The following is a 112,612-nucleotide window of genomic DNA, read 5'->3' on the forward strand; positions in this document are numbered from 1 at the left end:
AATGGCCCGCCAAACGCGCACACCACCAACACCATCCACAACCCACTCAACCGCCGAAATGCACCATCCTTGTTCACTAACTGAACGGTATTGGGTTTAGCGTCAGCGCGGCGGCGTCGCGTCGCCCGTTGCGCGCGTGATGGTGGCGATCGTGTTGTCGTTCTGACTGCTGGCGTAGGCCTTCGTGCCGTCGGCGGAGACCGCGACGCCACCGGCGCTGCCGCCGACGGCGAGCGACGTCACCTCGGCGTTGGTGACTGGATCGAAGACCGTGACGGCCCCACCCTCGGAGTCGATGACGTACAGCGTGTTTCCGTCCGCGGTCACCGCGGCGCCGCCCATCGTCCCGTCGACGCCGAACGTGGCGGTCACCGTGTTGGTGCCCGCGTCGATCACCGACATCTCCGCGCCGCTCCGCACGTAGGCGCGGTCGTTCGTGGCCGTCACCGCGCTGGGGTGGGAGGCGACGGGAATCGTGTCGACGACGGTCGTCGTGGCCGTGTCGATCACCGTCACCGTGTTGTCGGAGGAGTTGGTGACGTACACGTGCGTGCCGTTGGTCGCGAGCTGGATGGGGAAGGCGCCGACCGGAACCGCGGCGGTCACCGTGTTCGTGGCGGTGTCGATCACGGAGACGGTGCTCTCGACGCCGTTGGTGACGTAGGCGTGGGCCCCGTCTGCGGATACCGCGACCGCCAAGGCGAATTCGCCGATCGGGATAGTGGCCGCCACGGTGTTGGTGGCGGTGTCGATCACGGACACGGTCCGGTCGGCGGTATTCACGACGAACGCCCGCGCACCGTTCGGGGTGACGGCGATCCCGGTGGGTGCGCCGCCCACCGGGACGGTAGCGGTGACGGCGTTCGTCGCGGTGTCGATGACGGAGACGCTGTTGCCCCCGGAGTTCGTGGCGTATGTGACGGCGCCGTTGGGTGCGACCGCCACCTGCATCGGCGTCTGCCCGACGGGAACGGTGGCGGTGACGGCGTACGTCGGTGCCGCACCGGCGGTGGTGGCCAGGAGGCCGAGCGTGGCGACGCCGATCGTCAGGACAGTCGAAGTGCGGGCGAGGATCACCGTCGTAGTGTCTCTCGCACCCAGGCCGTCGTCCGGGATGTCCGCAAGATCAGGAGGCAGGCTCGGCGAGTCCCCCCGAGTTCGCGGTCTCGCGTGCTCGCTGCGCCAGCTCGCTGAGGCGACGAGCGCGGGCGACCTCGGCAGGAGTGAACGGCTCGTCCGCCGGCCGCACGAAGACGAGCGGCTCACCATCTCCCGACGGGATCTCGACGGACGCCGCCGTGGTCGGATGGTCGCTCACCCGCGAATCGACGTACTGGGCACCGAGGAGTTCCGCGATCGACAGGGGCAGTTCGGACGGATCGGCGGCCACCCGCGACGCCAACGTCAGCGCCTTGGTCTGGCCGTCGATCAGCGCGAGCGCCGACGCCGGCCAGATCCCCACACTGCGTCCGCCTCCGGCCCGGACGGCATGCGAGAGTGCCTCCGGTGACGTCTCGCGGCACGCCCCGACGATCAACTCGTCGAGCGAACCGCCGTCCAGGTGATGGACGTGCACGGTCAGGATGTTCGCGTCCAGCTTCGCGAGGTTGTGGGCCAGCGATTCGAGCTGTCCCGGTTGGTCGCTCACCCGGACACGGATGCGCCACAGCGACTGCCCGGTCCGGAGATGGCCGTGATTGCCGTCGGGCGGACCGTGCAGCCAGCCGCCGAGCAGTCTCATCGCCGACGGCTCCACCACCCAGATCACCAGCACCGTGGTGCTGACGGTCAGCACCGTGACGGTCATCAGATAGGAGACGTGAAAATGAATGACCAAGGCATGGAGCAGTAGTTCGACGGGAAAGACGGCGCACAGCTTCGCGAGCGCCAGGCGGACGCGACGGGGGTGCGGAAGCCGACCGCACGCCTCGCACGCGTTGACATGAACTCCAGGTTCTCTCTCGGCATCGTTCATGCACCCACTGTCGTCCGGAAGTATTGCCGGGTAGTTTCATCGCACGGTCGGCGGTGTGACAGATGATCGTGAAATACGTTGGGGTGCAACGACAATGTGGTGGGCGTGACACCGCACCGCCGCCTGTGAGCGGGGGCACGCTCCGAGGTGGCCGAACGCGCGTGGACATGGTGACGCCGCTGCCACCGGGGACAGGCGCCCGGCAGCAGCGGCGTGATTCGGAGCGCTCAGCGCAGTGAGGCGGCGTCGCTCAGGTCCGTTCCCCGGGTCTCCGGGGCCATGAGGAAGCTGACGAGCGCTCCCACCGCGGCAATGCCCGCGGCGATGTACATGGTTGCGGAGAGTCCGAGATTGGACAGCGCCCATGGGGTGGCGAAGGTGCCGATCGCCGCGCCGATCCGGCTGATTCCCGTGCAGAGGCCGACCGCAGTGGCCCGCACCTCGGTGGGGAACAGTTCGTTGGGGTAGATCCATTCGAGGATGGAGGGTCCGCCGTTGAAGAGCGCGTAGATCGCGAATGCGAACGCGATCACCCACAGGCCGGCGTCCGGCTTGATCGCGAGGAAGAGCAATCCGAGACCGGAGAGCACGAACCCCCAGATCAAGATCGGCCGGCGACCGAGCCGATCGACGAGCAGCAGTGCGACGACATTGCCGATGAGGAAGAACAGGTTGATCAGCCCGTAGCCGATGTGGGCCAGATTCCCGGAGCCGAGGTTGAAGAGCTCGAGGATCTGCGGTCCGAATGCGTAGATGGCGAACAGGGTCACGATCGTGCACGTCCAGAAGATCGAAATGAAGACGACCCGCTGCAGGTACCCTCCGCGCATCAGCCCTCGAATCGAGGTGGTCCCTTCCTCGTCAGGCAGATCGTCCAGGGTCGCATCGTTTCCGATCGTCTTACGCAACACCGTCAGTGCCTCCGCGGAACGCCCCTTGCTGAGAAGCCAGCGCGGCGACTCGGGGATGCTCGTGCGCGCGATCACGATCAGGGTGGCGGGAACCGCCGAGGACAGCAGCATCCACTTCCAGCCATCGGGATGGCTGAGGAGAAGGTAGCCCACGAACGCGGCGGTGGTGGCGCCGACGAACCACATGGCATTCAGTCCGCCGACGAGTTTGGCGCGCCACGCCTTCGGTGCGAACTCCGTCACCAGGGCGGTGGCGATGGGGTAGTCGGCGCCGACTGCGATACCGATGATCAAGCGCAGTATGAACAGTTGCATTTCGTCCGCCGCGAAGAATTGCAGCACCGAGCAGACGATGATCACGATCAGGTCGATGGTGTACATCAACTTTCGGCCGATCCGATCGGTCACTGCGCCGAACACGGCACCACCGAGGAAGACGCCGATGAGAGCCGAAGACCCGATGAGGCCCGCCCAGAGCGCGCTCATGTCCCATTGCGCCTGGATCTGAACCATCGCGATGCCGATGATGCTGAGGATGTAGCCGTCGAGAAATGGTCCGCCCGAGGAGAACAGGGCGAGTTTGGCGTGAAAGCCGTTGAGCCTGGCGTTGTCCAGTGTGACGCCCGATCGGGCGGTGACGGTGGTGTCGAGGTTCATCTGAGGAATCCCATCGGGGGGTGTGGGCTTGAGGGTCGGTCCCCACGTGATGTGGTTGCTGCCACATTAGGAAGTGAATCGGCGGCGCGGAATTACCAATCTCCTACCAATTCATGCTCCGTGCTTATCAATTCGGTGGTCGACGGCTGCAACCGCGTCGATTTCGATTCTCTTGCTGCCGCGGAAGCGCGCGACCTCCACGGTCGTCCGTGGCGGTAGTGGAATCCCGTCCAGCCGGTCGAGATACGCTGCGTTGTATTCGTCGAACTCCGAGAGATCGGCCAGGTACACCGTAGTCTTCAGGAGCGTGTGCAGCCCGCCACCCGAAGCCAGGAGCGTCGCTTCCAGATTGTCGAGTGCGACCTTGACCTGATCTCCGATCGCGGCCGGGGTCTGTCCGTCCGCAGTGGTGGGGATCTGCCCGCACGCCCAGATGGTGCCGGCGAACACTGCGGCTCTCGAGTACGGTCGTTCGGTGCCGCGTGGATGAGCGACGAGTTCACGCTGGTCAGTCATGGTTTGCCCTCCGGGACGAGGAATCGCCTGCCGAGCGCGTACGCCCGCGACCACTTCGCGGTATCGACGAAGAGGCCGTAGGAGACGGCGTGGCGGTATCGCGTCTCCCGTTCGGCGGCGGTGTGGACGGGACGGGTCGTGTCGGTGGTGTGTGGTGCGGTCAGGACGAGCGTGCCTCCGCCGTGCTCACTGGTGGTTGCTGCGCCGCATTCGAGCGCGGGTGTGACGGCGACGTCGCGGTACATGTCGCCGGCTGCTGTCACGACCGTCGCGTTTGTGTGCCGCCCAAGGTCATCGAGAGTGACCAGCCACAGTGTCGTGCCGGACCGGGAGGCGGCGCGGAGGGCGTACCAGTCGACGGCCTCGTGGTCGTCGATCCGGGACAGCAGAACCGGTCGTGATTGCGACAGCGCGAGGTCGACCGCCAGGGGTCCCGACAGCAGAGCGCTCCGGAGCGAGTGGTCGACGATGTCGACAGTGGAATTTCTCGACAGCGTCACACCGGCGGGACCGATTGTCGAATCCAGCCGGGACAGCGTGTCCAGGAGAGTGTCGATCCCGGTTCGCGCGTGGAGTTGCATCGCCGTCACCGTGTCGGCCGCGGCGCCGGCCTCGCCGGAGCTGACCCCGGCCGCGTACAGCGCGCGGAACGCGGTCTCGCGAACCTCGCGCACCGCCAACCTGATTCGGTTGTCCACGGTCGGGAGTGCGTCGTGCTCGGATGTGTGGGTGAGCATGTCGGTCATCGGCGTTCCTGTGTCTCGTGCAAGCCGGGGAAGACGTCGTCGAAGATCCGCAGCCAGTTCTCCCCGAGAATCTTCGCGATGGTCTCGTCGTCGAGTCCGACGTCCTGCAGGCACTCGGTGAGAACCGGGAAGTCGGACGGGCCCGAAAACCAGTTCGGCCACATCGGCCACTCGGGTTCGACCGGATTCTGACTGGGCGGTCGCCAGCGACCGTTGCGCAACCACGCGACGTAGTCCTCCGACCAGTTTCGGGTGCAGTCACTCCCGATCGCGACGTGGTCGGGTCCGATCTGGTCGACGAGTCGTGCGACCATGACCGCGAAGTCGGAACTGGAGGTAGCCTCCCCGCCGAGAACGTTGGGGTAGAGACAGCAGCCGATCACGCCGCCACGGGCGGCCAGCGCGTCGATGACGTCGTCCGGCTTGTTGCGGGGGCTGTCGACGAACCACGTCGGGTTCGAATGGGTGATTGCGACAGGCTTTTCGGATGCGGCGATCGCATCCAGGCAGGTGCGGTTACCGACGTGGGAGAGATCGACGAGCATCCCCACCCGGTTCATCTCGGCGACCATGATGCGCCCGAACGCGGTGAGACCCGAGTCGTGCTCGTCGTAGCAGGCGCCGCCCGCCAGGTTCTGAATGTTGTAGGTAAGTTGCGCGACACGAACGCCCAGGCGATGGAAGATCTCCACCATCCGGTAGTCGTCCCCGAACGGCGAGGAGTTCTGGAACCCGAGGAGTACGGCGATCCGGTTGTCCCGCTTCGCCGCGCGAATGTCTTCGGACGTCTCCGCGAGGGTGACGATGTCTTTGTTGTCGGCGGCGAGTTGATACCACTGCGCGACGGCGCCGAGGGTGTCGGTCGGCCCGTCCCACACCGCGCAGGTGGCGTTCACACCCGTGACGCCACCGGCGCGGAGTTCCTCGAGGACCTTCCGATCCCAGTTGTTGATCTGAAGTCCGTCCACCACCAGCAGGTCGGAGTGAGTGAGCGTGTGCACTAGGAATCCTTTCGCGGCTTGCGGGTGAAGATCCAGTCGTCGTCGACTCCGGCGGCGACGTCGTCGGCCCGTGGAGCTCCCGAGTAGAGGGTCACGCGGAGCCAGTCGGTCGATTGCGGGCTGTAATTGTCCATTCCGTACATCGCCAGTTGGAATCTCTGCAGATTCAGGGGAAGGAACTTCTCGGCGAGCAGGTTGTCGTGTGCTTCGGAATACGGGATATCGGCGAGCGTCTGGACTCGGGCGACTATGCCGCGGTGCCATGGATGCTCGACGAGAAAGGCGGCGACCGACGCTTCGTCATGCACCGACGCGAGATCGCGGTCCAGAGAGGCGACGCACCGGGCGATGTCGATCGGATGCTCGACATTCTCGCCGGGATCGATGCCCCTGCGTCCGCGACGCGGCTCCTCGTTGTTCTCCGAGGAGAACCAGAAATGGGCCAGCTCGTCGGGATCGTCGAAGTCGAAGCGCCGCACCCACCCGTAGCGCTCTCGGAGGGCGGAGCGCAACTGGGCGCAGGTCTGCGCGGGATCGACGTCCTGCCGCTGATCGCAGCACAGCAACTCCTCGACCTCGGCGTCGAGTTGAGGATGTACCTCGACGATCACGCTGTCCACGACACCGCGGGCCTCGGGACCGATTGTCGCCGCGTGCTTGTGGAGCGTCCGCCACGCATGGGTCGTTGCCTCCCCGCTGATCGTCCCGCTGTCGATGTACTCGGCCAGCATGGCCCGGAGTGGTTCGAGTTGGGATGAGAGTTCGCCGCACGGGACGAAGGGCGCAGTCGCCAGGTCTTCGCGCTCGCGGAAGTAGTGTACGGCCCGCTCGAGCAGGTCCCCGGCAGCGTGGATGCGTCGATCGGCGGGCGTGGTCGCCTGTGCCAGTGCGTGAGCGAGCGGCAACTCGCGCGTGGCACACCAGGCGTCGAGCACGTGCGGGTGGTTGATCACGTAGGGCACCATGCCGAGACCCGTTGCGTTGCCGAGCCCGAGGTAGCGTCGCCAGTCTCCGGACAGCTTCACCGACAGAAGGTTTCGGGCCCGGGCACAGTGCTCGACGAGGTCGTAGCTGAGCTCGCGCAACAACCAGGCGGTCAACATGTGTGCCCGGTAGGGCAGACGCAAGGGATGGTCGGCATCGAGCCGATCGAAATCTGCGAGCCCGAACTTTCCGTTGCTGTAGAACGCGGTACTCCGAAGAATGTAGGCGGCATCGCCCATGGTCGTGATGTCCGGTTGAGTGCCCTCGGAGAGGCGGTCGACGACGTAGTCGAAGAATCGGGCACTGCGGTTCGCTCGCGTCCAGATGAGAGTGCCGTCGTCCGCCCGGCCTTCTTCCTGACGCGGTACCTGCACACGCAATGCGCGCAATCGGCTCTCGGTCAATGGTCCCTCGATCAGGGCGCCGGTGACGTCCCAGGCCTTGGCGATGACACGATCGGTTCGATCGCTCTCGGTGAGCGTCGTCGAGAACACGACGAATCGCACCTCGTGTGAACCGATGACGACGCGGTACACGATCTCTCCGCGGCCGGCGCCGTCGACGTCCCACCGCTCACGTTCCACCCGCCAGTTCTGCGCGGCCGCCGTTCGGAGGAAGGACCGGGCGAAGCTGTGCCGGGTGTAGCGTGCCGCTCCCATGTCGGCCGGGTCCAGGACCTGCTCGGGCGATCGCGCCAGGGTCTGCGTCCGGCGGAGCGTGTCGGTCGGCCTCATGCGTCGCTCCTCGGCGTTCCGGTGCGGGCGTAGGCGATCTTGCTCCACGTGAAGAACTCGGCGCTGGTTGCCGCGTTCTGCTCGCGGGGAGCGGGGAAGGACGAGTCCTTGAGTCCGCCGAAGGGAGCGTGGAGTTCGGACCCGGTGTTGGGGGCGTTGACTTTGATCAGTCCCGCTTCGAGGTCACGAATGCAGCGACGAACGGCGCGCTCGTCGCAGGTGAACACCGCGGCGGTGAGGCCGAAGGGTGTTGCGTTCGCGACGGTGATGGCCTCGTCGAGGTCTTTCGCGCGCAAGATCGTGGTCACCGGGCCGAACACCTCCTCTCGGCAGATGGTCAATTCGGTGCTGCCGGCGAGCAGGGTGGGGGCGACGAACGCCGGGCCCGAGGTGGGCAGTGGTGCACGCGCCAGCAATTCGGCGCCCTCGGACAGCGCCTGGTCGACCGCGGCGGTTACCTCCTTTGCGGCGCGGGGCGAGACGAGCGGGCCGATCTGCGACTCGGGTGCCAGTCCGTCGCCGACCACGAGTTCCTCGACGCGGGCGACGAGCTCGGGAACGAGTGCGTCGTAGGCGTCGCCGACCGCGATGATCCTTCTCGTCGCCGTACATTTCTGACCTGTGCTTCCCATCGCACCGGCGATCAACACGGCTGCTGCGTCGTGCGGATCGACGTCGGGGAGCACTATTGCCGCGTTGTGGCCGCCGAGCTCCATCTGGACCTTCGCGCCGCGGGGCACGGCGGCAGCCTGGATCGACCTCCCCACCGGTACCGACCCGGTGAAGGTGACTCCGGAGACCTCCTCCCGGGCAACCAGTTCGGCGCCGATCGGGCCGGGACCCAGGATCATGTTGAGGACACCCGCCGGGACACCCGCTGCGGCAAGGACTTCGGCGAAGGCCGCGGCCACCGCAACCGTGTCGCTCGCGGGTTTCCAGACAACGGTGTTGCCCCAGAGCAGCGCAGGCGCGAGCTTCCAGGCCGGGATCTGGAGCGGGAAGTTCCACGGGGTGATGGCGGCGACCACGCCGAGCGGCCGGCGGACCGTCCGAATCACCTCGTCGGGATGAGATGAAGGGTAAGTGGCGCCGTCGGGGTTCCTGGCCTGCGCTGCGTGGTAGTAGAGGGTCTCGACGGTGGCCCCGACTTCGGCGCGCGATTCGGGGAGGGTCTTGCCCTGCTCCCGGGTCATCAGCTCCGCGATCGCGTCCGCGCGCTCGGCCAGGATCTCGGCGGCCCGGCGAAGGACCAGTCCGCGGGCGATGATCCCGCGGTCGTCCCACTCCCGCCGAGCCGAGACCGCAGCGGATACCGCTGCATCGAGGAGACGGGTGTCGGCCTGGTGGTATTCGGCGACGGTGGTCTCGTCGGACGGGTTCGTCGTCGTGGTGACCGGACCTTCGCCGTCCACCCAGGCACCGCCGATCAGGTGGCGTAGAAAGTTGTCCGTGTCCGGCGCGGTGACGTGGTGCTCCACTGCTGACTCCTCGATCGCATGGTGATTCGGTGCCCTCAACGCTAGGCCGGGCACACACCGCGCAGAAGTACCTATTGTCAACCGACTGATAAGTTGCAAGTATCAATCGCGTGGAACTGCGGCAGCTTCGATACTTCGTCACGGTGGCCGAGGAGATGAACTTCAGGCGCGCCGCGGAACGCCTGCACATCGCACAGCCGGCGCTCAGTCAGCAGATCAGCAAATTCGAGAAGGAACTGAGAACCACTCTGTTCGAGAGAACCACGCGACGCGTCGAGCTGACCGACGCGGGCCGGGTGCTCCTGGACGAGGGCCGACGCGTCCTCGCGGAAGCCGATCATGCGCTGGCGGCAGTGGAGCAGGTCGCGCACGGTGAGGTCGGGCTGCTCCGCATCGGATTCGTCAGTTCCGCGGCGTTGAGAATCGTCCCCGCCACGGTGCTCGCCCTGCAGCAGGCGTGGCCCGGTGTCCAGGTCGAACTGTCCGAGTCGACGACCGACCGTCAACTGTCCGGGATCGCCGACGGAATCCTCGACATCGGACTGGTGCGTGAAGTCGACCGCGCGGAGGGGATCGTCGTGCGACCGCTGACCCGCGAGCCGCTGCTGGTCGCGATGCACTCGTCGCATCCCTTCGCGAACCGGACGTCGGTGCGGCTCGTCGAATTGCGCGACGAACGGTTCCTCACCTTTCCACGAGGCCAGGTTTCGCGACTCTACGACCACATCGCCGCCCTGTGCCATCACGCGGGCTTCCGGTTGGAAGCCGCCCAGGAGGCGCTGCAGTTTCCCACCCTCCTCGGATTGGTCGCCGCGAACACCGGCGTCACCATCGTCCCCGCCAGTCTCAGGGCCCTGCACCTACCGGACCTGCGGTACGTGGCGCTCGCGGATCCGCAGGCGGCCTCTACCGTCTCGGTCGCGTATCGCGCCGACAGACAACAGGTCCCGGCGATCCGGCACTTCCTCGACGTCGCATCGTCCCTCGACCTGACGGACGAAACCCGGTAGGCGCTCGCAGTTCGGCGGCTACCCGACCTCGAATTCGTTCGACGTCCCGGTGAACGCGGTGATCGCCCCTGCCGCGTCGCGGCTGTTGCCGAAGTGCTGCACGCGGTAGCGCCCGGCGGGTGTTCCGTCCGGGACGTCCCACGTGATGCGCGCGACCGACTGGTTCGACCCGGTGCGCGTCCAACGGTACTTGGTGGACCAGTCGCCGTCGTCGGCGTGACGCACCCAGCCGTCGCCGCCGCGGCGCTGGATCTCGAGGAACGTTCCACGTCGGCGCGGGTCGTTCCGAGGGTGGCCGGTGACGAACTCGACCGCGATCTGTTCGCCTGCTGTCACTTTCGCGGCGGGCTGGGTCAGCACGTCGCCGAAGGCGCGGCCTGCGGGTGGTTCGTCGCGGTCGACGCCCGGACCGACGTACGGCTGGAACTGCGACAGGTCGCGGGGCGCCGGGCCGCGGGGAACGTCGCTGCCGGTGCGCAAAGCGTCGGCGAGCGCCGCGAATCCCTGCTGGTACGCGGGCAGCGTGTATCGGCCGAACAGGGTCGAGCCGCCCTCGTACTGCTGCGCGTCGTACTCCTGCGGGGTGGTGCAGTAACTCGCGTACGAGTTGGCGTAGCCCTGGAGGATCACGTTCTCCAAGGGGACGCCGAGTCTGTCGGCGACGGTGCGGCGGATCCGCAGCCCGGACACGATCGTGAATTCCGCCGGGCCGCCCACGACGTACACGCCGCCGATGCGGACGATCTGAATCTTCAGCACGTGCGGAACCCACCCGTCGGGTGGCAGCAGACCGACGGCCACCAGCACGAGTTTCGGGGCCTGCGCATCCTGCAGCCACTGCGGGATCGGCGCGTCCATCCCGCCGAGTGCGTCGACGAGCGGGTTGGTGGCGCTTTCCGGGAAGATCGGGATGGCCGGACCGTCCTCGGTGCTGCCCGCGCTCATGGCGGCGCCGACACACGCGGGGGACGTCCGGTAGGTGCGGCCGTCGGGAGTGAACTCGCCGCCGACCTCCTGATTCGCCATGTCGAGGTACATGATTCGACTGTCCACGCCGCCGGTGAGGATCTCCGACGCCGACCCCCACGCCGTGCGTGCGGCCGCGACCTGCCGCTGCCCGATGATGCGGGTGTTCTCGAACTCGTCGTCGGTGGGTCCGTGGCCGGGCCGGAGGTCGAGGTTGGGGGACATGTCGCCGGTGTTCGTCTGCGGGAACGCGGCGACGAAATGCGGCTTCTGGTCGTCGAGGTAACGGACACCCTCGTGGTCGTGCTCCCAGAAGTAGGCGGCCGCGCCCTTGTTGTCACCGGAGATCAGATGGTTCGTGTCGGTGAGGGAAGCGCCGTGGGTGGGGAACCAGTTGATCGCCCCGACATCTTTGCCGCCCTGGGTGATTCGCAGGACCCGCATCGACGTGTCGATGCCCAGGGGATAATAGTCCCTGTCCTCGGCGGGGTTGCGGTCGAAGGCGATCCGCGAACGGTTGACGCTGGCATCGGTGAGTTCGCCGCGGCCGTACGACACCGAACCGGGTGCGAGGGAATCGTGCGCGGCGGTGATCGCCTCGACGATGCCGCCGACCTCGGCGTCGAACACCTGACGGTTGTGGCCGAGCACGGCGAGGTTGTAGGCGTAGTCGTGGGACGCGCCGCCGCACGCCGCGTGGGAGTGCACCGCCGTGAGCATGACGTTCCGCTCCGTGTACAGGTCGCCGTGGAGTTCCGCGAGCCGGGCCAGCACGGCGTCGTGCACGGACTGGAAGATCATGCACACGTCGACGCACACGTAGACCACGCGCTGCCGGCCGGACCCGGCGAACACGAACGCCCGCGCACGGGTCCGCTGGTGCAGTCCCTCGGCGCGCTGCTCGAAACTGGAGTACCCCATCATCCCGACGTCGGCGACCGGCCCGGTGGCGTCGGAAATGCCGACACCGACGAGGAATTCGGAGTCGGGGTCGGGAATCGCGGCTGCCGTCCCGGAACCGAGCGCGGCGAACGCCGGAGTCAGGGCCGCCCCCGCGAGCACGCTGCGTCGTCTGATCTGCACTACCGATCGTCCTTTCGGCGGCCGTCCCCCCCGGGGGTGCCACGAATTGGTCAAGCGTCCAGAACCGTAGCCGGTATTGGACCCCAGTTCGGTGCTCGGTGCAACCCCCACGTGAGTGGCGAAGCGTGCCCGCGCACACTTCGCCACTCACGTGCGGTCAGACGGGTCGCGCGTCCCCGAACGTCATCTTCAATTCGGGGATCGAGGACGTGACGAGTGCCCGTTTCGGAATTCCCAGCGACCGCAGTTCGTCGGCGATCGGGTGGCTGCCCAGTTTCAGCTCCGCCCCTCCGGGCCGGGACCGGACCCCGGTCGGGTTCATGTCCCAGGTGGTGAATCGGGTGAGTCCGTCGAGATGCGAATAGGCGGAGAGCGACGTGCTGACCCCCGAACCCGGCAACGAAATTCCCGGTTTGACGCTCAGCTGGGCGATCAGCCGGCCGTCCCGGCTCACCGAACCGCGCTTGACGGAACCGGTGTGGTCGACGTCGAAATCGGCCAGGACCTTCGGGAAGCCCCAGATGCCGCGGCCGGCGGCCAGGGTGAAGTCGCCGTCGACCGGCAGCCGATGGATCAGCGCACCCGCCCGGCCCTGGGCCAGCGACTTCAGGTCCTGCGGGACCGAGGTGCCGTCGGCCCTGTGGTCGCGGACGAGGAATGCCACCCCGAACTCGTTGTACGGCCCGAGGTCGCCGTCCACGTAGTCCACGAACACAAGGACGCAGATGCCGCGTCCCGGCCGGAACTGCAGGATCTCGAGGCCGGTGTAGTCGATCAGCGACTGGGCGGCGGCGGTCGGCACCGAATACATCGCCATGAACGCCGACGCGGCCCGGATCTCCACGGGCATGTCGACCTGCTTGCCGAGAACCTGATGCGACGTCACGGCGCGACCACCCCGCGCAGACCGTCGGCGCCGAACATGGGCTCGAACATCGAGGTGAAGTCGGGCCCGCGACGCAACATCTGGCCGCCGTCGACGTTGATGATCTGACCCGTGATCCAGGTGGAGTCGGGGCCGAGGAGGAACTTGGCGAGCGCGGCGATGTCGGTGACCTCTCCGACCCGTGCGATCGGGGTGTTGGCCAGGTAGTCGTCCAGGACGGGTCCGCCGTCGGTGATGAGCGCGACGAGGTCGGTGCGGGTCAGCCCGGGGCGGATGCAGTTGACGCGGACGTTGCTCGCCCCGAGCTCGTCGGCGGCGAGTTGCGTCAAGTTGTCGACTCCCGCCTTGGACGGACCGTATGCGCCGAACCAGCGGTGCGTGTTGCTGCTCGCGATCGAGGAGATGGTGACGATGGAACCGCCGCCCCCGGCGACGAGCGCCCGCGCGGAGTGCTTGATCGTCAGCATGGTGCCGGTGATGTTCAGGTCCACGGTCCGCCGCCACGCGTCGACGTCGAGCTGGGTCACGGGTCCCACCGTTTCGTTCCCGCCTGCGCACGTGACGACGCCGTCGAGTCGCCCGGTGCGCTCACCCGCTGTGGCGACCGCGCGGATGACGTCGTCCTCGTTCGTGACGTCGGCGGTGACCGTGTCGACGGTCCCCGCGGGATCGCCGGCGGTGATCTGCTCCGCTGCGCGTGCCAGTTTGTCCTCGTTGCGACCACAGATCGTGACGTGGACGCCGTCGGCCGCGAGGGACGTGGCGACGCCCAGTCCGATGCCACTGCCGCCGCCGGTGACGAGTGCGGACGTCTTCGCGAGCCCGCTGCTGCCGTCGTTGGTAACCACGTACACCTCCAGGTGATAGAACTCGTGTCAATTATCGGGCCGAGGATCTGTGAAACTTGCCGCTATACCACTGCGTCATAGTAGGAACACGTTCTATTATCGGGGCACGATCGGCGGGATTCAATGCGGAGGAGTACCTCGATGACGAACAGGCCGGATTTCGATCTGATCGACGGACGGTTCTACTCGGGCGAACTCGGCGACCCGCGGCAGGCCTACGCATGGATGCGCGCCCACGAACCGGTGTATCGCGCGGACGGGATTCTCGGCGCCGCGTCGTACGAGGCCGTCCTGGCGGCCGAACGCGACCCGGAGTTGTTCTCGAACGCGGGTGGCATCCGGCCCGGGGTGGGCCCGCTGCCGCAGATGATCGACATGGACGACCCACAGCACCTGCAGCATCGCCGACTCGTCAACGCCGGCTTCACCCGCAAGCAGGTGGAAGCGAAGACCGGCCGGATCCGGGAGATCTGCGATCACCTCATCGACGCCGCGTGCGACAAGGACGAAGTGGACTTCGTGCGCGACCTGGCGGCGCCCCTCCCCATGGCCGTCGTCGGTGACATGCTCGGCGTGCGGCCCGAGGAACGCGACACGTTCCTGCAGTGGTCCGATGACCTGATGAACGCCCTCGGCAGCAACGCCACCCAGGAGGAACTGCAGGCACAGGCCAACGCGTACCTGGCATTCAACGAGTTCACACTCCGCACCATCGAGGAGCGGCGCCAAAATCCGACGGACGACCTCACCAGCATCCTCGTGCACAGCGAGATCGACGGGCACCGGCTCAGCGACCCGGACATCGTCGGCGAAACCCTGCTGATCCTGATCGGCGGTGACGAGACCACCCGGCACGTCCTCAGCGGCGGCATGGAACAACTGATGCGTCACCCCGACCAGCAGGAGCGCCTCGTGAACGACCCCGACGACATCCCGGCGGCGGTCGAGGAGATGCTGCGCTGGTCGTCGCCGATCAAGAACATGTGCCGCACCGTCACCCGCGACGTCGAATTCTTCGGAACCGACCTGCGCGAGGGCGAGAAAATGATGCTGCTGTTCGAATCCGCCAACTTCGACGAGGCGGTGTTCGAGAATCCCGAGATGTTCGACATCGAACGGTCACCGAACCCACACGTCGCATTCGGTTTCGGCACCCACTTCTGCCTCGGCAACCAACTCGCCCGGCTCGAAGCGAAGATCATGTTCGAGCAACTGCTGTCGCGGCTGCCGGACATGGTGCTCGTCGACGACGGCCCGCTGCGACGTCGACCCGCCAACTTCGTGTCCGGGCTCGAGGAGATGCCGGTGAAGCTGTAGGCGCTTCGCACCCGTGCGCCTTTTTGGTAGCTGGAGCAGCCAAAAAGGCGCACGGGCGGCGGAGCCGCCTACTCCGGTGCGTCGATGTTCAACTCGTCCGGGTGGGCTCCGACGCGGGCGCCGTCGTCCATCGTCTCGATCTCGCTGAGGTCCTGCTCGCTGAGCTCGAAATCGAACACGTCGATGTTCTCGCGGATCCGCGATTCATGGACCGACTTGGGGATGACGATCAGCCCGCTCTGCAGATGCCAGCGGATCAGCACCTGCGCCGCGCTCTTGCTGTGCCGGTCGCCGATACGGGTGATGATCGGGTCGGTGAGCAGCGTGTTCGGCTTCGAGTCGTCGCCCCACCCCGAGTTGCTGGTACCGCCGAGAGGGCTCCACGATTCGACGGCGATGCCGTGGTCGACGGCGTAATTCCGGATCTCCTGCTGCGCCAGATGCGGGTGCAACTCCACCTGGTCGACCGCCGGAACGACGCCGCCCCGATCGATCAGCAACTGCAGGTGACGCGGTTCGAAATTGCACACACCGATCGCCTTGGCGCGACCGGACTCGGCGATCTTTTCCAGCGCATCCCACGTGCGGAGGATGCGGTCGTCGTCCTGCAGCGGCCAATGGATCAGATACAGGTCGACATAGTCGACGCCGAGACGTCCGAGGCTGGCGTCGAACGCTTTCAACGCCGGCTCGTAACCCTGATCCGCGTTCCACAACTTGGTGGTGAGAAAGACGTCTTCGCGGGCGACTCCCGAATTCGCGATGCCGCGGCCCACACCTTCCTCGTTGCCGTATCCGGCGGCGGTGTCGATGTGCCGATAGCCCGCCTCGTCCAGGGCGAACCCGACGGCGTGTTCGGTCTCGTCGTTGTCCGCCTGCCAGACTCCCAAGCCGAGCTGCGGGAGGATGGTTCCGGAATTCAGCACGATGCTGGGTACTCGAGGACTCATGCTGTCCAGGCTATCGACTGTGGTGGGGTCGTGAGGGGTACATGCGCTGCCTGGCATCATGCGGAGGTGACGCAAATTCGGCTGTTGGCGACGGACCTCGACGGCACCCTGCTGCGGTCGGACCGCACGATCTCCCCGCGCACCGCGCAGGCCATGGAAGACGCGCGACGGTCGGGGGTCGAGGTGGTGTGGGCAACGGCCCGCGCCCGGCATTCGGTGCACGAGCTGGCGCAGTCGTGCGGATTCCGCGGCAAGGCGATCTGCGCGAACGGGGCGGTGGTCCTCGATCTGGCCGACGGAACCCCGGTGATCACGGCGACGACGACCATCGCGATGGCGTCGGCCGCGGCGGCGATGGACCGGGTGCGGACGCTGATGCCCGGTGTCGTGTTCGCGAACATCGGTCCGACGCGCTTCGTCGCCGAACCGGCGTACGCGGCGTTGTGCGAGTTCGCCGACCACCACCGGCACCCGCACGAGATGACGCTGTCGGAACTGCTGCCCGATATCGACGAGCCGATGGTGAAAATCGTCGCCCGGCACCCCGAGGTACCCAGCGCCGATCTGTACCGGGCGGCGGTGGCGGCCGGCGTCGACGGCGTCGAACTGACACATTCCGGTGCGCCGTACGTCGAGATGGCGGCGTCCGGCGTGTCCAAGGCGACCGCGCTCGCCGAGCTCTGCGCGGTCGACGGGATCTCGACGGAAGAGGTCGCCGTCGCCGGCGACGCCATCAACGACGTTCCGATGCTGACGTGGGCAGGCACGGCACTCTGCCCGTCAAATGCGCTGCCGGAAGTCCTCGCCCTGGCCGACCACGTCCTGCCCAGCAACGACGAAGACGGTGTCGCCAGCTACCTGGAGGGGCTGCGCCCGTGAGCCTTTTTGGTTGTTGGCGCTACCAAAAAGGCGCACAGGCGGCGAAGCCGCCTACAGTCCGGCGGCGGTAGCCACTTGCGGTAGGAACTCGCGCGGCTGCCCGAAGAGTTGTGCACTCCCGTGTGCACGTTTGAAGTAGAGCTGCGCGTCGTGTTCCCACGTGATCGCGATGCCGCCGTGCAGCTGGATGGCCTCCGCCGCGACGTGCTGCAGCGCCTCCGAGCAGTACACCTTCGCGATGACGGCGTCCTCGTGCGTCCCGGACAGCGCCGCGGCGTACGACATGGAACGGGCCGTCTCGACGAGGGCGTACATGTCGGCCATGCGGTGCTTGAGCGCCTGGAACGACCCGATCACCCGTCCGAACTGCTTGCGCGACTTCGCGTACTCGACTGTCTGCTCCAGCGCCGCGGACGCCGCGCCCACCTGTTCCGCCGACAACGCGACCAGTGCGACCGCGCGCAACTGGTCGACGAGGTCGGTGGGGGAGACGAGCCTCCGCGCCGCGACTCCGTCGAAGACGACCTCCGACAGTGGACGCGTCGGGTCCATCGCCGGGACGCGACGACGCGTCACGCCGTCCGCCGCAGGGTCGACCTCGAACAGGCCTTCGGACGTGAGGACCAGCAGCAGGTCCGCGACGTCACCGCCGAGCACGTACGACGCCGTCCCCGACAGCGTCTCGCCCGATGCGGTGACCCCGAAACCGGACCAGCCGTTCGGACCCGCCCAGCACAGCGCGGCCACCGAACCCGCCGCGATGCCGGGCAGCAGGCGGGCGCACGCGTCGTCGTCCCCCGACAGCACCAGCGCCTGCGCGGCCAGCACGGCGCTGCCCAGCATCGGCGACGGCGTCAGCGTGCGGCCCAGCTCTTCTTGCACCACATGGACTTCCAGCAGTGACGCCCCGACGCCGTCGTACTTCTCCGGGACGGCGAGCGCGGCGACGCCGATCTGCTCGCACAACTTGGACCACAGGGCGTCGTCGTAGCCGTGCTCGGTGGTGATCGCCCGGCGGACGGCGGCGGAGTCGGAATGTTTACCCAGCAGGTCGCGGACCGACGACCGGAGCGCGGCCCGCTCCTCGTTGTCGAAACTCATGACACCTCCACGAGCGAGTCGACGACGCGACCGCGGTGGAACGCCGGGGTGCCCCAGGCGGTGACCAGTGCCCGGACCTTGGTGAGCCACAGCGACAGGTCGTGCTCCTGGGTGTACCCGATGGCGCCGTGCACCTGCAGCGCGACCCGCGCGGCCCGGTACGCGGCATCGCCGCACGCGACCTTCGCCGCCGAGACGTCGCGGGAACTGTCGGCGGACCCGTCCCGCACGGACAGCGCCGCACCGTGCAGCAGCGGCCGCGACATCTCCAGCCCGACCGCGACCTCGGCGAGGTGATGTTTGATGGCCTGGAACTGTCCGATCACCTTGCCGAACTGCTTGCGCTGCTTCGCGTAGTCGGTGGTGACGTCGAGCAGGGTCTGCCCGAGTCCCTGCAGTTGGGCGGCGGTGGCGAGGGCGCCGAGATCGAATGCGGGCGCGAAGTCGACGTCACCCAGGGCGTCCCCCGGGGTCAGTGAGAACAACCGTCGCGACTGATCCACCGAATTCTGCACCGCCCCGGTCTGTCCGAGGCGCACCGTCGTGCCGTCGACGAGCAGGACCAGATCGGCCGAATCGGCATCGACGGCGCACGGCACGTGCGGGACAGCGGCGACCGTGGCGAGCGAACCGGATGCCAACGCCGACAACCGGTCCGGGTCCGCCTGCGCGAGCAGGGCCGGCGCCACGGCCATGGTTTCGGCCACCGGGCCGGGAACGGCGTGGCGTCCGAGTTGTTCGACGGCCACGACGAGGTCGACGGCGTCGGCGCCCAGCCCGTCGTGCTCGTCCGCGATGAGCAGTCCGTTGACGCCGGTGTCGGCGAGGCGTTGCCACACCTTCAGGCCCGGGCCCGTGTCGCCGGTGTTCCACGACCGGATCACCGCCGGCATGTCCGCCTTCGACAGCAGTGCGTCGATGCTGGACGCGAAGTCCTGATGGGAGGAGTCGAGTGTGAATCTCATCGATCCGCCTTCGGTAGGCCGAGCAGGCGCTCGGCGATCACGTTCTTCTGAATCTCGTTGGTGCCGGCATAGATCGGACCGGACAGGGAAAACAGGTAGCCGTCCATCCAGTTGTCCGCGAGTTCCGCCGAGGCGCCCTGCAGTTCGAGTGCGGTCTCGTGCGTGGCGATGTCCCACTCCGACCAGAACACTTTGTTGATCGACGATTCGGCGCCCAGCTGCCCGCCGTCGGCCAGTCGGGTGACGGTGCCGAACGTGTTCAGCTGGTAGGCGCGGGCGCCGATCCAGGCGTCGGCGACCTTGTTTCGCAGGGCGGTGTCGTCGGTGCGTCCGCTCTCCCGGAACAACTCGACCAGCCGATCGACCGTCGCGAGGAAACGGCCCGGACTGCGCAGCGACAGTCCGCGTTCGTTGGACGCTGTGCTCATCGCCACGCGCCAGCCCTCGTTCACGCCGCCGATCACTCCGGACTCGCCGGGGTTCGCGGGGTCGTCCGGGACGAAGACGTCCTCGAGGAAGATCTCCGCGAAACCGGGCTCGCCGTCCAGCTGATCGATCGGGCGCACGGTGACACCTTGCGAGCGCAGATCGAACATGAAGTACGTGATGCCCTTGTGCCGCTGGGCGTCCGGGTCGGACCGGAACAGCCCGAAACCCCAGTCCGCGAAGCTCGCCCGCGAACTCCACGTCTTCTGCCCGTTCAGCACCCAGCCACCGTCGACGCGCCGGGCCGTGGAACGGAGCGACGCGAGGTCGCTACCCGACTCGGGCTCGGACCAGGCCTGCGCCCAGATGTCGTCGGCGCGGGCCATCCGTGGCATGATGCGCGCCAACTGCTCGGCGTTCGCGTGCTCGAACAGCGTCGGGGCGAGCAGGAAGATGCCGTTCTGGCTGACGCGGCCGGGCGCACCCGAGCGGTAGTACTCCTCCTCGAACACCACCCATTCCAGCAGCGACGCGTCGCGTCCGCCCAGTTCCTCCGGCCACGACACCACCGACAGCCGGGCGTCGGCGAGCGTGCGTTCCCACTCGCGGTGCACCTCGAAACCCTCGGCGGTGTCCATCGACGGCAGCGGCTCGGCGGGAACATTGTCGCGCAGGAAGGTTCGCACCTCCTCGCGGAAGGCTCGGGTGGCGTTCTCGAACTCGAGATCCACTTACTTCGCCCCTTCGTTCGAGTTGCGCGCACTGGCCGCCATCGACTTGGCATCCATGCCGCCGAGCGGATCGGTGTCGATCTCGGCGTTGTGCGCGTGCGCGAAGTGGTGGAGGCCGAAGACGGAGTCCATGCCGTTCCGCATGCCCATCTGGTCCTCGCACTGGTTGACGGCCTTCTTGGTGAGCGCGAGCCCGAACCGGGGCATGGCGGCGATGCGTCCGGCGATCGCGAGGGTCTCCTTCTCCAGGTCCTCGCGGGGCACGACGCGGTTGACCATGCCCACCTCGTAGGCGCGCTGCGCGGTGAACCGGTCGCCGGTGAAGAGGATTTCCTTCGCGAACCGCGGTCCGAGCATCCACGGGTGGGCGAAGTACTCGACCCCCGGAATGCCCATACGTACGACCGGATCGGAGAAGAACGCGTCGTCCGACGCCACGATGAGGTCGCACACCCACGCCAGCATCAGGCCGCCGGCGATGCAGGCACCCTGGATCATCGCGATGGTCGGCTTCGGGATCTCGCGCCAGCGACGGCACATCCCGAGATAGACCTCCATCTCGCGCGCGAACCGCTGGTCGCCACCCGGCTTGTCGACGTGGTCCCACCACATCACGGCCTTGTTGTCGTAGTGCACGTGATGATCCCGGCCCGGGGTACCGATGTCGTGCCCGGCGCTGAAGTGTTTGCCGTTGCCGGCGAGAACGATCACCTTCACGTCGTCGTCCTCGACCGCGCGCTCGAACACGGCGTCGAGCGCGTACGTCATCACCGAGTTCTGGGCGTTGCGGTAGTCGGGGCGGTTGAGCGTCACGAATGCGACACCGTCGCGCACTTCGTAGGTGACGACGTCACCCTCGTCCGGAACCGTCATTTTCTTCTCCTCACGCAGAACGTTTTTCATGACCTTCCCGGAGGGGTTCCGGGGGAGGGAGTCGACGAAGCGCACCGACCGGGGCACCTTGAAATTGGCGAGTCGCTCCTTGCAGAACGCGACCACGTCGTCCTCGGCGAGCGTGACGCCCGGCTTGGCGACCACGTAGGCCCGCCCGACCTCGCCCATCCGCTGGTCGGGAACACCGATGACGGCAGACTCCGCGATACCGTCGAGTCGGGCAAGAGCGTTCTCCACCTCAGCGGGATACACGTTGAAACCGCCGGAGATGTACATGTCCTTGAGGCGGTCGGTGATGTCGACGTAACCGCGGTCGTCCAGGGTGCCGACGTCGCCGGTGTGCAGCCAGCCGTCCGCATCGATGGTCTTGGCGGTGGATTCGGGGTCGTCGAGGTAGCCGAGCATCACGTTCTCGCCGCGCACCAGGATCTCCCCCTGGTCACCGATCCGGACCTCCATCCCGGGGATCGCGCGACCCGACGTCGTCGAGACGGTCACCGGGTCGTCGTCGGTCCGGCACATCGTGACCACCACCGCCTCCGTCTGGCCGTAGGCGGTGAGGACGGCGTCGAAGCTCAGCTCCGACTGCATCCGTTCGACGAGCGCGACCGGAACGGCGGCCGCGCCCGTGATCGCCACCCGCAGGCTGGACAGGTCGTACTTCGGACGGTCCGGGTGGTCGAGGACCGACTGGAAGATCGTGGGGGCGCCGGGCAGCACGGTGATCTGCTCGTCGTGCACGGTCGCCATCACCCTCGGCACGTCGAACACCGCCATCGGCACCACCGTCGCGCCGTTCAGCAGGCACACCAGGAACCCCGCCTTGTACCCGAAGGTGTGGAAGAACGGGTTGATGATCAGGTAGTTGTCGTCGGAGGTCACCTCGGCGCACTCACCCCACGCCTGCGCGATGCCCACCGACTGCCGGTGCGCACTCATCACACCCTTGCTGCGGCCCGTCGTGCCCGACGTGAACATGACGTCGGAGACGTCGTCGGGGGACACGGCGGCGGCGCGGACGTCGGCCTCGGCGCGGGTGTCCTCGTCGGAGAGGGCGAGGAAGTCGTCGAAGCCGAAGACGCCGGGCAGCTCGACGTCGCCACCGTCGACCGGAACGCGGACGACGGTCGGCAGGTCGAGAGTGCTCGACTCGTCGCGCAGCGAGGCGTACCGGTCGGTGCCGAGGAAGTTACCCGCGACCACCAGCGCGGTGGTTTTGGTGCGCTCGAGAATGTCGAGGGCCTCGGTGGCCGTGTACCGGGTATTGATCGGGACGAGAGTCGCGCCGGCGTAGTGGATGCCGAGCGCCGCGACCACCCAGTGATACGTGTTGGGCGACCACACCGCGACGTGATCGCCGGGCCGCACGTCCTGTGAGCTGAGTGCGGCGGCGAAATCGCGGACACGGTCGTGCAGTTGTGTGAAGGTCAGACGGACGTCGCCGTCCGCCACGGCTGTGAGCTCGCCGAATTCGCGTGCGGCCCGTTTCAGGGCGGACGGGGTGGTTGTCGGTTGTTCGGTCACTGGGCTCCCTACCTACCTAGCAAGTGCTTGGTAGGTTATCTTACAGACGTGGACCAGAGCGAGAGCCCGGACGGGCTGATCACCGACGAAGACTTTGCGCAGACCGTCAGGACGTGGCTGAACGACAACCTCACCGGCGACTTCGCCCGGCTGAAAGGCAAGGGCGGCCCCGGCAGCGAGCACGAGTTCTTCGAGGAACGGCTCGCCTGGGACCGTCATCTGGCCGCGGCAGGATGGACCTGCCTCGGCTGGCCGAAGGAGCACGGCGGACGCGGAGCCACGCTGGCCCAGCAGGTGGTGTTCCATCAGGAGTACGCGAAGTCGGGGGCGCCGGCGCGGGTCAGCCATGTCGGCGAGGAACTGCTCGGTCCGACGCTCATCGCGTTCGGCACCGAGGAGCAGAAGCGTCGCTTCCTTCCCGGAATCAACACCGTGACCGAACTGTGGGCACAGGGCTACTCCGAACCGGGCGCCGGTTCCGATCTCGCCAACGTCGCGACCACCGCGCGCCTCGACGCCGACAAGTGGGTGATCAACGGGCAGAAGGTATGGACGTCCCTCGCGCACGTCGCCCAGTGGGCGTTCGTCCTCTGCCGCACCGAACCAGGATCCAAGCGGCACCAGGGCCTGAGCTTCCTGCTCGTCCCGCTCGACCAGCCCGGCATCACGGTCCGGCCCATCCAGCAACTCACCGGCACCTCCGAGTTCAACGAGGTGTTCTTCGACGACGCCGTCACCGACGCGGATCTGGTGGTCGGGGAGCCGGGCGACGGCTGGCGGGTCGCGATGGGGCTGCTCACGTTCGAGCGCGGCGTGTCCACGCTCGGGCAGCAGATCGGTTTCGCCCGCGAACTGCAGGGCGTCGTCGACCTCGCGAAGGCGAACGGTGCGGCGACCGACCCGAACATCCGCGAGAAGATCGCCCGCGCGTGGGTCGGGCTCCGGGTGATGCGGGCACACGCCCTGCGCACCCTGGAAGCGGTCGACGCCGGGACCTCCGGCGCGGAGGCGTCCGTCGCGAAGCTGCTGTGGGCCAACTGGCACCGCGACCTCGGTCAGCTGGCCATGGAAGTGCAGGGCGCGGTGTCGCTGCTCGCCCCGGCCGATCCGTCGTCCGACGTCACGGACCCCGAACATCTCGAACTGGGTGATTGGCAGAGGCTCTTCCTCTTCACCCGCGCCGACACGATCTACGGCGGATCCAACGAGATCCAGCGCAACATCATCTCCGAGCGCGTGCTCGGACTTCCCCGAGAGGCACGACCGTGACCCAGACATCCCCGCTCGCCACCGCGCCCGTCGAGACTCCGGGACACGACCTGCTGAAAGACAAGAAGGTCGTCGTCACCGCCGCGGCGGGAACCGGCATCGGCTACGCGTCCGCGCGACGCGCCCTGCTCGAGGGCGCCGACGTGCTGGTGTCCGACTGGCACGAACGACGGCTCGGCGAGACGCGGGAGAAGCTCGCCGCCGAGTTCCCGGGGCAGGTAGTCGAGGCGCTGACGTGTGACGTGTCGAGCACGGAGCAGGTGAATGCGCTGATCGCCGGCGCCGCCGAGCGGCTCGGCCGGATCGACGTCCTCGTCAACAACGCCGGGCTCGGCGGCGAGACCCCGCTCGTCGATATGACGGACGAGGAGTGGGATCGCGTCCTCGACATCACACTGAACGGCACGTTCCGGGCCACCCGCGCGGCGCTGCGCTACTTCAAGGGTGTGGAGCACAACGGCGTGCTGGTCAACAATGCGTCCGTCCTCGGGTGGCGGGCGCAGCACTCGCAGGCTCACTACGCGGCGGCGAAAGCCGGAGTCATGGCCCTGACCCGGTGCAGCGCGATCGAGGCCGCCGAGTACGGCGTCCGGGTCAACGCCGTCGCGCCCTCCATCGCGCGGCATGCGTTCCTCGCGAAGGTGACCAGCGAGGAACTCCTCGACAAGCTGGCGTCCGACGAGGCGTTCGGCCGCGCCGCCGAGGTATGGGAAATCGCCGCCACCATCGCCATACTCGCCAGCGACTACACCACCTACCTCACCGGCGAGGTCGTGTCGGTCTCGTCGCAGAGGGCGTAGCCGCCCCGTGCGCCTTTTTGGTAGCTCCGACAACCAGAAAGGCGCACGGGGCCGAAGGCCCTAACAAGCGCTTGGTTGATAGGATGTGACGATGACGCCACCCCCCGCCGACGACACGTCCGGCAAGTCCGGACGCCGGACCGAACTCCTCGACATCGCGGCCACCCTGTTCGCCGAACGCGGCCTGCGGGCCACCACCGTGCGCGACATCGCCGACGCCGCGGGCATTCTGTCGGGCAGCCTGTACCACCACTTCGACTCGAAGGAGTCGATGGTCGACGAGATCCTACGGGGCTTCCTCGACGACCTGTTCGGCAAGTATCGCGAGATCGTCGCGTCCGGACTCGACTGTCGCGCGACCCTCGAAGCGCTGGTCACCACGTCGTACGAGGCGATCGACGCGTCGCACTCCGCGGTCGCGATCTACCAGGACGAGGTGAAGCACCTCGTCGCGAACGAACGCTTCGCGTACCTGTCCGAACTGAACACCGAATTCCGCGAGCTGTGGATGGGTGTGCTCGAGGCGGGTGTGAAGGACGGCAGCTTCCGCGCCGACATCGACGTCGAGCTCGCCTTCCGATTCCTCCGCGACACCGCCTGGGTCGCCGTCCGCTGGTACCGGCCCGGCGGCTCGGTCACGGTCGACACCGTGGCCAAGCAATACCTCTCGATCGTCCTCGACGGACTTGCGAGTCCCGATAACTGACTAGGAGTTCCACATGACCGAGGCCTACATCGTCGACGCCGTTCGCACGCCGATCGGCAAGAAGAACGGTGGACTGTCCGGCGTGCATCCCGCCGACCTGGGTGCGCACGTCATCAAGGCCCTCGTCGAGCGCACGGGCATCGACCCGGCCCGTGTCGACGACGTCGTCTTCGGTTGCGTCGACGCGATCGGCGGGCAGGCGGGCAACATCGCCCGCACCGCGTGGCTCGCCGCCGGCTACCCGGAGGAGGTCCCAGGGGTCACGGTGGACCGGCAGTGCGGGTCGAGTCAGCAGGCCGTGCACTTCGGTGCGCAGGCGATCCTGAGCGGCACCGCCGACCTGATCGTCGCCGGCGGTGTGCAGAACATGAGCCAGATCCCGATCGCGTCGGCGATGGTGGTCGGTCAGCAGTACGGATTCGACACCCCGTTCGGCGGATCGACGGGCTGGACGGAACGCTACGGCGACCAGGAAGTGTCGCAGTTCAACGGCGCCGAACTGATCGCGGACAAGTGGGACATCAGCCGCGAGGAACTCGAGCGCTGGGCGTTGCAGAGCCACGAGCGTGCGCGGACGGCCATCGCCGAGGGTCGCTTCGACCGCGAGATCGTCCCGTTCGGTGACGTGACGACGGACGAGGGTCCCCGCGAGACCAGCCTCGAGAAGATGGCCGCGCTGAAGACCCTCACCGAAGGGGGACGTCTCACCGCCGCGGTCGCGAGCCAGATCTCCGACGGTGCGAGCGCGGTGCTGCTGGCCTCACCGGAAGCGGTCGAGAGGTACGGCCTGACCCCCCGTGCCCGTATCCACCACCTCAGTGCCCGCGGCGCCGACCCGATCTTCATGCTCAGCGCCCCGATCCCCGCCACGCGCTACGCGCTGGAGAAGACGGGCCTGAGCATCGACGACATCGACCTGGTCGAGATCAACGAGGCATTCGCACCGGTCGTCCTCGCGTGGATCAAGGAGATCGGCGCCGATCCGGCGAAGGTGAATGTCAACGGCGGCGCGATCGCCCTCGGCCACCCGCTCGGCGCGACCGGCACGAAGCTGATGGCCACACTCCTCAACGAACTCGAGCGCACCGGCGGCCGCTACGGCTTGCAGACCATCTGCGAGGGCGGCGGCACAGCCAACGCCACCATCATCGAACGCCTGTGAGTACTTCTTAACCGCGGGTGGTTAATAAGTACTCACGGGCGCGAAGCGCTAGGCTCGAATCCACAGGTGACGAGTCCTGAACGGGGCCGTGATGCACGAGTTGGCAATCACCCAGAGCGTCGTCGACGCCGTCTGCGAGACCGCCGCGGGACGGACGGTCCACAGCGTGCGCGTGCAGGTGGGGGCGTTGACGGCCGTGGTCGCCGATTCGATGCAGTTCTGTTTCGAACTGGTCACCGAAGGGACCGTTGCGCACGGTGCCCGTCTCGACATCGACCACACCCCGGGCGGTGCGCACTGCCGTGAGTGCGGCGAGGACTTCGCGCTCACGGACCTGGTGTTGCTGTGCCCGTGCGGAAGTGCGGACGTGGAGGTCACGTCGGGTCGGGAACTACGAATCCTCTCGATGGAAGTGAGTTGACGCAAATGTGTGCCACCTGTGGATGCGGAGACGAGACCGGAACCAGGATCACGGTGCCCCACGAGCACCCACACGACCACGAGCACCCACACGACCACGAGCACCCACACGACCACGAGCACCCGCACGACCACAACCACGACCACGACCACACGCACGAACACCCGCACACGCATGAACACCCGCACACTCACGAACACCCGCACACTCACGAACACCCCCACGAGCACGCGACCGAGACGGTGACCCTCGAGCAGAAGGTGCTGGCGAAAAACGACCTCACGGCGGAGCGCAACCGGGGCTGGCTGGCCGGACGCGGTGTGCTCGCCCTCAACGTGATGAGCTCGCCGGGGTCCGGGAAGACGACGCTGCTCGAACGCACCATCGCCGACATCGGTGGGCAGCGACGTGTCTCGGTGGTGGAGGGCGACCAGGAGACGATGCTCGACGCCAACCGCATCAAGGCGACGGGATGTGCTGTGGTGCAGGTGAACACGGGCGCGGGGTGTCATCTCGACGCCGAGATGATGCGGGACGCGCTGACCGCCCTCGACCCCGAGCCGAACTCGCTGCTGTTCATCGAAAATGTCGGGAACCTCGTCTGTCCGGCACTGTTCGATCTCGGTGAGAAGAGCAGGGTGGTGGTGATCTCGGTGACCGAGGGGACGGACAAGCCGCTCAAGTACCCGCACATGTTCGCGGCGGCGAACCTCGTGATCGTGAACAAGGCGGACCTGTTGCCGTACGTGGACTTCGACGTCGATCTGTGCACGAAGTATGCCCGGTCGGTGAACCCCGACCTGCAGATGATCACGCTGTCGGCGACGACGGGTCAGGGCATTGCGCAGTGGTACGACTGGATTGCCAAGCAATGACCCCTCTACACGACGGGGCCGAACTACGCGGTGCGACGCGCCGGGGACCGTTGACATCCGCTCGGCGGCGGAGCTAAATAAATATCAGCGCCACGCAGGTGGGCCGACGGTCGACTCCGGTGGCGACAGGAGTTGTGTTCACTCCGGAAAGCGACCTGCTATGCCGACACAGGAAGCAATCAACGCCGAGGACACCCTGATTCACGTGCTGTGGATCAATGCGGGACTCAGTTGCGACGGCGATTCGGTGGCCTTGACGGCTGCGACGCAGCCCAGTGTCGAGGAGATTGCTCTGGGAGCCCTGCCGGGCCTACCCAAAGTGGCCGTGCACTGGCCGCTGATCGACTTCGAGAACGGCCCGGAGGGCGGCGCCGACGACTTCCTGGAGTGGTTCTGGAAGGCGGACCGCGGCGAGCTCGAACCGTTCGTCCTGGTGGTGGAGGGTTCCATCCCGAACGAGCAACTTCACGACGAGGGCTACTGGTGCGGTTTCGGCAACAACCCCGAGACGGGCCAGCCGGTGACGACGAGTGAATGGCTCGATCGTCTGGCTCCGAAGGCGACGGCGATCGTCGCGGCGGGGACGTGCGCCACGTACGGCGGTATCCACGCGATGGCGGGTAATCCCACCGGTGCGATGGGCGTTCCCGACTATCTCGGCTGGGATTGGAAGTCGAAGGCGGGCATCCCGATCGTCTGCGTTCCCGGCTGCCCGATCCAACCGGACAATCTGTCGGAGACCTTGACGTATCTCCTCTACATGGCCACCGAGCAGGCGCCCATGATTCCGCTCGACGACGCTCTGCGTCCGCAATGGCTGTTCGGGGCCACGGTGCACGAGGGCTGCGACCGCGCCGGCTACTACGAGCAGGGTGATTTCGCCACCGAGTACGGCTCGCCCAAGTGCATCGTGAAGCTGGGGTGCTGGGGTCCCGTCGTCAAGTGCAACGTCCCGAAGCGGGGCTGGATCAACGGTGTCGGTGGGTGCCCGAATGTGGGCGGTATCTGCATCGGGTGCACGATGCCGGGCTTCCCGGACAAGTTCATGCCGTTCATGGACGAACCGCCGGGCGGCAAGATCTCCACCGCGGCGTCCGGACTGTACGGATCCGCCATTCGGAGCCTGCGCAAGATCACCAAGACCACCTTGGACAAAGAGCCGCACTGGCGCAGTCGCGGTACGAAACTGACCACGGGCGCCACACGCACCTGGTAGTCCCGCTCGGGGTCTCGGGCGGTAATCCGCCGGCCTCGAACACTGAGAGGTACGTCGATGACAACGATCATTCCGGAACCTTCGCACAAGTCGGAATCCGACGGCCTGGTCGAGATGGCGTGGGATCCGATCACGCGCATCGTGGGCAGCCTGGGCATCTACACGAAGATCGACTTCAAGCAGAAGGAAGTCGTGGAGTGCCACAGCACCTCGTCGATCTTCCGCGGCTATTCGATCTTCATGAAGGGCAAGGATCCCCGCGACGCCCACTTCATCACCAGCCGCATCTGCGGCATTTGTGGCGACAACCATGCGACGTGTTCGTGCTACACCCAGAACATGGCGTACGGTGTGCAGCCGCCGCACATCGGCGAGTGGATCGTCAACCTCGGCGAGGCCGCGGAATACATGTTCGACCACAACATCTTTCAGGAAAACCTCGTTGGCGTGGACTTCTGCGAGAAGATGGTCTCCGAGACGAATCCGGGGGTGCTCGCGCAGGCCGAGAAGACCGAGGCGCCGCACGCCGGTGAGCACGGCTACAAGACCATCGCCGACATCATGCGTTCGCTCAACCCGTTCACCGGTGAGTTCTATCGGGAGGCGTTGCAGGTCAGCCGGTGGACGCGAGAGATGTTCTGCCTCATGGAAGGTCGGCACGTCCACCCGTCCACCCTGTATCCGGGTGGCGTGGGCACGGTCGCGACGATCCAGTTGATGACCGACTACACGACGCGCCTGATGCGCTACGTGGAGTTCATGAAGAAGGTCGTCCCCATGCACGACGACCTGTTCGATTTCTTCTACGAGGCGATGCCCGGCTACGAGAAGGTCGGCCTGCGCCGGACGCTTCTCGGCTGCTGGGGGTCCTTCCAGGATCCCGCGGTGTGCAACTTCTCCTACAAGGACATGGAGAAGTGGGGACGGGCCATGTTCGTGACGCCCGGCATCGTGGTCGACGGCAAACTGATCACGACGTCCCTCGTCGACATCAATCTGGGCATCCGAATCCTGCTGGGCAGTTCGTATTACGACGACTGGACCGACCAGGAGATGTTCGTGAAGAACGATCCGCTCGGGAACCCGGTCGACCGCAGGCATCCGTGGAACCAGCACACCAACCCGCACCCGCAGAAACGCGACATGGAGGACAAGTACAGCTGGGTGATGTCGCCGCGGTGGTTCGACGGCACCGATCACCTCGCGCTGGACACCGGCGGCGGGCCGCTGGCCCGGCTCTGGAGTACCGCCCTCGCGGGCCTCGTCGACATCGGGTACGTGCAGTCGACCGGGCACAGCGTGAAGATCAACCTGCCGAAGACCGCGCTGAAGGGCCCGGTCGAGTTCGAATGGAAGATCCCGCAGTACGGCAGCAACACGATCGAGCGGGACCGGGCGCGGACCTACTTCCAGGCCTACGCGGCGGCGTGTGCGCTGCATTTCGCGGAGAAGGCGCTCGCCGAGATCCGGGCCGGGCACACGAAGACGTGGGAGAAGTTCGAGGTCCCCGACGAGGGCATCGGCTGTGGCTTCACGGAGGCGGTGCGCGGAGTTCTGTCGCACCACATGGTGATCCGCGACGGCAAGATCGCGAACTACCACCCGTATCCGCCGACGCCGTGGAACGCGAACCCGCGCGACAGCTTCGGGACGCCGGGACCGTACGAGGACGCGGTGCAGGGTCAGCCCATCTTCGAGGAGAACGACCGGGAGCACTTCAAGGGCATCGACATCATGCGGACCGTCCGCAGTTTCGACCCCTGCCTGCCGTGTGGCGTGCACATGTACCTCGGTGAGGGAAAGACACTGGAGAAGCTGCATTCGCCCACCCAGTCCGTGACCGGCGAGTGACGAGGGACGCATGGAAAGTGCTGGATCGGAGACGTGGGGGAGTGACGCAGTAGAGGAAGCCCCCGATCGGTGGCGGACAGCCGGCGAGCGGATCGACAGCCTGTTGGACGCGAGTTCGACAGGTGGCTCGGTGGCACGTGAGCGTGCGGAACAACTCGTCCGGGAGGTCGTCGAGCTGTACGGGGCCGGGTTGCAGCGGGTCCTCGAGATCATCGGCGACCGCGACGACGACCTCGTCGAAAGGCTGGCCGCCGACGAACTCGTCGCCAGCCTGCTGCTGGTCAACGGGCTTCATCCGCACGGCGTCGAGACGAGGGTCGCCACCGCGCTCGACAGTGTCCGTCCCTACCTGGGCTCCCACGGCGGTGACGTCGAACTGCTCGGCGTGGTGAACGGGGTGGTGCGGCTGAGGCTGACCGGCAGTTGTCAGAGCTGCCCGTCCTCTGCGGTGACTTTGGAACTCGCCGTCAAGGACGCCGTGCTGGCCGCCGCCCCGGAGACCGTGGACATCGAGGTGGTGGGGGCGACACCCGCCGCCGGGTCCGGGCTGATCGCCGCGGAATCACTGTTCTCCCATGTGCATTCGGACGGATCGGACGGGTCGATTAACACCGGGACATGGGTGTCGGTGCCCGAGCTGGACGAGCTCACGCCGGGTGAGGTAGCGGGTTTCTCGGTGGCCGGGCTGCCGATCCTGGTGTGCCGAATAGGGGAGCAGCTGTTCGCCTACCGGGACCGGTGCGCCGCCTGCACCAATTCGCTGGCCGGCGCCACCCTGCAGCGGAAAGCGGGCGGGCAGGTCGGTGACGCGGTGCTGCGCTGTCCGTCGTGCCGGGCACACTTCGACCCACGCCGGGCGGGCCTCCGCCTGGACGGCGACGCCGACGCCGAAACGCTGGCGCCGCTTCCGGTGCTCGTGCGCGAGGGTGTCGTCTCCGTCGCGGTACCCGCCGCGGAGGTGGCGTGATGAGCCCGTCGGGCAACGGGTTGCGGATTCTGCAGCGCATCGCGTCCGAGCGGCCGAAACCGGTGGTCGGGGAGCGGTGCGACATGTGCGCCGAGCCGATCGCCGACGCGCATCAGCACGTGGTCAACGTGCAGGACCGGCAGCTGATGTGCGTGTGCCGCGGGTGCTATCTGCTGTTCACCGACGAGAGCGCCGAACTGCGCTTCCGGGCCGTCCCGGAACGCTACCTGTCGTTTCCCCGTTTCGAGCTCGCACCGGGACGCTGGGACGAATTGGAGATCCCCGTCGGGCTCGCGTTCGTGTTCCGGAACTCGTTGCTGGCCAAGACCGTCGCGTTCTATCCCGGACCGGCCGGGGCCACCGAATCGGAGCTTCCGCTCGACGCCTGGGACGGCGTGCTCGCCGCCAATCCGGCACTCGGACAGCTCGCCGCCGACACGGAGGCGCTGCTACTGCGTGTGCCCGAGCACGGTGAGGGCGACCCTGAGTGTTATCTCGTCCCCATCGATGCCTGCTACCAGCTCGTGGGCGAATTACGGCAGGTGTGGCGGGGATTCGACGGCGGCCAGGACGCTCGCCGGGTCATCGACGCGTTCTTCGAGACGGTGCGCTCACGCAGTCGCGTCGCGAAGGAGCCGACGTGACCGAGTTGTCCTTCCACGTCGAGGACGTGTTCCCGGAGCCGTTCGCGGTTGCGCCGAATCTCACTGCGCGCGTCGCGGTAACGGAGTCGACCGGTGCCGTGGTGCACGCGATGGCCGTCCGCTGCCAGGTCCGCATCGACCCGCAACGCCGCCGCTACACGGACGGCGAGGCGGAGGGCCTCCTCGATCTGTTCGGGCCCCGCGAGCGGTGGACGGCCACGCTCAAGCCCTTCCAGTGGATGCAGACCAGCACGGTGGCCCAGGGGTTCACCGGGTCGAGTGTGGTGGAGTTGCCGCTGCCGTGCACGTACGACTTCGAGGTGACGGCCGCGAAATATCTGCACGCCCTGGACGACGCCGGGGCGACGGTGCCGCTGGTGTTCCTGTTCAGCGGAACGGTCTTCACCCGCGGGGTCGCCGGGTTCGGGGTGGAACGCATCCCGTGGGACCGCGAGTCGACCTACGACCTGCCGGTGGCGGTGTGGCGCGAACTGGTTCAGGCGCACTATCCGAACACGGGGTGGGTGCGCCTCGACCACGACACGCTCGCGGCGTTGGCGCGCTACAAGGCGGCGCACGGTCTGATCGGACTGGACGTCGCCATTTCGGACCTGCTGCAGGGAGCCGGGGAGGTGATCGCATGATCTCCCCGGCGTCCCTGCAGCGAGTACGTGCCGTGGCCGACGCGGTCCTGTACGAGGGCTACCTGCTGTATCCGTATCGTGCGAGTTCGTCGAAGAACCAGTCGCGGTGGCAGTTCGGAGTCCTCGGGCCGTCGGGTGCGGCGGAGTCGGGGGTCGGCGAGGAACCGCGCATGTCCTGTCAGACCCTGATGCTGGCCGGCGACGGAGCGGGGGTGAACGTCACCCTCCGATTCCTGCAGCTTCAGGTGCGCAGTGTCGAACGCGCGGTCGCGGACTCGGCGGAGTTCGTTCGCGTCGACGAACTGACCGTCGCGGGCGTGAGCTGGCTCAGCTGGGACGAGGCGGTGGAGCGCGAATTCGATCTCGGCACCCTGCACCCCGCGCAGTGGCCGGGCGAACGCAACCTCGACGTCCACATCGACGGCGGCACGGAGGTGGAGGAACTGCGGGGCGAGGACGGAATCTGCGTCGGCCGCGTGGTGCGCACCCGGTGGCCCGCGCACGCCGTCGTGACGGTGGGCAGCGACGGCGTCGACGGGCTGAACCGGGTGCGGGTGTCGGTCGACAACGCGACCACCGCGCAGGACGCCGCCGGCTGGGACAAGGACTCGGCGATCCGGCAGTCGCTGATCGGCGCCCATCTGATCCTGGCGGCCGAGAACACCGAGTTCGTCTCACTTCTCGAACCTCCCGCAGAGGCGGCGCAACTCGCGGGCACGTGCGCGCACGAACGGTGCTACCCGGTACTGGCCGGGCTGCCGGGGGAGACGGACCTCGTCCTGGTGTCGCCGATCATCCTGTACGACCACCCCGAGGTGGCCGAGCAGAGCGACGGGGCACTGTTCGACGCCACCGAGATCGACGAGATCCTCACACTGCGCGTCATGACCCTCACCGAGGAGGAGAAGCGGCAGGCCCGCGCCACCGACCCGCTTGCCGCCCAGATCATCGACCGGTGCGAGCAGATGTCGCCGGCGACGCTCGCTCAGATGCACGGCATCCTCCGGGATCCGCACCTCCCCGACCCGCACCTCCCCGACATGGGTCTCGTCCCGGAACTGACCGACGACATGCCGTGGTGGGATCCGGACGCCGACACCGCCGTTCGCCCCGACGTCGACGGCGTGATCGTGAACGGCGTCCGGGTGGCGAAGGGCACTGTCGTGCGAATCCACCCGTCGCGGCGCGCCGACGCCCAGGACCTGTTCTTCGCGGGACAGTTGGCTCGCGTGGTGACCGTGCACGCCGACGTCGACGGTGGCACCCACGTCGGCGTCGTGCTGGTGGACGACCCTGCGTCGGAGTTGCACGAGTGGTACGGACGGTATCTGTACTTCGCCCCGGACGAGGTGGAGCCGGTCTCGGCAGACACCGGAAAGGATGGACAGCCATGAAGATTCTCGGAGAGATGACCACCGCGGCTCTGGCGTTGGTTGCGGTCGCGGGCGTAGCGGTCGCCGTCATCGCGATTCCCGACATCAGGCGATATCTGCGTATCCGGAAAATGTGAGACGCACGTGACGGTGGGCAGGCGGGTTCTGGTTGCCGGTGTGGGCAACATCTTCTTCGGCGACGACGGTTTCGGGCCCGAGGTATTGCGCGGGGTCGCGACGAGGTCGCTGCCGCCGGGAGTCCGCGCCGTCGATTTCGGCATTCGTGGAACGCATCTGGCCTATGAGCTGCTCGACGGGTGGGCCGCACTCCTGCTGGTGGATGCGGTGCCCGATCGCGGCGAGCCCGGGGCGTTGAGGGCATTCGAGGTGGGTCCCGATTCCGTCCCGGCGGCGCCGCTGGACGCGCACAGCATGGATCCGGGGGCGGTGTTCGCGAGTCTGCGCGCACTCGGCGGAACCCTGCCGCGGACCGTGGTCCTCGGCTGCCAGGTGGAGAACACCGGCGAGGGAATCGGGCTCTCACCACGGGTCGAGGCCGTCGTCGGACCGGCCGTCGATATGGTGTTCGAGATCGTCGATCAACTGCTGGAGTCCGACTCCGCGGCAACGCTGCAACCGGGCGGGACGGAGGGCTGAATCATGTGTCTCGGTATTCCCGGTCAGGTGGTGCGCATACTGGAGGGCTACGGAAACCAACTTGCGCTCGTCGACGTCGTCGGCGAACAGCGCAAGGTGAACATCGGCATGCTGCCCGAGGACGTCAGCCTGGAGCCGGGCGACTGGATCGTTATCCACATGGGTTTCGCCATGGAAAAGGTGGACGAGGCGGGTGCGGAGAAGGCGATGGCGGGGCTGGAAATGATGGGACGCTCACGGACGGCGGACGACGACTAGCCCTGCGTCCCGGCATGATGGGGATCCGGCGGCCCGGCGACGAAGTCGCGTGCCCGGTTCCAGCGGGCGTGGTAATGCTCGTCGAAACGTGCCTCGGAGCGGGCCATCCGGCGCGGTCTCGTCGGGTAGCGGCGAACCGCCCACCATGAATCGGGCTTGGCCAGGCGGATCGCGCCGACGATCGCGACCGGCTGGAACACGACTCCGACGATCCCCGTGACGAATTTGCCCTTGAGCAGGCAGATCACCGAGATGCCGAGCGTGACGAACAAGTAACCGATCGACGCCCACCATTCGGTGGAGCCGATCCGTCCGGTCACGAGTTCGGCGCCCCCGATCATCAAACCGGTGATCATCAGCGCGCAGAAGATCGCGTCCACGGACTTGCGGCCGGAGGTGCTCCAATACACGTCGTCGAGGTGGACCCACAGCGCGAACTCGTCGAACGTGAGCGCGAGACCGACCCCGAATGCTGCCGCGAAGACGTTGAGCGCCGTGCCCTCGGGGGTGGTGGCGATGAGTGCCACCCCGGCCAGCGTCATCAGGAGGATCCCGAGAACCTGGTGGTGGAGGTGCACGCCGCCGACGGTGATATCGCCGATCAGACCCCCCTCCGGCTCCGTCGCGTCGTCCGCGTCCGCAGCTCCCGATTGCGCGCGGATCCGGCGGGTGATGAGCCGGGTAACGACGAACGTGACCAGCACCGCGATGAACAGCCACATCACGGGATACAGGACCACTACCCGGCTGTCGCCTTCGGTGTCCACGACGATCTCGGCGAGAAGGGCCATCTCGACACTCCGTCAGGTGGGGGAATCATCCTCTATCCGGGTATACACCCCGCTCGCGGACGGCGGACGAAGACTGGACGTTCCGCTCGACGGAGAATCCGAGTCCGTGCCCGTCCCAGGTCTCGTCGACGGACTTCACGCCGGGAAGCTCTCCAGGGGACCGTGGTCGACGACCCCACCCGCGGCGGTCCACAGGCGGGTGGGGTCGTACCAGTGGTCGCGGCCGATCAGGTCGAGGTGTCGTTCGGTGAGGCCGTGCCGGGCGCCGGCAGTCACCGCGTCGTCGAAGGTGAGACTCGTGGCCGGCAGTCGGAGACGACCCGCGTTCGCGAGTGCCTGCCCGAGTTCGCGCACGGTCACGGGGTCGGGATGGCACGCGTGGAGCACGTCGCCGGGGCGTGTGGGAGGCTGCGCGGCGAGGGTGGCGAGGAGTCGGGCGAGGTCGTTCACCGCGATGATCGAGATCCGGGATCGTCCCTCGTCGACCCAGGCCCCCAACGCCTCGAGGATCTGGATGAAGCCGGGGAGGAACCAGCGGTCGCCGGGGCCGTGGACGAAGCCGGGCCGGACGACGCAGCCGCCCCGTTCGAGGACGCGGTGTTCGGCGGCCAGCCTGCTCGCGCTCAGCGCCGAGACGGGTGCGGGCGTGGCCTCGAACTCACCGATTCCGCTGTGCGGCCCGGACCCGTACACGCCGATGGTGCTGACGTAGATCACCCGGCTGATGCCGTTCCGGGCCGCGGCGGCAAGCAGATTCTCGGTGCCCGCGACGTTCACGGTGACGCAGTGCGCCGGGTCGTTCCCGGTGTAGGAGGCGGCGTGGATCACGACATCGACGCCGGTGAGTGCCATTTCGAGGCTCGCCGGATCGGTCAGATCCGCCCGGGCGAGCACGACGCCGGGAACGTCCACGTGTGAAGGTGTGCGTGCGACCGCGGTGCAGTGGATTCCGGTCGCCGCCAGTGCCGTCACGGTGGCCGATCCGACGAAGCCTGTGGCTCCCACCACCGCGACACGGACTGGCCCGGACGGTGTTCGACCGCGGTCCGATGAGGTCGACGCTGGTACCGTCTCTCCGGGCAATGGGCACGTGGTCCGTGCTTTCATCGTCATCGTTCTTCTCTCGTGCGGCAGGGAAAGGTGTGAACGTGGTTCAGCAGGCGCGTGCTGCGGCGACCCGACAGCAGATCGTCCGCGGGGCGGCGGAGATGTTCGAGAAGTCGGGGTTCGAAGGAGCCAGACTCGGCAACATCGTCGAGAACGCCGGAATCACGAAGGGGGCCTTGTACTTCCATTTCCGTTCGAAAGAGGATCTGGCACGATTCATCATCGGTGAGCAACACCGGATCTCCATCGCGTCGGTCGAAGCGATCGGCCGCGAGCAGGTTTCGGCGATCGAGCAGATCGTGATGCTCTGTCACGAGATGGCCCGGCAGATCGTGAACGACCCGATCGTGCGAGCCGGTATCCGGATCACCCTCGAACTCAGTGCCGACGACCAGGGCCCTGCCGATCCTTATCTCGACTGGATCAACAGTTGCGAGATGCTCGCCACGCGGGCAGTCGAGCAGGGGGACCTCCTCGCGGACATCGACCCGCCGAGGCTGGCGCGGTTCGTCATCGGCGCCTTCACCGGTGTCCAGACCGTCTCTCAGGTCTTGACGCAGCGGACGGACCTCGAGCAACGCGTCGACGACATGTGGGGCTTCCTGCTTCCCGGGATCATGCCCGCGACCCGCCATCAGGACATCGCCCGGATCCGCCGGGCCCGCTGGACACCCGAGGACGCCGACTAGCGCGCGCATGCGCTCACCGCGGTAGGGGCCAGCGCCGCGGTTCCCCGGACGACCGCCACGCCGTCCTGTCGTATCGACCCCCGGACCGACAACGCGTCGTCGTCGACCAGGTCCAGCCGGATCGTCGCTCGCTCGTCGAGTTCGGCGAACCGGTGGAAGGTGGCGCCGAGCGATTCGAGGTGCGCGTCGGGCAGACCGAGCCGGGCGCAGGCACCCTGCCGAAGCGCCTCGAGGAGCAGCATCCCCGGAACGTGATCACACGGATGGTCGAACAGGACGGGGTGCGCGGTGTCGACCCGCAATTCCCACTCGTTGCGCGCGACCTGCGGGCCCAGGACCACGTGCGCGTCGTCGAGATGACCGACCAGCCCGGAGAGGACAGGGTCGGAGCACCGGGGCGTCCCGACCATTCGCGGTCCGCGCTCACCCCACCGGGCCCGTGAGTACGCGGCCGGAGGAAACACTGCCGCGTGACCCGTCGCGGTGCCCACGTCCTGTCCGCCGAGCCGGAACCGCAGGTCCACGCGGAAGGCGGACAGCGCCCCGCCGCGGTAAACGTAATCGGACACGGTGACCTCGACGATCACGTCGGCGGCCGCCGCACCCACCACGAGCGCGCCGGGCACCGCCTGCACCCGGAGATGCTGCATGACGAACCGGTTCGGCAGCGGGACCGAGAAGCGGGTGTGTCCCAGGTAGATCGCCGTCTGCCGGAGCGTTTCCGCCAGCAGCATGCTGTCGTAGCGCCCATCCCGGGAGCGGTAGAAGCCGTGCAGGCGGGGCCACTGCGCGGCGACCACGAACCGATCCGGCCCCGGTAGCGACACACAGTCGGTGAGGAAGACCTCGGCCACGGATTGGCGATGGACGTACCTGCGCGGCACGGTCCGCTCGAACGACATCGGGGGAAGCGCATCGGGCATCGCACGGGAAACTCGCGCCACAACCCCATCTCCCCACAGAACCGGTCGGCCCGATGCCGCGGACCCGCCGAACTATAGAACACAGACCGCGCGGTCTGTGATGTGGGGAGTGCGTCGTTACCGGCCCTTCAAACTTCCGATCCGAAGCGACCCCGCGCTGCTGCCCTCGTCGAGTTCCTCCTCGACCTCCCGGACGTACTCCTCCGGATCTTTGTCCGACGTGTCCACATCCCTCGTGGAACGGTGAACGAGGAAGTATTCGGCGAAGCGCCGCCCGAGCGACTCGCGAAGATCCCCCGATGCGCTCCGGAAGTCAGCGAGGCCCTCGCGTTCCTCTTCGGCCATGTGCTCGTCGTTGGCCCGGCGCGTTCGGTCGACTTCCGCCCACCACTCCTCGGAGAGGATGGGGTATCCCGCCGCGGCTCGCACGCCGTAGCGGATGTCGTTGTGGTCCCCGATCGCGTCGAGGGTTTCCTCCTCGGCGTCCTCCTCGCCGACGCGGAGAAGCTGGGGATAGAAGATTTCCTCTTCGGCTGCAGCGTGCAGATCCAGGCGTTTCGCCAACGGTGTCCACACCGCCTCGACGGCAGTGATATCCACCCGGCGGTGAGCCTTCAATTCGTCCAGTGCGGCGAACTGTCGTCGGAACCACTCGTGGTCGGCGAAGATCAACTCGATGATGTCAGGCATGATTCGATCCTTCGTTGCATCAATCAGGCGGCTTCGCCGCCCGTGCGCCTTTTTGGTAGCGCGAACAACCAAAAAGACGCACGAGCCCGGAGGGCCTATCATTCCCCGGTCGCGGCCTCGAGATGTGCGGCAGAGGCCGCCTTGAGATGGGTGAGGTCGGACGCGACGGTCGCGAACGTGTATCCCTCCTCGAGTCGGCGAGCCGCTACTGCACCGTCGGGGGTGTGGATGCCCGCCGCGATGCCTGCCGCTGCGGCAGCTTCACGGACGCGGACCAGGGCTGCCTCGAACTCGTCGTCGACGCTCGGATCGCTCGGGTGCGCACCACCCACGGCGAGGCGCAGGTCCGACGGCCCGACGTAGACCCCGTCGAGTCCGGGGACGGCGCAGATCTCTTCCACGTTCGCCAGCCCCTGCGGCGTCTCGATCATCACGACGACGACCGTGTCGCGGTTGGCATCCGCCGGGGTCGGACCGATCCGCAGTTGTGAGCGCATCGGCCCGTACGAGCGAACGCCGGCAGGCGGGTACGTCGCGGCAGCAACGGCTCGGGCAGCTTCCTCTGCCGTGTTCACCAGCGGAACGATCACTCCCGCCGCGCCGGCGTCGAGTGCCCGGCCGATCGGCGTCGGATCGTTCGACTCGACCCGGATCATGCCGACCGTGGAACCGGAGGCATCGATGGCGGTGAGCCCCGCGACCATGCCGGAGTATCCGATCAGGCCGTGCTGGAGGTCGAGGGCGATGTAGTCCCAGCCGACGTGGGCGAGCCATTCCGTCGACACCGGGCTGTCGATGACGGACCAATAGCCGACGATCCGTTCCCGGCCGCGGAGTCGGGCGGCGAATTCCTGGGCGCTCATGAGGGCGATTTCTCCTAGCGGTTGTAGTTGGGCATGGGTCCGCGCAGGGCGCTGCCCACTTCGTCGCACGCGTCGATCAGTTCGTCGTCGAGTGTGCCCTTCGCGGCAGCGGCGATGTTCGACTGCAGGTGCGCGACCTTGGATCCCCCGAGGAGGATCGGCCCCGCCGCCGGCTTGGACACGAGCCAGCGCAGAGCGAGTTCGGTGAGCGGGATCCCGGCCTTGTCGGCGATCACGGACAACTGGGTGATCGCATCGAAGATCGCGGTGTTCCAGTACCGCTCCTTGTACATCTGCGCCAACCGCGAATCACCGAAGCGGCCGTCGGCCGGCTGGGCGTCGTACGAGTGCCGTCCGGTGAGGAGACCGCCACCGAGCGGGTTGTAGACCATCGTGATCAGTCCGGTGACCGCGGCGAATTCGACGTACTCCTCCTCGATCCGCCGGGCCAGCAGGTTGTAGAGCTGCTGGGCCACGATCGGACGGGGTGCCCCGACGGCGTCGGCCGTGTGGTTCAGCTCGGCGATCTGCCAGGCTGCGAAGTTGGAGATACCGAGGGCGCGGATCTTTCCCTCCGACACGAGTTCGGCGACGGTGGAGAGGGTGTCGGCGAGGGGTGTGGCCCGGTCGGGCTGATGGAGATAGAACAGATCGACGTAGTCGGTGTCCAGTCTCTTCAGGCTCGCCTCGACGCTCGCCCGGAGGCCCGCGGGGGACAGCGGTGAGTTGTCGCCCGCGTCGGGGTGCGGCATCCCTGCCTTGGTGGCGAGGGTGATGCGGTCGCGGCGCGTGCCGAGCAGTCGGGCGAGGATGCGTTCGGACTCTCCGCCGGCGTAGCCGTTGGCGGTGTCGATGTGGGTGATGCCGGCGTCGAGTGCGGCGTCGACCATTGCGGCGGCACCATCGATGTCGACGGTGTCGCCGAACGTCATCGTGCCGAGAACGAGTGAGGTCAGGTCGAGTTCGGGCATCAAGCTACTCCTCGGGATGCGGTTCGGGGAACCTCGGTTGCGCCGGGCGGGCGCGAGACGATGTGACGGGGTTTGATCCCGACCATGGTGGTGGGATCGAGTGCGGCGGCGCGGAGGGCCTGCGTGTACGGCTCGGCGGGGCGTTCGAGAACGTCGGTGGTGTAACCGCTTTCGACCACCCGTCCGCGCGACATGACGATCACGGTGTCGCTGATCTCGCGGACGACGCCCAGGTTGTGGGAGATGAAGACATAGGTCAGACCCGTGTCGTGCTGGATCTCGCGGAGGAGATCCAGCACCTGAGCCTGCACCGACACGTCCAGTGCGCTGGTGGCCTCGTCGCACACGAGGAGTTCCGGTCCGCTCGCCAGGGCCCGGGCGATGCCGATGCGTTGCCGCTGACCGCCGGAGAACTCGGCGGGCCGACGGTGGAGCGCCGTGGTGGGCAGGCCGACCTGATCGATCAGCGCCGCGGCCCTGCGCGCCCGCTCGGACTTGCTCCGGACGCCCTGCAGGCGGAGCGGTTCGCCGACGATGTCGACGGCGGTCAGGTGCGGATCCAGCGATCCGTACGGGTCCTGGAAGACCATCTGCACGCGAGACCGGAAGGGGCGCAGCGCCTTCTCCGACAGCTGTGCGATGTCGACATCGTCCACCAGGATGCGGCCGGACGTCGGGGTGAGCAGTCGGACGATCGCCTTCGCGATGGTCGATTTTCCGCACCCCGACTCACCGACGACGGCGAGCGTCGCACCCTTGTCCACCGAGAAGCTGACGGTGTCGACCGCGCGGAACACACCGTCGGGGACCGGGTATTCGACGACGAGATCTTCGACGGACAGCAGCGGTGCACTCATGTCGACGCTCCTACGGTCGTGGTGTAGTCGCCGAGCCGCGGCACGGCGTCGAGCAGCTTCTGGGTGTAGGCGCTGCGAGGATGGAGAACGAGATCTTCGGCTCCGCCGTTCTCGACGAACCGGCCGTCCTTCATGACGTAGATCCGGTCCGACATCAAGCGGGCGACGCCGAGATCGTGGGTGATGACGAGCATTCCGACGCCGGTGCGCTCCTGCAGTTCGAGCAGCAGGTCGAGGATGCTCGCCTGCACGGTCACGTCGAGGGCGCTGGTGGGTTCGTCGGCGACGATCAGTTCGGGACCCGACGCGAGCGAGCAGGCGATCAGCACACGCTGCAGCATTCCGCCGGACAGCTGGTGCGGATACTTCCCGAGTTGTCCCGCCGGATTTTGGATCCGTACCTGCTCGAGCAGTTCCACGGCCCGCGCGGTTTCCTTCGATTTTCCGGTGATGCCGCTGTGGCGCACCGCCTCCCGAAGCTGGGATCCGATGGTGTGCACTGGGCTCAGTGCGGTCATCGGATCCTGCGGGATCAGGGCGATGTGCCGTCCCCGGACCTTTGCGAGCGCCTTCTTCTGTCCGAGGATGTCGCAGTCCTTGAACCGCACCGCGCCCGAGAGGACGGCGAGGTCGTCGGGCAGGAGGCCGAGGATGCCCATCGCGGTGGTCGATTTACCGGACCCCGACTCGCCGATGATGGTCACGGTTTCGCCGGCGTCGATGCAGAACGACACTCCGTCCACGGCGCGGATGACGCCGCGGGCGGTGATGAGTTCGATCTGCAGTTCGTCGACTCTGAGGAGATTCCCCATGTCAGGCCTCTTCCTTTCGCAACGAGATCCGGTGCAGGAGCCCGCGGCGCTTCTCCGGCGACCTCGCCGGGCGGTCGCGGAGCCCGTCGCCGAGCAGGTTCACGCCGATCACGAGCAGCACGATGACGAGGCCGGGGAGGGTCACGAGCCACCATGAGGTGGTGATGTAGTCCTGGCCGTCGGAGATGATCCGGCCCCAGGTGGCGAAGGGGCGTTGCGGTCCGGCGCCGAGGTAGCTCAGTGCGCTCTCGAGGAGCACGGCCTGCGCGAGCAGCAGCAGGACGACGAGGGAAGCCTGCTTGATGATGTTGGGGACGACGTGGCGCAACAGGATGGCGGTGCGTCCGAGTCCGAGTACTCGGGAAGCCGCCACATACGGCTTCTCGCGTTCGACGAGGACGAGTGAGCGGGTCAGACGGGCTATTTCCGGCCATTGGGCGATGGCGATGACGAACGTGATGACCGGGATCGACGGGCCGAACAGGGCGACGACGAGCAGCAGCATCATGAGGAGTGGCAGCGACAGCTGCGCCTCGATCAGCCTGCTCACGACCGTGTCCGTCCAGCCGCCGAGGTATCCGGCGAGTGCGCCGAGACACAGGCCGATCAGTCCGGACACGACGACCGCGAGTATTCCGATCGTCAGCGACACCTGTCCGCCGTAGAGGACGCGGGAGAGGAGGTCGCGGCCGAGTTGGTCGGTCCCGAAGAGGTGACCGTCCGTCAGCGGTGGCAGGCGTCGCTGGGCGAGGTCGGTGGCGTCCGGAGAGGGCAGGGGAAGCAGTTGCGCCAGTGCGACGGGCGCGATGACGGCGAGGGCGCAGATGGTGCCCACCCAGATCTTCACGCGGCTGTCGCGGGCGCGTCGGGTGGCACCGGCCCGGGCGATGTCCCGGGTGGTGACGGCGCTCGGCCGCTCCTGTGCCGGCGGATCGATGACGGTGGTCATTTATTCGTTCCCTTTCCGAGTCGGACGCGCGGGTCGAGGAGCGGATAGCAGAGGTCGACGAGAAGCTGGACGAGGACGGCGAGCACCGCGGTCACCAGGACGGTGGCCTGGATGAGGGGGTAGTCCCTCGTCTCGAGTGCCCGCACGACCAGCGATCCCACGCCGGGCCACGCGAAGACGACCTCGACCACGACGACGCCGTTGAGCATGGACGCGAACCGGGTACCGAGAGCGGTCAGCACCGGGATCGCGGAATTCCGCAGGGCGTACCGCCAGATGAGTTCACGCTCCGGGACGCCCCGCGAGCGGGCCACGGTCATGTACGGCGAGGAGAACGCGCCGACCATCTCGCGGCGGACCATGCGGGAGATCAGGGCGATCTGCAGGACGGCCACGGTCACGGTGGGCAGCACCAGGCTGGACCAGGTCGTGAATCCGGCCGCGGGGAAAATGGGGATCAGGACCGCGAACACGGTGATGAGCATCAGTCCGGTCCAGAAGTCGGGCATGGACTGGCCGGCGATCGTGACGACGTTGGCCCCGAGTTCGCGCCTCGTGTCGGCGCGGCGCGCCATCCACACGCCCAGCGGGATGGCTACCAGCGTGGTGAGCACGATCGCCGCGACGGACAGGGTGATCGTGTAGGGCAGCCGGGCGAGGACGACGTCGAAGGCGGGTGCCTGGAACGAGTACGAGGTGCCGAGGTCGAGGTGGATCAGGCCCCGGAGGTACAGCAGGTACTGGGTGAACACGGACTGGTCGAGGCCCATGTCCGCTCTGATCCGGGCGAGGTCCTCGGTGCTGGCCAGCGGCCCGGCCATCGAGTAGGCGGGGTCGCCGGGCGCCATCCGGATGAGGACGAACACGGTGGTCAGGGTCAGGAAGACGGCCAGCGCGCTCTGTCCGAGGCGTTTTGCGACGTAGCGGGGCATGGCCGCCGTCAGCACCCTCGGGACACGGGAGGTCGGGGTCCGGCGGGGAGCCGGTGATGCCGAGCCGGTGGGCTGGGCCGCAAATGCCGTGTCGGCGGCGTGCTGCGTCATGGGGTCACCGGCCGTTCGGGGTCTGCGTGAGGGGTCATCGTCGACCTTTCGATAACGCCGGCGATGGAGGTGTCGACACCGCGGCGTGTCGGGTACAGCAGCTTCGTTTGTAACTCAGCTCACAATCGCACTAATGCGCGTTGTGCGCAAGTCTTTGTTGCCATCTTGCGCATCTCAAGCAACTCTGAGTAGAGTTCGGATGTGCCGGCGATCACACCGCCTGGTGGGCAACCACCTCGCGCCGTGCCTGATCGCTGCGCCCCACACCCATAGTCCCGAGAGGTCGACGATGACCAATTCTCTTTTCGAACAGCGTTTTTCGAGGAGAACGCTGCTCAGGTCGGGTCTTCTGCTCGGCGCCGGCCTCACGCTCGGATCCGCGGCAGGATGCGCGACACCGACCGGAACGCCCGGACCGAAGACCGTGAGCCTGGCCCTCAACCGTTCGCTCGTGAGCCTCGACAACAAGCTGAACCAGTTCGATGCCGCGCTGACGGTGCAGCGGGGAGTGCGTCAGGCGCTCACCGAGATCGACCGGGACCTGCGACCCCAGCTGGTTCTGGCCGACCGGTTCGAACTCGTCGCACCCACCCAGTGGTACGTGCACCTGCGGCCCGGCATCCGCTATTCGGACGGCACCCCGGTGCAGGTGCAGGACGTCGCGACGGCCCTGCAGATGTACAGCCAGGTCGACGGCTCCTTCGTCGGCGGCTTCTTCCCCGAGTGGCCCACGGTCGAGCAGATCGACGACACCAGCTTCACCCTGAACACCGAGCGACCCGTCCCGGTCCTCGACTACCTCATGTCGAACATCCTCATCACCCCGGCGGCCGCAAACGTGCCGGAGGAACTGCAGTCCGGCGTGGGGACCGGACCGTACGTCGTGACGGAAAGCGACCGTGGCACCGGAAACTACACCCTGGTCCGCAACGAGAACTACTGGGGAACACCGGCACTGATCGAATCGGTGCGTGTCCGCTTCGTCCCGGACGAGTCGAACCGCGTCGTGACGTTGCGGAGCGGCGAGGTCGACGTGATCGACTCCATCACCCCGGATGCGGCCGACCAGCTCGCCGGACTGTCGGGCGTCTCGATCGACCGGATCGACGGCGTCCGGCTCAATCAGCTCTTCTTCAATTTCCGGAAACCGCAGGGTCACCCGCTGGCCGACGCGCGGGTACGCCGGGCGCTGACGTACGCGATCGACGGACGGGCCCTTGTCGACCAGGTCCTGCAGGGCTCCGCCACCCAATCGCGCGGCGTCATACCCCTCACCCTCGACGGTGCCGTCGAGACCGGCGAGTACACCTACGACCCGGCCCGCGCCCGCGGCGAACTCGACGCTCTCGGTGTTCGCGATCTGGAGTTGAAGATCATTTGGGAGACAGGCGAGTTCGCGGCCGACACCGACATCATGGAGTCGGTGCTGCAGATGCTGTCCGCGGTCGGCGTGCGAACCACGCTCCAGCAGTTCGAACCCGGCGGCGACATCTCACAGTGGCGGCAGGGCAAGGTCGGTGACTGGGACGTGCTGGGCAACGGCTTCCCGAGCCCGACCGGTCTGGCCCTCACCATCATGCAGGGCATGTACGCCGGCACCGCGGAGAAGGAAGCGACCCGGGACACCTACCACGGGTACATCTTTCCCGACATCACCCGGACCATCACCCAGGCTTCCGAGGAGGCCGACGCCGTCCGGCGCGCCGAACTCCTCGCGGACGCGCAACGCCGGATCTGGGACACGTGCCCGTGCCTGTGGGCGTTCGTTCCGAAGGCGGTCCTCGCGCGCCGCTCGCGGATCGACGGTGTCGCGCTGCGCCCCACGAACTCCTACGACCTCGGTGTCGCGGCGCTGCGTGCCTAGACGTGATGCGACCGCCGCCATCGACAACTCGCCCGCCACTATCCACGCACTGGAGACGCAGATGACAACACCGAGTTCCGCAACCGATACCGGACCCACCGACGGCGTCGTACGTGAAGTCGCCGAGGCGGGTCGACGCGACGCTCTGCTTCCCGCACCGCAGGTGCAGAACCACGCAGCGAATCTCACCGTCCTGCCCGACAGATCCCTCGGTTGCGTGTGGTTCGCGGGCACCCAGGAGGGCGTGCCGGACATCAGCGTCTGGTTCTCCCGGCTCGCCCCGGCGGCGGACGCGTGGTTTGAGCCGGTGCAGCTGTCCGACGATCCGACGCGGTCGGAGCAGAATCCTGTTCTCTACGTGACGAACACGGGAAGCGTGTGGTTGTTGTGGACGTCCCAGCACGCCGGCAACCAGGACACCGCGCGTGTCATGCGACGCATCTCCGCCGATGGCGGCCGAACGTGGGGCGAGGCGCACACCCTCCTGCCGGAGACCGACGCCGGAGGTGTGTTCGTCCGACAGCCGGTGGTCGCACTCCCGACCGGGCGGCTCCTGCTCCCCGTGTTCCACTGTGTCCGTATCGAGGGCCGCAAGTGGGTCGGCGATCGCGACTACAGCAGCGTGATGATCTCCGACGATCACGGCGATTCCTGGCGTGAGGTGGTCGTACCGGGCAGCGTCGGCTGCGTGCACATGAACATCGGCCGCCTCGCCGACGGCACCCTCGTGGCCCTCTACCGCAGCCGCTGGGCGGACTCGATCTATCGCAGCACCTCGGGCGACGACGGCGATACCTGGACCGAGCCGGAGGCCACCGAGCTTCCCAACAACAACTCGTCCATCCAGTTCGTCGTGCTTCCGGACGACCGTCTCGCCCTGGTGTTCAACGAGTCCAGCGCAGCGAATGCCACCGCGCGGCGGACGTCCCTGTACGACGAGATCGACGACGACGGCCTGGCCGACGGAGTGCCCGAACCGGCAGTTGCTGGGCCGGAGCCGCTCGACGACGGCGACAGCCGCAGCGCGTTCTGGGGTGCGCCCCGCGCACCGATGACGCTGGCGATGTCCGAGGACGGTGGCCGGACGTGGCCGGTTCGCCGCGACATCGAGATCGGCGACGGGTACTGCCTGTCCAACAATTCTCGCGATGGACTGAACCGCGAATACTCGTACCCGAGCATCGCCGCCGGGAGCGACGGCGTCCTGCACGTCGCGTTCACCCGGTTCCGGCAGGCGATCGAGTACGTCGAGCTCGATCAGGGCTGGGTTGCCGACGGGAGCCGGTCGTGACGCACGGCGACTCGAAGCGGGCCGTCGTGACCGGGGTCAGCTCCGGCATCGGCGCTGCCACCGCGCGGCAGCTTCTGAGCGACGGGTGGTCGGTCACAGGATTCAGCCGACGAGACCCCGGCATCGACGACGACCGATTCTCCTGGACGGCCGTCGACCTCGGCGACCTCGACGCACTGTCGGAGCACGCGGCCGCGGCCGGTTCGGTGGACGCCGTCGTGCACGCCGCCGGCCTGCAATCCTCCGCGCCCCTCGGGAAGCTACAGGTCGACGACGGCCTGACGATGTGGCGGATTCACGTCGCGGCCGCGGAGGTTCTCGTCAATGCACTCGCTCCGTCGATGCGCGACGGCGGCCGGGTGGTCCTGGTCGGCAGCCGCACGATGTCGGGAGCGGCGGGCAAGAGTCAGTACGTCGCCACCAAGTCGGCGCTCGTGGGGATGTCGCGGTCCTGGGCCGCGGAGTTGGTGGACCGGGCGATCACGGTCAACGTGGTCGCCCCGGGTCCGACGGACACTCCGATGCTGAACGATCCGGCACGCACGTCGACGCCTCCGCGAGTTCCGCCGCTCGGGCGCTTCATCACCCCGGACGAGGTGGCGGGGCTGATCGGATTCCTGCTTGGCCCGTACGGCGGGAGCATCACGGGTCAGGCGATCGTGCAGTGCGCGGGGGCCTCGCTGTGAACACTATGCGCGAAATGCGCATTACTGCTACCATAAAGTGCACGAAACACGCAGACATTCGGGCAAAGGCGGCATCATGAGACCGAAACCGATCGGATCCCATCCGACCGTCGCGGTCTTCGCCGACGACCTGTCCGGAGCGGCCGAAGTGGCGAGCGCGTTCCTCGGTCGGAGCGCGCCCGTGTCGCTCCTTCTCGGTGCCGCCGAAACGCACGAACCGGGCGCAGTCGTCATCGCGGATCTCGACACCCGATCGATGACTCCAGGCGACGCAGCCCGCACGGTGCGACACGCGATCACTCGAGTTCCGTCCGACGCGCTCGTGGTGAAGAAGATCGACTCACTCCTGCGCGGCAACATCGGCGCCGAGGTGGGAATCCTCACCGACGGCGGTCCGGTGGTCGTCGCAGCAGGCCTGCCCGCACTCGACCGGACGGTGCGGGGCGGCGTGGTGCACATCGGAGCGACGCCGCTGCACGAGGCCGGGGTGTGGTCGGCGGAATCCGCGGCGCCGCCGGCGTCGATCGCCGAACTCTTTCCGGGCATCCTCACTCGGTGCGTGCACCGCGGTCCCGGTATCGACGAGTCGCTCACCCGCGCGGCGTCAGCCGGCGCCATCGCGATCTGCGACGTCGAGACCGACGAGGATCTCGACTCGATCGTCCACGCCTGCCGGGCAATCCCCGGAGTGCGACTGATCGGGACGTCCGCTCTCGCGGCGGCGGTTGCGCGGACGCTGCCACTCCGGCACGCCCCCACCACTGAGGCCGGGCAGGCGGAATCCGTCCTGATCGTCGTCGGGACCGCAGAACCCGTTGCCGTACAACAGGTCGCGTCGCTGGTCGCAGACGGTGTCCGGCACGTTCCGGTCGACGCGACGGACCTTCTCCGAGGCCAGGTGGACACGACACGACTCCGGCTCGCTCTCGACGACGGCCACGCTGTCGTGACTGTCACCGGGGACGTGGATCCGTCGAACGCGCGGACGTTGTCGGCGGCACTCGGCCGACTGGTCGCCGCCCCGCAGAACGACCGCAGACCCGACCTCGTGCTCACCGGCGGGGAGACGGCGCGGGCCGTCGTCGACGCACTGGGAATCACGTCGCTCCGGCCGGTCCACGAAGTGCACCACGGCGCCGTCGTCTCCCTGGCGTCCGACGGACGGAGAGTCGTCACGAGGCCCGGCAGCTTCGGCGACACGAGCAGTCTCTCCGCGATCGCGGCCTACCTGCGCGGCGACCAGCCGCCCACCCATACTCCCACACAGCGAGGACCTCACATGAGTGCGTCAACTGATACCGCGAACCTGCCCATCGTCGCCGTCACCATGGGCGACGGCGCCGGAATCGGCCCCGAGGTGATCGTCCCCGCCCTGCTGGACGAGGCCACCCGGTCCTGGTGCAAGCCCGTCGTCATCGGCGACGCGAAGCGGCTGCGTCTCGCGGCGAGTGTGCTCGGCATCGACGTCGACATCGTGACCGTCGAATCGATCGCGGACGCGCAGTCGGTGCCCGGGCGCGTCAACGTCATCGATCTCGACCTCCTGCCCGACGACCTGGCGTGGGGCGAACTGTCCCCGGTCGCCGGTCACGCCGCGTACGAATACATCCGCGTCGCCAGCGAGCTCGCCGTGCGCGGGGAGGTGCAGGCCATCTGCACGGCCCCGCTCAACAAGGAGGCCCTGCACGCCGCCGGCCACATCTTCCCGGGGCACACGGAACTTCTCGCGCACCTCACCGGCACCGAGGAAGTGTCCATGATGCTGTCGACGCCGAAGCTGAAGGTGATCCACGTGACCACCCACATCGGCCTGCTCGACGCCGTCGCGAAAATCGAACCCGGACTCGTCGAGCGGACGATCCGGCGTGGGCACGAGGCGCTGGTGCGCTCCGGAATCCCGGAACCGAAGATCGGGGTTTGTGGCATCAACCCGCACGCCGGCGAACACGGGCTGTTCGGCTACGGAGAAGAAGAGCAGAAGATCATCCCCGCGGTCGAGGTGCTGAAGGCGGACGGTATCGACGTGCACGGTCCCTTGCCTGCGGATACCGCATTCTTCCTCGCGGGACGCGGCGACTACGACCTCATCGTGGCGATGTATCACGACCAGGGGCACGGGCCGGTGAAGGTCCTCGGCATCGAGGCGGGGGTCAACATCACGGTGGGACTGCCCGTCATCCGGACCTCCGTCGACCACGGCACCGCCTTCGACATTGCAGGTAAGGGTATTGCGGAGGCCGGTAGTATGGTCGAAGCTCTTCGTCAGGCTGCCGAATTGGCAACCAGCACAGCGGTTGTGAAGTAGGGGGACGAAACATGGCGGTTCGCGAGTCGGAAGCACGCCGATCCGAGATCGTGCGGCTGGCCCGATCGAGCGGGTTGGCCAGTGTCGACGACCTGTCGGCGCAGTTCGGTGTCACCGCCTCCACCATCCGGCGGGACCTGAGCCAGCTCACGTCCCAGGGTCTGATCGCCCGGACCTACGGTGGCGCGATCGCGCTCGACCCCCAGCAGGAATCGTCACTCCGTCAGCGCGCTCTCGAGGGGTTCGACGCGAAGCGTGCGATCGCGGAGTGGGCCGCGAACCAGGTCCGGCCGGGCGAGACCATCCTCCTCGACGCGGGCACGACCGTGGGTGCGATGGGGGAGTTTCTGCGCGAGATCGACGACATCACCGTCATCGCGGCCGGCCTGACCGCCCTCGAATCGCTCGCCGACGCGGACTCCGTGCGGGTCGAGTGCATCGGCGGAACACTCCGCCACCTCAGTCAGGGGTTCGTCGGACCGTTGGCCGAGGCCACGCTCCAACGCGTCACGTTCGATCGCGCGTTTCTCGGCGCGGACGCCGTCACCGCAGACCTGGGGATCTGTGAGGCAGAACTGGAGCAGACGCGCCTCAAGGAGATCATGATCGCCCGCGCCGACGAGGTGTACGTGCTCGCGCACGCGGCGAAGCTCGGGCAACGCCCCTTCCATGCCTGGGCGCCGATCCCCCCGGGAACCACGATCGTCACCGACGACTCGGCCGACCCCGGGGAGACGGCGTCTTTCGAAGCCGCGGGGATGCGCGTCGTGCGCGTCTGACGCAGGACGACGTGGCTCAGCGCTTGTCCTTCTTCGCTTGCCGTCGTGCGCCTGCGGCGATGGTGGATGCTTCGAACTTCTTGCGGCCGGAGGATTTCCGGGTGGCGTCGACGCGCGCCTTGCCGGACGAGGCGACCTTGCCGTCACTGTCGCCGAGTTCGCTGAAGGAGGGGGAGTCGCTGCGGGCGCGGGCGAGTCGTTCGTCCTTCAAGTCCTGAGCGCTGGCGCGTGCCGCCGTCGCCAACTGGCGGCTCACCCGGCTGAGTGCTGCTTCGAAGACTTCTGCCTTGTCGGCGTTGCGTACGTTGGCCGCCTTACCGGCCCCACGCGCACCCTTGTCCTCGACCTTCGCTGCGCCTTCCTGGCGGTACAGCTTGACGTGCTTGTTGCGGGCGCGGCGAACACGGGTGTGCAGTTTGATCAGCTTGTCCTCGTCCAAGCCGGCCATCTGTGCCTTCTTGGTCTCGCGGATCAGCACGAACTCGTCCTCGGGAAGGGAGTTCAGAATCTTCTTCATATCGGCATCTTCTTCATGTCGGCTCCGATCCGGCCACAGGCCGTGAGTTGTAGTCATGGTAGCTGGGAAACGTGTGCATCGGTCCGTTTCGGTGAGGTCGGGGACACCTCCCGGGCGAGCCGCTGATTGGTCTGTGCAAGTTGCCATTCCGTCTGCCCGCGTAACCTGCCGACCTGCTCCGCGTCGAGGCGGTCGCACACGAAGTCCCAGTGCACCGCCACCTGGTCGCCCACGGTGAGGTCGTTCACGAAAGCCCCCTCGGGCACGCGGTAGTCGGCCGGGTCGTCCTGCTCGCGCCCGAGGGACAGCCGGGTGCCGTCCCACGACAAGCGGTGGGATCGGACGACGGCACGATCGGCGTCGATGCCGACCACCTGACCCCAGCGGATGCGGCACGAGTCGAGAACCTGCAGCGGCTGTGGCATTCCGGTACCCAGCAGTCGCGACCACGGATACACGCCGAACACGTGAAAGTTGTGGGTCGGCGCCGCCTCCTCGAGCAGGTCCTCGGTGAGGTGCTTCCAGTAGTGGCCGGCCTGCGGCGCCAGGCGGGCCAGCAAGGCGGCCCCGAACTCGGCGAGGTCGATGTGGTCGGAGAGTTCGTCCGACGTCCAGTAGGCTCGAACAACCCTCTCGTCCAAGGGGTCCGGGATTCCGGCGAGCCGGGCGATCACCTCCTGGTACGGCCAGGCGCCGCTGAACTGCTTCGCCAGCGCCACCACATCGGTCTCCGGCGCCCCACCGCACGCGACCGCCTGCAGTCGCTCCGAACCGGGAGGACCGCAGTAGCCCAGGGCATTCGGGGCGTGCGCATACTGCGCGAACACGCGGTGCCCGGGAGGGGTCACCTGGTCAGCCTCGCTGACCCAGCAATTGGGCCGTCTCGCGGTGGAGCCGGCCGAAGTTGTAGTACGCGGCGCACGCACCCTCGGGGGACACCATGCACGTGCCGATCGGGGTCTCCGGTGTGCAGGCCGTTCCAAAGACCTTGCATTCCCACGGTTTGATGACGCCCTTGAGAACCTCGCCGCACTGGCAGGCCTTCGGATCAGCGACGCGCACACCCGGCATCGAGAACTTCTCCTCGGCGTCGAACTCGGCGTAGTTCCGGTGAACCTTGAGCGCGCTCTGCGAGATGAAACCGAGTCCGCGCCACTCGAAGTGTGGCCGCAGTTCGAACGTCTCGGCCATCAGCTTCAGCGCCTGCACGTTGCCCTCCGCGCGCACCACCCGCTTGTACTGGTTCTCGATCTCGCAGCGTCCCTCACGAATCTGCTGGAGCAGCATGTGCACCGACGCGAGGATGTCGAGTGGCTCGAAGCCCGCGACCACCATCGGTTTCCCGTACACCTCGGACACGAACCGGTACGGCCGAAGCCCCACCACGGTGGACACGTGGCCCGGGCCGAGGAAACCCGACAACCGCAGGTCGGGGGATTCGAGGATCGCCTTGATCGGCGGAACGATCGTGACGTGGTTGCAGAACACACTGAAGTTCGTCACGCCCAGCGCCCGCGCGCGCACCAACGTCACCGCGGTCGACGGCGCGGTGGTCTCGAAGCCGACGGCGAAGAACACCACCTGGCGGTCGGGGTTGTCGAGGGCGACCTTGAGCGCGTCCAGCGGCGAGTACACGAAGCGGACGTCCGCGCCGCGGGCCTTGGCCTCGATGAGATTGCCCTTGGATCCGGGCACCCGCATCATGTCGCCGAACGTCGTGAAGATGACGCCGGGTTGTTCGGCCAGCCACATGGCATCGTCGACGCGGCCCATGGGGATGACGCACACCGGACATCCCGGGCCGTGCACCAGTTCGACCGATTCCGGCAGGAGATGCTCGATGCCGTGACGGTAGATGGTGTGGGTGTGCCCGCCGCACACCTCCATGAATTTGAACTCGTCGCCGCGGGCCAGTTCGGTGATGGATTTGACCAGGGCGCGGGCCGCCGCCGGGTCGCGGAATTCGTCGACGAACTTCATCCCTGTTACCTCGTTCTTGCTGTAGTCACGCGATTTCGGACGAGTTGAACGCGTCGATCTCGTTCACGTAGTCGGCGCCCATCTTCTGCACCTGATCCAACGTCAGCTGCGCCTCGATCTCGTCGATCTTCGCCATCGCGAAACCGACGTGCACGAGCACCCAGTCACCGACGACGAGACCATCTTCGGCGAGCAGTCGCACACTGATCGTTCTCTGGACGCCGTTCACGTCCACCTTGGCCAGATGTTGTTCGGCGTCGACGATGTCGACCACCTGACCGGGTATCCCCAGACACATCGTGGTTCTCCTTCTCGGGCTGTTCTTCAGCAGATTCGGGGGAGCGGGTCACCGACGAGCATGTCGACGATCCGGCTGCCGCCGAACGAGGTTCGCAGTGCGACGATGCCCGGCGGTTCGGCCAGGATCTCGCCCACCACGGTGGCATTGGCTCCCCGCGGGTGGGCTCGCATCGCCGCGACGGCCGCATCCGCCTCGTCCGCCGCGACGACGGCGACGAACTTCCCCTCGTTCGCGACGTACAGCGGGTCGATGCCGAGCATGTCGCAGGCACCCAGCACCTGCGGCTCGATGGGCAGGAACTGCTCGTCGATGATCACGGCGAGCTGGCAGGCGTGGGCCAGTTCGTTGCACACGGTGCCGACGCCGCCGCGGGTGGCGTCCCGCATCCACCGCGTCGACGGGGCCGCGTCCAGCAGGGTCTCCACGAGCGAGTTCACCGGGGCCGTGTCGGAGGCGATGTCGGCCTCGATCGCGAGGTCACCGCGGGCGAGCATGACGGCCATGCCGTGCTCGCCGATGGTGCCCGACAACAGAACCTTGTCGCCGGCGCGGACGAGGTCGGGCGACAGCCGTCTGCCCTCCGGGATGACACCGACACCGGCGGTGGAGATGTAGACACCATCGGCGGCACCCTTGCCGACGACCTTGGTGTCGCCGGTGACGATCTGCACTCCCGACAGGACAGCCGCCTCGCTCATGTCGGCGACGATCTCCCGCAGTTCGGCGATCGGGAATCCCTCCTCGATGACGAATGCCGCCGACAACCACCGCGGACGCGCACCGGACACGGCGAGATCGTTCACGGTCCCGTGCACCGCGAGATGCCCGATGGAACCGCCGGGAAACCGCAGCGGCTGAACCACGTACGAGTCGGTGGAGAACGCGAGCCGCTCACCCGAGGGCATGGTGAGCGCGGCCGCGTCACCGAGTTGCTCGAGTTCCTCGTTGCGGAACGCCTCGACGAACACCGCATCGACGAGGGCCGCCGACGACTTTCCGCCCGCACCGTGAGCGAGTGTCACCACCTCGTCGAGTAGCCGGGGCCGGCGTTGCCGGAACTTGTCGATCCGCTCGAGGACCCGGTCTTCGCGTTCCGCCGAGGTCGCCGGTTCGGTTGTGCTCATGAAGCCTCCACGGAGTGGGGAGCGGGCCGCGTCATGTGTTCCTGGGCCACCGACCACAGTCGGTACCCGAGCATCGCGTGGCTCTCCTGGATCCGGTGGATGCTCTGCGAGTGGACGGTGTAGCAGAAATCGAGTTCGCCGGCGGACGCCATCGCCGCCATCCGGCCGCCCTCGTGCCCGGCGAAACCGATGGTCAACAGGCCTCGCTGCTTCGCCTCGGTGAGCGCGGTCATCAGATCGTCCGAGTTGCCGGACGTCGACAGGGCGATCGCGACGTCGCGGTCGCGGGCGTGGGCGATGATCTGCCGCTTGAAGATCAGATCGAAGCCGACGTCGTTGCCCAGCGCCGTCACCACGGCCTGATCGGCGGCGAGTGACCACGCCGCCACCGGACGCCCGCGGGCGGGACGGCTGAACAGCGAAGCCAGGGTGGCGGCGTCGGTGGAGCTGCCGCCGTTGCCGAACGTGTAGAGCCGACCGCCGCGACGGAACCTGTCGGCCATGTCGATCCCGGCCGCGGTCAGGCCGTCCCCGTATTCGTCGAGGGACTCCTTCTGCAGGCGCGCGCTCTCGGTGGCCTTCCCGCGGGCGGACGCGGCGAGGTCGTCCAGGAGGCTCTGCGCGTCCGTCTCCTCCGCATCGATGAACGGGTACAGGAAGCTGGTGCTTTCCGAGTCGTGTGTGGTCATCGGTTCGCCTCCGGACCCGTGTCGTCGAGGCGCGTGATCGCGGCACCCGCATGCACCAGCACGAGGTCGTCGGGCCGGACGTCGCCGAGAACGCTGACGTCCACCCACTCCTCGCCCGCGGCGGTGCGGACCAGGGCGGGCCCGAGCGGTTCGGCCGGCTCGATCACGACCTCGCCGAGACGACCCTCGTCGCTGCACGTGACGCAGACCGTCTCGTCGCACTCATCGGCGTCGGGCTTCAGCAGTCCCGAGTGCTCGAAGCAGACGTGGGTGAGTTCCCACAGCAGGTGATACATGAGGACGAATCGCCCGGTGGCCGGCACCATCGGGTCGTCCGAATCGACCCAGAGGATGTGGTTCGCCGCACCGGCCGGTGGTCGGGGGCCCGCCCCGATCCACAATGTCATCGCGCCCCATGCCGGTGCGCGGCGCATCGCGTCGATCACGGCGGGCTCGTTCGCCGACGCCACGGCGAGCAGGATGTCGCCGGGCCTGCTCGCCACCCGGGCCTGCGCGACCGGATCGGGCTCGACGAGTGCCACCGACGGCAGCGCCCGTTTGCCCATGATCACGGGATGGACGAATTCGACGGCGACGTGATGGGCGTGCGGTTCCCACTGGGGTGAGATCACCCAGAGCGTCGCGCCGTCATGGAATCTGCGGGCGAGTGACAATGCTGCGGCGGCGAGATCCGCAGACAGGTCGGTGTCGACAAGGTGCCCGCCCGCCTCTGCGGTGGTGGTCATTCACTAGCTCCCGTCCCGGACCGGCCGGTCGGGGGCTGCCGACGTCACGGTCCACGCATGGTCGCCGCGGCACCGATCACCGCCTGGCCGAGGGAGAGTCCTCCGTCGTTGGGAGGCACCCGGTGGTGGGTGAGGACTCGATAACCGCTGCTCTCCCAGTGTGCTCTCACCAGTGCGAGGAATAAACGGTTTTGAAAGACTCCTCCGGTGAGTCCGATCGTCGACGCGCCGGTCGCGGTGGCGGCCCGGTCGACGAGGTCGGCGGTGGCGGCGGCGAGGGCATGGTGGAAGCCCAGTGCGAGCGCCGCGGGCGGGGTCCCGTCGCGGAGTCCGGCAACCAGTCCGGACATCAGGACGGCCAGCGTGAGCTGGTCGTTCTCCACTTCCATGGCCAGGGGAGCCGGATCCGGGGCGGTCCGGGCGAGGGCCTCGAGTTCGATGGCCGCCTGCGCCTCGTAGGTGACCCGGTGCCGGACCCCGAGCAGCGACGCGACGCCGTCGAACAGGCGGCCCGCGCTCGTCGTCCTGACGCAGCCGAGACCCGACAGAAGTTGCGATTCCACGGCCGCGCGTTCCGCGGTGGGGATCGCCTCCACGCACGGCAGTCCGTCGACGTCGGTGATCCCGCACTCGTGCAGCAGAGCCAGCGCCACCCGCACCGGATTGCGGACGGCGGCGTCACCGCCCGGCAGCGAGAAGGGCTGGATGTGTCCCACCCGCCGCGTGTCGAGGATGTTCGGGCCGACCAGGAGGAGTTCGCCGCCCCACACGGTGGTGTCGCAGCCGTACCCGGTCCCGTCGAACGCGACCCCGAGCACCGTCGTCCCGACCAGCCCGTGTTCGGCCATCAGAGACGCGACGTGCGCGTGGTGGTGCTGCACGGTGAGCAGGGGGACGCCGGTCCTCTCGCTGTACCGCCGGGCCCAGTGGTGCGTCGAATACCCGGGGTGCCGGTCGGCGACCACGGCCTCCGGGGTGATCCCGTGCAGATGCGTCAACTGCCGCACCGAAGTCTCGAAGGCGCGCTGGCTCTCCAGGCTGCCCATGTCGCCGAGGTGCGCCGAGCAGAACGCGTAGTCCTGCCGGGTCAGGCAGAAGGTGTTCTTGATCTCCGCGCCCACCGCGAGGATCTCGGGGCCGTGCGCGGGGAGCACGACCGGCAGGGGCGCGAACCCACGGGAGCGGCGGATCGGCAGCACCGCCCCGCCCTCCACCGCGAGCACCGAATCCTCACAGGGCACCGCGATGCGGCGGTCGTGCATCAGGAACACGTCGGCGATGTCCCGCAACCGGGTGCGGGCGTCGTCGTTGTCGAAACAGAGGGGTTCGCCGCTCAGGTTTCCGGACGTCATGACCAGCACCCGCGGTGGTTCGGCGTCGCTGCCGGGTGTCGGGGTGAACAGGAGATGGTGCAGCGGGGTGTAGGGGAGCATCACGCCGAGGTCGTCGATCCCGGGCGCGATTCCGTCGGCGACCTCCGCGGTATTCTGCTTGCGCAGCAACAGGATCGGCCGCGCCGCGTGTCGCAGCAGTGCGCTCTCGGGCTCGGAGATCTCGCACAGCTCGGCGGCGACGGACAGGTTCGCGGTCATCACCGCGAACGGTTTGTCGGGGCGGTGTTTGCGCGCCCGCAGAGTCCCGACGGCGGTGCGGTCGGCGGCATCGCAGACGAGGTGGAATCCGCCGAGGCCCTTGACCGCCACGATCCGGCCGTCCCGCAACGCCCCCTGCACCGCGGTGAGGACGGCGTCGTCCCCGTCGATCCGCCGACCGTCGATCTCGGCGAACACGTGCGGACCGCAGTCGGGGCAGCACACCGGCTGGGCGTGGAACCGCCGATCCGTGGGGTCGCGGTACTCGGCGAGGCACGCCGCGCACAGCGGGAACTCGGCCATCGTGGTGTTGGGCCGGTCATAGGGCAGGTCGGTGATCACCGTGAACCGCGGCCCGCAATTGGTGCAGTTGACGAACGGGTGGCGATACCGCCGATCGTGCGGATCGGCCAGTTCACGAAGACAATCCGCGCACGTCGCCACGTCCGGCGACACCAGCGTCCGCGCGCCGGGGACGTGCCGGCTGTCGATGATCCGGAACGACTCGTCCCCGCGCACCGGAACGGGCTGGACCGTCGTGTCGACGATCACGGCCATCGGCGGCGCATCCGTGCTGAGCCGGCGCACGAACTCGGACACCGACGCGGACTTGCCCTCGATCTCGATGAACACGCTGACGTCGTCGTTGCCGCAGTGGCCGTGCAACCCCAGGTCGTCGGCCAGCCGCGCGATGAACGGGCGGAAGCCGACCCCCTGCACGACCCCGTGGACCGTGATGCGCGATCGTTCGACCGTCATCCTCGGATGATTCCCCCGTCGAGGTGCGGGGCGCAAGAGTCGTCCGGTGGAGGTCCTGCCGGATTACTCCCCTTCGACGGAGCGTGCGCCGGTGACGGCGTCGATCAACCCGTAGTCGCGCGCCTCGTCGGCGGTGAGGATCCGGTGGTCCCGCATGTCGCCGATCACCGTGTCGACGGGCTGCCCGCAGGAGTCGGCGATGCGCTGCTGCAGCCTCCGCAGCTGCTGTTCGTGGTGTTCGGCGGCCGTCGCGATGTCGGACGCCGGACCGGCGCAGGATGTCTGCGGTTCGCGAAGGTGGAACGTGGCATGCGCCGCCGCCGTCCGGCGGTCGGCGGGCGCGAGGAGGGCGATCGCCATTCCGTGGACGTCCCCGCGGCAGTGGACGTGAAGCGGCACCCCCATCAGGTCGAGGGTGTCGAGGAGCGTGGCGGCGGCGTCGACGTCGGCGTCGACGCCGTGCAGCCACAACTGGACCTCGTCGTCGTCCGAGGCGTCGAGCAACGCGAGTGACGCCGCCGCGCGGTTGGTGGCCTCGGCGTCGAGTCGGCCGGTCAGCGACACGATCCGTTTGTCGAACAGGCGCTCGGCCAGCCAGTCGGGACCGGGAGCGGAGACCGACGTGACGTGCGTCGGCGCGGGCGGCTGCCGGGGGTCCGGCTGCCAGGGCGTGTGAAACGGCGGGACCGGCGGTGGGGTGGGTGGTGGCCAGATCATGGTGATGACTCCCGGTGCGCTGAGATCGTCCAGTCGACCGTCCGGCCCACGGCCTCCGCGTACCGTTCGAGTGTCGACAGGCGGGGGTCGACGTCGCCGCGTTCGAGCCGTGCCACGGCCGACTGCGACGTGCCCATGTGGGCGGCGATCTCCGTCTGCGTCAGACCGCGCTCGCGGCGAGTGGTGACAAGCTCGTCCAGCAGCGCTCGACGCCGATCGGACAGGTGCTCCAGTCCGGGAAAAGACGTGCGTCGAGGGGTGGTCGACATACCATCGATGATATCTCGAAAACGGTATACGGAGGTGTGCTCATGGCGAAGATTCGTGCGGCCGTCATCGGCGGCGGCATCATCGGTCTGGCGGTCGCCCGGGAACTTCTGCACCGGATGGACGCCGTCGAGGTGACGCTGTTCGAGAAGGAAACCCGGGTCGCGGCCCACCAGACCGGCCATAACAGCGGCGTCGTCCACGCCGGCCTGTACTACCCGCCGGGCAGCCTGAAAGCGCGCCTGTGCCGCCGTGGTGTCACCCTCCTGCAGCAGTACGCGGAGGACAAGGGCGTGGCCTACGAGGAATGCGGCAAGGTGGTGGTCGCCCACGACTCGTCCGAAGTGGCTCGGATGGACGCCATCTTCGACAGGGCGGTGGCCAATGGGGTCCCCGGCGTCCGGAAGGTCCCCGGGGAGGAGATCCCCGAGATCGAACCGCACGCACGCGGAGTCGCCGCCGTGCACTCGCCGCACACCGCGATCATCGACTACGTGGCGATCTCGGAGGCTCTCGCCGCGGACATCGCCGCCGCGGGTGGGCGCGTGCTCCTCGGCCGGGAGGTCGTGGGCCTGGACAGCCGGCCCGCGGAAACAGTGGTCACCACCCGGAACGGCAGTGAGGCCTTCGACCTGGTGGTCACGTGCGCGGGACTGCAGTCCGACCGGGTGGCCCTGATGTCGGGTGAACCGCGATCGCCTCGGGTGGTGCCCTTCTTCGGCGACTACTTCCTGCTCGAGCCCGGGCGGTCCTCGCTCGTGAAGGGCCTGATCTACCCCGTTCCGGACCCGCGGTACCCGTTCCTCGGCGTTCACCTCACCAAGAGGATCGACGGGCGAATCATGCTCGGACCGAACGCCTTTCTGTCCTTCGGGCGGGAGGCGTACGACCGTCGGGGGTGGTCGGCGTCGGACATGATGTCGGCGGTCGGGTTTCCCGGATTCTGGCGGTTCGCCGCCCACAACACCGCGGCGGCGGTCCGCGAGGCCCGCACCGTCCTCAGCACGGGCCAGTTCGTGAAGGAGGCGCAGAAGTACGTCCCCGACGTGCGCCGCTCCGACGTCACCCGTGGACCCCGGGGCATCCGCGCTCAGGCGATGAACGCCGACGGCAGCCTCGAGGACGACTTCGTCATCACCGGGTCGGGACGCGTCATTCACGTCCGGAACGCGCCCTCACCAGGTGCGACGTCGTCCCTCGCCATCGCCGAACATGTCGTGACGGAGGTTCTCGCCCGCGCCTCAGCCTGACACTGCGTCGCCCAATGTCGCACCGGTGCAGTCGAAGTGAACCACGGTGACATCGGGCGCCGGGTCTACGGCGTCGCGCTCCGCCCGAGTGTGAGTCCGTCCTCGAGGAATTCGAGCGCGCGCAGGGCGAGGGGCAGATCCCCCGGAAGCTGACCGACGACACCGAGGACGACGCCGACGATCGCCCCGGCGAGCGCGCGGACCTCGAAGTCGTCGGCGGTGCGCCCGATCCTGCGGGCCATGACGCCCGCGATCATGTCGATGCTGCGCACCATTTCCTGCATGACGGCCCCGCGCAGTTCCGGGACCGAATACAGCAGTTCCTGACGCCTCCGCTCGAAGTCCACGTCTGCCTCGGACAGACCGGCGAACACGGATTCGGCGGCCTTCCGGAACGCGGTGATCAGTGGGACGTCCGCCGGTTGCGCCTCGATGGCCTCGATCATGAGCGGATCGAGGTCGTCGGCGAGGACCAGTTGTTCCTTGGTGGGGAAGTACCGGAAGAACGTGCTCGGCGACACGTCCGCGGCCTCCGCGATCTGCTCGATCGTCGTCTCGGCGTAGCCCTGTTCACGGAACAACCGAAACGCCTCGGAGCGGATGGTCAGCCGGGTGCGCGCCTTCTTCCGCTCCCGCAGGCCTGGTCGAGCGTCAATGGACATGTATCGATTCTGACTCATCCTGCTCCCGGGCCGGGGTATCGCGGGGCGTGAAGCGCGCTGCGAGCACCATCGCGACGGCGCAGATGCCCGCGCACACCCACAGCATGAGGCTCATCCCCGACAGGAACGACGCCTGGACGTGCGCGAGCATCGACGGGTCGCCGGTCGCCTTGGCCACCGCGACGCCGGCGTTGACACCGTCGCGGACCGGATCCGCGTCGAGCGCGCCCAGTTCGGTCCGGTAGCGGGTGGCGAGCACGGTGCCCAGCACTGCGACCCCGATCGTTCCGCCGGCTTGGCGCAGCGCTTGGATCAGTGCGGAGCCGGAACCGGCACGTTCGGCCGACAACGCGCCGAGGGCCGCACCCATCGCCGCCGGCATCACGAAACCCATTCCCGCGCCGACGAGTGCGATCCACGTCGCGGTGAACCAGTACGCGGAATCGACGGAGGTCAGGGCGCCGGTCGCGAGTCCCGCCGTGAGGAGGGTGAACCCGATTGCGATGACCGGCCGGGCGCCGGCCCGCCGGAGCAGTTGGTCGCAGAGCCGGGTGCCGACCAGTAGTCCGCCGATCAACGGCAGCAGTCGGAGGCCGCTGCCCAGCGCGTCCACGCCGAGCACGGCCTGGAAATACTGCGGCACCGTGAAGAACAGTCCGAACATCCCGAAGTTGACGAGCGTCGTGAAGATCGTGCCCCAGCGGAATCCGGGGCTGGCGAACAACGACGTGTCGATCAGGGGATGACGCGACCGGCGCTCCCACATCGCGAACAGTCCGAGCACGACCACGGCCGCCGCGATCGACGCCAACGCCAGTGTGTCGCCCCAGCCGTCCTGGCCGGACTTGATAAAACCGTAGGTGAGGCAGAGTAATCCGAATGACGATAGTGCGGCGCCGAGATAGTCGGTTGGCGACTGCTCTTCGCTGCGCGATTCCGGAACCAGGGTCGCGACGGCGATCGCGCCGACGACGACCAGTGGCACGTTGATCAGGAACACCGACCCCCACCAGAAGTTCTCGAGCAACCACCCGCCGAGAATCGGGCCGAGGGGCAGGCCGATCGCGGTGGACGTCACCCAGATCGTCAATGCCCGCGACCGTTCGTCGGCGTCGGGGAACAGCACGGGCAGCACCGCCATCGACAGCGGCATCATCACCGCGGCCCCCAGCCCCAGCAGGGTGCGTCCGGCGATCAGCTGACCCGACGTGCTCGCATAACTGCAGAGCAGCGACGCGACGCCGAACAGGACGAGGGCGCCGAGCAGGAGCTTCTTGCGGCCGTACCGATCACCGAGCGCGCCCGCTGGAAGCAACGCGGCGGCGAGGACCAGGGTGTATGCGGAACTGAACCACTGCAGTTGCGAGTTGTCCGCTCCGAGATCGACCGCCAGCGTCGGCAGCGCCACCGTCAGGACCGTGATGTCGAGACCGATGGTCAGCATGGCCACGGACAGGGCTCCGAGCGCCCACCAGCGGCGGGGGGCGACTTCGATGACCGTCGTTTCACTCATGACAGCTCCACTCGAAAGGAAGTTACTATATTTTGATAGTAACTCTCACTTTGTGCCTGTCAAGGGGCCGGTCAGCGTCGGCGGAGCTGCAGCGTGAAGCCCTCGGGCATGAGGGTGAGCCGCTCGGCGACCTTCAGCCGGTAGCCGGGGTCGCCCACGATGTCGTATCGACGCAGGATCGTGCCGAGAACCAGGACCGCCTCGTGGAGTGCGAACTGTCGTCCGATGCAGGCGCGCTCGCCGGTCCCGAACGGCTTGTACACGTGGGCGGGGCGGGACCTGATGCGCTCGGGCAGGAAATGGTCGGGATCGAACGCCTCGGGATCGTCGCCCCATACGGGGTCGCGGTGCAGGGCGGGGATGAGGACGAGAACCCAGTCGCCGACCTTCATCGGGTACTTGCCGACGAGGGTCGTGTCGACGGTCGCCTCCCTGCCGTACGCGGGGGCCGTCGGCCACAGTCGCAACGATTCGTCGAGCACGCGGCGCACGTAGCGGAGCTTCGCGATCTGCTCGAACGCAGGCTCCTCGTCGCCCCAGATCGCATCGACCTCCGCCTGCGCCTTCGCGAGGACGTCGGGGTGCCGCGACAGGTAGTACAGGGTGAACGACAGCGCACCGGACGTGGTTTCGTGCCCCGCGACCAGGAACGTCACCACCTGATGGCGAATATTCAATTCGTCGATCCGATCGGGGTCGTCCTCGCGCGCTGCCCGCAGCATGAGTTCGAGCAGGTCCTCGGGGCCGGCCTCGGCGCTGTCGCGGCGGGCACGGATCACCTCGTCGACGACCTCGGCCATGTGTTCCAGGTTGGCGACGTTGCGTCGATCCGACCGTCGCGTCAGCAGGCGTCCGAGCGCGCTGGACTTCACGAACGTGGTGCGCTGCGAATGGCTCAGCGCGCCGACCATCGCCTGCACGAACGGGTGCGGCCGCTCGCGTCTGAACGAGTCGAAGGAATAGCTGAAACCGGTGCGGCCGATGGTCTCGAGCGTCAGCTTCGTCATGTCGGAGGAGACGTCGACGGGGGTGCCGTCCACGCGTTCGTCCCAGTGCTCCGTCAGTTCGCCGGCGACATCCAGCATCGTGCGGTGATACGACCGCATCGCCGATTTCGTGAATGCCGGGGCGAGGAGGTTGTGCGCCTTGCTCCAGTTCGGCTCGTGGTTGTATGCGGTGAACAACCCGTCGCCGCCGACCTCGCGCAGGGACGCGACGCCGGGCGCCAGGTGCTTCGCGAACCGGGATTCGTCGGAGAGTTCCGCGACCATGTCTGCACCGGACGCGAACACGAACCGATTGCCGAGAACGTTGCGCTCGAAGATCGGCCCGAGTCTTCTGCCGATCTCCATCGAATTCTGCACGGGGGTGCGGATGCTGATCCCGAAGACGTCGCCGACGACGGGAAGCCGCCATCGAGGATGCGGGATGGTCGCCTCCGCCGTGGTGTGCAGTGATTCGACGCTCATTGTCGACCCCCGTGTCGATGTGGCCCGCGTTACTGAATTGATGTCTAGTACGCAAGGTACGCCTTACTGAACCGGTGTCAAGCAGTACGGTGACTGGCATGACCAGCGCCCGCCGACGACTCGCCCCGGAGCAGCGGCGCGCGCAGTTGCTCGACATCGGCGCGCGGCTGTTCGCAGACCGCCCGTACGAGGATGTGTGGATCGAGGAGGTCGCGGAACTCGCCGAGGTGTCGCGCGGATTGATGTACCACTACTTCCCGACGAAGCGGGATTTCTTCGCCGCGATCGTCGAACGCGAATCCGAACGACTGCTCGACGTGACGGCCCCCGACTCCACACTCCCCGTCGAGGAACAGGTCGCGGCCGGCCTCGACGCGTACTTCGAGCACGTCGCGAGCCACCGGCACGGAGTCCGGGCCATCAACCGCGGCGCGCTGTCGGCCGACTCCGACATCCGGGCCATCGTCGACCGGGAACTCGACGCGCAGCAGCGCCGCATCGTCGACGCGCTCGATCCCCCCGGCAGCGAGCGGGAACTCGTCGGCGTCGCGGTGCGCGGATGGATCGCGTTCGTCCGCGCCGTCTGCATGGACTGGCTCGACCACCCGTCGATCGCCGAGGGCGAGCTACGTGAACTCTGCCTGCGCTCGCTGCGGGGAATGCTGGGTGGGCGGCTCGACTGAGCCAAAGGGCTGGCACTTAAATAAATCAGTTGATATATTTAAGCCGAAATCCCTTCGGTGATCAAGGAGATCCCGCATGAGTGCACCCACCGTTACGTCGCAGGGCCGAACGAGCCCGGCGAAGACCGAGGCGGAACTGCGTCGTGAACTCGCGGCGGTGTACCGCCTGCTCGCGCATTTCAAGATGACCGACCTCATCTTCACGCACGTCTCGGTCCGGCTTCCCGGACCCGAACATCACTTCCTCATCAACCCGTACGGTCTGCTCTTCGAAGAGATCACCGCGTCCAACCTGGTGAAGATCGGACTCGACGGCGAACTCGTCGAACCGTCCGAATATCACGTCAACCCTGCGGGATTCGTGATCCACGGCGCGATTCACGAGGCCCGGACGGACGCGCAGTGCGTGCTGCACACCCACACGAAGGCCGGGTGCGCGGTGGCCGCGCAGGAGCACGGACTGCTGCCGCTGAACCAGATCTCGATGGAGTTCTACAACCGGGTCGGCTACCACGACTACGAGGGCATCGCCCTCAACACGGCCGAACGCGTGCGGTTGGTCGAGGATCTCCGCGACCACCCCGCGATGATCCTGCGCAATCACGGACTGCTCACCGTGGGCGAATCCGCCGCCGAGGCTTTTCTGCGAATGTTCTATCTGGAGAAGGCGTGTGACATCCAGATCGCCGCCCAGGCATCGGGTGAACTGCGCGTTCCGTCGCCCGAGATCGCCGAGCACACCGCGCGGCAGTTCGCCGGCGAGGCCACGGACGACTACACCGACGATCAGGCCTACGAGATGGCGTGGGCGGCGCTGCTGCGGATACTGGACCGCACCGCCCCCGATTACAAGGACTGACAGAGGCTTACAAGAACTGGCAGAGGCGATCACATCCTCGGTGCGGCAACGACTCCCGCCGGGGATGTGCCCGTCAGGACCGCCGCGACATTGCGCGCCGACTGCTGCGCCAGCGTCTGCGCGACCTGCGGTGAGTACCACGCGGCGTGCGGGGTGATCACGAGGTTCGGTATCTGCAGGATCGGATCATCCTGTGCGGGAGGTTCGTTCGGAAGAACATCGACGGCCGCGCCGGCGAGGTGTCCCCTGCGCAGTGCGGCTCCGAGCGCGTCGTGGTCGACGAGTCCGCCGCGGGAGACGTTCACCAGATACCCGCCGCGCTTCATCGTCGACAGCGCGCGCTCGTCGATCAGACCCCGCGTCTCGGGAGTCAGGGGAACGTGCAGGCTCAGCACGTCGGAGCGGCGCAGCAGTTCCTCGAACCCGACCACCTCGATGCCCTCGGCAGCGAGTTCCCCGGCGCGGTCGCCCAACCCGCGGCCGCTGACGAGAACGGTCATCCCCACGGCTCGGGCGCGCAGCGCGAAAGCGCCGGCGATCCGGCCGAAACCGTAGAGGCCCAGCACGGTTCCCGCGATGCGCCGCGGCGGCGCGGCGCTGACGTCCCACCCGCCCGCATGCACGGAGCGGTCGAGTGCGTGGGTGGATCGGAGCAGTCCGAGGGTGAGCGCGAGCGCGTGGTCCGCGACCTCCTCGGTGCAGTAGTCCACTGCCCGCGTGACCCACAGGCCGCGTTCGTGGGCCGCCGACACCGGCAGGTGGTCGTACCCGGCGGACGTGGCCGAGAGCAGTCGCAGGTCCGGGAGGTCCGACAGGTGACGGGGCTCGAGTCCGGTGTTCTCCGGGCCCACGAGCAGGGCGATGACGCCCGGGCCGGACGGGAACTCGGACTGGTGCACGACGTCCGCGGAAATACCTGCGGCGGCAAGCGAATCGGACAGTGCTTCGGCCGGAATGAAGTCGTCGACGACGACGACGCGGTCGGTCATCAGCCTACTGCCCCCGCTTCTTCGGTGGTCCGTCGTACGGCGGCGTCGACGCAGCGGGCGGCCGCGTCCTCCGCGCTGATCGCCTCCATGACGACGGGATCCAGGATGGCCTGCAATGCAAGACCGTCGGTCAGTGCCACCAGCGCGACGGTGACGGCGTCCGCGTCGAGGTCGGCGGAGACGGTGCCCTCCCGCTGCGCGGCGACGACCGACTCGCGCACGACGCCCCGCCAGCGGGCGAGGAAGGACGCGATCTCACCGCGCGCCGTTTCCTCGGCCGCACCCTCCGCGTAGAAGAACAGGAACACCCGGGTCATCGCCAGTCGGCGTTCGTCGAGCGGCAGGATGCTGGCGGTGATGTTCCGCAGCTTCTCGATCGGGCCGGCGCCCTCCTCGTCGAGAATCGTGCGGTACAGGTCGCCCTGGATGTCGCCGGCCCGGCGAAGCGCCGCGAGGAGCAGTTCGTGCCGGGACCCGAAGTAGTGGTTCAACACTCCGGTCGACCACCCGCTCTCCTCCGCCACCGCTCGTGTGGTGACGGCGGAGATCCCCTCCCGGGCGATCAACGCGAGAACGGCGTCGGCGAGCGCCAGTCTCCGCTCGTCGTGGTCGACGATCTTCGGCACGATCTTTCCTCCCGCTCATGCGCACTCACCCTCGTGCGCCGGTGTCACTCAGGCTATCGGTGTCGAGGTGCTCGCAACGCTCGGTGTCGATGTGCTCGCGACGCTCGGTGCCGGGACCGGAACCGGATCTTCCTCGTCCTTTCCCGACACTCGTGCGTTCCATACGGACATCACGTTCGCCGGGGTGGGTTCGGTGAACAGGCTGGTGGCCACGAACACCACGAGAGCGCTGACGAGCCCGACGTACACCGGCTCGTTCGCCATGACGTCGCCGACGACGAACATTGTCGCGATGGTCGCCACGGTGCCCACCGCCATGGCTGCCATGGCCGCGGTTCCCGTGGCGCGCTTCCAGACCAGTCCACCGAGGATGGGGACGAGGAGTCCGCCGACCAGGATGTCGTAGGCGATCGTCAGCGCGGAGACGATATCGTTGATGAGTGCGGCGACCACGATGCTGACGAGGCCGATCACGATCACGTAGAGGCGGTTGCCGCGCACGTCGGCTTCCGGGTCGGACGTGTCCAGTTCGGGCCGTGTGCGGCCGAAGATCTGGGCGACCAGCGGAAGGACGTCCTGCCGGGCGACCGTGGCGGTGGCGATCAGCGCGCCGGACGCGGTCGACATCATCGCGGCCACCGCGGCGGCGAGGACGATGCCGCTGAGGCCGACGGGCAGGACGTGGACGGCGACGTCGGCGTACACGTCGTCGGACGATCCGATGTCGGGCATGAGGGCCGACGCGGCCAGCCCGATCAGAGCGCCCGCGACGCCGTACAGCAGGCAGTAGACGCCGGCGGTGACGCCGCCCCACCGTGCGACCTCGGGCGACTTCGCGGTGAACACGCGCTGCCAGATGTCCTGTCCGATGAGGATGCCGAGGGTGTAGACGACGAAGAACGTGACGATGGTGCCGGTGCCGATGGTGCCGAGCCCGAGTGCCTGTTCGCCCACGCGCTCCTTGATGCCGGCGTAGCCGCCCGCCTTGCTCCACGTGAACGGGAGAAGCAGGACGAAGACGCCGATGGTCTTGATGACGAACTGGACGACGTCGGTGAGCGTGATCGACCACATGCCGCCCATCGCGGAGTAGGCCACGACGATGAGGCCGCCGAGGACCACCGACAGGGTCCGGTCGAAGCCGAACAGCACGTTGAAGATGGTGGCGTAGGCGATCGTGGAGGTGACGGTGAGCATGAGGGTGTACGCCATCATGACGAGGCCGGACGCACCGGTGGCGTCGATGCCGTACCGGAGTTTGAGCATCCCGGAGACGGTATAGACCTTGAGGCGCTGGATCCGTGCGGCGAAGAGCAGGCTGAGCAGGAGTACGCCGGCGGCGATCGACACGACCAGCCACATTCCGGAGATGCCGTACTTGTAGCCGAGGCCGACGCCACCGACGGTGGAGGCGCCGCCGATGACGACCGCCGCCATCGTGCTGGTGTAGAGGAATCCGCCGAGGCGGCGGCCGGCGACGAGGTATTCGCTGGAGTTGCTCGCCCGGCGTTTGCCCCACCAGCCGAACGCGAGCATTGCGCCCAGGTAGATCAGGATGATGGTGATGTCCATGATGCGTCCTTCACGTGTCCTAGCGGATCGGTGATGACGGGCGCGGTGGTCCCGTCGGTGCCGGTCTCGTCAGACCGTTGCCCTAGACGGTAGGAGAACATTGACGTGAAATAAATCACTTGATACAAATAATCACTTCAGAAAATCGTGAAGTAATGGTGCGAGCCAGCTCACACCCTGTTTTCGACCCCGCCGGAGGAGTGCGATGCGCAGCTCGCTGCCCGATCTGAAGCTCCTTCAGATCTTCGCGGCCGTCGTCCGCCACCAGGGGTTCGCGCCCGCGCAGCAGGAACTCGGACTGTCCGCCTCCGCGATCAGCACCTACATGAGCCAGCTCGAACGCCACCTCGGCATCGTGCTGTGCCATCGCGGCCGGGGCGGATTCGGCCTCACCAGCAAGGGCGAGCTCTACCACAAGGAATGCCTGCGCATCCTCGGCGAACTCGAGGGCTTCGAACGCTACGGCGCCGCGCTGCAGGGGGAGCTCCGGGGCACCCTCACCATCGGCGTTCTCGATTCCACCGTCACCGACGCCACCCTGCCGCTCGCCGACGTGATCGGCGTGTTCAGCAAGGACCACCCCGCCGTCTACCTCGACCTGAAGATCCAGACCCCGCACGAGCTGCAGGTCGGCGTGCTCGACGATCGGATCGACGTCGCGGTCGGCGCGTTCGCCTCGCCGATGAACGGCCTCGTCTCCCAGGCGCTGCACCGGGAGCAGCACTGGCTGTACTGCAGCGACAAGCATCCGCTGTTCGGCAGGAAGCGAGTGCCGCCGGAGGTCATCACGCAACAGCGGATGGTGACCCGCGGCTACTGGTCCGAGCAGGAACTCGCACGCCAGGGGTTTCCCCAGCCGTCGGCGACGGTGGAGAACATGGAGGCGCAGCTCATCCTCGTGCTGTCCGGCGCCTACATCGGCTACCTGCCCGAGCACTACGCGGAGTACTGGGTCGACCGGAACCGGCTGCGCCCGATCCTGCCGGCGTCGTTCGGTTATCAGGCGCCGTTCTCGCTGATCTACCGGCGGGGCCGGGCCCGCGAACCGATGGTCCTCACGTTCCGTGAGTTCGTGCGGACCAGCATGGGTAGCTGACCGCTGCTCAGGGGGCCGGGGAGCCCAGTTCGGCCGACAGCGCACGGCAACGCTCGACGAGAACGAGGCCGTGCTGCGCGCAGAGTGCGTCGTCGAGGCGGAACGTCGGCCCGATGACGCTGAGCGCGCCCACGATCCGCCCCACCGCGTCGTAGATGGGGGCCGCGACACCCGTCGACTGGTTCTCGATGGTGTCGTGGGCGATCGCGTATCCCTCGCTCTGCAGGTCGCCCCGCAGCGCGGCGCCGACGGCCGTTCCCTCGAGCGGCACCGTCTGTCCCACCCATCCCATGTGCCGGATCGCGTGGGTGCCCTCGATCTGCGCGAGATACAGGGCGGTGCCCTTCGGGCCGTGGGTCGACAGGTAGGTGGATTCGCGGGTTCCCTCCGCGATCGCGACCATCGCGGGCCGGGCCCGGGACAGCAGCTGGTTGTCACTGATCGCCCGGGCGCCGATCTGGAGAAGTCGCGGTCCGGCCCGGTAGACGTTGTCGTCGCCGCGGACCAGGAACTCGCTCTGCTCCATACTGCGGATCAGGCGCAGCGCGGTACTCGTGGCGAGACCGGCGGCTTTGGCGGCGTCGCCGAGCGTCAACCCGCCCTGCTCGGTGATCGCGCCGAGCAGTTCGAAGGTGCGGCTCGCGCTGCGGGTCACATCTCCGGGGGCCATGGGTCGTCTCCTGACGGTCGCGGGTGTCGGCGTGAATCTACCGCGACGCGATCTCGGACAGCAGAGGCTGCCGGTGTTCGTCGAGCAGCGGGCTGCGGCGGACCCCGGGGCGCGCGCTGTCGCCGAACACGACCGGCTGCCGGACGTAGTCGATGGTTCCCGCGACCGGATGATCGAACGACTCCACGAGTCCCCGGTGCCGGCTCTGCTCGGACGACAACGCCTGTTCCACGTTCCAGATCTCCGAGCTCGCCAGTCCGGCCGCGCCGAGGACTGCGACCACCTCGGCGACCGTCTTGTCCTTCGCCCAGATCTCGATCTCTGCGCGCAGGGCGGGTTCGTGATCGGTGCGCGAGGTGTCGTCCGCGAAACGGTCGTCGCCGAGAAGATCTGCACGATCCATGGTGTGGGCGAGCTTCTCGAATCCGGACTGGCTGGCGACGGCGAGGACGAACAGGCCGTCCGACGCCCGGTACGTGTCGAACGGGGTGGAGACGGGATGGCGATTTCCGACGCCGGCCGGTGCGACCCCTGATGCCTGCAACTGGCTGTGCGCGGTGGGGAGCATGGCCAGCATGCTGTCGAACATGGCGACGTCGAGGTGTTGCCCCACACCCGATTCCCGGGTGCCGACCAGGGCGGAGCTGATGCCCCACGCTGCGAACAGACCCGCGACGAGGTCGCCGAACGATTCGCCGAGCCGGGTCGGACCGGATTCGGGGGAACCGGTGATGCTCATGATCCCCGACATCGCCTGCACGACGAGGTCGTACGCGGCCGAACCCGCGAGCGGCCCGTCCTGCCCGAAACCGGAGATGGATGCGTAGACGAGCCCGGGGTTGCGGGCGTGGACGGCGTCGTAGTCGATGCCGAGCCTTGTGGTTACGCCGGGCCGGAAGTTCTCGACGAGAACGTCTGCCGTGTCGAGGAGGTCGAACAGCACCTTCCGATCCGCTTCGTCCTTGAGATTCAGTGCCAGCGAACGTTTTCCGCGGTTCAGCACGTTGAAATAGATGCTCTCGCCATCGCGGAACGGGCCCAGGTGCCGCGAGTCCTCGCCGGTGGCGGGCTCGATCTTGACGACGTCGGCGCCGGCGTCCGCGAGCAGCGCCGTGCAGTACGGTCCGGCCAGGACGCGGGAGAGATCGACGACGCGGATGCCGTCGAGGGGAGGCAGGGTAGGCATGAGGGACCCTTCTCAGAATTCGGTCGAGCGCGGGGAGGGCGCGTTGGAGGCGATGGTGAGCAGCTGGATCTGCGAGGTGCCCTCGAAGATCCGGAGGATCCGGCAGTCGCGGTAGAGGCGTTCGATCTCGGATTCGCGCATGAAACCGGCGCCGCCGTGAATCTGCACGGTCTGGTCGACGATCGAGAAGCAGGCCTCCGTGGCCACGTACTTCGACACGGACGCGGCGCGGCGCAGATCGGCCCCGGCATCCTTCACGTCCGCCGCCCAGTCCGCGGTGACGCGGGACGCGACGAGCTGCGCGTCGCACGCACCCAGCAGCAGCTGAATCGCCTGGAACTCGGCGATGGGGTGTCCGAACTGCTTGCGCTCCGCCGCGTAGGAGCGGCCCAGTTCCCAAGCACGCAGGGCAATTCCGTTGGCCATCGCGGCCACGTCGATGCGGGCCCGGTTGAGGGCGGTGAGCGCGATGTTGCCGCCGCGGCCCTCCGTTCCCACCACGGCGTCGTGGGGGAGCACCACGTCGTCGAGGTAGACGGTGTACGTGGGGGCGGACCGGATGCCCAGCTTGTCCTGGGGCTCCGAGTAACTCACGCCGGGAGTGCCCTGGGGGAGGACGAACGCGGTGATGCCGCGGAAACCCGCGGACGGATCGGTCTTGGCGAAGAGGACGACCAGGTCGGCCTCCTTGGCGTTGGAGATGTACGTCTTCGAACCGGACAGGTGCCACCCGTCGTCCTCGCGCCGTGCCGTCGTGCGCATCGACGCGATGTCGGAGCCGGCGTCCGGTTCGGTGAGGGCGAACCCGGCGAGCAGTTCACCGGAGGCGAGCCGGGGCAGCCACCGGCGCTTCTGTTCCTCGGTTCCGCCGACGAGGATCGGCTCGAGCCCCAGGTAGTGCGCGGTGTAGATCGAGGCGAGGGCGGCGTCGGTGCGGGCCACCTCCTCGATGGCGATCAACTGCGTCTTGGTGGACAGGCCCAGTCCGCCGAACTCCTCGGGCACCGAGATGCCCATCAGGTCCTGTTCGCCCAGTCGCTTCACCAACTCCGCCGGAAACTCCCGCGTCTCGTCACGGAAAGCCGCGCCGGGGTGGATCTCACGGTTGGCGAACGCGCGCACGGTGGAGCGAAACTCGGCGGCATCGAGCAGCTGATCGGTCACGGGAACTCCTGTCGGAAGATCGAGATTGCCATCTAGTGAAATAGCAATGCCACTTGGTGGCATATCGACTATGAAGGAGAACGCCGAATTTGTCCAGGGGTGCCGGTGTTCACGGCACGGGACCGGGTACTCGACCACGGACGGGCAGCGCACACCGTCCGGCACCTATCAGGGAACGACCACCGCGCCGGTGGGTGGGTTGATCTGGAAGGGTAAGACGTTCCAGGGCGGCACGGTCGTCAACAACTTCGCGTTCGGCCTGACCGGACTCGCGGGCACAACCTCGCAGGACGGGAACGGAGACACCGTCATCGATCACAGCCCATCAGGTCTGGGGTTCCTGACCGACAGGATTTCCCCCAACGCAGACGGGACCTACACCGGGGCCGTGTATGTCAACGGCAACCAGGTGGGAAGCTTCGGCCTCTCGAGATAACTGTCCCGGGGCCGACTACGACAACGAGGCCGCACCGCTCGGGTGCGACCTCGTCGTCACAGTGTCATCGGGGCGTCGGTCAGACGGCCCGGACATTCTGGGCCTGCGGGCCCTTCTGGCCCTGTCCGACCTCGAATTCCACCCGCTGGTTCTCCTCGAGCGACTTGTAGCCGCTGCCCGAGATCTCGGAGTAGTGAACGAACACATCCGCGCTGCCGTCGTCCGGCGCTATGAATCCGAAGCCCTTCTCGCTGTTGAACCACTTCACAACACCCTGCGCCATACCGTTCACTCCCTGCAGTTGCCGCCCGGGACCTCACATCGAGATCCCGTTCGCGTGGATATATCCTGTCATCAAGGCGCGCGTGCTTCCAGTGGTACGCCCACGATTCCTGCGGATCCTGGACGCCGTACCAGGTCTGGGGAAGAAATTTTCCTCGACGACCGATGATTCTGCCCGTCGGCGGCGGTCCTACCTGTGACCGAGAATCACCGCCCCGAACGAGGAGAACTCGATGAAACCCACATCGACCGCCACCGCCCATGCCCGGACCCTCGACGTCCCCGGTGCCAGGCTGTACTACGAGGTACGGGGCACGGGCCCCGTTGTGGTGCTCGTCGGCGCCCCGATGGACGCCGACTCCTTCGCGCCCGCGGCCGATCTGCTCTCATCCGAATACACCGTGCTTACGACGGATCCGCGGGGCATCCACCGCAGCCCGGTCGACGATCGCGACCGGGATTCGACCCCCGAGATGCGCGCCGACGACCTCGCCCGGCTCCTGATGCACCTCGATGCAGGCCCTGCCGTGGTGTTCGGCTCCAGCGGCGGCGCCGTCAGCGCGCTCGCGCTCGTGCACGCGCATCCCGAGCTGGTCCACACCGTGATCGCCCACGAGCCGCCGCTGGACGAATTGCTCGACGACCGTGAGCAGCTGCGTGTAAAAACCGACGAGATCATCGACACCCACCTCGCCGGGGACGTCGTGGGGGCGTGGAGGAAGTTCCTGGCTCTGGCGAACATCCACCTGCCCGAGGAGGCGTTCCAGCAGATGTTCGCGGGCGAACGGGATGCGCGGACCGAAGCGGACGACTACTTCCAGCACGCGCACATGCTGCGACCGACCACCCGCTGGTGCCCCGACATCACCGCCCTGCGCTCGGCGCCCACCCGCGTCGTGGTTGGTATCGGCGAGGAGTCGGGTGGCCAACTCTGCGACCGAACATCGCGGGCGCTCGCCACCGAACTGGGCGTCGAGCCCACCCTGTTCCCCGGCGACCACATCGGCTTCGCCCACGACCCCGCCGCGTTCGTCACCCGTCTGCGCGCAGTGCTGCCGGAGGGCTGAGCGGACGCTCCCCGGGTGACCTCAGCCCGCGATCGGAATGCGTTTCGTGACGATCCGATGGATCAACCGGGCGGCGGTACGGGCAGTGCGGTTGTCGACGTCGAACGACGGATTGAGCTCGGCCACATCGCACACCGCGAGTTTTCCGCTGGCGGCGACCGCATCGCACACGAATTGGATCGTCTCCGCCGGAACACCGTACGCGGCGGGAGCGCTCACTCCCGGTGCGACCGCGGCGGGAAGGACGTCGAGGTCGATGGTGAGGTAGACGAGATCGACGTCCGACAGGAACTCGCTGACGAAGACGGCCACCCGGTGCCGGTCGGAGACCGAGCAGTCGTCGTCCAGGAGGTACCGGACCCCGTACCCGCGTGCGGTGTCGAACAGTGCGGTGGTGTTGCTCGGCTGGCTGATGCCGAGCACGGAGTACTGCAGGGTGGTGCCCGCTGCATGCTCCCGCTCGAGGATCTGCCGGAACGGGGTGCCCGAACTCGGGACCGGATCGGACCGCAGGTCGAAGTGGGCGTCCAGGTTCAGGACCCCGATCCGTCTGGCCGGGGTCCGGACCGATGCCTGCGCCAGACCGAGGTACGTCCCGAAGGCCACCTCGTGGCCGCCGCCGAGGACCAACGGGAACTGGCCGGCGTCGAGAGTCGCTGCGACCACGGCGCCGAGCGCCTCCTGCCCGGCTTCGAGACGATTGTCGGTGACCGCGACGGTGCCGGCGTCGTACACGCGGAGCGGCTCGGCGAGCGCCATCGACGACAGCGCGCCCCGCAGCGCGTCCGGGCCGCGGGCCGCCCCGCGGCGTCCCTTGTTCCGCTCGACGCCCTCGTCGCTCGAGAAGCCGACGAGCACGCAGGCGCCGGGCTCGGAGCCGTCGTGAAGAGGCGTCACCGCCTGGTGCCAGCGGAGGTGGTGACTCGACGTGCCGTCCACTCTGCCGATCCAGGGGGGTGGGGGAATCAGCAGGTTCTCCATCATCGCAGGGCCCTCGCTTTCTCGTGACCGGTGTGCGCGGACCAGGCGAGTTCACCGCCCCGCCACACATCGCTGACCAGGGGGACGCCGGGCCGGTAGGCCAAGTGTAGGTACGACGGCGCGTCCAGGGCGAGGGCGTCGGCCCGCGCTCCGGGACGCAGGACCCCGACGTCGGCACGTTGCAGCGCGCGGGCACCGCCCGCGGTCGCCGCCCAGATGGCTTCGTCCGGGGTCATGTGCATGTCCCGCACCGCGATCGCGATGCAGAACGGCAGGCTGGTGGTGTAGCTGGTGCCGGGGTTGCAATCGGCACCGAGCGCCACCGTGACACCCGCGTCGAGCAGGGCCCGGGCGTCCGGGTACTTGTTCCGGGTCGAGAAATCCGCGCCGGGCAGGAGAGTGGCCACCGTCGAACTCTGCGCGAGCGCGTCGATGTCGGCCTGCGTGGTGTAGCAGACGTGGTCGACGGACGCGGCCCCCAGTTCGACAGCGAGCTGGACTCCGGGGCCCTCACGGAGCTGGTTGCCGTGGACGCGGGGGATGAGCCCCTTCGCCATCCCGGCAGTGAGAACGGCGTGTGCCTGATCGCGGTCGAACGCGCCGGTCTCACAGAACACGTCGATCCATTTCGCCTGCGGTGCACAGGCATCGATCATCTCCGAGCACACCATGGCGACGTAGTCGTCGGCCCGCCCCGCGTATTCCGGCGGCGGAACGTGAGCGGCGAGCAGCGTCACCTCGTCGGTGAGGGACGCCGCGATCTTCGTGCTGCGCAGTTCGTGCGCGACCGTCTGCCCGTACCCGGTCTTGCACTCCACGGTGGTGCTGCCCGACCGCAGGGACTCGTCCAGCAGTCGCCGCGTGTTCGCCTCGAGTTCCTCGTCGGTCGCGTTCCGTGTCGCCTCGATCGTGTTGCGGATGCCACCCGCCGCGTACGGCTGGCCCGCCATGCGCGCCGCGAATTCCTCCGCGCGCTCCCCGCCGAACACGAGGTGCGAGTGGCTCTCCACGAAGCCAGGCAGCACCGCCCGGCCGTCGAGATCGTGCCCGATATCCCCGGCCGGCGCCGAGGCGGCGCTGCCGACCCAGGCCACCACGCCGCCGTCGAAGACGACGGCGGCGTCGCGGATCAGCCCGAGCGGACCTTCCCCCACTGTCGGGTCGTTGGTCACCAGGGTGCCGATGCCGGTCAGCACTGTGGAGCGGGAGGTGTTCGCTGTCACTGCTGTTCCTTCCAGTGGTTCGAAAATACGGTCGCTCGGGCCTGCGGTCATCCTTCGGACATCGGCACGCGCACGCCGCGCTCCTTGGCGACATCGATCGCGTGGTCGTATCCGGCGTCGACGTGCCGGATGACACCCATGCCGGGATCGTTGGTCAGGACCCGCTCCAGCTTCTCGGCGGCCAGGTCGGTGCCGTCTGCGATGCACACCTGACCGGCGTGGATGGACCGTCCCATGCCGACGCCGCCGCCCTGGTGGATGGACACCCACGACGCTCCCGACGCGGTGTTGACGAGTGCGTTGAGCAGCGGCCAGTCGGCGATCGCGTCGGAGCCGTCGAGCATCGACTCGGTCTCGCGGTACGGGGAGGCCACGGATCCGGAATCGAGGTGGTCGCGGCCGATGGCGACGGGCGCGGACAGCTCGCCGGACGCCACCATTTCGTTGAACTTCAGGCCGGCCTTGTGCCGTTCGCCGTAGCCGAGCCAGCAGATGCGTGCGGGCAGACCCTCGAACGCCACTTTCTCGCCCGCCATCGTGATCCAGCGCTTCAGGTGCTCGTTCTCGGGGAACAGTTCGAGGATCGCCTTGTCGGTGGCGGCGATGTCCTTCGGATCGCCCGACAGCGCGGCCCAGCGGAACGGGCCGAGGCCCTCCTCGAACAGCGGACGGATGTAGGCGGGCACGAATCCGGGAAAGTCGAACGCGCGGTAGTAGCCGGCCTTGCGGGCCTCGTCACGGATGGAGTTGCCGTAGTCGAACACCTCGGCGCCCTTGTCGAGGAAGCCGACCATCGCGGCGACGTGCCGTGCCATCGACGCGCGGGAGTCCTCGGTGAACTTCGCCGGGTCCTTGTCGGCCATCGCCTTCATGTCGGCGAAATCGATCCCGAGCGGCAGGTACGACAGCGGGTCGTGCGCCGACGTCTGGTCGGTGACGATGTCGATGGGGGCGTTCATGGCGAGCAGTTCGGGGAAGATCTCCGCGGCGTTGCCTTCGAGGCCGATAGACAGTGGGCGCTTCGCGTCGCGGGCCTCGATCGCGAGACGCAGGGCGTCGTGGATGTCGGTGGCCTTGGTGTCGAGGTACTTGTGCGCGATCCGGCGGTCGATGCGGGTGACGTCGCAGTCGACGCAGATCGCGACGCCGTCGTTCATCGTCACGGCGAGGGGCTGGGCGCCGCCCATGCCGCCGAGTCCCGCAGTCAGCGTGATGGTGCCGGCGAGCGAGCCGCCGAAGCGCTTCCGGCCAACCGCGCCGAACGTCTCGTACGTTCCCTGCAGGATGCCCTGGGTGCCGATGTAGATCCACGACCCGGCAGTCATCTGCCCGTACATGATCAGGCCGAGGGCGTCGAGCTTGCGGAACTCCTCCCAGTTGGCCCAGTCGCCCACCAGGTTCGAGTTCGCGAGGAGGACGCGGGGAGCCCATTCGCTGGTGCGGAACACGCCGACCGGCTTTCCGGACTGCACCAGCATCGTCTCGTCGGACTTCAGGGTCTTCAACGTCCGGACCATCGCGTCGAACGCCTCCCAGCTGCGCGCGGCCTTGCCGGTGCCGCCGTAGACGACGAGGGAGTCGGGATGCTCGGCGACCTCGGGGTCGAGGTTGTTCATCAGCATGCGCAGGGCGCCTTCTTGCTGCCAGCCGAGTGTCGTCAGTTCGGTGCCGCGGGGCGCCGACACGTGGCGGGGTCCGGAAACCGTAGGCGTCGTGGTGGTCATGTCGTGTACTCCTTGATGGTCGAACGAGAGAGTGGGAAGAGTCTGGGTGTCAGCGTGATTCACAGTCGCGAATCCGCCATCGCGGTATTGGCCGGATAGATCATCGAAGGGGGTGGGTTGCTGCTGCGCCGCGCGAGCGGGTAGTAGATGGCGGCCGTGAAGACGATGCCTACGATCCACGAGATGTCCGCGCCGCCCAGCATTTCCGTGACGGGTCCGGTGTAGAGCTTCTGGGCGAGGAACGGGATCTGCGCGAGAACGCCGACGGCGTAACAGGTCATCGCCGTCTTGTTCCAGCGGCCGTAGCGGCCCGCCGGGTCGTACAGCGCCGGGATGTCCACGCGCTCCTTGGAGATGAGGTAGTAGTCGATCAGGTTGATGGCGCTCCAGGGGGTGAAGACCATCAGCAGCACGAGGACGAAGTTCTTGAAATTGTTGAGGAAGTCTGCGCTGGCACCGATCGCGATCAGCATCGACACGGCGACGAAACCGATGATGTACAGGCTGCGGGCCCGGGACGAGATACGCGACTGTCCGTTGAAGGCGGTCACCGTGGTGAGGATCGACATGAATCCGCCGTAGGCGTTGAGGCAGTTGACGGTGAGCTTCCCGACCAGGATCACCAGGTAGATCATCAGGGCGATCGCGGCGGGTCCGGCGAGTTCGCCGATGAAGCCGACCTGGTCGCTGAGGAAGGCATCCCCGGCCACGGCGGCGACGAGTGCGCCCAGCGTCATCGACCACTGCGAGCCGATCACGCTGCCCGCGAACGTCGACCAGAACGTCGTCCGCTCGCTGGTCGAGCGCGGGAGGTAGCGGGAGTAGTCCGCGACGTACGGTCCGAACGTCAGCTGCCAGCCGGCACCGAGCGAGATCGCGAGGAGGAACGTGACGATGTCGAAACCCTTGTTCCCGACGAACGCGGCCACGTCGTACTCGGCGAACAAGCGGATCGCAAGGTAGCTGAATCCGACGATGCCCACGACCGTCGCGATCTTGCCGACCACGTGGATGAGTTTGTAGCCGGTCACCGCCACGAACGCGGTCATCGCGCCGAAGATGAGGATGCCGACCGTCGGGCTGTCGATGTGGAGGATCTCGTTCACGGCCTGACCTGCGAGGACGCTGCCGGTCGCGGCGAAACCGAGGTACATCAGGACGACGAGGACCAGCGGGAGCACGGCGCCCAGAACACCGAACTGGGCCCGGCTCGAGATCATCTGGGGCAGGCCGAGGCGCGGTCCCTGGGCGGAGTGCAGCGCCATCACGGCACCGCCGAAGACATTGCCGATCAGCAGACCCACGATGGCCCACAGGGCGTCGGCGCCGAAGACGACCGCGAGGGCGCCGTCGACGATCGCGGTGATCTGCATGTTGGCGCCGAACCAGAGCGTGAACTGGCTGCGTGGAGATCCGTGGCGCTCGTCGTCCGGGACGACGTCGATGGTGCGACGCTCCGGCGCGAGGCTGATCTCGGGAGGTCCCTCGTGTGTCATTGGCCTGATGTCTCTCTGTGACGAGTCCGGCAGCTGGGTCGGTCCCGGGTGCTCTGTCCCATGTCCTGAATCCAGTGTGCTCTGACTCACGTTTTTTATCGCCTTAGATGTATAGTCCTGTATAGACAACCCCCTGTCAAGCGTTCTCCAAGGACCCAGCCGAGAGGCGTGCCGGCCCGCCACTGCACCAGTCGGAAGTGTCGATGCTTCCGACGGAAGGTACTGACATGAGAGTAATTTCGACGTCCTCACATTCGCTCGAGGACGATGAACAGCAGTTTTCCGCTCCGGAAGCGCCCGATCGCTTCCGCGACCTCTACCTCCGCACCGCCGGCCATCCCTCCGCCGACGGCGCAGATCCGCAGGCGCGTGATCGCATCGCGAACGCGCATCTCGAGACCGGGTCGAACCGAAACTCCGGGACCGCGGTGGTGCGCGGAATCGACGCCGCAGACCCCAGCGGGATCGGGCCGGCGGTGCAGATCATCACCGACGACATGGCCCTGCTCGTCGAATCGGTACTCCTGACCGCGGCCAGGGTCGGCGCCCCGATCGAGGAGGCACTGCATCCGGTCCTTGTCGCCCGTCGCTCGGAGTCGGGCACCCTCACCGACCTTCTGCCTGCCACCGACTCGGGGACGGCGGAGTCGTGGATCCACGTGGGTCTGCGCTCCGACACGCCGGGCACCGTCGTCGCCGCATTGGTCGAGGCGTTGAACACCGTCCTCGCCGACGTGCGCCGGGTGGACCGGGATCTGTCGCGCATGCGCGAACTGCAGATTCAGGTCTCCAAACAACTCGACTCGCAGACCGGGCAGGACTCGCTATCCGAAGAGCTCCGGGAGGCCGCCGATTTCCTGCGCTGGTGCGAAGCAGGCAACTTCACCGTCCTCGGGTACGCGCGCTACGGCGACGACGGCACACCCGAGGAGAGTCTCGGCGTGCTCCACGACCGGGAGGGCGATCGTGCGCCGGCCACGGAATCCGGACCCGTCCTGGCGATCGGGCAGGCGGCGCTTCCGGTGTCCGTGCACCGTTCGTCGTACCCGTCGGTGGTCGGAGTCCGGGCGGGAGGAGTGGAGCACCGCTTCGTCGGCGCGTTCACCCCAGCGGGCAGGCACGAGAACGTCCTGGACATTCCGGGTGCGGGACGCCGGGTGCGGGCCCTGCTCGACCGTGCCGGTTTCGACATCGAGTCCTTCTCCGGGCAGGCCGTGCTGCAGGTCGTGCAGGCGCTGCCGCTGACCGAGTTGTTCGCGGCGAGCCCGGACTCGCTGCATTCGGCCCTCACCGAGGTCGCCGGCATCACCGCGCGCGAGCAGATTCACCTCTTCCTGCGCACGGACGTCCCGGGCGACAGCATGTCGGCGCTGGTGTTCATTCCCCGCGATCGGTACAACACGCGCACGCGCCTGGCGACGCAGCGCGTCCTGCTGGACGAACTGGGCGGCACCGCAGTCGAATACACCACGAACGTGTCCGAGTACCCGCTGGCGATGGTGCATTTCACAATGCGGGTCCCGGCGGACACCGAGGTGACGGACACGCGGCGACTGGAGATTCAGCGCCGGATCTCCCGGGCCTGCCGGACCTGGGACGACCGGTTCCACGACGAGCTCGACACAGCCGAACGTGATCTCCTCGCACACTATTCGGAGCACTTCCCGGAGGTGTACAAGCACGATTTCGACGGCCGGCGGGCCCATGCCGATCTGGCGGTGTTCGAGAGGCTGACGGACGGTGCGATCGAAACGCGGCTCGACGCGAACGCGGCGGAGTGGCGCTTCACCTTCTTCGTCGGCGGTGCACCCGCCTCCCTCAGCGATGTTCTCCCGATCCTGCAGAGCATGGGGGTCGCGGTCCTCGACGAGCGCCCGTACACGGTCGCGAACCGTCGCGGAACGGTGTGCTGGATGTACGAGTTCGGGATCCGCTACGCGTCGCCGGGGCCGGTGGGCGATCTGCTGCCGCGTCGCTTCACGGAGACGTTCGCCGCGGCCTGGGAGTCCCGGGCCGAGACGGACAGCTTCAACGAACTCGTACTCCGCGCGGGCCTGGACTGGCGTGAGGTGGAGGTGCTGCGGGCATACGCGCGGTACCTCCGGCAGGGCGGATTCCCGTACAGCCAGAACCACATCGCGACGGTCCTCGGTGATCATCCGGAGATCTCGCAGGCACTGATCCGGCTGTTCGCCGCGAGGTTCGATCCGGACGGCACGGCGGAGTGCGGCGAACTGATCGCGTCGCTGGAAACGGCGATCGGCGACGTCCTCGGCCTCGACGCCGACCGCATCCTGCGCGCCTACCTGAACGTGGTCCTGGCGACGCTGCGCACCAACCGCTACGCCCGCCCGGGCCGGGAACGTCAGGTCCTGGCGTTCAAATTCGATCCGCAGCGGATCCCGGAACTGCCGCAGCCGCGGCCCCGCTTCGAGATCTACGTCTACTCGCCGTGGGTCGAGGGCGTGCACATGCGGTTCGGCGCCGTGGCGCGCGGAGGGCTGCGGTGGTCCGACCGCAAGGAGGACTTCCGCACCGAGGTGCTCGGCCTCGTGAAGGCGCAGGCGGTCAAGAACTCGGTGATCGTGCCCGTCGGCGCGAAGGGCGGGTTCGTCGTCGCGCGCCCGCCCGCTCCCACCGGCGACCCGCTGCGCGATCGGGACGCCCAACGCGCCGAGGGTGTTCGCTGCTACCGCAGCTTCATCAGCGGACTGCTGGACGTCACCGACAACGTGGACCTAGCGACCGGTGCCGTGATCCCGGCGCCGCGGGTGGTGCGGCACGACGGCGACGACACGTACCTCGTCGTCGCCGCGGACAAGGGCACCGCGACGTTCTCCGACATCGCCAATGACGTTGCGACGCAGTACGGGTTCTGGCTGGGTGACGCATTCGCGTCGGGCGGATCCGTCGGGTACGACCACAAGGCGCTCGGCATCACCGCCCGGGGCGCGTGGGAGAGCGTGAAGCGGCACTTCCGGGAGATGGGTGTCGACACCCAGTCGCAGGAGTTCACGGCCGTCGGGATCGGCGACATGAGCGGCGACGTGTTCGGCAACGGAATGCTCGCGAGCCCGCACATCCGGCTCGTCGCCGCGTTCGATCACCGGCATGTGTTCCTCGACCCGAATCCCGACGCGGCCACGTCCTTCGCGGAGCGGGAACGGCTGTTCGCGCTGCCGAGGTCGTCGTGGGCGGACTATGCGCCCGGCCTGATCAGCGCCGGCGGCGGAGTGTGGGAACGGTCGAGGAAGAGTGTTCCGATCAGCGAGGAGGCGCGGCGCGCGCTCGGACTGAGTCCCGGGACCACCGAACTGTCCCCGCCCGACCTGGTCCGCGCCATCCTGCGGGCGCCGGTGGACCTGCTGTGGAACGGCGGCATCGGGACATACGTGAAGTCGGGCACCGAAACCCACCTGGACGTGGGAGACAAGGGCAACGACGGCGTCCGCGTCGACGGTGCCGACGTCCGGGCCCGGGTGGTCGGTGAGGGCGGCAACCTCGGCTTGACCCAGCTGGGACGCATCGAATTCTCCCGCTCCGGAGGGCGAATCAACACGGACGCTCTCGACAACTCGGCGGGCGTGGACTGCTCCGACCACGAGGTCAACATCAAGGTCCTGCTCGACGCCCTGGTCAGCGGCGGCCGTCTCGCCGCGGACGACCGTGCGGGCCTGCTCGCCGAGATGTCCGGGGAGGTGTCGCGTCTCGTGCTCTCCGACAACGTCGCCCAGAACGACGTGCTGGGCACGAGCCGGGCCGACGCCGCCGCGTCCCTCACGGTGCACGGACGGCTCATCGGCCATCTGGAGGGCCGCTACGGTCTGGACCGTGCCATCGAGGTGCTGCCGTCCCGGAAGGAGGTCTCCGTCCGGGAGCGCGCGGAGACCGGACTCACCTCGCCGGAACTCGCGACCCTCATGGCGCACGTCAAGCTGGCGCTGAAGTCGGACCTGCTGGCCGGCGACCTGCCCGACAGCCCGGCATTCTCGGACGCCCTCGCCGGGTACTTCCCGCACCGGCTCCGTGAGTGCTTCGGCGACGCCATCGGCGACCATCCGCTGCGGCGGGAGATCGTCGCGACGGTCCTCACCAACGACGTCGTCGACAACGGCGGCATCACCTACGCCTTCCGGCTGGGGGAGGAGGCCGGGGCGAGCAGCGCCGACGCCGTGCGGGCCTTCGCGGTCGTGTCGGCCGTGTTCGGCCTGCCGTCGCTTCGGCGCGACATCCGGGACGCCGACCTCGACGCCGCGCTCTCGGACGACCTCACGCTGTTCACCCGGCGGCTGCTCGACCGGGCGTCGCGATGGATGCTGACCCGCAGGCCCCAGCCGCTCGCGGTCGGGGCGGAGATCAGCCGATTCCGTGACCGCGTCGCGGACCTGACACCACACGTCGCGGGCTGGCTCTGCGGTGAGGACGCGGAGAATCTGCGGAGCCGCACGGCCGCGCTGGTGGCCCGCGGTGTCCCCGCGGACCTGGCCGGGCGGGTGCAACTGCTCCTGGATCGGTTCGCGCTGCTGGACATCGTCGAGATCGCCGACATCACCCAGCGCGATCCCCGCGAGGTGGCCGAGGTGTACTACCGGCTCGGCGAGTGCCTCGGGTTGGTGCACCTCCTGGTGGGTGTCTCGCAGCTGGGACGGGGAACCAGGTGGAACGCGCTGGCCCGGTTGTCGTTGCGCGACGAGTTGTACGACACGGTCCGGGCACTGTGCCTCGACGTGATCTCGGGCAGTGAAGCGGTCGACACTGCGGAACAGAAGATCGGCGAGTGGGAGGACCGCAACGCCGCCCGGCTGGCGCGCGCCCGACACACGCTCGACGCCGTCACCGAATCGGGGGAACACGACCTGGCCGCACTCTCCGTCGCGACCAGGCAACTGCGCAGCATGGTGAGGTGACACGGGGCGCACCGCGCGATGAGGGCTTACCCGTGCAGTCGGCCGATAGACTGCAACGGCCGACTGCACGGGAAGTTCATCGGTGTTGCAGAGGGATGGGTGTCAGTGGTGGAGATCGCAGTAGTCGACGCGGAGCTTGCCGCGTTGTACAACGGACCGGGGACGGAGTCGGCCCCGGCGTACGAACGCGTCAAGCAGCTGATCGTGTCGCAGATCAATGCCGGCCGCTGGCAGGAGGGCGATCAGTTGCCCTCGGAGAATCAGCTCGTGGGCGCTCTGGGCCTGTCCCGCATGACCATCAACCGCGCGCTGCGCGAACTCAGCGCCGAGGGTCTCGTGGTGCGCCTGATGGGTGTGGGGACGTTCGTGGCGGCCACGAAAACGGCGTCGCCCCTGTTCGAGGTCAAGAACATCGCGGACGAGATCCAGCAACGCGGACACCGCCACCGCACCGAAGTGGTGTACGTGCGGGAGGAAGACGCCGATCCGGCGAACGCCTTCATCCGGGATTCGATCCGCGGCAAGGTGTTCCACTCGCTGATGATCCACTACGAGGACGACACACCGATCCAGCTCGAAGACCGGTTCGTCAATCCCGCCGAGGCGCCCGGGTACCTCGATCAGGACTTCACCCAGCAGACTCCCAATCACTATCTGAGCGTGGAGGCTCCCCTGACGAGGGGCGAGCACGTCGTCGAAGCGGTCCTCGCGTCACCCGAGGAATGCAGGCTCCTCCACATCGAGCGCGCCGAACCGTGCCTGATGATCCGGCGCCGCACGTGGTCCTCGCGGGGGCTCGTCAGTGCCGCGCGTCTCGTCCATCCAGGGTCGCGGAATCGGCTCGAAGGGACGTTCGGGACGGGCTGACCGGGGTAGCTGTCTGCGGGGCGGGCCAGGTGAGGCGGCCTGCGTGGATGTCGGAGATCGTCGACGCGATCCAGGAGAGTTCGCCCCGCGCCGCGTGGAGTGCGTAGTCCGCTTCGACGACGAACAGCGCAGGCACTCCGTCGTCGAGCGCTCGGGTGAGCCGTGCCTGGTCGGATTCGATTCTCGCGGTGAGTCGTTCGGCGCGATCGGTGAGTGCGTCGACGGCGCCCTCGCGTCCCAGTGCACCGAGGTAGCTGATCGCCGCGAAAAACGGTGAGAACTCTCGTGCGGCACTGCGGATCTGGAGGTCGAGTCGGTTCACGAGTTCCGCGTGCCCGGTGTCGGTGAGGGCAAAGACGGTGCGGGCGGGCCGCCCTTCCCGTTGCGCACGTTCGTGTTCCTCGATCCAGCCCTCCGCGGCGAGAGCCGCGACCACATTGTTCAGCGAGCCGCGGTTGAGCGGCCACTGGCCCTCCTCGCTGCGCTCGCGCAGCGTGGCCTCCAGCTGGTACGGGTGCATCGGCGATTCGAGGAGCAGGCCGAGCACCGGCAGGACGAGGGGATTGTCGAGGGCGCGTGCGGGCATAGTCGAAATATATCGGTCTAAATAAACTATGACGAAATGCGCGGTTCGGACACCGCGACCTCGCCTTTGTCACGATTGGGTCACGGCCCGCTACGGTGGATGGTTGACCACGACGCCGATCATGAAAGAACAAATTCTTGTTACAGAGTGAATCGAAGTTCAGGGCTTATCGTCTCCACGCCGTCGCGCTCCTCGTGGGCGTCCTTTCCCTGGGGGCGGTGGCCTACCGAGAGTTCGATGCGGCGACGGGCTACCTGATGGACCTCTCCGTGTTCCGCGACGCCGGCTACGCCGTCGTCAATGGGCTGCCGCTCTACTCCGCGGACTTCCCGAGCAGTTCCGGGTTCAGGTTCATCTACGCACCCTTCGCGGCGATCCTCTTCGCGCCGATGGCGGAGATCGACCCCGCGGTCCTGCAGGCGCTGTGGTGCGCCCTCAACCTCGGGCTCGTGTGGTGGATGGTCAAGGTGGCGCTGTCGAAGCTCGACGTCGCACGCCCCGAACTTCTCGCTCTGCTGTCGATGGGGCCGGTGCTTCTCCTCGAGCCGATGCGCTCGAACTTCGACTTCGGTCAGATCAACATCATTCTGATGGCGCTCGTGGTCGCCGACTGCACCGGTGTGATCCCGAGGAGGTTCCGCGGAGTCGCGATCGGCCTCGCCGCGGCGGTCAAGATCACCCCGGCAGCCTTCCTCCTGGTCCTGCTCGTCCGCCGCGACTTCCGCTCGTTCGGACGATCCCTCGCCACGATCCTGGTCACCGTCGGCCTCGGCTTCTGGCTCCTGCCGCAGTCGTCGGTGTGGTTCTGGACCAGCGAGTTCTTCGCCACCGGCCGTGCGGGCGCGCCCGACTTCTTCCGCAACCAGGCCGTGACCGGCGTCATCGCGCGGCTCGGGGCGGAGGGCCGGCTGGCCAGCGTCCTGTGGGTGCTCAGCGCGGCCGTCATCGTATCCGCGGCGGCGTGGTCGGCGTATCGCTTCACCCGGTCCGGTGAGCACCTGATCGCGCTGTCGATCGTGGCCCTGGCATCCCTGCTCGCCGCGCCGTTCGCCGTCACCCATCACTGGGCATACAGCATCCTGTTGATTCCGATCCTGATCGCACCGCAGTACCGCAGCTGGCGACCCCTGATCGGCGCCGCCACCCTGATCTTCCTGATCGGCCCGAACTTCGTCCTGCAGTCCTCGTCGTCCGGCTGGGTGGAGGCGGCCGTGCGTGAGGTGATCGGAAGCTCGCAGTGCCTCATCGCGCTGGTCCTGCTCGGCGCGGCAGTCGTGGCCGCGCGATCCCGCACCCCGCTCCCGGACGTCGAGGCGGACGCCGTGCCCGCGGACGACGACGCGCTGGAGCCCGCCCGCAGCTGATACGCGCCGGGCGAATGTACCTTCGAGCGCCTCGGGTGCGCCGAAAGGTACATTCGCCCAGCGCCGAGGAGCCGCGCGGAGGGCGGGGCGGCGCTATCGTCGAGTCATGTGCCGAAACATCACCGAGCTGCGCGGACTCGAACCGGCGGCCACCGCGGAGGAGATCGAGGCGGCGGCGCGTCAGTACGTCCGGAAGGTCAGCGGAATCCAGAAGCTGACGGACGCCAACCGCGAGCCCTTCGAGGAGGCGGTAGCCGTTGTCACCGAGGCCACCACGAAGCTGCTCGCGGCACTGCCGCCGCGGAAGCAGCCGCCGCAGACGGTGCCCCCGCTGCGGCGGCCGGAGGTCCGGGCGCGCATCGCGGCGAAGGCCGCGTCATCCAGCTGAGCGCGGCGAAGGCCGCGTCATCCAGCTGAGCGCGGCGAAGGCCGCCGCCAGCTCCTAGCCTGACGAACGGGACGCTCGTTGCGTCAGATCGAACGAGCGTCCCGTTGGTTCAGACGCGCAGGGCGCCGAGTGCGTCGATGCGTTTGATCGCGTCGGCGACGATGCCGTCGATGAGGTCCTTGCACGTCGGCAGGTCGTCGAGCAGTCCCACGACCTGCCCGGAGGCGAGGACGCCGGCGTGGGTGTTGCCTTCGACGAGCCCGGCCTTGAGCAGCATCGGGGTGTTGGCTGCCATGATGATCTGCTGCCAGGTGCGGTCGCTGGACTTCTTCATGGCGAAGCCGTCCTTGACGAGCGTCGACCATTTCATGCCGGTCATGGCCTTGAACTTCGACGCGTTGCGGGCGGCCGCGACCAGGCCGCGCACGTTGCCGGAATGTTCGAGACTGTTGACGAGGTCGGTGTTGAGGACCCGGTGGGGCATGCCGTCGACCTTGCGGGAGACGGTGGTGTCCTGCAGTCCCCGGGCGAGGTATTCCTGTTTGACGGAGTCGGGGACCGTCGATTCCTGGGTGAGCAGGAAGCGGGTGCCCATCGCGACGCCGGCGGCGCCGTAGGCGAGGGCGGCGGCGAGTCCGCGTCCGTCGTAGAAGCCGCCCGCCGCGACGACGGGAATGTCGACGGCGTCGAGCACCGACGGCAGCAGCAGTGTGGTGGCCACCGGGCCGGTGTGCCCGCCGCCCTCGCCGCCCTGCACGATCACCGCGTCGGCGCCCCACGACGCCACCTTCTTGGCGTGTTTGGCGGCACCGATCGACGGAATGACCACCACCCCGGCGGCTTTCAGCTTCGCGATCAGGTCCTGCTTCGGTGCCAGCGCGAACGACGCGACGCGCACGTTCTCCCGGATGAGCAGGTCGATGCGTTGCGGGGCGTCGGACGCGTCGGCGCGGATGTTCACCCCGAACGGTTTGTCGGTGAGGGTCTTCGTCTTCGCGATCGCCGCTTCGAGTTCTGCGTACGTCATCGTCGCCGACGCCAGGATGCCGAGACCGCCGGCGTTGGCGGTGCCGGCGACGAGCCGCGGTCCGGCCACCCAGCCCATCCCGGTCTGGACCACCGGGTGCTGGACACCGACCAGCTCGGTCAGCGCTGTTCTGAGGCTGCTCATACCGACACCTCCCGGTCGCGCAGGCTGCGGGGGTCGAGGACCTCGCGGATCAGCCGCAGTTCTTCGTCGGTGGGTTCGCGGGTCACGCCGGCGTCGGCCAGCCCTGCCACCTCGAACGAGGTGTTCCCGGCGACCTGTTCGGCGGTGACGCCGGGGTGCAGCGACAGCGCTCGGAACGTGTGGTCGGGACCGCCGAAGTCGAACACCCCGAGGTTGCTCACCACCCGGTGCAGGTGGTGGAAGCGGTATGCGGGGTTCTCCGGGTCGATCTGGTCGTAGCCGACGCCCGAGACGATGTCGACCTTGTCGCAGAACACCCGCGCCGAGTGCTTGCCCACCCAGTAGCTGGTGGGGTGGTTGATCGTGTTGCCGGGCGCACCGCGGACGCCGAACATCTGACGCGTCGGCTGCTGCAGCGCACCGAACGCCGAGAGGTTCTGGTTGCCGTGCCGGTCGATCTGGTTGGCGCCCATCACCACGTGGCGCCGGCCCGAGGCGACGACGTCGAACACCTTCCGGAACGGCATCCAGCCCTCGATCGGGGCCTTCGCGCCGACGGCGGGGGTGTCCGCGAAGATCAGGGCCTCGCCGTCGGTGATCAGCAGGTCGGGTTCGGTGGTCAGTCGCGCGAGCCGGGCGCCGATCAGGGGCAGGGTCGCCATCGGGCTGGCCATGATCTCGCCTGCCCCGGAGAAGATTTCGGCGCACGCGATCGCGCAGTACTCCGCGCGGGTGACTTCGGTGATCGTCTCACTCATGCCTGCTCCTCTGCAAATTTCTTCACGGCGGCCTGGTAGTCGTCCTCGCTGCCGGACAGGTAGGTGGCGACGAACTGCTGCCACGACTCGGGGGTCTTCGCCGCTTCGGCGTAGTGGCGCTGGAACTTCTCGTCGCGGCCGTAGCTGTCTCCGGCGAGGGTGAAGTGGGCGCCGTTCGGGGCCTCCACCACGCCGTCCACCATCATGCGGTTGAGGATGAGATTCTGCAGTGGAACGGTTTTCACCAGTTCCTCGGTCTCCACCACCCGCTCGACGGAGACGAACCGCTTCTCGGCGGCCGCGCAGTACAGGTCGTCGAAGTAGGGGTCGACTCCGGTGTAGGCGGCGTTGCCGTGCTTGTCGCCGAGGTTCAGATGGACCAGTGCGGCATCGAGATTCAGGGCGGGCATCGCGATCAGCGTCTCCGATCTGCCGGACGCGTCCGGGTAGGGGGAGGTGACGGTGCGCAGTTCGTCGCCCCAGAAACCCCGGACGTCGGAGCCGAGCCCGGCACGGATCGGCAGGAACGGCAGCCGGGCGGCGGCGGCCTCGAGGCCGCACTTGACCATGCCCTCGTCCATTTCGCGGACCTCGATCTCACCCGCGGTGCGCGCCTTCGCGAACCACGGGTCGTAGAACGGGGCCGAATCCAGGGACACGAAACCGTAGTACGCCTTCTTGACCTTGCCCGCCGAGCACAGCAACCCCAGGTCGGGGCCGCCGTAGGTGACGACGGTGAGGTCGGTGACATCCGAGCGGAGCAGCGCCCGGACCAGCGCCATCGGCTTGCGGCGCGAACCCCAGCCGCCGATGCCGATGGTCATTCCGCTGCGCAGTTCCCCGACCGCGTCGTCGAGCGACATCCTCTTGTCGCGCTTGCTCGCCATCGATGTCAGCCTTTCCTGTTGTTCGAGTTGGAGCGGGGCTTTCCGGTTTCGACGAACTCGTCGCGGTGCTCGTCCGAGACGCCGGCCAGGTTGAGTTCGAACGTGTAGCCCTGCTCGAGGCGGTAACTGGTCTTCACGTCGACGGGATCGATGCCGTTGATGGCTTCCTTGGCGCACCGGATGACCCGGGTGTCCTTGGCCGCGATCTTGGCGGCGATGTCGTGGGCGGTGTCGTCCAGTTTCTCCCGCGGCACCACCTCGTACACGGATCCGAAGTGCTGGAGTTGCTGGGCGGTGACGTTCTGCGCCGTGTAGTACAGAGTGCGCATCATGTGCTGGGGGACGAGCCGGGCGAGGTGGGTGGCGGCGCCGAGTGCGCCGCGGTCGACCTCGGGCAGTCCGAAGACGGCGTCGTCGGACGCGACGATCACGTCGGCGTTCCCGACCAGGCCGATGCCGCCGCCGACGCAGAATCCGTTGACCGCAACCACTACGGGCACGGCGCAGTCGTAGACCGCGGCGAACGCGGCCGCGCAGCCGCGGTTGGCGTCGACCAGCGCGCCGTAACCGTCGGTGGCCTGCATTTCCTTGATGTCGACGCCGGCGTTGAACCCGCGTCCCTCCGCTCGCAGGATCACCACGTGGGTGTCCGGGTTCCGCCCTGCGTCGAGGATGGCGTCGGCCAACTCGAACCAGCCCCGGGACGGGATGGCGTTCACGGGCGGGTAGTCGACGGTGACTGTGGTGATGCCCCCCGGTTCGCTAGCACTCCGAATTCCCACTGTTCTTCTCCCTCGTCATCCGCACAACTTCACTCACCAAGCAATTGCTTGGTAGGGTAGCACGATGGAAACGCGTTTCAATCTGGACGGAGCGGTCGTGCTGGTGACCGGTGGTGTGCGCGGGGTGGGTGCGGGCATCAGCCGCACCTTCCTGCGGGCGGGCGCGACGGTGGTGGTCTGCGCCCGCCGGCCGGGGGAGGAACCGGTGGAGGTGGACGGCCGGGGCATCGAATTCCTGCCCTGCGACATCCGCGATCCGGAGCAGGTACAGGGTCTCGTCGATCGGATCGTCGAGCGGCACGGCCGGCTCGATGTGCTGGTCAACAATGCCGGCGGGGCGCCCTTCGCGCTCGCCGCGGAGGCGAGCCCGAAGTTCCACTCCAAGATCGTCGAGCTGAACCTGCTCGCGCCGCTCGTGGTGTCGCAGATCGCGAATGCGGTGATGCAGAAGCAGGATTCGGGCGGCGCGATCGTGAACATCTCCAGCGTCAGCGGATCGCGGCCGTCGCCCGGCACCGCGGCGTACGGTGCGGCGAAGGCGGGCGTCGACAGTCTCACCGGCAGTCTCGCGGTCGAGTGGGCGCCCAAGGTGCGGGTCAACTCGGTGGTCGTCGGCCTGGTCCGCACCGAACTGGCGCATCTGCACTACGGAGACGAGGCGGGGATCGCGGCGGTCGGGGCGACGGTCCCGCTGGGCCGGATGGCGTGCCCGGAGGACATCGGCAACTGCGCCGTGTTTTTGGCTTCACCGCTGGCGGCGTACGTCAGCGGTTCGACACTGACCGTCCACGGCGGCGGAGAACGTCCCGCCTTCCTGGCGGCAGCTACAGCATCTACAGAGGAGAAGGCATGAGTGGAGTGGTCGACGGTCGCGTCGTCATCGTGACGGGCGCCGGACGCGGAATCGGACGCGCGCATGCGCTGGCGTTCGCCGCCGAGGGCGCGAAGGTCGTGGTCAACGACATCGGAGCCGGCATCGACGGTTCCGCCACCGGGGAGAGTCCAGCCGAGCAGGTGGTCGCGGAGATCGTCGCCGCGGGTGGTGAGGCCGTCGTCAACGGCGACGACGTCGCGGACTGGGCCGGCGCCGAGCATCTGATCAACACCGCCATCGACACGTTCGGACGGCTGGACGTGCTGGTCAACAATGCCGGGTTCCTGCGCGACCGCATGCTCGTCGGGATGAGCGAGCAGGAGTGGGACGCCGTCGTGCGGGTGCATCTGAAGGGGCATTTCAGTACGCTGCGGCACGCCGCCGCGTACTGGCGGGCCGAGGCGAAGGCGGGCAATCCGGTGGACGCTCGGATCGTCAACACCAGTTCCGGTGCCGGACTGCAGGGTTCGATCGGGCAGGGCAATTACGCCGCCGCGAAGGCGGGTATCGCGGAGATGACCATTCAGGCGGCCGCGGAATTGAGGAACTACGGCGTCACCGTCAACGCGATCGCTCCGGCCGCCCGCACCCGGATGACGGTCGGCGCGGGCGGCGCGATGGCGGAGGCGATGGCCGCGCCCGAGGAGGGGTTCGACGCGATGGCGCCGGAGAACATCTCCCCGCTTGTGGTGTGGCTGGGCAGCACGGACTCGAAGGACGTCACCGGACGCGTTTTCGAGGTCGAGGGCGGCAAGATCACCGTCGCCGAGGGTTGGCGGCACGGCCCCACCCAGGACAAGGGCGCGCGCTGGGAACCGAAGGAGATCGGACCCGTCGTTTCCGACCTGCTCGCCAAGGCCGAAACCCCGGTCCCGGTCTACGGCGCCTGAGCATGTGAGTGGCGAAGTGTGCCGGGGCACGCTTCGCCACTCACATGGAGAGGTGGCTAAACAGGTGTCCAGTAGTTAGTGTGCAAGAAGGAAAAGGCTCTCGGCCAAGGAGAATTCGTGAAATTCGGCATTACGTTGTTTACGAGTGACCGCGGGATCGGGCCGGCCTCGGCTGCGAGGGGTGCAGAGGCCAACGGATTCGACTCGTTCTACGTGCCCGAGCACACGCACATTCCGGTGAAACGCGATGCGGCGCATCCTCAGACGGGCGACGCGTCGCTGCCCGACGATCGCTACATGCGCACCCTCGACCCGTGGGTGGCGCTGGCCTCGGCGTCGGCGGTCACGGAGCGGATCGAACTGGGGACGTCGGTGGCGCTGCCGGTCGAGCACGACCCGATCACGCTGGCCAAGACGATCGCCTCGCTCGACCATCTCAGCGGCGGGCGGGTGATCCTCGGCGTGGGGTACGGATGGAACCTGGACGAGCTCACCGATCACAACGTCCCGCCCGGACGGCGCCGGACGATGCTGCGCGAATACCTCGAGGCGATGCGTGCGCTGTGGACGCAGGACGAGGCGTCCTACGACGGCGAGTTCGTGAGCTTCGGTCCGAGCTGGGCGTGGCCCAAGCCGGCCCGGGTACCTCCCGTGATCGTCGGCGCCGCCGGCAACGACAAGAACTTCCGGTGGATCGTGAAATCGGCCGACGGGTGGATGACCACTCCGATCGAGCAGGACATCGACGACCGCGTCGCCACGCTACGACGGATGTGGCGTGAGGCGGGCAGGGATGGCGAACCGCGGATCGTCGTGCTCGACGGCAAGCCGGACGTGGACAAGTTGCGGCGGTGGAAGGATCTCGGCGTCACCGAAGTCGTGTACGGACTGCCCGACCGCAGCGAGGAGGACGTCCTGGCGTACCTCGGGCGTCTGTCCGGAAAACTCGAGGGATTGCGCGAGTCGACCGCGGTGGGGTGAGTGAGTGCGGTTGGATGGGATGAGGGCACACTCGAGTAAGAACGTGTTCTAGTATTGCTTGCCAACTGCTCGAGGAGAGGCCGAAGTCCGTGCGCATCGCACTCTTGTCGTATCGAAGCAAGCCCCACTGTGGTGGGCAGGGTGTGTACGTACGCCATCTCAGCCGTGAGCTGGTCGAACTGGGCCATCAGGTCGAGGTGTTCTCGGGGCAGCCGTACCCGGACGTCGACCCGCGGGTGACGCTGACGAAGGTCCCCAGCCTCGACCTGTATCGCGAGCCGGATCCGTTCAGAACGCCGCACCCACGCGAGTTCCGCGACGGCGTCGACGTGCTCGAGGTCGCGACCATGTGGACGGCCGGTTTCCCGGAACCGCTCACGTTCAGCCTCCGCGCCGCGCGACTGCTGAAGGAGCGCGCCGACGAGTTCGACGTGGTGCACGACAACCAGTGCCTCGGCTACGGGCTGCTGCAACTCCAGAAGGCCGGACTCCCCGTCGTCGCCACCATTCATCATCCGATCACCCGCGACCGCGAGCTGGACCTGGCGTCGGCGAAGTGGTGGCGCAAGGTGACGGTCCGACGCTGGTACGGATTCCTGCGCATGCAGAAGCGCGTGGCGCGTGCCATCCCCACGCTGTTGACGGTGTCGCAGTCCTCTGCCGACGACATCAGCGCGGCCTTCGACGTTCCCGCCGGGAACCTGCAGACCATCCCGCTGGGCGTGGATACCGAGGTGTTCCGGCCCCCGGCCGCCGCGCGGATCCCGGGTCGCGTCGTGTGCGTCGCCAGCGCCGACATGCCCCTCAAGGGGGTGTCGACGCTTCTCGAGGCGGTCGCGAAGGTGCACACCGAGCGAGTCGTCGAACTGGTGCTGGTCACCAAGCTCGCACGGGGGGGAGTGACGGAGAAGCTCATCGAGGAGCTGGCCATCGGCGACGTCGTCCGGACGGTGTCGGGTATCGACGACGCCGAGCTGGCGTCGCTGCTGGCGTCGGCCGACGTCGCGTGCGTCCCGTCGCTGTACGAGGGTTTCTCGCTGCCCGCCGTTGAGGCGATGGCGTGCGGCACCCCGCTGGTGGCGAGCCGAGCCGGCGCCATTCCCGAGGTCGTGGGAACGGACGAGGAGGCATGTGTGCTGGTGACGCCCGGTGACCCACAGGAACTCGCGGACGTGCTGGGCGCGTTGCTCGACGATCCGCAGCGCCGGGCCAGGCTCGGCGACGGTGGCCGTCGACGCGTGCTCGAGCGCTACAGCTGGGCCGCCGTGGCCGCGAGAACCGCGCAGACCTATGCCGAAGCGATAGCGCAGACCCGTGAAGGAGGCCGACCGTGCTGACCGTGGACTTCGACCGGCTGGGTGTGAAGCCCGGCGACAAGGTGATCGACATCGGGGCGGGCGCCGGACGGCACTCGTTCGAGCTGTATCGACGCGGCGCCGACGTCATCGCCTTCGACCAGAACGCCGACGAACTCGCGGACGTCGAAAAGATGTTCGTGGCGATGGCCGAGGTCGGTGAGGTCCCGGCGGGCGCGTCGGCTCGGGTCGAGGTCGGCAACGCCCTGAATCTGCCGTACGAGGATGCGACGTTCGACGTCGTCCTCATCTCCGAGGTCCTCGAACACGTGCCCCGCGACGGCCGGGCCATCGCCGAGCTGACCCGCATCCTCAAGCCGGGTGGTGTTGCGGCGGTGACGGTTCCGCGGTGGCTGCCGGAGAAGATCTGCTGGGCGCTGTCCGACGCGTACCACGAGGTGGAGGGTGGCCACGTCCGCATCTACCGCGCCGACGAACTGGCGGAGAAGCTGACGGCCGCCGGGCTGGAGGTCCGGGGCCGGGATCACGCCCACGCCCTGCATTCGCCGTACTGGTGGCTCAAGTGCGCGGTCGGGGTGGAGAACAACGACAACCCGCTCGCGAAGGCCTACCACCAGGTTCTGGTGTGGGACATGATGAAAGCCCCCTGGCTCACGCGGACCGCCGAGAAGGTCCTCAACCCCGTGGTCGGCAAGAGCGTCGTGTTCTACCTCGAGAAGCCGAGGGAACCGAGCGTGGTGAAGGCGCCGCGGTGAGAGCCGCCGGCGTCCCGTCGGTGCCGAACGTGCTGTCGGAGAGCCAGGTCAGGCAGACAGCACGGTCGATCGCGGCAGCGCAGGAGTCGTCGGGGGCGCTGCCGTGGTTTCCCGGCGGGCACACCGACCCGTGGGATCACGTCGAATCCGCCATGGCCCTCACCGCCGCCGGACTGATCGGGGAGGCGGAGGGCGCGTACGCGTGGTCGCGGCGCACGCAACGACCGGACGGTTCGTGGCCGACGAAGTTCCGCGACGGGGTCGTGGAGAATCACGATTCCGACAGCAATTTCTGCGCCTACCTCGCGGTGGGGGTGTGGCACCACTACCTGATCACCGGTGACCGGAATTTCGTCGACGCTCTGTGGCCGTCCGTGCAGGGCGGTCTCGACTTCGTCGTCGACATGCAGTCGTCGAGCGGCGAAATCTGGTGGGCCCGCGGTGAGAACGGGCAGGACTGCCCCGAGGCGCTGCTGACGGGGAACTCCAGCATTCATCACAGCCTGCACTGCGGGCTGCTCCTCGCCCGGCTGGTCGACGATCCGCAGCCGGAATGGGAGTTCGCGAAATACACGCTGGGCCACGCGATCAGGCAGCACCCGGAGGCGTTCGCCATCAAGGACGAATACTCCATGGACTGGTACTACCCGATCCTCGGGGGCGCCGTCCGCGGTGAGGTCGCGTCGGACCGCATCGCGTCGCGGTGGGACGACTTCGTGGTCGAGGGACTCGGCATCCGCTGCGTGGACCATCGGCCGTGGGTGACGGGCGCCGAAACGTGTGAATTGGTACTGGCCCTCGATGCGATGGGGGAGCACAGCCGCGCGCTGGCGCAGTTCGCCGCCATGCAGCACCTGCGGGATCCGGACGGCTCGTACTGGACGGGCCTCGTGTACAGCGACGGCAAACGGTGGCCGGTCGAGCAGACCACGTGGACGGGCGGGGCGATGATCCTCGCCGCGGACGCGCTGTCCCGCACCACGCCCGGACACGGAATCTTCCGGGACGCGGCGCTGCCCGTGGGACTACCGATCGGCCTCGACCGGTGCGGCGACTACTGTCAGGCCAGCGGTTCGCCCGTCTGACCGCCCACCCGCTCGAGAACACGCAGTGACCCGGTGACGGACGTCTCCTTGAATTGTCCTGTCGCCAGCGCCCGTTCGTAGATCTCGAACGGCGGTCGACCGCCGTCCGCCGGGTCCGGGAACACGTCGTGGATCACCAGGGCGCCGCCGACGTTCACCCACGGCGCCCACCCCTCGAGATCCGCCGACGCCGCTTCCGACGTGTGGCCGCCGTCGATGAACACGAAGTTCACGGGAGTGCGCCAGAACGTTGCCACCGTCGACGACCGGCCCAGCACACCCACGACGTACTCCTCGAGTTCCGAGTCGGCCATCGTGTGCCGGAACCGGCCGACCGTGTCGAGCAGACCGGTGTGCGGGTCGACGAACGCCGGTTCGTGATACTCCCAGCCGGGCTGATGTTCCTCGGAACCGTGATGGTGATCGATCGTGACGATGCGGGCGCCCCGCGCCTTCGCCGCCGCTCCGAGGTAGATCGTCGAGCGACCGCAGTACGTGCCGATCTCGACGCCCACCCCGCCGGGGATCAGGTACTGCAACGCGGCCGCGTGCAGGGCCGTCCCCTCGTCCTCCGGCATGAAGCCGGGGGTGGAGTCGGCGAGTCGGAGAAGCTCAGGTGTCAGGTGTTCGGTGCTCATGTGGCCTCTGCATCCGGGGCGGCCGCTCTGGCCGCTTTCTTCCGCTTGTGTAGCACCCCACCGATCATCGAGTCGAGTTTCGTCCCCAACGGCCAGCCCACGTAATGGCACAGGAACAGGGCGATCTCCCGGAGTTGGTCCTCGTCCAGTTCCTCGTTGTGCAGGGCCGCCCCCACCTGGATCTCGGCGACGTCGACGAGTCCCTGCGCGGTGAGCGCACCGAGGAGGAGAAGCCGGCGGTCGCGGATGCTCAGCCCGGGCCGCGACCAGATGTCGGCGAACAGATGGTCGGCGGTGACGGCGAAATGTGCGCCGGGTCCGTCCTGCATCTCGAACCCGTAGACCTTCTCCATCATGGCCAGGCCACGGGTGCGGGTGTCGTCGGTCATGGTTGCTCCTCCTTGTCCACGATCTTGTCCACGGTGCTGTCGACGCCGAGCCCCGGACCCAGACCCGTGAGCGCGAGTCGGGCGAGCGGCAGCGCGACGTCGAGTCGTTCGCCGAGCCCGATCGCCAGCGACAGGTCCTTCTCCCCGAGGTCCCGGACGTGAGTCATGATCGGGTACCAGTTGTCGTTCTCGTCGAGAGCGTCGGTGGTGTCGCGGAGCATGATCGCGCCGGCGCCACCGGTGATCGCGTCGGTGTGCCGCACCACCTTTCCGAGTTCGGTGATGTCGAGACCGGCGGCCTCGGCGAGCCGCTGCGCCTCGGCGGCAGCCGTGAACGAGACGAAGTGCAGCAGGTTGCGGGCCAGCTTCATCCGCGTACCCGCGCCCACGTCTCCGGCGTGGACGACGAGTTCGGCCCAGTGCCCGAACGGCTCCCGCACTTTCTCGAACGCGTCGTCGCTCGCCCCGACCATCACCGCCAGCTTCCCCTTGTGCGCGCCGGGTGCGCCGCCGCTGACGGGTGCGTCGATCAGGTCGACGCCCTGTGCGCGGCAGCGGTCGGCGAGTTCGACGGCGGTGAGGTCGCTGATGGTGGAGTGCACTGCCACGACGGTGCCCGGCCGCGCGGTGTCGAGGATCTGTGTGACGACCGCGCGCACCTGCTCGTCGTTCAGCACGGTCACGGAGATGACGTCCGCGTTCTCCGCCACCTCCCGTGGACTCGACGTCACCCTCGCGCCCGCCTTGCCGAACGGTTCCAGCGCCTCCGGACGGGTGTCGCACACGATGAGTCCGCCGGGCCGGTTCAGCAGCCGCTTGGCCATCGGCGCACCCATGTTGCCGAGGCCGATGTAGCCGACGGATACCTGCTCGGTCGTGGTCATCGTCGACCTGCTGAAAGTCCACCGGCTTCGTTCGCGCGGAGGTGTGGGTGGAAAATTGTGGGACTCACTTGTCGGTGCCTTTCGCTGGATTTGAGCGATGGTCGAGACCGTGCGCTACAACTATCGTCTGCGCCCCGGTGCGCAGGCGGAGTGATACTGGCTGTGGCAGAACGGGGCCACACTAGCGTTGACGACGTCGGTCACTTGCACAACCCCTCCTTCGGGGTGGTCGCTGGTGCAGTCTGAGCTAGGAATCCCAGCCGCCACACACGGGAGCCGCTAAGAGCGGAAGATCTGTCCGCCGTCGACGTTGAAGATCTGCCCGGTAATCCAGCTCGCCTCGTCGGACAACAGGAACAGGCAGGCGCCGACGAGGTCGTCGGGGGTGCCCATCCGCTTCAGCGGCAACGTCTTGACCATGTCTGCCACCATATTTCCCGGCGTGACGGTACGGGTGGCTTCGGTGTCGATCGGTCCGGGCGCGATGGCGTTGACCCGGATGTTCATGCCGCCCACCTCGTGGGCGAGTTGCTGGGTGAGGCCGTTGATCCCGACCTTCGCGAGGCCGTAGAAGCCGGAGTACAGCCAGGCGGCCGTGGACGACTGGTTGACGATGGAGCCGCCACCGCCGCTGTTCATGTGCGGCCACACGGCCCGGGTCACGTTGAGGGCGCCGTCGAAGTTCACGGCCATGAACTTCTTGTAGTAGTCCCACGGCACGGTGATGAGGAGATCGAGCTTCATACCGCCGTAGATCGCGGCGTTGTTCACGAGATGGTCGATGCCGCCGAACTTCTCGACCGTGAACTCGGCGAGTTGCTTCGCCGAATCCTCGTCGGCGACGTCGACGTCCTTGAACACCGCAGTTCCGCCGTCCGCGCTGATCTGCTTGGCCACGGTCTCACCGAGCTCTGCATTGAGATCGGCCACCACCACGTTGGCGCCCTCGCGGGCGAGGGCGCGCGCGTAGCCCTCGCCGATGCCCTGCGCGGCGCCGGTGACGATGGCGGTCTTTCCGTCGAAACGTCCCATATCGATTGACTCCCTCTAGTATTGGGCCGGTTCCGCGACCAGCTTGGTTTCCAGGTATTCCTCGAACCCGGCCACACCCATCTCGCGGCCGATTCCGGACTGCTTGTAACCGCCGAACGGGGCGTCGGCGGAATACCAGACGCCGCCGTTGACGCTGAGCGTTCCGGTGCGCACGCCGTCGACCACTCGCTTCAGGCGTGCGGGGTCCGTGCCCCACACCGACCCGGACAGCCCGTACGGCGAGTCGTTGGCGATGCTGATCGCGTCGTCGTCGCCGTCGTGGGGAATGATCACCAGCACGGGTCCGAAGATCTCTTCCCGAGCCACCCGGGCGGTGTTGTCGAGGCCGGTGATCAGGGCGGGTTCGACGAAGAATCCACGGTCCCGATCGGCCGGGCGGCCGCCACCGACCACGATCGTGCCGCCTTCCTCCCGCGCGAGCCGCAGGTAGTCCTCGACGCGGGCGCGTTGCCCCGCGGAGATGAGGGGACCGCAGATGGTGCCGGGTTTCGCAGGATCGCCCGCGTGCAAGCCGCCGAGAGTCCGGGCCGTGGCCTCGACCGCCTCGTCGTACTTCTCGCGGGGAACGAGCAGCCGGGTGGTGATGGCGCAGCCCTGCCCCGCGTGGGTGGACACCGTGAACGCGGCGACCCCACACGCACCGGCGAGATCGGCGTCGTCGAGCACGATGAACGCCGATTTGCCGCCGAGTTCGAGGAACACCTTCTTCAGCGACTCGGACGCCGCCGCCATCACGGCCTTGCCTGTGGCGGTCGAACCGGTGAACGACACGAGGTCCACGCGGGGGTCGGTGGAGAGCTGAGCGCCGAGGGAGTGGTCGCTCGACGTGACGACGTTGACGACAGCGGCCGGGAGGTCGGTCTCCTCGGCGATCAGGTGCCCGACGAGGGCGGCGCACCACGGAGTGTCGGGCGCGGGTTTGAGGACCACCGTGTTGCCGGCCGCCAGTGCGGGGCCGATCTTGGCGAAGTTGATCTGGTGAGGGAAGTTCCACGGTGTGATGGCCCCGACGACGCCGACGGCCTCCTTGAGGACGCGTCGGCGGGTCTTGATGCCCATCGGCTCGGCGATGCCCAGATCCTGTTCCCAGGAATAGCTTTCGGCGAGGTCTGCGAAATACCCGAGGTCGGCGACCGGGCCTTCGAGTTGCGGTCCGCTGGTGAGGAAGGCGGGGGCGCCCACCTCGGCGATGGTGATGTCGCGCAGTTCCTCGACGTGGGACTGCAGCACGTCGCGCAGCTGCCGCAGGCAGCGGGCGCGGAAGGCGTGGTCGCGGGACCACGTGGTGTCGTCGAAGGCCCGCCGGGCCGCGGCGATCGCGGCGTCCATGTCGGACGCGGTGGCGTCGGCGGCTCTCCCGAGTACCTCCTCGGTGGCCGGGTTGATCACCTCGAACGTGCCGCCGGAACCGGGAATCAGTTTGCCGTCGATCAGGAGAGCAGAGCTGTCGGTGGGGCGCAGAGTCATGGGTTTTCGCTTCCGAATCGGGTGAGTGTCACAGCGATCTCCGAAAACTGGACATGTGTCTGGACTATAGTTTGAACAACTGGATGCCGCAATGACGAGTTCGGCGGAGGTGTGATGAATTCACGCGACGACAGACGGCTGGACGGGCGAGGCGCCGTCGTGACCGGCTCGAGCCGGGGGATCGGCCGGTCCGTCGCGCACGCGCTCGCGGCAGAGGGGGCCGGCGTGGTGGTCAACGGCCGTGATCCGGGCGCGGCGGAGAAGGTGGCCGACGAGATCGTGCTCGGCGGTGGCCGGGCGATCGCGGTGGCAGGTTCGGCGGCTGCCGACGGCGTCGCCGAAGCGCTGGTCGACGCCGCAGAATGTGCGTTCGGCCAGGTGGACGTGCTGATCAACTGCGCCGGTGTCGCGGAGCCTGCCGGGTCGTCCATCCTCACCGTCACCGACGAGCAGTGGCGTGAACTCGTCGATGCGCACCTGACGGCGACGTTCCGCACGTGCCGGGCCGCGGCGCCCCTGATGGCGGAACGGCGGCGCGGAGCGATCGTGAACACGAGTTCGTTCGCGTTCCTCGGCGGCTACGGCGGAACCGGATATCCCGCCGGCAAGGGGGCGGTCAACAGCCTGACACTCGCCATCGCGGCCGAACTGGCCGAGTCCGGCGTCCGCGCCAACGTGGTGTGCCCCGGTGCGAGGACCCGCCTGTCCGTGGGCGCGGAGTACGAGCAGCACATCGAGGAAATGCACAGACGAGGGATGCTCGACGACGCAACGCGCTACGGCTCGCTGCATCCAGCACCCGCCGACTACGTCGCCCGGCTGTACGCGTTCCTGGCCACCGACCTCGCCGCCGGAATCACCGGCGGGATCTTCGCCGGATCAGGGTGCTTCGTCGGCAGATTCGATCGGCCGGCTCCGACTGTGCTGGCCTACCGCGACCACGAGACCGAGCCGCCGTGGTCGCTCGACGAGCTGGCGAAGTTGGTGGGTTCCGCTCACGGTGAGCGGTGATTGAATTGTCCGGCATCACATGGGCCACGACTTCGTCGTAGGCGGCCGGCGACGTGTCCCGGAAAGATCAGCCCTACGTCCCGTAGGGATAAGTCTTTCGGATTCCGTGCCGCTACTATGGAATGCATCACGCCGCGGGAACTCGACGCCTACATCGGCAGAACCCGCGTCCCGCACGGGCGAGTGAAATCGTCCCGCTGTACGCGGCGGGCGACGCCGCGTACGAATCAAGGTCTAAAATTACACGAGCGCAACGACTTTCGGTAATCACGTCGCTCTGGCGGCGGATAGCGGCTCGTGGAATCGACTTGTGCCTGGGCGAAAGCGGCCCAATGAAGCTGACGCAGAGGCCCGCGGATAACCGAGCACTTTTGTGTCGGAATTACGCACGGAGAGAAGGTATGTTGTTTTGCACCAAAATTGTTCGACAGTGTCCTCCCGGTGAATGTGCTGGTGACGGACGATCGCGGGCAACAATAATTCGACGATCTGGCCGACCATCGACGTTGCCTCCACTGTTCGGTCCGGCACGGTTCGATGTGTTGGTCCGCTGGGGGAGACGGAGGTGGGCGTCGGCAGGGCCGGGTAGGGACAGGCGACGGTCGGACCCGAACACCGCGCTGGGCTATTTGGAGCAGCTTCCGGCGCTGAGGTTGCTCGAGCGGCTTCCGGTTCCCGCCCTCGCTGTCGATGAAGAGGGGGTGATTGTGCATGCCAACCCGGCACTCGAGCGGATGCTGGGGTACCCCGAGCACTGGTTCGCCGGTTGCTCGGTCGCGGACGTGGTCGTTTCGGCGTCGTCGCCGGGCGGCCCCGCATCGGTGGCGTTGCTGCGGGACTTTGCGGGAAAGGTAATCGAACTCGCCCATCGCGAAGGTTTCGTTGTGCGTGCAGCGGTGAGCAGGTCGGTGTTGCACCGGAAGGATGACCCCGTCACGTTCGTGTGCTTCCAGGACCTCACAGAGCAGTTGTGGGGCGGTGGGCGGGCCCCCGAATTCGAGTGATGTCGTCGCCCGGTTTCCTCGCAGTACCGAGGGTGAGCATGCGTGGCCAGTTCAGGTGGGCGACGACTCCGAGTCGGTGCCGTCCGAGCCGGGGTTGGCGAACATCGCCTCGATTCGGTTCGTTTACTTTCGGTGCGCAGTTGTGGACCGAGCGGAGCGGCCGGGGCACGGGCACCCCTCCCGGTCACCGCCAGTGTCGCCTGACCATGCGACGGCGGCATAGGGGACAAGGTCATCTCCTCCGACGTGCCGAGCACCAGGGCGCGCGAGGGATTCGCGGCAACCGAACGGTCTCGCCGGCTGTGTCCGGTGGCCTCCTCGGCCGGAGCAATCCGATTCCAGGTGGGTGGGAAACCCCGCGGTTTCGACGCGAACGCACATCGAACCGGCGGACAATGAATGCACCCGGCAGTGGGTTGCGGCGAGGAAGGGGCGTCATGTCCGAAGGTTCGTCGGTCAAACAGGGCGTCGCGGCGGGGACCGCGATGGGGGCAGCGGTCATCATGGTCACCGTCGGACTCCTGCAGTTCTTCCAAGGGCTCGCCGCGGTCTATGAGAACGAGGAGTTCGTGGTGGGGGTGGAGTACCTCTACAAGTTCGACTTCACGGTCTGGGGCTGGATCCATCTCGTGCTGGGTGCGTTGGTCGCGGTGACCGGCCTCGCGTTGTTCACCGGCGCCGCGTGGGCCCGGGTGTCGGCGATCGTGATCGCCGCGATCTCGATCGTGGCCAATTTCCTATGGCTGCCGCACAACCCGTGGTGGTCGGTGCTCATCATCGCGCTCGACGTGGTGGTGATCTGGGCGATCTCGACGTGGCGGCCGAACCCTTCCGACGCCTGGGCCTGAGAACGGCAACAATAGGGGTAATGGCCTTTCAGGACGGGGTGTGCGTTCGCTCCGGCCACCCGACGCTGGACAGTGCTCCGCGCAGCACCGACTCGTAGATCGAGTCCAGGTCGAGCTCGTCGCCGAGGAAGTCGGTGTTCACGAGCATCACGAAGCCGTGCATGGCGGCGAAGATGCTCACGGCCGCGTCGAGGGTGTCCTCGGGCGGCAGTCCGCACGACGCCAGCATCGTGCGCAGTGCCGTGTTGGCGTCCAATGCGGCGGAGATGAAGGCATCCCGGTCGACGGGTGCGGTGGTGAGCGTCTGGTACCGGTGCGGATGGTCGGTGGCCCACGCACGGTGTGCGTCGACGAGCGCGCGGAGGCCGTCGGGACCGCTTCGGCCCATGGCGATCTCGCGCAGGTGGGCACCGAGTTCCGCCATGGTGCGCACCTGGACGGCGCCGCGAATGTCGTCGAGGTTGCGGACGTGGTTGTAGAGCGACGCGGTGACCACGGTCAGCCGGGCGGAGAGGCTCGTCATCGACAGTTGCTCCCAGCCGAGTTCGTCGATGATCTCGATCGCGGCATCCACGACCTTGTCTCGAGTGAGTGTGCGCCGTCGGATCGGTCCGCTCTGCCCTTTCGCCATGAGCCCAGCATAAGGGCTTCCATTAGAAATGAAAGTGTGTAGTTTAAGACACATCCCATTCGTTTATCGATCGAGGAGCAGAGTATGACCGCGTCTCGGATTGATCTCAAATCCCCCGACGTCTACGCGGACGGGGTCCCCTACGCGTTCTTCGACCACCTGCGGGCGAGCGAACCCGTCTATTGGCAGCCCGAGGAGAACGGCACCGGATTCTGGGCGGTGACCAAGCATGCCGACGTCGTCGCCGTGTCCCGCGACAGCGCGACGTTCTCGTCGGCGGTGGGTACCACCCAGATCGACGATTTCGACGAGCAGACCCGCGCGAAGCAGGCCGCCATGCTCGTCAACCTCGACCCACCCGGCCACACGCGGCTGCGGCAACTCGTCAGCCGCGGATTCACCCCACGCACAGTCAAAGTGCTCGAGGGTCACATCCGCGACATCTGTGCCCGGATCGTCGATCGGCTGCTCGAGGCACGCGACGTCGACTTCGTTCCCGAGGCGGCGGCGCCGTTGCCGCTCGAGGTCATCGCGGCGCTGCTGGGTGCGCCCGCCGGGGACGTCGACAGGCTCTACGACTGGTCCAACCGGATGATCGGCTTCGACGATCCCGAGTACGGCACCACCCAGGCCGACGGCGAGATGGCTGCGGCGGAGATCTTCCTGTACGCCAACGAGCTTGCGGCGCAACGCCGCATCGAGCCTCGCGACGACATCGTCACCAAGCTCGTGCAGCCGGACGAGAACGGCGACACGCTCACCGAGATGGAATTCGACATGTTCTTCGTCCTGCTCGTGGTGGCGGGGAACGAGACGACGCGCAACGCGACCGCCGGTGGGATGCAGGCCTTCATCGATCATCCCGACCAGTGGCGGCGGCTGCAGTCCGAGCCGGAACTGGCGGCGAGTGCGGTGGAGGAGATTCTGCGGTGGGTGACGCCGGTGATGGACTTCCGTCGCACCGCCACCCGGGACGCCTACATCGGCGATCAGTTGGTCAGGGCCGGCGACAAGGTGGTGATCTACTACCCGAGCGCGAACCGGGACGAGGACGTCTTCGACGAGCCGTACCGGTTCGACATCGGCCGGAGCCCCAACCCGCAGATCGCGTTCGGCGGTAGCGGAGTGCACTTCTGCCTCGGCGCCCACCTGGCGCGGCTCGAATTGAAGATCCTGTTCGAGACCCTCGCCGCGCGGATCGACCGTGTGGAACCCACCGGGCCGGTGGCGCGGCTGCGGTCGAATTTCATCAGCGGCATCAAGACGATGCCCGTGCGAATCCACCCGCGCAGTCCGGTGTGAGAACCCGATTTTCGTTGCCAGCCGTCGGTAACTGTAGTAGCGTCCAGACACGTGTCCAGTAGTATGAATTTCGAGTCCACCCGCCGCCGTCTGACCGAGAAGCAGGCCGACACCGTCGACCGCCTCACCAAAGCGGCAGTCGAAGTACTGCGCGAAGAGGGATTCGCGGGACTCACCGTCCGCTCGGTGGCCGGCATCGCCGGGGTCGCGCCCGCGACGGCCTACACGTACTTCTCGTCCAAGGAGCACCTCGTCGCCGAGGTCTTCTGGCGGCGCCTCGCCGCCTCACCGCAGCCGGTGGACGAGGGACTCGATCGCACCGGACGCGTGGTCGCCGTGCTCCGCCACATCGCTCTCCTGGTGGCGGACGAACCCGAACTCGCCGGAGCCGTCACCAACGCGCTGCTCGGCCGCGACCCCGACGTGGAGCACCTCCGCGCCCGCATCGGGCTGGAGATCCGCGACCGCCTCGCCGCCGCACTGGGTGACGGCCATAGTCCCGACGTCCTCGAGGCGCTGGAGCTGCTGTACGCCGGCGGCCTGGTCCGCGCGGGGATGGGATACGGGTCCTACGCCCAATTCGCCGATCGACTCGAAACTTCCGCCAAGCTGATTCTGGAGTAGATGCCATGACCGCAGCCTCGATGCCCGGGGTGTCGCACAATCCGGTGACGTTCAACCCGTACGACTATGGCTTCCACGAAGATCCGTACGTCACGTATCGAAGACTGCGGGAAGAAGCACCGCTCTACTACAACGAGGAACTCGACTTCTGGGCGTTGTCCCGGCACGAGGACGTCGTCGCGGCGTTCCGCGACAACCAGCGCCTGTCGAGCGCGAACGGGGTGTCGCTCGACCCGGCGGCCTACGGTCCGCACGCCCACAAGACGATGTCCTTTCTCGCGCTGGACGATCCGCGGCACATGCGGATGCGGCAGTTGGTCTCCCGCGGTTTCACCCCGAGACGGGTAAACGAACTCGAGGGACGGATCCTGGATCTGACCCGGCAATACCTCGACCCGGCGCTCGCGGCGGGCGAGTTCGACTGGATCGGCGAGTTCGCCGGCAAGCTCCCGATGGACGTGATCTCGGAGCTGATGGGGGTGCCGGAGGCCGATCGCGTGGAACTCCGGCGGCTCGCCGACCTGGTGGTGCACCGCGAGGAGGGCGTCCTCGACGTGCCCCACGCCGCGATGGAGGCGTCGCTCTACCTCGTCGGCTACTACGCCGACATGCTGGCCGAGCGGCGCAGGAAACCGACCGAGGACCTCACGTCCGCCCTGCTCGAGGCGGAGATCGACGGCGACCGGCTCACCGACGACGAGATCATCGCCTTCATGTTCCTGATGGTGGTGGCGGGCAACGAGACCACCACCAAACTGCTGGGCAACGCGCTGTACTGGGGTTTCCGCTATCCAGGCGAGGCTCGGCACGTGTTCGAGGATGTGAGCCGGGTGCCGGAGTGGGTGGAGGAGACCCTGCGTTTCGACACGTCCAGCCAGATGGTCGCGCGGACGGCGTCCGTCGACCTGGACTTCCACGACCGGACGATTCCCGCCGGCGACAAGGTGCTGATCCTCATCGGCTCCGCGAACCGCGACTCGGCGGTGTTCGAGGACGCCGACGAATACCGGATCGGCAGGGACACTTCCAACAAGCTCGCGAGCTTCGGCGGCGGCACCCACTTCTGCCTGGGCGCCCACATGGCGCGGCTCGAAGCGCGGATCGCGCTCACCGAACTCGTCTCCCGCATCGACGACTACGACATCGACGAGGCGAACAGTGTGCGCGTCCACTCGACCAATGTGCGCGGTTTCGCCACCCTTCCCATGAAAGTGCAGGTCCGCGATGCCTAGGTTCGAGCCCAACCCGCAGCGACGCCCGTCGATCGTCGCCGGGGCCTCTTCGGGAATCGGCACGGCGACGGCCTATGCGCTGGCCGAGGCCGGTCACCCCGTCGCGCTCGGTGCCCGCCGGGTGGCCGAATGCGAGGAGATCGCGGAAAAGATCCGCAGCAACGGGGGAGAAGCGGTCGCGCACTACCTCGACGTCACCGACACCGCATCCGTCGACGACTTCGTCACCGCGGCGGAGAAAGCGCTGGGCCCCACCGAGATCGCGTTGTCGGGGGCAGGCGACCTGGAGTTCTCCGTCGCACACGAGATGGACCCCGACCAGTTCCTGGGCCAGGTCAACGTTCACCTGATCGGTGCGCAGCGTCTCGCGCACCGCATCGTTCCCGGAATGATCGAACGCAGGCGCGGAGACTTCGTCCTGATCGGATCCGATTGCGCCGACTCCCCCCGGCCCCGGATGGGCGCCTACAACGCCGCGAAGGCCGGCGTCGAAATGATGGGCCGGCAGATGCGAATGGAACTGGAAGGCACTGGCGTCCGGGCGTCGGTCGTGCGCCCGGGACCCACCCAGACATCCATGGGGATGAACACCACCGAGGAGGTCATCGGACCCGTCCTCGAAGACTGGGCGAAATGGGGATTCGCCCGGCACTCGTACTTCCTGCGCGCCTCCGCGATCGCGGACGCCGTGGTCGCCGCCGTCAGTGCGCCCCGTGGCGCACACATGGTGCTGATCGAGGTTCAGCCCGAGGCGCCCCTGCGAAAGGATGGAGAATGAACCTGGCTACCCCGCAACGTGTGTCCGGCGGTGAGCGCGAGCACGGACATCTCGAAGAATTGCGTACCGACCCGATTGCGCTGATGCGCCGTGTCCGGGAGGAGTGCGGCAACGTCGGCGTGTTCCAGCTCGCCGACAAGAAAGTGGTGCTGCTGTCGGGCGCCGAGGCCAACGAATTCTTCTTCCGCTCCACCGACGAGGATCTCGACCAGCAGGCGGCCTACCCGTTCATGAAGCCGATCTTCGGTGAGGGAGTCGTGTTCGATGCGAGCCCCGAGCGTCGCAAGGAGATGCTGCACAACCAGGCGTTACGCGGCGAGCAGATGAAGGGCCATGCCGCGACGATCGCCCACGAGGTCGACCGCATGGTGGCGCAGTGGGGCGACGAGGGAGAGATCGATCTGCTCGAATTCTTCGCGGAGCTGACCATCTACACGTCCTCGGCCTGCCTGATCGGTACGAAGTTCCGGGAGCAGCTCGACGGCCGGTTCGCGCACCTGTACCACGAGCTCGAGCAGGGCACCGACCCCATCGCCTACGTCGACGCCTACGCCCCGATCGAGAGCTTCCGCCGACGGGACGAGGCGAGAGTGCAGTTGGTGGCTCTCGTCCAGGAGATCATGAACGGGCGCGTCGAGAACCCTCCTCAGGGCAAGGAGGATCGGGACATGCTCGACGTGCTCGTCTCGATCAAGGACGAGGACGGCAACGAGCGCTTCACGGCGGACGAGATCACCGGCATGTTCATCTCGATGATGTTCGCCGGGCACCACACCACGTCCGGCACCGCGGCCTGGACCCTGATCGAACTGCTGCGGCACCCGGACTACGCGAAGCAGGTGGTCGCCGAACTCGACGACCTCTATTCGGACGGCTCCGACATCAGTTTCGGGGCGCTTCGGCAGATCCCGAAACTCGAAGCGGTGCTGAAGGAGACGCTGCGGTTGCACCCGCCCCTGATCATTCTGCTGCGCGTCGCGCGGGGCGAGTTCGAGGTCGGCGGCTACCGGATCGCCGAGAACGATCTGGTGGCGGCCACGCCGGCGATCTCCAACCGGATCGCGGAGGACTTCCCGAACCCGGACACGTTCGATCCCGAACGCTACATCGACCCCAACCAGGAAGACATCGTCAACCGCTGGACGTGGATTCCGTTCGGCGCCGGTCGGCACCGCTGCGTCGGGGCGGCGTTCGCGCTGATGCAGTTGAAGGCGATATTCTCGATTCTCCTGCAGGACTGGGAGTTCGAGATGGCGCAACCCTCCGAGACGTACCGCAACGATCACAGCAAGATGGTGGTGCAGCTGCAGCAGCCGTGCACGGTGAGGTACCGGAAGCGAAGCACGTGATGAAGGTCGAAGCCGACCTCGACCTGTGTCAGGGTCATGCCGTGTGCGAGATGGAGGCACCCGACGTCTTCGTCGTCCCGAAGCACGGCAAGGTCGAGATTCTCGA

The 112,612-nt window shown here is 67.6% G+C and carries 110 protein-coding genes and 1 pseudogene (1 of these 111 cut by a window edge); 49 read left to right on the top strand and 62 right to left on the bottom strand.

Annotated elements, in window-relative coordinates; translation table 11 throughout:
• Window positions 1-102: 102 nt before the first annotated feature.
• From ACFVJ3_RS04255 to ACFVJ3_RS04290, 8 genes are all read right to left on the bottom strand, one after another.
• Entirely contained in the window at window positions 103-1,074 is a 972-nt protein-coding gene (locus ACFVJ3_RS04255; RefSeq protein ID WP_378451091.1) for a YncE family protein, read from the bottom strand.
• A gap of 52 nt (window positions 1,075-1,126) precedes the next feature.
• Window positions 1,127-1,975: an amino acid-binding protein gene (locus ACFVJ3_RS04260; protein WP_378450879.1), complete on the bottom strand. Its 849-nt coding sequence runs from the start codon at window positions 1,973-1,975 to the stop codon at window positions 1,127-1,129.
• A gap of 227 nt (window positions 1,976-2,202) precedes the next feature.
• Window positions 2,203-3,543 carry an MFS transporter gene (locus ACFVJ3_RS04265; protein ID WP_378450880.1) on the bottom strand — a complete coding sequence of 447 codons (1,341 nt, stop codon included), beginning with the start codon at window positions 3,541-3,543 and terminating at the stop codon, window positions 2,203-2,205.
• A gap of 111 nt (window positions 3,544-3,654) precedes the next feature.
• Window positions 3,655-4,059, bottom strand: coding sequence for a RidA family protein (locus ACFVJ3_RS04270; protein ID WP_378450881.1), 405 nt, complete (start codon window positions 4,057-4,059; stop codon window positions 3,655-3,657).
• A complete protein-coding gene (locus ACFVJ3_RS04275; RefSeq protein WP_378450882.1) occupies window positions 4,056-4,805 on the bottom strand; it encodes a hypothetical protein in 750 nt (249 codons plus the stop codon). The genes ACFVJ3_RS04270 and ACFVJ3_RS04275 overlap by 4 nt, the downstream gene beginning before the upstream one ends.
• On the bottom strand, window positions 4,802-5,806 hold the full coding sequence (locus tag ACFVJ3_RS04280) for a membrane dipeptidase (protein WP_378450883.1): 1,005 nt from the start codon (window positions 5,804-5,806) through the stop codon (window positions 4,802-4,804). Before ACFVJ3_RS04280 ends, ACFVJ3_RS04275 begins: the two co-directional genes overlap by 4 nt.
• Window positions 5,806-7,524 (bottom strand): hypothetical protein, encoded by a 1,719-nt coding sequence (locus ACFVJ3_RS04285; protein WP_378450884.1) that lies wholly within the window; start codon window positions 7,522-7,524, stop codon window positions 5,806-5,808. The genes ACFVJ3_RS04280 and ACFVJ3_RS04285 overlap by 1 nt, the downstream gene beginning before the upstream one ends.
• A complete protein-coding gene (locus ACFVJ3_RS04290; protein WP_378450885.1) occupies window positions 7,521-9,002 on the bottom strand; it encodes an aldehyde dehydrogenase family protein in 1,482 nt (493 codons plus the stop codon). The genes ACFVJ3_RS04285 and ACFVJ3_RS04290 overlap by 4 nt, the downstream gene beginning before the upstream one ends.
• A gap of 110 nt (window positions 9,003-9,112) precedes the next feature.
• Between ACFVJ3_RS04290 and ACFVJ3_RS04295 the strand changes: the two genes are divergently transcribed.
• A complete protein-coding gene (locus tag ACFVJ3_RS04295; protein ID WP_378450886.1) occupies window positions 9,113-10,012 on the top strand; it encodes a LysR family transcriptional regulator in 900 nt (299 codons plus the stop codon).
• 18 nt (window positions 10,013-10,030) lie between these two features.
• On the opposite strand, the gene ACFVJ3_RS04300 is transcribed toward ACFVJ3_RS04295, so the two are convergent.
• From ACFVJ3_RS04300 to ACFVJ3_RS04310, 3 genes are all read right to left on the bottom strand, one after another.
• Window positions 10,031-12,061: a neutral/alkaline ceramidase gene (locus ACFVJ3_RS04300; protein WP_378450887.1), complete on the bottom strand. Its 2,031-nt coding sequence runs from the start codon at window positions 12,059-12,061 to the stop codon at window positions 10,031-10,033.
• Window positions 12,062-12,218: 157 nt separating this feature from the next.
• Window positions 12,219-12,947 carry an acetoacetate decarboxylase family protein gene (locus ACFVJ3_RS04305; protein WP_378450888.1) on the bottom strand — a complete coding sequence of 243 codons (729 nt, stop codon included), beginning with the start codon at window positions 12,945-12,947 and terminating at the stop codon, window positions 12,219-12,221.
• Window positions 12,944-13,795, bottom strand: a complete 852-nt coding sequence (locus ACFVJ3_RS04310; RefSeq protein WP_378450889.1) for an SDR family oxidoreductase — start codon at window positions 13,793-13,795, stop codon at window positions 12,944-12,946. The genes ACFVJ3_RS04305 and ACFVJ3_RS04310 overlap by 4 nt, the downstream gene beginning before the upstream one ends.
• 141 nt (window positions 13,796-13,936) lie before the next feature.
• On the opposite strand from ACFVJ3_RS04310, the gene ACFVJ3_RS04315 reads away from it, so the two are divergent.
• Window positions 13,937-15,112 (top strand): cytochrome P450, encoded by a 1,176-nt coding sequence (locus tag ACFVJ3_RS04315; protein WP_378450890.1) that lies wholly within the window; start codon window positions 13,937-13,939, stop codon window positions 15,110-15,112.
• A 68-nt stretch (window positions 15,113-15,180) separates the two neighbouring features.
• On the opposite strand, the gene ACFVJ3_RS04320 is transcribed toward ACFVJ3_RS04315, so the two are convergent.
• A complete protein-coding gene (locus ACFVJ3_RS04320; protein ID WP_378450891.1) occupies window positions 15,181-16,062 on the bottom strand; it encodes an aldo/keto reductase in 882 nt (293 codons plus the stop codon).
• Between the two features lie 66 nt (window positions 16,063-16,128).
• On the opposite strand from ACFVJ3_RS04320, the gene ACFVJ3_RS04325 reads away from it, so the two are divergent.
• Window positions 16,129-16,941, top strand: a complete 813-nt coding sequence (locus tag ACFVJ3_RS04325) for an HAD family hydrolase (RefSeq protein WP_378450892.1) — start codon at window positions 16,129-16,131, stop codon at window positions 16,939-16,941.
• A 51-nt stretch (window positions 16,942-16,992) separates the two neighbouring features.
• On the opposite strand, the gene ACFVJ3_RS04330 is transcribed toward ACFVJ3_RS04325, so the two are convergent.
• From ACFVJ3_RS04330 to ACFVJ3_RS04350, 5 genes and pseudogenes are all read right to left on the bottom strand, one after another.
• Window positions 16,993-18,042 carry an acyl-CoA dehydrogenase family protein gene (locus ACFVJ3_RS04330; protein ID WP_378450893.1) on the bottom strand — a complete coding sequence of 350 codons (1,050 nt, stop codon included), beginning with the start codon at window positions 18,040-18,042 and terminating at the stop codon, window positions 16,993-16,995.
• Window positions 18,039-19,007 (bottom strand): acyl-CoA dehydrogenase family protein, encoded by a 969-nt coding sequence (locus ACFVJ3_RS04335; protein WP_378450894.1) that lies wholly within the window; start codon window positions 19,005-19,007, stop codon window positions 18,039-18,041. The genes ACFVJ3_RS04330 and ACFVJ3_RS04335 overlap by 4 nt, the downstream gene beginning before the upstream one ends.
• The gene (locus ACFVJ3_RS04340) at window positions 19,004-20,164 is read right to left on the bottom strand and encodes an acyl-CoA dehydrogenase family protein (protein WP_378450895.1); all 1,161 of its coding nucleotides are present in this window, start codon (window positions 20,162-20,164) and stop codon (window positions 19,004-19,006) included. The genes ACFVJ3_RS04335 and ACFVJ3_RS04340 overlap by 4 nt, the downstream gene beginning before the upstream one ends.
• A complete protein-coding gene (locus ACFVJ3_RS04345; protein ID WP_378451092.1) occupies window positions 20,165-21,037 on the bottom strand; it encodes an enoyl-CoA hydratase in 873 nt (290 codons plus the stop codon).
• Window positions 21,038-22,582 (bottom strand): annotated as a pseudogene (locus tag ACFVJ3_RS04350) (FadD3 family acyl-CoA ligase); the annotation flags it as partial. It abuts the gene before it with no gap.
• A gap of 48 nt (window positions 22,583-22,630) precedes the next feature.
• Here ACFVJ3_RS04350 and ACFVJ3_RS04355 point away from each other — a divergent pair.
• The 15 genes from ACFVJ3_RS04355 to ACFVJ3_RS04425 all read left to right on the top strand — a co-directional run bounded on the left by ACFVJ3_RS04355 (window position 22,631) and on the right by ACFVJ3_RS04425 (window position 35,425).
• Window positions 22,631-23,851 carry an acyl-CoA dehydrogenase family protein gene (locus tag ACFVJ3_RS04355; protein ID WP_378450896.1) on the top strand — a complete coding sequence of 407 codons (1,221 nt, stop codon included), beginning with the start codon at window positions 22,631-22,633 and terminating at the stop codon, window positions 23,849-23,851.
• Entirely contained in the window at window positions 23,848-24,651 is an 804-nt protein-coding gene (locus ACFVJ3_RS04360) for an SDR family oxidoreductase (RefSeq protein WP_378450897.1), read from the top strand. Before ACFVJ3_RS04355 ends, ACFVJ3_RS04360 begins: the two co-directional genes overlap by 4 nt.
• 91 nt (window positions 24,652-24,742) lie before the next feature.
• Window positions 24,743-25,357, top strand: a complete 615-nt coding sequence (locus ACFVJ3_RS04365; protein WP_378450898.1) for a TetR/AcrR family transcriptional regulator — start codon at window positions 24,743-24,745, stop codon at window positions 25,355-25,357.
• 13 nt (window positions 25,358-25,370) lie between these two features.
• Window positions 25,371-26,519 carry an acetyl-CoA C-acetyltransferase gene (locus ACFVJ3_RS04370; protein ID WP_378450899.1) on the top strand — a complete coding sequence of 383 codons (1,149 nt, stop codon included), beginning with the start codon at window positions 25,371-25,373 and terminating at the stop codon, window positions 26,517-26,519.
• A 91-nt stretch (window positions 26,520-26,610) separates the two neighbouring features.
• Entirely contained in the window at window positions 26,611-26,940 is a 330-nt protein-coding gene (gene hypA / locus ACFVJ3_RS04375) for a hydrogenase maturation nickel metallochaperone HypA (RefSeq protein ID WP_005244680.1), read from the top strand.
• Window positions 26,941-26,945: 5 nt separating this feature from the next.
• Window positions 26,946-27,815 carry a hydrogenase nickel incorporation protein HypB gene (hypB, locus tag ACFVJ3_RS04380; RefSeq protein ID WP_378451093.1) on the top strand — a complete coding sequence of 290 codons (870 nt, stop codon included), beginning with the start codon at window positions 26,946-26,948 and terminating at the stop codon, window positions 27,813-27,815.
• A 160-nt stretch (window positions 27,816-27,975) separates the two neighbouring features.
• On the top strand, window positions 27,976-29,031 hold the full coding sequence (locus ACFVJ3_RS04385) for a hydrogenase expression protein HypE (protein ID WP_005244678.1): 1,056 nt from the start codon (window positions 27,976-27,978) through the stop codon (window positions 29,029-29,031).
• 57 nt (window positions 29,032-29,088) lie between these two features.
• Window positions 29,089-30,882 carry a nickel-dependent hydrogenase large subunit gene (locus tag ACFVJ3_RS04390; protein ID WP_005258616.1) on the top strand — a complete coding sequence of 598 codons (1,794 nt, stop codon included), beginning with the start codon at window positions 29,089-29,091 and terminating at the stop codon, window positions 30,880-30,882.
• 10 nt (window positions 30,883-30,892) lie between these two features.
• A complete protein-coding gene (locus ACFVJ3_RS04395) occupies window positions 30,893-31,849 on the top strand; it encodes a NifU family protein (RefSeq protein WP_378450900.1) in 957 nt (318 codons plus the stop codon).
• Window positions 31,849-32,493, top strand: a complete 645-nt coding sequence (locus ACFVJ3_RS04400; RefSeq protein ID WP_378450901.1) for a DUF5947 family protein — start codon at window positions 31,849-31,851, stop codon at window positions 32,491-32,493. Before ACFVJ3_RS04395 ends, ACFVJ3_RS04400 begins: the two co-directional genes overlap by 1 nt.
• On the top strand, window positions 32,490-33,137 hold the full coding sequence (locus ACFVJ3_RS04405) for a DUF6084 family protein (RefSeq protein WP_378450902.1): 648 nt from the start codon (window positions 32,490-32,492) through the stop codon (window positions 33,135-33,137). Before ACFVJ3_RS04400 ends, ACFVJ3_RS04405 begins: the two co-directional genes overlap by 4 nt.
• Window positions 33,134-34,531 carry a hypothetical protein gene (locus tag ACFVJ3_RS04410; protein ID WP_378450903.1) on the top strand — a complete coding sequence of 466 codons (1,398 nt, stop codon included), beginning with the start codon at window positions 33,134-33,136 and terminating at the stop codon, window positions 34,529-34,531. The genes ACFVJ3_RS04405 and ACFVJ3_RS04410 overlap by 4 nt, the downstream gene beginning before the upstream one ends.
• On the top strand, window positions 34,528-34,647 hold the full coding sequence (locus tag ACFVJ3_RS04415) for a DUF6893 family small protein (RefSeq protein ID WP_016884051.1): 120 nt from the start codon (window positions 34,528-34,530) through the stop codon (window positions 34,645-34,647). Before ACFVJ3_RS04410 ends, ACFVJ3_RS04415 begins: the two co-directional genes overlap by 4 nt.
• A 7-nt stretch (window positions 34,648-34,654) precedes the next feature.
• Window positions 34,655-35,167: a hydrogenase maturation protease gene (locus tag ACFVJ3_RS04420; protein ID WP_378450904.1), complete on the top strand. Its 513-nt coding sequence runs from the start codon at window positions 34,655-34,657 to the stop codon at window positions 35,165-35,167.
• Window positions 35,168-35,170: 3 nt separating this feature from the next.
• The gene (locus tag ACFVJ3_RS04425; protein ID WP_378450905.1) at window positions 35,171-35,425 is read left to right on the top strand and encodes a HypC/HybG/HupF family hydrogenase formation chaperone; all 255 of its coding nucleotides are present in this window, start codon (window positions 35,171-35,173) and stop codon (window positions 35,423-35,425) included.
• Here the strand turns inward: ACFVJ3_RS04425 and ACFVJ3_RS04430 are convergent.
• Entirely contained in the window at window positions 35,422-36,216 is a 795-nt protein-coding gene (locus ACFVJ3_RS04430) for a hypothetical protein (RefSeq protein ID WP_378450906.1), read from the bottom strand. The genes ACFVJ3_RS04425 and ACFVJ3_RS04430 overlap by 4 nt on opposite strands.
• A 135-nt stretch (window positions 36,217-36,351) precedes the next feature.
• On the bottom strand, window positions 36,352-37,329 hold the full coding sequence (locus tag ACFVJ3_RS04435; RefSeq protein ID WP_378450907.1) for an NAD-dependent epimerase/dehydratase family protein: 978 nt from the start codon (window positions 37,327-37,329) through the stop codon (window positions 36,352-36,354).
• Window positions 37,330-37,364: 35 nt separating this feature from the next.
• Between ACFVJ3_RS04435 and ACFVJ3_RS04440 the strand changes: the two genes are divergently transcribed.
• Window positions 37,365-38,012 carry a ScbR family autoregulator-binding transcription factor gene (locus tag ACFVJ3_RS04440; RefSeq protein ID WP_378450908.1) on the top strand — a complete coding sequence of 216 codons (648 nt, stop codon included), beginning with the start codon at window positions 37,365-37,367 and terminating at the stop codon, window positions 38,010-38,012.
• Here the strand turns inward: ACFVJ3_RS04440 and ACFVJ3_RS04445 are convergent.
• From ACFVJ3_RS04445 to ACFVJ3_RS04480, 8 genes are all read right to left on the bottom strand, one after another.
• Complete coding sequence (locus tag ACFVJ3_RS04445) at window positions 38,009-38,956, bottom strand: ScbA/BarX family gamma-butyrolactone biosynthesis protein (RefSeq protein ID WP_378450909.1); 948 nt, start codon at window positions 38,954-38,956, stop codon at window positions 38,009-38,011. The two genes, ACFVJ3_RS04440 and ACFVJ3_RS04445, sit on opposite strands and share 4 nt — an antisense overlap.
• 96 nt (window positions 38,957-39,052) lie before the next feature.
• Window positions 39,053-39,625 carry a hemerythrin domain-containing protein gene (locus ACFVJ3_RS04450; protein WP_378450910.1) on the bottom strand — a complete coding sequence of 191 codons (573 nt, stop codon included), beginning with the start codon at window positions 39,623-39,625 and terminating at the stop codon, window positions 39,053-39,055.
• A 98-nt stretch (window positions 39,626-39,723) separates the two neighbouring features.
• Window positions 39,724-40,488 carry an HpcH/HpaI aldolase/citrate lyase family protein gene (locus ACFVJ3_RS04455; protein WP_378450911.1) on the bottom strand — a complete coding sequence of 255 codons (765 nt, stop codon included), beginning with the start codon at window positions 40,486-40,488 and terminating at the stop codon, window positions 39,724-39,726.
• A 14-nt stretch (window positions 40,489-40,502) separates the two neighbouring features.
• Window positions 40,503-41,459, bottom strand: a complete 957-nt coding sequence (locus ACFVJ3_RS04460; RefSeq protein WP_378450912.1) for an aldo/keto reductase — start codon at window positions 41,457-41,459, stop codon at window positions 40,503-40,505.
• Window positions 41,459-42,316: an ATP-binding cassette domain-containing protein gene (locus tag ACFVJ3_RS04465; protein WP_378450913.1), complete on the bottom strand. Its 858-nt coding sequence runs from the start codon at window positions 42,314-42,316 to the stop codon at window positions 41,459-41,461. Before ACFVJ3_RS04465 ends, ACFVJ3_RS04460 begins: the two co-directional genes overlap by 1 nt.
• Entirely contained in the window at window positions 42,313-43,128 is an 816-nt protein-coding gene (locus tag ACFVJ3_RS04470; protein WP_378450914.1) for an ABC transporter ATP-binding protein, read from the bottom strand. The genes ACFVJ3_RS04465 and ACFVJ3_RS04470 overlap by 4 nt, the downstream gene beginning before the upstream one ends.
• A gap of 1 nt (window position 43,129) precedes the next feature.
• Window positions 43,130-44,077 carry an ABC transporter permease gene (locus ACFVJ3_RS04475; RefSeq protein WP_378450915.1) on the bottom strand — a complete coding sequence of 316 codons (948 nt, stop codon included), beginning with the start codon at window positions 44,075-44,077 and terminating at the stop codon, window positions 43,130-43,132.
• Window positions 44,074-45,120, bottom strand: coding sequence for an ABC transporter permease (locus ACFVJ3_RS04480; protein WP_378450916.1), 1,047 nt, complete (start codon window positions 45,118-45,120; stop codon window positions 44,074-44,076). The genes ACFVJ3_RS04475 and ACFVJ3_RS04480 overlap by 4 nt, the downstream gene beginning before the upstream one ends.
• 289 nt (window positions 45,121-45,409) lie before the next feature.
• On the opposite strand from ACFVJ3_RS04480, the gene ACFVJ3_RS04485 reads away from it, so the two are divergent.
• The 5 genes from ACFVJ3_RS04485 to ACFVJ3_RS04505 all read left to right on the top strand — a co-directional run bounded on the left by ACFVJ3_RS04485 (window position 45,410) and on the right by ACFVJ3_RS04505 (window position 52,045).
• Window positions 45,410-46,984, top strand: a complete 1,575-nt coding sequence (locus ACFVJ3_RS04485; RefSeq protein ID WP_378450917.1) for an ABC transporter substrate-binding protein — start codon at window positions 45,410-45,412, stop codon at window positions 46,982-46,984.
• Window positions 46,985-47,045: 61 nt separating this feature from the next.
• A complete protein-coding gene (locus ACFVJ3_RS04490; RefSeq protein ID WP_378450918.1) occupies window positions 47,046-48,275 on the top strand; it encodes an exo-alpha-sialidase in 1,230 nt (409 codons plus the stop codon).
• Complete coding sequence (locus ACFVJ3_RS04495; protein WP_378450919.1) at window positions 48,272-48,961, top strand: SDR family NAD(P)-dependent oxidoreductase; 690 nt, start codon at window positions 48,272-48,274, stop codon at window positions 48,959-48,961. The genes ACFVJ3_RS04490 and ACFVJ3_RS04495 overlap by 4 nt, the downstream gene beginning before the upstream one ends.
• A gap of 76 nt (window positions 48,962-49,037) precedes the next feature.
• Window positions 49,038-51,266 carry a 4-hydroxythreonine-4-phosphate dehydrogenase PdxA gene (pdxA, locus tag ACFVJ3_RS04500; RefSeq protein WP_378450920.1) on the top strand — a complete coding sequence of 743 codons (2,229 nt, stop codon included), beginning with the start codon at window positions 49,038-49,040 and terminating at the stop codon, window positions 51,264-51,266.
• An 11-nt stretch (window positions 51,267-51,277) separates the two neighbouring features.
• On the top strand, window positions 51,278-52,045 hold the full coding sequence (locus tag ACFVJ3_RS04505; RefSeq protein ID WP_378450921.1) for a DeoR/GlpR family DNA-binding transcription regulator: 768 nt from the start codon (window positions 51,278-51,280) through the stop codon (window positions 52,043-52,045).
• A 16-nt stretch (window positions 52,046-52,061) separates the two neighbouring features.
• On the opposite strand, the gene ACFVJ3_RS04510 is transcribed toward ACFVJ3_RS04505, so the two are convergent.
• The 10 genes from ACFVJ3_RS04510 to ACFVJ3_RS04555 all read right to left on the bottom strand — a co-directional run bounded on the left by ACFVJ3_RS04510 (window position 52,062) and on the right by ACFVJ3_RS04555 (window position 60,739).
• Complete coding sequence (locus tag ACFVJ3_RS04510; RefSeq protein WP_378450922.1) at window positions 52,062-52,562, bottom strand: hypothetical protein; 501 nt, start codon at window positions 52,560-52,562, stop codon at window positions 52,062-52,064.
• Between the two features lie 53 nt (window positions 52,563-52,615).
• Window positions 52,616-53,410, bottom strand: coding sequence for a DUF6390 family protein (locus ACFVJ3_RS04515; RefSeq protein ID WP_378450923.1), 795 nt, complete (start codon window positions 53,408-53,410; stop codon window positions 52,616-52,618).
• A 4-nt stretch (window positions 53,411-53,414) separates the two neighbouring features.
• Window positions 53,415-54,542 carry a hydrogenase formation protein HypD gene (gene hypD, locus ACFVJ3_RS04520; RefSeq protein ID WP_378450924.1) on the bottom strand — a complete coding sequence of 376 codons (1,128 nt, stop codon included), beginning with the start codon at window positions 54,540-54,542 and terminating at the stop codon, window positions 53,415-53,417.
• Window positions 54,543-54,567: 25 nt separating this feature from the next.
• Window positions 54,568-54,840, bottom strand: a complete 273-nt coding sequence (locus ACFVJ3_RS04525; protein ID WP_378450925.1) for a HypC/HybG/HupF family hydrogenase formation chaperone — start codon at window positions 54,838-54,840, stop codon at window positions 54,568-54,570.
• A gap of 26 nt (window positions 54,841-54,866) precedes the next feature.
• Complete coding sequence (hypE, locus tag ACFVJ3_RS04530) at window positions 54,867-55,967, bottom strand: hydrogenase expression/formation protein HypE (protein ID WP_378450926.1); 1,101 nt, start codon at window positions 55,965-55,967, stop codon at window positions 54,867-54,869.
• Window positions 55,964-56,656: an SIS domain-containing protein gene (locus tag ACFVJ3_RS04535; RefSeq protein WP_378450927.1), complete on the bottom strand. Its 693-nt coding sequence runs from the start codon at window positions 56,654-56,656 to the stop codon at window positions 55,964-55,966. Before ACFVJ3_RS04535 ends, hypE begins: the two co-directional genes overlap by 4 nt.
• A complete protein-coding gene (locus tag ACFVJ3_RS04540) occupies window positions 56,653-57,402 on the bottom strand; it encodes a hydrogenase assembly protein HupF (RefSeq protein ID WP_378450928.1) in 750 nt (249 codons plus the stop codon). Before ACFVJ3_RS04540 ends, ACFVJ3_RS04535 begins: the two co-directional genes overlap by 4 nt.
• A gap of 44 nt (window positions 57,403-57,446) precedes the next feature.
• Window positions 57,447-59,753 (bottom strand): carbamoyltransferase HypF, encoded by a 2,307-nt coding sequence (hypF, locus tag ACFVJ3_RS04545; protein WP_378450929.1) that lies wholly within the window; start codon window positions 59,751-59,753, stop codon window positions 57,447-57,449.
• A 63-nt stretch (window positions 59,754-59,816) separates the two neighbouring features.
• A complete protein-coding gene (locus ACFVJ3_RS04550) occupies window positions 59,817-60,470 on the bottom strand; it encodes an ATP-dependent Clp protease proteolytic subunit (protein ID WP_378450930.1) in 654 nt (217 codons plus the stop codon).
• Window positions 60,467-60,739, bottom strand: coding sequence for a helix-turn-helix transcriptional regulator (locus ACFVJ3_RS04555; protein ID WP_061042299.1), 273 nt, complete (start codon window positions 60,737-60,739; stop codon window positions 60,467-60,469). The genes ACFVJ3_RS04550 and ACFVJ3_RS04555 overlap by 4 nt, the downstream gene beginning before the upstream one ends.
• 42 nt (window positions 60,740-60,781) lie before the next feature.
• Here ACFVJ3_RS04555 and lhgO point away from each other — a divergent pair, with 42 nt between their 5' ends.
• Entirely contained in the window at window positions 60,782-61,987 is a 1,206-nt protein-coding gene (gene lhgO / locus ACFVJ3_RS04560; RefSeq protein ID WP_378450931.1) for an L-2-hydroxyglutarate oxidase, read from the top strand.
• A gap of 65 nt (window positions 61,988-62,052) precedes the next feature.
• On the opposite strand, the gene ACFVJ3_RS04565 is transcribed toward lhgO, so the two are convergent.
• The 3 genes from ACFVJ3_RS04565 to ACFVJ3_RS04575 form a co-directional block, all read right to left on the bottom strand.
• Entirely contained in the window at window positions 62,053-62,649 is a 597-nt protein-coding gene (locus ACFVJ3_RS04565; RefSeq protein ID WP_378450932.1) for a TetR family transcriptional regulator, read from the bottom strand.
• Window positions 62,639-64,162 (bottom strand): MFS transporter, encoded by a 1,524-nt coding sequence (locus tag ACFVJ3_RS04570; protein ID WP_378450933.1) that lies wholly within the window; start codon window positions 64,160-64,162, stop codon window positions 62,639-62,641. The genes ACFVJ3_RS04565 and ACFVJ3_RS04570 overlap by 11 nt, the downstream gene beginning before the upstream one ends.
• 71 nt (window positions 64,163-64,233) lie before the next feature.
• Complete coding sequence (locus ACFVJ3_RS04575) at window positions 64,234-65,631, bottom strand: cytochrome P450 (protein ID WP_378450934.1); 1,398 nt, start codon at window positions 65,629-65,631, stop codon at window positions 64,234-64,236.
• A 98-nt stretch (window positions 65,632-65,729) separates the two neighbouring features.
• On the opposite strand from ACFVJ3_RS04575, the gene ACFVJ3_RS04580 reads away from it, so the two are divergent.
• Both ACFVJ3_RS04580 and ACFVJ3_RS04585 read left to right on the top strand, forming a co-directional pair.
• A complete protein-coding gene (locus tag ACFVJ3_RS04580; RefSeq protein WP_378450935.1) occupies window positions 65,730-66,314 on the top strand; it encodes a TetR/AcrR family transcriptional regulator in 585 nt (194 codons plus the stop codon).
• A 76-nt stretch (window positions 66,315-66,390) separates the two neighbouring features.
• A complete protein-coding gene (locus tag ACFVJ3_RS04585; protein ID WP_378450936.1) occupies window positions 66,391-67,173 on the top strand; it encodes a class II aldolase/adducin family protein in 783 nt (260 codons plus the stop codon).
• Window positions 67,174-67,202: 29 nt separating this feature from the next.
• Here ACFVJ3_RS04585 and ACFVJ3_RS04590 read toward each other — a convergent pair whose 3' ends face one another.
• Genes ACFVJ3_RS04590 through ACFVJ3_RS04600 form a run of 3 tightly spaced genes read right to left on the bottom strand, consistent with a single transcriptional unit; the run spans window position 67,203 to window position 70,360 of the window.
• Window positions 67,203-68,162, bottom strand: a complete 960-nt coding sequence (locus ACFVJ3_RS04590; protein ID WP_378450937.1) for a C-terminal binding protein — start codon at window positions 68,160-68,162, stop codon at window positions 67,203-67,205.
• Entirely contained in the window at window positions 68,162-68,788 is a 627-nt protein-coding gene (locus ACFVJ3_RS04595) for a TetR/AcrR family transcriptional regulator (protein WP_378450938.1), read from the bottom strand. The genes ACFVJ3_RS04590 and ACFVJ3_RS04595 overlap by 1 nt, the downstream gene beginning before the upstream one ends.
• 48 nt (window positions 68,789-68,836) lie before the next feature.
• Window positions 68,837-70,360, bottom strand: coding sequence for a sodium:solute symporter (locus ACFVJ3_RS04600; RefSeq protein WP_378450939.1), 1,524 nt, complete (start codon window positions 70,358-70,360; stop codon window positions 68,837-68,839).
• A 205-nt stretch (window positions 70,361-70,565) separates the two neighbouring features.
• Here ACFVJ3_RS04600 and ACFVJ3_RS04605 point away from each other — a divergent pair, with 205 nt between their 5' ends.
• On the top strand, window positions 70,566-71,456 hold the full coding sequence (locus ACFVJ3_RS04605) for a LysR family transcriptional regulator (RefSeq protein WP_005244617.1): 891 nt from the start codon (window positions 70,566-70,568) through the stop codon (window positions 71,454-71,456).
• Between the two features lie 7 nt (window positions 71,457-71,463).
• Here ACFVJ3_RS04605 and ACFVJ3_RS04610 read toward each other — a convergent pair whose 3' ends face one another.
• The 3 genes from ACFVJ3_RS04610 to ACFVJ3_RS04620 are packed head-to-tail and all read right to left on the bottom strand — an operon-like array spanning window position 71,464 to window position 74,476.
• Complete coding sequence (locus tag ACFVJ3_RS04610) at window positions 71,464-72,126, bottom strand: IclR family transcriptional regulator (RefSeq protein ID WP_378450940.1); 663 nt, start codon at window positions 72,124-72,126, stop codon at window positions 71,464-71,466.
• A gap of 37 nt (window positions 72,127-72,163) precedes the next feature.
• The gene (locus ACFVJ3_RS04615) at window positions 72,164-73,312 is read right to left on the bottom strand and encodes a CaiB/BaiF CoA transferase family protein (RefSeq protein ID WP_378450941.1); all 1,149 of its coding nucleotides are present in this window, start codon (window positions 73,310-73,312) and stop codon (window positions 72,164-72,166) included.
• Between the two features lie 12 nt (window positions 73,313-73,324).
• Window positions 73,325-74,476, bottom strand: coding sequence for an acyl-CoA dehydrogenase family protein (locus ACFVJ3_RS04620; RefSeq protein ID WP_378450942.1), 1,152 nt, complete (start codon window positions 74,474-74,476; stop codon window positions 73,325-73,327).
• Between the two features lie 70 nt (window positions 74,477-74,546).
• Here ACFVJ3_RS04620 and ACFVJ3_RS04625 point away from each other — a divergent pair, with 70 nt between their 5' ends.
• Window positions 74,547-74,912: a hypothetical protein gene (locus tag ACFVJ3_RS04625; RefSeq protein WP_378450943.1), complete on the top strand. Its 366-nt coding sequence runs from the start codon at window positions 74,547-74,549 to the stop codon at window positions 74,910-74,912.
• Between the two features lie 79 nt (window positions 74,913-74,991).
• Here the strand turns inward: ACFVJ3_RS04625 and ACFVJ3_RS04630 are convergent, their stop codons facing one another.
• A complete protein-coding gene (locus tag ACFVJ3_RS04630) occupies window positions 74,992-75,195 on the bottom strand; it encodes a cold-shock protein (protein WP_005244612.1) in 204 nt (67 codons plus the stop codon).
• Window positions 75,196-75,427: 232 nt separating this feature from the next.
• Between ACFVJ3_RS04630 and ACFVJ3_RS04635 the strand changes: the two genes are divergently transcribed.
• Window positions 75,428-76,261 carry an alpha/beta fold hydrolase gene (locus tag ACFVJ3_RS04635; protein WP_378450944.1) on the top strand — a complete coding sequence of 278 codons (834 nt, stop codon included), beginning with the start codon at window positions 75,428-75,430 and terminating at the stop codon, window positions 76,259-76,261.
• A gap of 21 nt (window positions 76,262-76,282) precedes the next feature.
• On the opposite strand, the gene hutG is transcribed toward ACFVJ3_RS04635, so the two are convergent.
• Genes hutG through ACFVJ3_RS04655 form a run of 4 tightly spaced genes read right to left on the bottom strand, consistent with a single transcriptional unit; the run spans window position 76,283 to window position 81,685 of the window.
• Window positions 76,283-77,245, bottom strand: a complete 963-nt coding sequence (hutG, locus tag ACFVJ3_RS04640) for a formimidoylglutamase (RefSeq protein ID WP_378450945.1) — start codon at window positions 77,243-77,245, stop codon at window positions 76,283-76,285.
• Entirely contained in the window at window positions 77,242-78,465 is a 1,224-nt protein-coding gene (hutI, locus tag ACFVJ3_RS04645; RefSeq protein WP_378450946.1) for an imidazolonepropionase, read from the bottom strand. The genes hutG and hutI overlap by 4 nt, the downstream gene beginning before the upstream one ends.
• A gap of 47 nt (window positions 78,466-78,512) precedes the next feature.
• Entirely contained in the window at window positions 78,513-80,189 is a 1,677-nt protein-coding gene (gene hutU, locus ACFVJ3_RS04650; RefSeq protein ID WP_378450947.1) for a urocanate hydratase, read from the bottom strand.
• Between the two features lie 59 nt (window positions 80,190-80,248).
• Entirely contained in the window at window positions 80,249-81,685 is a 1,437-nt protein-coding gene (locus ACFVJ3_RS04655; RefSeq protein WP_378450948.1) for a purine-cytosine permease family protein, read from the bottom strand.
• A 227-nt stretch (window positions 81,686-81,912) separates the two neighbouring features.
• Here ACFVJ3_RS04655 and ACFVJ3_RS04660 point away from each other — a divergent pair, with 227 nt between their 5' ends.
• Window positions 81,913-86,592: an NAD-glutamate dehydrogenase gene (locus ACFVJ3_RS04660; RefSeq protein WP_378450949.1), complete on the top strand. Its 4,680-nt coding sequence runs from the start codon at window positions 81,913-81,915 to the stop codon at window positions 86,590-86,592.
• 99 nt (window positions 86,593-86,691) lie between these two features.
• On the top strand, window positions 86,692-87,459 hold the full coding sequence (gene hutC, locus ACFVJ3_RS04665; RefSeq protein ID WP_378450950.1) for a histidine utilization repressor: 768 nt from the start codon (window positions 86,692-86,694) through the stop codon (window positions 87,457-87,459).
• On the opposite strand, the gene ACFVJ3_RS04670 is transcribed toward hutC, so the two are convergent.
• On the bottom strand, window positions 87,392-88,045 hold the full coding sequence (locus ACFVJ3_RS04670; protein WP_378450951.1) for a helix-turn-helix transcriptional regulator: 654 nt from the start codon (window positions 88,043-88,045) through the stop codon (window positions 87,392-87,394). The two genes, hutC and ACFVJ3_RS04670, sit on opposite strands and share 68 nt — an antisense overlap.
• 137 nt (window positions 88,046-88,182) lie before the next feature.
• On the opposite strand from ACFVJ3_RS04670, the gene ACFVJ3_RS04675 reads away from it, so the two are divergent.
• Window positions 88,183-89,409 (top strand): glycosyltransferase family 87 protein, encoded by a 1,227-nt coding sequence (locus tag ACFVJ3_RS04675; RefSeq protein ID WP_378450952.1) that lies wholly within the window; start codon window positions 88,183-88,185, stop codon window positions 89,407-89,409.
• A 106-nt stretch (window positions 89,410-89,515) separates the two neighbouring features.
• Window positions 89,516-89,797 (top strand): DUF2277 domain-containing protein, encoded by a 282-nt coding sequence (locus tag ACFVJ3_RS04680; protein WP_378450953.1) that lies wholly within the window; start codon window positions 89,516-89,518, stop codon window positions 89,795-89,797.
• Window positions 89,798-89,906: 109 nt separating this feature from the next.
• Here ACFVJ3_RS04680 and ipdC read toward each other — a convergent pair whose 3' ends face one another.
• The 4 genes from ipdC to echA20 are packed head-to-tail and all read right to left on the bottom strand — an operon-like array spanning window position 89,907 to window position 93,395.
• Window positions 89,907-90,968, bottom strand: coding sequence for a (3aS,4S,5R,7aS)-5-hydroxy-7a-methyl-1-oxo-octahydro-1H-indene-4-carboxyl-CoA dehydrogenase (gene ipdC / locus ACFVJ3_RS04685; protein WP_378450954.1), 1,062 nt, complete (start codon window positions 90,966-90,968; stop codon window positions 89,907-89,909).
• Window positions 90,965-91,726, bottom strand: coding sequence for a cholesterol ring-cleaving hydrolase subunit IpdB (gene ipdB / locus ACFVJ3_RS04690; RefSeq protein WP_378450955.1), 762 nt, complete (start codon window positions 91,724-91,726; stop codon window positions 90,965-90,967). Before ipdB ends, ipdC begins: the two co-directional genes overlap by 4 nt.
• Complete coding sequence (ipdA, locus tag ACFVJ3_RS04695) at window positions 91,723-92,613, bottom strand: cholesterol ring-cleaving hydrolase subunit IpdA (RefSeq protein WP_378450956.1); 891 nt, start codon at window positions 92,611-92,613, stop codon at window positions 91,723-91,725. The genes ipdB and ipdA overlap by 4 nt, the downstream gene beginning before the upstream one ends.
• 5 nt (window positions 92,614-92,618) lie before the next feature.
• Complete coding sequence (echA20, locus tag ACFVJ3_RS04700) at window positions 92,619-93,395, bottom strand: (7aS)-7a-methyl-1,5-dioxo-2,3,5,6,7,7a-hexahydro-1H-indene-carboxyl-CoA hydrolase (RefSeq protein ID WP_378450957.1); 777 nt, start codon at window positions 93,393-93,395, stop codon at window positions 92,619-92,621.
• Window positions 93,396-93,459: 64 nt separating this feature from the next.
• On the opposite strand from echA20, the gene ACFVJ3_RS04705 reads away from it, so the two are divergent.
• The 6 genes from ACFVJ3_RS04705 (at window position 93,460) to ACFVJ3_RS04730 (ending at window position 99,296) form a co-directional block, all read left to right on the top strand.
• The gene (locus ACFVJ3_RS04705; RefSeq protein ID WP_378450958.1) at window positions 93,460-94,248 is read left to right on the top strand and encodes an SDR family oxidoreductase; all 789 of its coding nucleotides are present in this window, start codon (window positions 93,460-93,462) and stop codon (window positions 94,246-94,248) included.
• On the top strand, window positions 94,245-95,159 hold the full coding sequence (locus ACFVJ3_RS04710; RefSeq protein WP_378450959.1) for an SDR family oxidoreductase: 915 nt from the start codon (window positions 94,245-94,247) through the stop codon (window positions 95,157-95,159). Before ACFVJ3_RS04705 ends, ACFVJ3_RS04710 begins: the two co-directional genes overlap by 4 nt.
• 117 nt (window positions 95,160-95,276) lie before the next feature.
• Window positions 95,277-96,140 carry an LLM class F420-dependent oxidoreductase gene (locus ACFVJ3_RS04715; RefSeq protein ID WP_378450960.1) on the top strand — a complete coding sequence of 288 codons (864 nt, stop codon included), beginning with the start codon at window positions 95,277-95,279 and terminating at the stop codon, window positions 96,138-96,140.
• An 89-nt stretch (window positions 96,141-96,229) separates the two neighbouring features.
• A complete protein-coding gene (locus ACFVJ3_RS04720) occupies window positions 96,230-97,477 on the top strand; it encodes a glycosyltransferase family 4 protein (protein ID WP_378450961.1) in 1,248 nt (415 codons plus the stop codon).
• Window positions 97,471-98,211, top strand: coding sequence for a class I SAM-dependent methyltransferase (locus ACFVJ3_RS04725; RefSeq protein WP_378450962.1), 741 nt, complete (start codon window positions 97,471-97,473; stop codon window positions 98,209-98,211). The genes ACFVJ3_RS04720 and ACFVJ3_RS04725 overlap by 7 nt, the downstream gene beginning before the upstream one ends.
• Window positions 98,208-99,296, top strand: a complete 1,089-nt coding sequence (locus tag ACFVJ3_RS04730) for a prenyltransferase (protein ID WP_378450963.1) — start codon at window positions 98,208-98,210, stop codon at window positions 99,294-99,296. Before ACFVJ3_RS04725 ends, ACFVJ3_RS04730 begins: the two co-directional genes overlap by 4 nt.
• On the opposite strand, the gene ACFVJ3_RS04735 is transcribed toward ACFVJ3_RS04730, so the two are convergent.
• The 5 genes from ACFVJ3_RS04735 to ACFVJ3_RS04755 all read right to left on the bottom strand — a co-directional run bounded on the left by ACFVJ3_RS04735 (window position 99,272) and on the right by ACFVJ3_RS04755 (window position 103,727).
• Entirely contained in the window at window positions 99,272-99,934 is a 663-nt protein-coding gene (locus ACFVJ3_RS04735; RefSeq protein ID WP_378450964.1) for a class I SAM-dependent methyltransferase, read from the bottom strand. The two genes, ACFVJ3_RS04730 and ACFVJ3_RS04735, sit on opposite strands and share 25 nt — an antisense overlap.
• The gene (locus ACFVJ3_RS04740) at window positions 99,931-100,323 is read right to left on the bottom strand and encodes a carboxymuconolactone decarboxylase family protein (RefSeq protein ID WP_005244588.1); all 393 of its coding nucleotides are present in this window, start codon (window positions 100,321-100,323) and stop codon (window positions 99,931-99,933) included. The genes ACFVJ3_RS04735 and ACFVJ3_RS04740 overlap by 4 nt, the downstream gene beginning before the upstream one ends.
• Window positions 100,320-101,306, bottom strand: a complete 987-nt coding sequence (locus tag ACFVJ3_RS04745) for an NAD(P)-dependent oxidoreductase (RefSeq protein WP_378451094.1) — start codon at window positions 101,304-101,306, stop codon at window positions 100,320-100,322. The genes ACFVJ3_RS04740 and ACFVJ3_RS04745 overlap by 4 nt, the downstream gene beginning before the upstream one ends.
• 180 nt (window positions 101,307-101,486) lie before the next feature.
• Window positions 101,487-102,239 carry an SDR family oxidoreductase gene (locus ACFVJ3_RS04750; protein ID WP_007300909.1) on the bottom strand — a complete coding sequence of 251 codons (753 nt, stop codon included), beginning with the start codon at window positions 102,237-102,239 and terminating at the stop codon, window positions 101,487-101,489.
• 15 nt (window positions 102,240-102,254) lie between these two features.
• Window positions 102,255-103,727 (bottom strand): aldehyde dehydrogenase, encoded by a 1,473-nt coding sequence (locus tag ACFVJ3_RS04755; RefSeq protein ID WP_378450965.1) that lies wholly within the window; start codon window positions 103,725-103,727, stop codon window positions 102,255-102,257.
• Between the two features lie 114 nt (window positions 103,728-103,841).
• Here ACFVJ3_RS04755 and ACFVJ3_RS04760 point away from each other — a divergent pair, with 114 nt between their 5' ends.
• The 3 genes from ACFVJ3_RS04760 to ACFVJ3_RS04770 all read left to right on the top strand — a co-directional run bounded on the left by ACFVJ3_RS04760 (window position 103,842) and on the right by ACFVJ3_RS04770 (window position 106,590).
• Complete coding sequence (locus ACFVJ3_RS04760) at window positions 103,842-104,738, top strand: SDR family NAD(P)-dependent oxidoreductase (protein WP_378450966.1); 897 nt, start codon at window positions 103,842-103,844, stop codon at window positions 104,736-104,738.
• A 539-nt stretch (window positions 104,739-105,277) separates the two neighbouring features.
• Complete coding sequence (locus tag ACFVJ3_RS04765) at window positions 105,278-105,742, top strand: PAS domain-containing protein (RefSeq protein ID WP_378451095.1); 465 nt, start codon at window positions 105,278-105,280, stop codon at window positions 105,740-105,742.
• A gap of 437 nt (window positions 105,743-106,179) precedes the next feature.
• The gene (locus tag ACFVJ3_RS04770; RefSeq protein ID WP_378450967.1) at window positions 106,180-106,590 is read left to right on the top strand and encodes a hypothetical protein; all 411 of its coding nucleotides are present in this window, start codon (window positions 106,180-106,182) and stop codon (window positions 106,588-106,590) included.
• A gap of 28 nt (window positions 106,591-106,618) precedes the next feature.
• Here ACFVJ3_RS04770 and ACFVJ3_RS04775 read toward each other — a convergent pair whose 3' ends face one another.
• On the bottom strand, window positions 106,619-107,221 hold the full coding sequence (locus ACFVJ3_RS04775) for a TetR/AcrR family transcriptional regulator (RefSeq protein ID WP_378450968.1): 603 nt from the start codon (window positions 107,219-107,221) through the stop codon (window positions 106,619-106,621).
• A gap of 84 nt (window positions 107,222-107,305) precedes the next feature.
• Here ACFVJ3_RS04775 and ACFVJ3_RS04780 point away from each other — a divergent pair, with 84 nt between their 5' ends.
• The 6 genes from ACFVJ3_RS04780 to ACFVJ3_RS04805 form a co-directional block, all read left to right on the top strand.
• Window positions 107,306-108,523 (top strand): cytochrome P450, encoded by a 1,218-nt coding sequence (locus tag ACFVJ3_RS04780; protein WP_378450969.1) that lies wholly within the window; start codon window positions 107,306-107,308, stop codon window positions 108,521-108,523.
• A gap of 63 nt (window positions 108,524-108,586) precedes the next feature.
• Complete coding sequence (locus ACFVJ3_RS04785; RefSeq protein ID WP_378451096.1) at window positions 108,587-109,147, top strand: TetR/AcrR family transcriptional regulator; 561 nt, start codon at window positions 108,587-108,589, stop codon at window positions 109,145-109,147.
• A 5-nt stretch (window positions 109,148-109,152) separates the two neighbouring features.
• Window positions 109,153-110,379 (top strand): cytochrome P450, encoded by a 1,227-nt coding sequence (locus ACFVJ3_RS04790; RefSeq protein WP_378450970.1) that lies wholly within the window; start codon window positions 109,153-109,155, stop codon window positions 110,377-110,379.
• Window positions 110,372-111,157 carry an SDR family oxidoreductase gene (locus ACFVJ3_RS04795; RefSeq protein WP_378450971.1) on the top strand — a complete coding sequence of 262 codons (786 nt, stop codon included), beginning with the start codon at window positions 110,372-110,374 and terminating at the stop codon, window positions 111,155-111,157. Before ACFVJ3_RS04790 ends, ACFVJ3_RS04795 begins: the two co-directional genes overlap by 8 nt.
• Window positions 111,154-112,506, top strand: coding sequence for a cytochrome P450 (locus tag ACFVJ3_RS04800; RefSeq protein WP_378450972.1), 1,353 nt, complete (start codon window positions 111,154-111,156; stop codon window positions 112,504-112,506). The genes ACFVJ3_RS04795 and ACFVJ3_RS04800 overlap by 4 nt, the downstream gene beginning before the upstream one ends.
• On the top strand, window positions 112,506-112,612 hold the 5' end (the start) of the coding sequence (locus tag ACFVJ3_RS04805) for a ferredoxin (protein ID WP_061042380.1). The gene runs 109 nt beyond the window's last position; 107 of the gene's 216 nt are visible here — the first part of the coding sequence; its start codon is at window positions 112,506-112,508; its stop codon lies beyond the right edge, outside the window. The genes ACFVJ3_RS04800 and ACFVJ3_RS04805 overlap by 1 nt, the downstream gene beginning before the upstream one ends.

It is taken from the genome of Rhodococcus sp. NPDC127593 (assembly GCF_042671975.1).
In the GTDB taxonomy this organism is placed as follows: Bacteria; Actinomycetota; Actinomycetes; order Mycobacteriales; family Mycobacteriaceae; genus Rhodococcus_F.

Coding starts and splice junctions, on each gene's coding strand:
- ACFVJ3_RS04260 (WP_378450879.1), bottom strand. CDS start 1,975: ATGAACGATGCCGAGAGAGAACCTGGAGTTCATGTCAACGCGTGCGAG.
- ACFVJ3_RS04265 (WP_378450880.1), bottom strand. CDS start 3,543: ATGAACCTCGACACCACCGTCACCGCCCGATCGGGCGTCACACTGGAC.
- ACFVJ3_RS04270 (WP_378450881.1), bottom strand. CDS start 4,059: ATGACTGACCAGCGTGAACTCGTCGCTCATCCACGCGGCACCGAACGA.
- ACFVJ3_RS04275 (WP_378450882.1), bottom strand. CDS start 4,805: ATGACCGACATGCTCACCCACACATCCGAGCACGACGCACTCCCGACC.
- ACFVJ3_RS04285 (WP_378450884.1), bottom strand. CDS start 7,524: ATGAGGCCGACCGACACGCTCCGCCGGACGCAGACCCTGGCGCGATCG.
- ACFVJ3_RS04315 (WP_378450890.1), top strand. CDS start 13,937: ATGACGAACAGGCCGGATTTCGATCTGATCGACGGACGGTTCTACTCG.
- ACFVJ3_RS04320 (WP_378450891.1), bottom strand. CDS start 16,062: ATGAGTCCTCGAGTACCCAGCATCGTGCTGAATTCCGGAACCATCCTC.
- ACFVJ3_RS04330 (WP_378450893.1), bottom strand. CDS start 18,042: ATGAGTTTCGACAACGAGGAGCGGGCCGCGCTCCGGTCGTCGGTCCGC.
- ACFVJ3_RS04335 (WP_378450894.1), bottom strand. CDS start 19,007: ATGAGATTCACACTCGACTCCTCCCATCAGGACTTCGCGTCCAGCATC.
- ACFVJ3_RS04345 (WP_378451092.1), bottom strand. CDS start 21,037: ATGACGGTTCCGGACGAGGGTGACGTCGTCACCTACGAAGTGCGCGAC.
- ACFVJ3_RS04365 (WP_378450898.1), top strand. CDS start 24,743: ATGACGCCACCCCCCGCCGACGACACGTCCGGCAAGTCCGGACGCCGG.
- ACFVJ3_RS04370 (WP_378450899.1), top strand. CDS start 25,371: ATGACCGAGGCCTACATCGTCGACGCCGTTCGCACGCCGATCGGCAAG.
- hypA (WP_005244680.1), top strand. CDS start 26,611: ATGCACGAGTTGGCAATCACCCAGAGCGTCGTCGACGCCGTCTGCGAG.
- hypB (WP_378451093.1), top strand. CDS start 26,946: ATGTGTGCCACCTGTGGATGCGGAGACGAGACCGGAACCAGGATCACG.
- ACFVJ3_RS04385 (WP_005244678.1), top strand. CDS start 27,976: ATGCCGACACAGGAAGCAATCAACGCCGAGGACACCCTGATTCACGTG.
- ACFVJ3_RS04390 (WP_005258616.1), top strand. CDS start 29,089: ATGACAACGATCATTCCGGAACCTTCGCACAAGTCGGAATCCGACGGC.
- ACFVJ3_RS04395 (WP_378450900.1), top strand. CDS start 30,893: ATGGAAAGTGCTGGATCGGAGACGTGGGGGAGTGACGCAGTAGAGGAA.
- ACFVJ3_RS04400 (WP_378450901.1), top strand. CDS start 31,849: ATGAGCCCGTCGGGCAACGGGTTGCGGATTCTGCAGCGCATCGCGTCC.
- ACFVJ3_RS04410 (WP_378450903.1), top strand. CDS start 33,134: ATGATCTCCCCGGCGTCCCTGCAGCGAGTACGTGCCGTGGCCGACGCG.
- ACFVJ3_RS04415 (WP_016884051.1), top strand. CDS start 34,528: ATGAAGATTCTCGGAGAGATGACCACCGCGGCTCTGGCGTTGGTTGCG.
- ACFVJ3_RS04425 (WP_378450905.1), top strand. CDS start 35,171: ATGTGTCTCGGTATTCCCGGTCAGGTGGTGCGCATACTGGAGGGCTAC.
- ACFVJ3_RS04430 (WP_378450906.1), bottom strand. CDS start 36,216: ATGGCCCTTCTCGCCGAGATCGTCGTGGACACCGAAGGCGACAGCCGG.
- ACFVJ3_RS04435 (WP_378450907.1), bottom strand. CDS start 37,329: ATGACGATGAAAGCACGGACCACGTGCCCATTGCCCGGAGAGACGGTA.
- ACFVJ3_RS04450 (WP_378450910.1), bottom strand. CDS start 39,625: ATGCCTGACATCATCGAGTTGATCTTCGCCGACCACGAGTGGTTCCGA.
- ACFVJ3_RS04455 (WP_378450911.1), bottom strand. CDS start 40,488: ATGAGCGCCCAGGAATTCGCCGCCCGACTCCGCGGCCGGGAACGGATC.
- ACFVJ3_RS04460 (WP_378450912.1), bottom strand. CDS start 41,459: ATGCCCGAACTCGACCTGACCTCACTCGTTCTCGGCACGATGACGTTC.
- ACFVJ3_RS04465 (WP_378450913.1), bottom strand. CDS start 42,316: ATGAGTGCACCGCTGCTGTCCGTCGAAGATCTCGTCGTCGAATACCCG.
- ACFVJ3_RS04470 (WP_378450914.1), bottom strand. CDS start 43,128: ATGGGGAATCTCCTCAGAGTCGACGAACTGCAGATCGAACTCATCACC.
- ACFVJ3_RS04475 (WP_378450915.1), bottom strand. CDS start 44,077: ATGACCACCGTCATCGATCCGCCGGCACAGGAGCGGCCGAGCGCCGTC.
- ACFVJ3_RS04480 (WP_378450916.1), bottom strand. CDS start 45,120: ATGACGCAGCACGCCGCCGACACGGCATTTGCGGCCCAGCCCACCGGC.
- ACFVJ3_RS04485 (WP_378450917.1), top strand. CDS start 45,410: ATGACCAATTCTCTTTTCGAACAGCGTTTTTCGAGGAGAACGCTGCTC.
- ACFVJ3_RS04490 (WP_378450918.1), top strand. CDS start 47,046: ATGACAACACCGAGTTCCGCAACCGATACCGGACCCACCGACGGCGTC.
- pdxA (WP_378450920.1), top strand. CDS start 49,038: ATGAGACCGAAACCGATCGGATCCCATCCGACCGTCGCGGTCTTCGCC.
- ACFVJ3_RS04505 (WP_378450921.1), top strand. CDS start 51,278: ATGGCGGTTCGCGAGTCGGAAGCACGCCGATCCGAGATCGTGCGGCTG.
- ACFVJ3_RS04510 (WP_378450922.1), bottom strand. CDS start 52,562: ATGAAGAAGATTCTGAACTCCCTTCCCGAGGACGAGTTCGTGCTGATC.
- hypD (WP_378450924.1), bottom strand. CDS start 54,542: ATGAAGTTCGTCGACGAATTCCGCGACCCGGCGGCGGCCCGCGCCCTG.
- ACFVJ3_RS04525 (WP_378450925.1), bottom strand. CDS start 54,840: ATGTGTCTGGGGATACCCGGTCAGGTGGTCGACATCGTCGACGCCGAA.
- hypE (WP_378450926.1), bottom strand. CDS start 55,967: ATGAGCACAACCGAACCGGCGACCTCGGCGGAACGCGAAGACCGGGTC.
- ACFVJ3_RS04535 (WP_378450927.1), bottom strand. CDS start 56,656: ATGACCACACACGACTCGGAAAGCACCAGCTTCCTGTACCCGTTCATC.
- ACFVJ3_RS04540 (WP_378450928.1), bottom strand. CDS start 57,402: ATGACCACCACCGCAGAGGCGGGCGGGCACCTTGTCGACACCGACCTG.
- hypF (WP_378450929.1), bottom strand. CDS start 59,753: ATGACGGTCGAACGATCGCGCATCACGGTCCACGGGGTCGTGCAGGGG.
- ACFVJ3_RS04550 (WP_378450930.1), bottom strand. CDS start 60,470: ATGATCTGGCCACCACCCACCCCACCGCCGGTCCCGCCGTTTCACACG.
- ACFVJ3_RS04555 (WP_061042299.1), bottom strand. CDS start 60,739: ATGTCGACCACCCCTCGACGCACGTCTTTTCCCGGACTGGAGCACCTG.
- lhgO (WP_378450931.1), top strand. CDS start 60,782: ATGGCGAAGATTCGTGCGGCCGTCATCGGCGGCGGCATCATCGGTCTG.
- ACFVJ3_RS04565 (WP_378450932.1), bottom strand. CDS start 62,649: ATGTCCATTGACGCTCGACCAGGCCTGCGGGAGCGGAAGAAGGCGCGC.
- ACFVJ3_RS04570 (WP_378450933.1), bottom strand. CDS start 64,162: ATGAGTGAAACGACGGTCATCGAAGTCGCCCCCCGCCGCTGGTGGGCG.
- ACFVJ3_RS04575 (WP_378450934.1), bottom strand. CDS start 65,631: ATGAGCGTCGAATCACTGCACACCACGGCGGAGGCGACCATCCCGCAT.
- ACFVJ3_RS04580 (WP_378450935.1), top strand. CDS start 65,730: ATGACCAGCGCCCGCCGACGACTCGCCCCGGAGCAGCGGCGCGCGCAG.
- ACFVJ3_RS04585 (WP_378450936.1), top strand. CDS start 66,391: ATGAGTGCACCCACCGTTACGTCGCAGGGCCGAACGAGCCCGGCGAAG.
- ACFVJ3_RS04590 (WP_378450937.1), bottom strand. CDS start 68,162: ATGACCGACCGCGTCGTCGTCGTCGACGACTTCATTCCGGCCGAAGCA.
- ACFVJ3_RS04600 (WP_378450939.1), bottom strand. CDS start 70,360: ATGGACATCACCATCATCCTGATCTACCTGGGCGCAATGCTCGCGTTC.
- ACFVJ3_RS04605 (WP_005244617.1), top strand. CDS start 70,566: ATGCGCAGCTCGCTGCCCGATCTGAAGCTCCTTCAGATCTTCGCGGCC.
- ACFVJ3_RS04610 (WP_378450940.1), bottom strand. CDS start 72,126: ATGGCCCCCGGAGATGTGACCCGCAGCGCGAGCCGCACCTTCGAACTG.
- ACFVJ3_RS04615 (WP_378450941.1), bottom strand. CDS start 73,312: ATGCCTACCCTGCCTCCCCTCGACGGCATCCGCGTCGTCGATCTCTCC.
- ACFVJ3_RS04625 (WP_378450943.1), top strand. CDS start 74,547: ATGAAGGAGAACGCCGAATTTGTCCAGGGGTGCCGGTGTTCACGGCAC.
- ACFVJ3_RS04630 (WP_005244612.1), bottom strand. CDS start 75,195: ATGGCGCAGGGTGTTGTGAAGTGGTTCAACAGCGAGAAGGGCTTCGGA.
- ACFVJ3_RS04635 (WP_378450944.1), top strand. CDS start 75,428: ATGAAACCCACATCGACCGCCACCGCCCATGCCCGGACCCTCGACGTC.
- hutG (WP_378450945.1), bottom strand. CDS start 77,245: ATGATGGAGAACCTGCTGATTCCCCCACCCCCCTGGATCGGCAGAGTG.
- hutU (WP_378450947.1), bottom strand. CDS start 80,189: ATGACCACCACGACGCCTACGGTTTCCGGACCCCGCCACGTGTCGGCG.
- ACFVJ3_RS04655 (WP_378450948.1), bottom strand. CDS start 81,685: ATGACACACGAGGGACCTCCCGAGATCAGCCTCGCGCCGGAGCGTCGC.
- ACFVJ3_RS04660 (WP_378450949.1), top strand. CDS start 81,913: ATGAGAGTAATTTCGACGTCCTCACATTCGCTCGAGGACGATGAACAG.
- ACFVJ3_RS04670 (WP_378450951.1), bottom strand. CDS start 88,045: ATGCCCGCACGCGCCCTCGACAATCCCCTCGTCCTGCCGGTGCTCGGC.
- ACFVJ3_RS04680 (WP_378450953.1), top strand. CDS start 89,516: ATGTGCCGAAACATCACCGAGCTGCGCGGACTCGAACCGGCGGCCACC.
- ipdC (WP_378450954.1), bottom strand. CDS start 90,968: ATGAGCAGCCTCAGAACAGCGCTGACCGAGCTGGTCGGTGTCCAGCAC.
- ipdB (WP_378450955.1), bottom strand. CDS start 91,726: ATGAGTGAGACGATCACCGAAGTCACCCGCGCGGAGTACTGCGCGATC.
- ipdA (WP_378450956.1), bottom strand. CDS start 92,613: ATGGCGAGCAAGCGCGACAAGAGGATGTCGCTCGACGACGCGGTCGGG.
- ACFVJ3_RS04705 (WP_378450958.1), top strand. CDS start 93,460: ATGGAAACGCGTTTCAATCTGGACGGAGCGGTCGTGCTGGTGACCGGT.
- ACFVJ3_RS04710 (WP_378450959.1), top strand. CDS start 94,245: ATGAGTGGAGTGGTCGACGGTCGCGTCGTCATCGTGACGGGCGCCGGA.
- ACFVJ3_RS04735 (WP_378450964.1), bottom strand. CDS start 99,934: ATGAGCACCGAACACCTGACACCTGAGCTTCTCCGACTCGCCGACTCC.
- ACFVJ3_RS04740 (WP_005244588.1), bottom strand. CDS start 100,323: ATGACCGACGACACCCGCACCCGTGGCCTGGCCATGATGGAGAAGGTC.
- ACFVJ3_RS04750 (WP_007300909.1), bottom strand. CDS start 102,239: ATGGGACGTTTCGACGGAAAGACCGCCATCGTCACCGGCGCCGCGCAG.
- ACFVJ3_RS04755 (WP_378450965.1), bottom strand. CDS start 103,727: ATGACTCTGCGCCCCACCGACAGCTCTGCTCTCCTGATCGACGGCAAA.
- ACFVJ3_RS04760 (WP_378450966.1), top strand. CDS start 103,842: ATGAATTCACGCGACGACAGACGGCTGGACGGGCGAGGCGCCGTCGTG.
- ACFVJ3_RS04770 (WP_378450967.1), top strand. CDS start 106,180: ATGTCCGAAGGTTCGTCGGTCAAACAGGGCGTCGCGGCGGGGACCGCG.
- ACFVJ3_RS04775 (WP_378450968.1), bottom strand. CDS start 107,221: ATGGCGAAAGGGCAGAGCGGACCGATCCGACGGCGCACACTCACTCGA.
- ACFVJ3_RS04780 (WP_378450969.1), top strand. CDS start 107,306: ATGACCGCGTCTCGGATTGATCTCAAATCCCCCGACGTCTACGCGGAC.
- ACFVJ3_RS04785 (WP_378451096.1), top strand. CDS start 108,587: ATGAATTTCGAGTCCACCCGCCGCCGTCTGACCGAGAAGCAGGCCGAC.
- ACFVJ3_RS04790 (WP_378450970.1), top strand. CDS start 109,153: ATGACCGCAGCCTCGATGCCCGGGGTGTCGCACAATCCGGTGACGTTC.
- ACFVJ3_RS04795 (WP_378450971.1), top strand. CDS start 110,372: ATGCCTAGGTTCGAGCCCAACCCGCAGCGACGCCCGTCGATCGTCGCC.
- ACFVJ3_RS04800 (WP_378450972.1), top strand. CDS start 111,154: ATGAACCTGGCTACCCCGCAACGTGTGTCCGGCGGTGAGCGCGAGCAC.